The 115343-nt window shown below is 64.8% G+C and carries 90 protein-coding genes, 1 tRNA gene and 2 pseudogenes (2 of these 93 running past the window's edge); 59 read left to right on the forward strand and 34 right to left on the reverse strand.

Annotation, left to right across the window (positions count from 1 at the left end):
- The 3 genes in view from K5L49_RS17625 to der are tightly spaced (at most 19 nt apart) and all read left to right on the forward strand, a layout consistent with a single transcriptional unit that may run on beyond the window.
- Nucleotides 1–84, forward strand: partial view of a prephenate dehydrogenase gene (locus K5L49_RS17625; protein WP_223694845.1) — the end only. It extends 1008 nt beyond the left edge of the window; only the last 84 of its 1092 coding nucleotides appear in the window; its start codon lies off the left edge, out of view; it ends in the stop codon at nt 82–84.
- Nucleotides 81–785, forward strand: a complete 705-nt coding sequence (cmk, locus tag K5L49_RS17630) for a (d)CMP kinase (protein WP_223694846.1) — start codon at nt 81–83, stop codon at nt 783–785. Before K5L49_RS17625 ends, cmk begins: the two co-directional genes overlap by 4 nt.
- Before the next feature lie 19 nt (nt 786–804).
- Nucleotides 805–2292, forward strand: coding sequence for a ribosome biogenesis GTPase Der (der, locus tag K5L49_RS17635; protein WP_374107714.1), 1488 nt, complete (start codon nt 805–807; stop codon nt 2290–2292).
- A gap of 221 nt (nt 2293–2513) precedes the next feature.
- Here the strand turns inward: der and K5L49_RS17640 are convergent, their stop codons facing one another.
- Nucleotides 2514–3917, reverse strand: coding sequence for a DUF2252 domain-containing protein (locus K5L49_RS17640; RefSeq protein WP_223694848.1), 1404 nt, complete (start codon nt 3915–3917; stop codon nt 2514–2516).
- A gap of 174 nt (nt 3918–4091) precedes the next feature.
- On the opposite strand from K5L49_RS17640, the gene K5L49_RS17645 reads away from it, so the two are divergent.
- From K5L49_RS17645 to K5L49_RS17655, 3 genes are all read left to right on the forward strand, one after another.
- On the forward strand, nt 4092–6449 hold the full coding sequence (locus K5L49_RS17645; protein WP_223694849.1) for a glycosyltransferase family 2 protein: 2358 nt from the start codon (nt 4092–4094) through the stop codon (nt 6447–6449).
- Nucleotides 6449–8071 carry a chitinase gene (locus tag K5L49_RS17650; protein WP_223694850.1) on the forward strand — a complete coding sequence of 541 codons (1623 nt, stop codon included), beginning with the start codon at nt 6449–6451 and terminating at the stop codon, nt 8069–8071. Before K5L49_RS17645 ends, K5L49_RS17650 begins: the two co-directional genes overlap by 1 nt.
- A 208-nt stretch (nt 8072–8279) precedes the next feature.
- A tRNA-Pro gene (locus K5L49_RS17655) sits at nt 8280–8356 on the forward strand.
- Nucleotides 8357–8587: 231 nt separating this feature from the next.
- Here K5L49_RS17655 and K5L49_RS17660 read toward each other — a convergent pair.
- The 6 genes from K5L49_RS17660 to K5L49_RS17685 all read right to left on the reverse strand — a co-directional run bounded on the left by K5L49_RS17660 (nt 8588) and on the right by K5L49_RS17685 (nt 19280).
- On the reverse strand, nt 8588–10225 hold the full coding sequence (locus K5L49_RS17660) for a hypothetical protein (RefSeq protein WP_223694851.1): 1638 nt from the start codon (nt 10223–10225) through the stop codon (nt 8588–8590).
- A gap of 311 nt (nt 10226–10536) precedes the next feature.
- Nucleotides 10537–11535 carry a hypothetical protein gene (locus K5L49_RS17665; protein ID WP_223694852.1) on the reverse strand — a complete coding sequence of 333 codons (999 nt, stop codon included), beginning with the start codon at nt 11533–11535 and terminating at the stop codon, nt 10537–10539.
- Nucleotides 11536–11654: 119 nt separating this feature from the next.
- Entirely contained in the window at nt 11655–12530 is an 876-nt protein-coding gene (locus K5L49_RS17670; RefSeq protein ID WP_223694853.1) for a hypothetical protein, read from the reverse strand.
- Nucleotides 12531–13468: 938 nt separating this feature from the next.
- Nucleotides 13469–14056, reverse strand: coding sequence for a TetR/AcrR family transcriptional regulator (locus K5L49_RS17675; RefSeq protein ID WP_223694854.1), 588 nt, complete (start codon nt 14054–14056; stop codon nt 13469–13471).
- 83 nt (nt 14057–14139) lie between these two features.
- Nucleotides 14140–16557, reverse strand: coding sequence for a glycoside hydrolase family 3 N-terminal domain-containing protein (locus K5L49_RS17680; protein ID WP_223694855.1), 2418 nt, complete (start codon nt 16555–16557; stop codon nt 14140–14142).
- 47 nt (nt 16558–16604) lie between these two features.
- Nucleotides 16605–19280: an alpha-L-rhamnosidase gene (locus K5L49_RS17685; RefSeq protein WP_223694856.1), complete on the reverse strand. Its 2676-nt coding sequence runs from the start codon at nt 19278–19280 to the stop codon at nt 16605–16607.
- Nucleotides 19281–19480: 200 nt separating this feature from the next.
- Here K5L49_RS17685 and K5L49_RS17690 point away from each other — a divergent pair, with 200 nt between their 5' ends.
- The 6 genes from K5L49_RS17690 (at nt 19481) to K5L49_RS17715 (ending at nt 26348) form a co-directional block, all read left to right on the forward strand.
- Nucleotides 19481–20791, forward strand: a complete 1311-nt coding sequence (locus tag K5L49_RS17690; RefSeq protein WP_223694857.1) for an MFS transporter — start codon at nt 19481–19483, stop codon at nt 20789–20791.
- Between the two features lie 65 nt (nt 20792–20856).
- Entirely contained in the window at nt 20857–21789 is a 933-nt protein-coding gene (locus K5L49_RS17695) for an alpha/beta hydrolase (protein WP_223694858.1), read from the forward strand.
- Nucleotides 21782–22813: an alpha/beta hydrolase gene (locus K5L49_RS17700; RefSeq protein WP_223694859.1), complete on the forward strand. Its 1032-nt coding sequence runs from the start codon at nt 21782–21784 to the stop codon at nt 22811–22813. Before K5L49_RS17695 ends, K5L49_RS17700 begins: the two co-directional genes overlap by 8 nt.
- Nucleotides 22814–22815: 2 nt before the next feature.
- A complete protein-coding gene (locus K5L49_RS17705) occupies nt 22816–24108 on the forward strand; it encodes a glycoside hydrolase family 1 protein (RefSeq protein WP_223694860.1) in 1293 nt (430 codons plus the stop codon).
- 92 nt (nt 24109–24200) lie between these two features.
- On the forward strand, nt 24201–25199 hold the full coding sequence (locus K5L49_RS17710) for a Gfo/Idh/MocA family protein (protein ID WP_223694861.1): 999 nt from the start codon (nt 24201–24203) through the stop codon (nt 25197–25199).
- Between the two features lie 213 nt (nt 25200–25412).
- Nucleotides 25413–26348: an alpha/beta hydrolase gene (locus K5L49_RS17715; RefSeq protein WP_223694862.1), complete on the forward strand. Its 936-nt coding sequence runs from the start codon at nt 25413–25415 to the stop codon at nt 26346–26348.
- A gap of 142 nt (nt 26349–26490) precedes the next feature.
- On the opposite strand, the gene K5L49_RS17720 is transcribed toward K5L49_RS17715, so the two are convergent.
- The gene (locus K5L49_RS17720; protein WP_223694863.1) at nt 26491–27036 is read right to left on the reverse strand and encodes a TetR/AcrR family transcriptional regulator; all 546 of its coding nucleotides are present in this window, start codon (nt 27034–27036) and stop codon (nt 26491–26493) included.
- Between the two features lie 12 nt (nt 27037–27048).
- Nucleotides 27049–28467, reverse strand: a complete 1419-nt coding sequence (locus K5L49_RS17725; RefSeq protein ID WP_223694864.1) for an MFS transporter — start codon at nt 28465–28467, stop codon at nt 27049–27051.
- Nucleotides 28468–28742: 275 nt separating this feature from the next.
- On the opposite strand from K5L49_RS17725, the gene K5L49_RS17730 reads away from it, so the two are divergent.
- The 4 genes from K5L49_RS17730 to K5L49_RS17745 all read left to right on the forward strand — a co-directional run bounded on the left by K5L49_RS17730 (nt 28743) and on the right by K5L49_RS17745 (nt 33423).
- Nucleotides 28743–29474: a GntR family transcriptional regulator gene (locus tag K5L49_RS17730; protein WP_223694865.1), complete on the forward strand. Its 732-nt coding sequence runs from the start codon at nt 28743–28745 to the stop codon at nt 29472–29474.
- 193 nt (nt 29475–29667) lie between these two features.
- A complete protein-coding gene (locus K5L49_RS17735) occupies nt 29668–30987 on the forward strand; it encodes an aspartate aminotransferase family protein (RefSeq protein WP_223694866.1) in 1320 nt (439 codons plus the stop codon).
- The gene (locus tag K5L49_RS17740; protein ID WP_223694867.1) at nt 30984–31973 is read left to right on the forward strand and encodes a phosphotransferase enzyme family protein; all 990 of its coding nucleotides are present in this window, start codon (nt 30984–30986) and stop codon (nt 31971–31973) included. Before K5L49_RS17735 ends, K5L49_RS17740 begins: the two co-directional genes overlap by 4 nt.
- Nucleotides 31942–33423 carry an APC family permease gene (locus K5L49_RS17745; RefSeq protein ID WP_223694868.1) on the forward strand — a complete coding sequence of 494 codons (1482 nt, stop codon included), beginning with the start codon at nt 31942–31944 and terminating at the stop codon, nt 33421–33423. The genes K5L49_RS17740 and K5L49_RS17745 overlap by 32 nt, the downstream gene beginning before the upstream one ends.
- A gap of 141 nt (nt 33424–33564) precedes the next feature.
- Here the strand turns inward: K5L49_RS17745 and K5L49_RS17750 are convergent, their stop codons facing one another.
- Nucleotides 33565–33714: a hypothetical protein gene (locus K5L49_RS17750; protein WP_223694869.1), complete on the reverse strand. Its 150-nt coding sequence runs from the start codon at nt 33712–33714 to the stop codon at nt 33565–33567.
- Nucleotides 33715–33784: 70 nt separating this feature from the next.
- Here K5L49_RS17750 and K5L49_RS17755 point away from each other — a divergent pair, with 70 nt between their 5' ends.
- Nucleotides 33785–34720 (forward strand): LysR family transcriptional regulator, encoded by a 936-nt coding sequence (locus K5L49_RS17755; RefSeq protein WP_223694870.1) that lies wholly within the window; start codon nt 33785–33787, stop codon nt 34718–34720.
- Between the two features lie 16 nt (nt 34721–34736).
- On the opposite strand, the gene K5L49_RS17760 is transcribed toward K5L49_RS17755, so the two are convergent.
- A complete protein-coding gene (locus K5L49_RS17760; protein WP_223694871.1) occupies nt 34737–35714 on the reverse strand; it encodes a LacI family DNA-binding transcriptional regulator in 978 nt (325 codons plus the stop codon).
- A gap of 102 nt (nt 35715–35816) precedes the next feature.
- On the opposite strand from K5L49_RS17760, the gene K5L49_RS17765 reads away from it, so the two are divergent.
- Nucleotides 35817–37343, forward strand: coding sequence for an NAD-dependent epimerase/dehydratase family protein (locus K5L49_RS17765; protein WP_223694872.1), 1527 nt, complete (start codon nt 35817–35819; stop codon nt 37341–37343).
- Between the two features lie 61 nt (nt 37344–37404).
- On the opposite strand, the gene K5L49_RS17770 is transcribed toward K5L49_RS17765, so the two are convergent.
- Nucleotides 37405–38736, reverse strand: coding sequence for an MFS transporter (locus K5L49_RS17770; RefSeq protein WP_223694873.1), 1332 nt, complete (start codon nt 38734–38736; stop codon nt 37405–37407).
- A 215-nt stretch (nt 38737–38951) separates the two neighbouring features.
- On the opposite strand from K5L49_RS17770, the gene K5L49_RS17775 reads away from it, so the two are divergent.
- From K5L49_RS17775 to K5L49_RS17800, 6 genes are all read left to right on the forward strand, one after another.
- Nucleotides 38952–41420 carry a glycoside hydrolase family 2 protein gene (locus K5L49_RS17775; protein ID WP_223694874.1) on the forward strand — a complete coding sequence of 823 codons (2469 nt, stop codon included), beginning with the start codon at nt 38952–38954 and terminating at the stop codon, nt 41418–41420.
- A gap of 41 nt (nt 41421–41461) precedes the next feature.
- On the forward strand, nt 41462–43702 hold the full coding sequence (locus tag K5L49_RS17780; RefSeq protein ID WP_223694875.1) for a beta-glucosidase family protein: 2241 nt from the start codon (nt 41462–41464) through the stop codon (nt 43700–43702).
- A 54-nt stretch (nt 43703–43756) separates the two neighbouring features.
- Nucleotides 43757–44926: a glycoside hydrolase family 1 protein gene (locus K5L49_RS17785; RefSeq protein ID WP_223694876.1), complete on the forward strand. Its 1170-nt coding sequence runs from the start codon at nt 43757–43759 to the stop codon at nt 44924–44926.
- A gap of 207 nt (nt 44927–45133) precedes the next feature.
- Nucleotides 45134–47311 carry an MMPL family transporter gene (locus tag K5L49_RS17790; RefSeq protein ID WP_223694877.1) on the forward strand — a complete coding sequence of 726 codons (2178 nt, stop codon included), beginning with the start codon at nt 45134–45136 and terminating at the stop codon, nt 47309–47311.
- A 9-nt stretch (nt 47312–47320) separates the two neighbouring features.
- A complete protein-coding gene (locus tag K5L49_RS17795) occupies nt 47321–48529 on the forward strand; it encodes a sensor histidine kinase (RefSeq protein WP_223694878.1) in 1209 nt (402 codons plus the stop codon).
- 14 nt (nt 48530–48543) lie between these two features.
- Nucleotides 48544–49194: a response regulator transcription factor gene (locus K5L49_RS17800; protein WP_223695329.1), complete on the forward strand. Its 651-nt coding sequence runs from the start codon at nt 48544–48546 to the stop codon at nt 49192–49194.
- A gap of 50 nt (nt 49195–49244) precedes the next feature.
- Here the strand turns inward: K5L49_RS17800 and K5L49_RS17805 are convergent, their stop codons facing one another.
- The 4 genes from K5L49_RS17805 to K5L49_RS17820 form a co-directional block, all read right to left on the reverse strand.
- Nucleotides 49245–50210 (reverse strand): DMT family transporter, encoded by a 966-nt coding sequence (locus tag K5L49_RS17805; RefSeq protein WP_223694879.1) that lies wholly within the window; start codon nt 50208–50210, stop codon nt 49245–49247.
- A complete protein-coding gene (locus K5L49_RS17810; RefSeq protein ID WP_223694880.1) occupies nt 50207–50803 on the reverse strand; it encodes a TetR/AcrR family transcriptional regulator in 597 nt (198 codons plus the stop codon). The genes K5L49_RS17805 and K5L49_RS17810 overlap by 4 nt, the downstream gene beginning before the upstream one ends.
- A 128-nt stretch (nt 50804–50931) precedes the next feature.
- Nucleotides 50932–52803, reverse strand: coding sequence for an endo-1,4-beta-xylanase (locus K5L49_RS17815; RefSeq protein WP_223694881.1), 1872 nt, complete (start codon nt 52801–52803; stop codon nt 50932–50934).
- A 217-nt stretch (nt 52804–53020) separates the two neighbouring features.
- Complete coding sequence (locus K5L49_RS17820) at nt 53021–54046, reverse strand: LacI family DNA-binding transcriptional regulator (protein WP_223694882.1); 1026 nt, start codon at nt 54044–54046, stop codon at nt 53021–53023.
- 183 nt (nt 54047–54229) lie between these two features.
- Here K5L49_RS17820 and K5L49_RS17825 point away from each other — a divergent pair, with 183 nt between their 5' ends.
- The 7 genes and pseudogenes from K5L49_RS17825 to K5L49_RS17855 all read left to right on the forward strand — a co-directional run bounded on the left by K5L49_RS17825 (nt 54230) and on the right by K5L49_RS17855 (nt 63447).
- Nucleotides 54230–55549, forward strand: a complete 1320-nt coding sequence (locus K5L49_RS17825; protein ID WP_223694883.1) for an ABC transporter substrate-binding protein — start codon at nt 54230–54232, stop codon at nt 55547–55549.
- A 9-nt stretch (nt 55550–55558) separates the two neighbouring features.
- A complete protein-coding gene (locus K5L49_RS17830; RefSeq protein WP_223694884.1) occupies nt 55559–56494 on the forward strand; it encodes a carbohydrate ABC transporter permease in 936 nt (311 codons plus the stop codon).
- The gene (locus K5L49_RS17835) at nt 56491–57384 is read left to right on the forward strand and encodes a carbohydrate ABC transporter permease (RefSeq protein WP_223694885.1); all 894 of its coding nucleotides are present in this window, start codon (nt 56491–56493) and stop codon (nt 57382–57384) included. The genes K5L49_RS17830 and K5L49_RS17835 overlap by 4 nt, the downstream gene beginning before the upstream one ends.
- Before the next feature lie 134 nt (nt 57385–57518).
- Nucleotides 57519–59323: pseudogene (locus tag K5L49_RS20265) on the forward strand (glycoside hydrolase family 3 protein); the annotation flags it as partial.
- 9 nt (nt 59324–59332) lie between these two features.
- Nucleotides 59333–60310, forward strand: coding sequence for a fibronectin type III-like domain-contianing protein (locus tag K5L49_RS20270; protein WP_308116579.1), 978 nt, complete (start codon nt 59333–59335; stop codon nt 60308–60310).
- Nucleotides 60311–60335: 25 nt separating this feature from the next.
- Nucleotides 60336–62165, forward strand: a complete 1830-nt coding sequence (locus K5L49_RS17850; protein ID WP_223694886.1) for a glycoside hydrolase family 3 protein — start codon at nt 60336–60338, stop codon at nt 62163–62165.
- Nucleotides 62166–62454: 289 nt separating this feature from the next.
- Complete coding sequence (locus tag K5L49_RS17855; RefSeq protein WP_223694887.1) at nt 62455–63447, forward strand: hypothetical protein; 993 nt, start codon at nt 62455–62457, stop codon at nt 63445–63447.
- A gap of 81 nt (nt 63448–63528) precedes the next feature.
- Here K5L49_RS17855 and K5L49_RS17860 read toward each other — a convergent pair whose 3' ends face one another.
- Both K5L49_RS17860 and K5L49_RS17865 read right to left on the reverse strand, forming a co-directional pair.
- On the reverse strand, nt 63529–64125 hold the full coding sequence (locus K5L49_RS17860; protein ID WP_223694888.1) for a hypothetical protein: 597 nt from the start codon (nt 64123–64125) through the stop codon (nt 63529–63531).
- Nucleotides 64126–64200: 75 nt separating this feature from the next.
- Complete coding sequence (locus K5L49_RS17865) at nt 64201–64680, reverse strand: hypothetical protein (protein ID WP_223694889.1); 480 nt, start codon at nt 64678–64680, stop codon at nt 64201–64203.
- Between the two features lie 1272 nt (nt 64681–65952).
- On the opposite strand from K5L49_RS17865, the gene K5L49_RS17870 reads away from it, so the two are divergent.
- Nucleotides 65953–66120, forward strand: coding sequence for a hypothetical protein (locus K5L49_RS17870; protein WP_223694890.1), 168 nt, complete (start codon nt 65953–65955; stop codon nt 66118–66120).
- 360 nt (nt 66121–66480) lie between these two features.
- On the opposite strand, the gene K5L49_RS17875 is transcribed toward K5L49_RS17870, so the two are convergent.
- Nucleotides 66481–67167, reverse strand: a complete 687-nt coding sequence (locus K5L49_RS17875) for a hypothetical protein (RefSeq protein ID WP_223694891.1) — start codon at nt 67165–67167, stop codon at nt 66481–66483.
- A gap of 446 nt (nt 67168–67613) precedes the next feature.
- On the opposite strand from K5L49_RS17875, the gene K5L49_RS17880 reads away from it, so the two are divergent.
- The 5 genes from K5L49_RS17880 (at nt 67614) to K5L49_RS17895 (ending at nt 72149) form a co-directional block, all read left to right on the forward strand.
- Nucleotides 67614–68003 carry a hypothetical protein gene (locus tag K5L49_RS17880; protein WP_223694892.1) on the forward strand — a complete coding sequence of 130 codons (390 nt, stop codon included), beginning with the start codon at nt 67614–67616 and terminating at the stop codon, nt 68001–68003.
- Nucleotides 68000–68128, forward strand: coding sequence for a hypothetical protein (locus K5L49_RS20275; RefSeq protein ID WP_263298903.1), 129 nt, complete (start codon nt 68000–68002; stop codon nt 68126–68128). The genes K5L49_RS17880 and K5L49_RS20275 overlap by 4 nt, the downstream gene beginning before the upstream one ends.
- Before the next feature lie 1875 nt (nt 68129–70003).
- A complete protein-coding gene (locus tag K5L49_RS17885; protein ID WP_223694893.1) occupies nt 70004–70603 on the forward strand; it encodes a hypothetical protein in 600 nt (199 codons plus the stop codon).
- Nucleotides 70600–71346, forward strand: coding sequence for a hypothetical protein (locus K5L49_RS17890; protein WP_223694894.1), 747 nt, complete (start codon nt 70600–70602; stop codon nt 71344–71346). The genes K5L49_RS17885 and K5L49_RS17890 overlap by 4 nt, the downstream gene beginning before the upstream one ends.
- A gap of 29 nt (nt 71347–71375) precedes the next feature.
- On the forward strand, nt 71376–72149 hold the full coding sequence (locus tag K5L49_RS17895; RefSeq protein ID WP_223694895.1) for a hypothetical protein: 774 nt from the start codon (nt 71376–71378) through the stop codon (nt 72147–72149).
- 600 nt (nt 72150–72749) lie between these two features.
- On the opposite strand, the gene K5L49_RS17900 is transcribed toward K5L49_RS17895, so the two are convergent.
- Nucleotides 72750–73139, reverse strand: a complete 390-nt coding sequence (locus tag K5L49_RS17900; protein WP_223694896.1) for a hypothetical protein — start codon at nt 73137–73139, stop codon at nt 72750–72752.
- 102 nt (nt 73140–73241) lie between these two features.
- Between K5L49_RS17900 and K5L49_RS17905 the strand changes: the two genes are divergently transcribed.
- From K5L49_RS17905 to K5L49_RS17915, 3 genes and pseudogenes are all read left to right on the forward strand, one after another.
- Nucleotides 73242–73703, forward strand: coding sequence for a GNAT family N-acetyltransferase (locus K5L49_RS17905; RefSeq protein ID WP_223694897.1), 462 nt, complete (start codon nt 73242–73244; stop codon nt 73701–73703).
- A gap of 191 nt (nt 73704–73894) precedes the next feature.
- Nucleotides 73895–75289: an MFS transporter gene (locus K5L49_RS17910; protein ID WP_223694898.1), complete on the forward strand. Its 1395-nt coding sequence runs from the start codon at nt 73895–73897 to the stop codon at nt 75287–75289.
- Nucleotides 75290–75918: 629 nt separating this feature from the next.
- Nucleotides 75919–76542, forward strand: a pseudogene (locus K5L49_RS17915) (IS21 family transposase); the annotation flags it as partial.
- A 429-nt stretch (nt 76543–76971) separates the two neighbouring features.
- On the opposite strand, the gene K5L49_RS17920 reads toward K5L49_RS17915, so the two are convergent.
- The 3 genes from K5L49_RS17920 to K5L49_RS20575 form a co-directional block, all read right to left on the reverse strand.
- The gene (locus K5L49_RS17920; RefSeq protein WP_223694899.1) at nt 76972–77490 is read right to left on the reverse strand and encodes a hypothetical protein; all 519 of its coding nucleotides are present in this window, start codon (nt 77488–77490) and stop codon (nt 76972–76974) included.
- Between the two features lie 230 nt (nt 77491–77720).
- On the reverse strand, nt 77721–79037 hold the full coding sequence (locus K5L49_RS17925) for an MFS transporter (protein ID WP_223694900.1): 1317 nt from the start codon (nt 79035–79037) through the stop codon (nt 77721–77723).
- A gap of 380 nt (nt 79038–79417) precedes the next feature.
- On the reverse strand, nt 79418–82057 hold the full coding sequence (locus K5L49_RS20575; RefSeq protein ID WP_223694901.1) for a helix-turn-helix transcriptional regulator: 2640 nt from the start codon (nt 82055–82057) through the stop codon (nt 79418–79420).
- Nucleotides 82058–82607: 550 nt separating this feature from the next.
- Here K5L49_RS20575 and K5L49_RS17935 point away from each other — a divergent pair.
- The 6 genes from K5L49_RS17935 to K5L49_RS17960 all read left to right on the forward strand — a co-directional run bounded on the left by K5L49_RS17935 (nt 82608) and on the right by K5L49_RS17960 (nt 88761).
- The gene (locus K5L49_RS17935; RefSeq protein WP_223694902.1) at nt 82608–83195 is read left to right on the forward strand and encodes an alternate-type signal peptide domain-containing protein; all 588 of its coding nucleotides are present in this window, start codon (nt 82608–82610) and stop codon (nt 83193–83195) included.
- 130 nt (nt 83196–83325) lie between these two features.
- Nucleotides 83326–83958 (forward strand): hypothetical protein, encoded by a 633-nt coding sequence (locus K5L49_RS17940; RefSeq protein WP_223694903.1) that lies wholly within the window; start codon nt 83326–83328, stop codon nt 83956–83958.
- A 14-nt stretch (nt 83959–83972) separates the two neighbouring features.
- Nucleotides 83973–84614, forward strand: coding sequence for a signal peptidase I (locus K5L49_RS17945; protein WP_223694904.1), 642 nt, complete (start codon nt 83973–83975; stop codon nt 84612–84614).
- Nucleotides 84611–85312, forward strand: a complete 702-nt coding sequence (locus K5L49_RS17950) for a hypothetical protein (RefSeq protein ID WP_223694905.1) — start codon at nt 84611–84613, stop codon at nt 85310–85312. Before K5L49_RS17945 ends, K5L49_RS17950 begins: the two co-directional genes overlap by 4 nt.
- A gap of 565 nt (nt 85313–85877) precedes the next feature.
- Nucleotides 85878–86939 carry an RCC1 domain-containing protein gene (locus tag K5L49_RS20740; protein WP_223695331.1) on the forward strand — a complete coding sequence of 354 codons (1062 nt, stop codon included), beginning with the start codon at nt 85878–85880 and terminating at the stop codon, nt 86937–86939.
- Nucleotides 86940–87048: 109 nt separating this feature from the next.
- The gene (locus tag K5L49_RS17960; protein WP_223694906.1) at nt 87049–88761 is read left to right on the forward strand and encodes an RCC1 domain-containing protein; all 1713 of its coding nucleotides are present in this window, start codon (nt 87049–87051) and stop codon (nt 88759–88761) included.
- 439 nt (nt 88762–89200) lie between these two features.
- Here the strand turns inward: K5L49_RS17960 and K5L49_RS17965 are convergent, their stop codons facing one another.
- Entirely contained in the window at nt 89201–89641 is a 441-nt protein-coding gene (locus tag K5L49_RS17965) for a hypothetical protein (protein WP_223694907.1), read from the reverse strand.
- 150 nt (nt 89642–89791) lie between these two features.
- On the reverse strand, nt 89792–91276 hold the full coding sequence (locus tag K5L49_RS17970) for an MFS transporter (RefSeq protein ID WP_223694908.1): 1485 nt from the start codon (nt 91274–91276) through the stop codon (nt 89792–89794).
- Between the two features lie 166 nt (nt 91277–91442).
- Here K5L49_RS17970 and K5L49_RS17975 point away from each other — a divergent pair, with 166 nt between their 5' ends.
- The 3 genes from K5L49_RS17975 to K5L49_RS17985 are packed head-to-tail and all read left to right on the forward strand — an operon-like array spanning nt 91443 to nt 94812.
- A complete protein-coding gene (locus K5L49_RS17975) occupies nt 91443–91655 on the forward strand; it encodes a heavy-metal-associated domain-containing protein (RefSeq protein WP_223694909.1) in 213 nt (70 codons plus the stop codon).
- Entirely contained in the window at nt 91652–92542 is an 891-nt protein-coding gene (locus K5L49_RS17980) for a heavy-metal-associated domain-containing protein (RefSeq protein ID WP_223694910.1), read from the forward strand. The genes K5L49_RS17975 and K5L49_RS17980 overlap by 4 nt, the downstream gene beginning before the upstream one ends.
- Before the next feature lie 11 nt (nt 92543–92553).
- Nucleotides 92554–94812 carry a heavy metal translocating P-type ATPase gene (locus K5L49_RS17985; RefSeq protein WP_223694911.1) on the forward strand — a complete coding sequence of 753 codons (2259 nt, stop codon included), beginning with the start codon at nt 92554–92556 and terminating at the stop codon, nt 94810–94812.
- Between the two features lie 217 nt (nt 94813–95029).
- Here K5L49_RS17985 and K5L49_RS17990 read toward each other — a convergent pair whose 3' ends face one another.
- Entirely contained in the window at nt 95030–96280 is a 1251-nt protein-coding gene (locus tag K5L49_RS17990; RefSeq protein ID WP_223694912.1) for an APC family permease, read from the reverse strand.
- Between the two features lie 70 nt (nt 96281–96350).
- Here K5L49_RS17990 and K5L49_RS17995 point away from each other — a divergent pair, with 70 nt between their 5' ends.
- Nucleotides 96351–97043: a VIT1/CCC1 transporter family protein gene (locus K5L49_RS17995; protein WP_223694913.1), complete on the forward strand. Its 693-nt coding sequence runs from the start codon at nt 96351–96353 to the stop codon at nt 97041–97043.
- A gap of 28 nt (nt 97044–97071) precedes the next feature.
- On the opposite strand, the gene K5L49_RS18000 is transcribed toward K5L49_RS17995, so the two are convergent.
- The 4 genes from K5L49_RS18000 to K5L49_RS18015 are packed head-to-tail and all read right to left on the reverse strand — an operon-like array spanning nt 97072 to nt 101016.
- On the reverse strand, nt 97072–98805 hold the full coding sequence (locus tag K5L49_RS18000) for an alpha/beta hydrolase (RefSeq protein ID WP_223694914.1): 1734 nt from the start codon (nt 98803–98805) through the stop codon (nt 97072–97074).
- 36 nt (nt 98806–98841) lie between these two features.
- Nucleotides 98842–99450 carry a response regulator transcription factor gene (locus K5L49_RS18005; protein ID WP_223694915.1) on the reverse strand — a complete coding sequence of 203 codons (609 nt, stop codon included), beginning with the start codon at nt 99448–99450 and terminating at the stop codon, nt 98842–98844.
- Nucleotides 99447–100562 (reverse strand): sensor histidine kinase, encoded by a 1116-nt coding sequence (locus K5L49_RS18010; RefSeq protein ID WP_223694916.1) that lies wholly within the window; start codon nt 100560–100562, stop codon nt 99447–99449. The genes K5L49_RS18005 and K5L49_RS18010 overlap by 4 nt, the downstream gene beginning before the upstream one ends.
- Nucleotides 100563–100572: 10 nt before the next feature.
- Complete coding sequence (locus tag K5L49_RS18015; protein WP_223694917.1) at nt 100573–101016, reverse strand: hypothetical protein; 444 nt, start codon at nt 101014–101016, stop codon at nt 100573–100575.
- Between the two features lie 159 nt (nt 101017–101175).
- On the opposite strand from K5L49_RS18015, the gene K5L49_RS18020 reads away from it, so the two are divergent.
- Both K5L49_RS18020 and K5L49_RS18025 read left to right on the forward strand, forming a co-directional pair.
- Nucleotides 101176–101595 (forward strand): hypothetical protein, encoded by a 420-nt coding sequence (locus K5L49_RS18020; RefSeq protein ID WP_223694918.1) that lies wholly within the window; start codon nt 101176–101178, stop codon nt 101593–101595.
- Between the two features lie 42 nt (nt 101596–101637).
- On the forward strand, nt 101638–102426 hold the full coding sequence (locus K5L49_RS18025; RefSeq protein WP_223694919.1) for a nucleotidyltransferase domain-containing protein: 789 nt from the start codon (nt 101638–101640) through the stop codon (nt 102424–102426).
- 20 nt (nt 102427–102446) lie between these two features.
- On the opposite strand, the gene K5L49_RS18030 is transcribed toward K5L49_RS18025, so the two are convergent.
- Entirely contained in the window at nt 102447–103622 is a 1176-nt protein-coding gene (locus K5L49_RS18030) for an ROK family protein (RefSeq protein WP_223694920.1), read from the reverse strand.
- Between the two features lie 139 nt (nt 103623–103761).
- On the opposite strand from K5L49_RS18030, the gene K5L49_RS18035 reads away from it, so the two are divergent.
- From K5L49_RS18035 to K5L49_RS18060, 6 genes are read left to right on the forward strand one after another with little or no spacing between them, the layout of a single operon-like run.
- Nucleotides 103762–105039, forward strand: coding sequence for an ABC transporter substrate-binding protein (locus K5L49_RS18035; protein WP_223694921.1), 1278 nt, complete (start codon nt 103762–103764; stop codon nt 105037–105039).
- Nucleotides 105039–105977: a carbohydrate ABC transporter permease gene (locus K5L49_RS18040; RefSeq protein WP_223694922.1), complete on the forward strand. Its 939-nt coding sequence runs from the start codon at nt 105039–105041 to the stop codon at nt 105975–105977. Before K5L49_RS18035 ends, K5L49_RS18040 begins: the two co-directional genes overlap by 1 nt.
- Nucleotides 105970–106833: a carbohydrate ABC transporter permease gene (locus K5L49_RS18045; protein ID WP_223694923.1), complete on the forward strand. Its 864-nt coding sequence runs from the start codon at nt 105970–105972 to the stop codon at nt 106831–106833. The genes K5L49_RS18040 and K5L49_RS18045 overlap by 8 nt, the downstream gene beginning before the upstream one ends.
- 31 nt (nt 106834–106864) lie before the next feature.
- The gene (locus K5L49_RS18050; RefSeq protein WP_223694924.1) at nt 106865–110059 is read left to right on the forward strand and encodes a hypothetical protein; all 3195 of its coding nucleotides are present in this window, start codon (nt 106865–106867) and stop codon (nt 110057–110059) included.
- Nucleotides 110052–111041, forward strand: coding sequence for a nucleoside hydrolase (locus tag K5L49_RS18055; protein WP_223694925.1), 990 nt, complete (start codon nt 110052–110054; stop codon nt 111039–111041). Before K5L49_RS18050 ends, K5L49_RS18055 begins: the two co-directional genes overlap by 8 nt.
- Nucleotides 111038–112201, forward strand: coding sequence for a Gfo/Idh/MocA family protein (locus K5L49_RS18060; RefSeq protein ID WP_223694926.1), 1164 nt, complete (start codon nt 111038–111040; stop codon nt 112199–112201). Before K5L49_RS18055 ends, K5L49_RS18060 begins: the two co-directional genes overlap by 4 nt.
- Before the next feature lie 23 nt (nt 112202–112224).
- On the opposite strand, the gene K5L49_RS18065 is transcribed toward K5L49_RS18060, so the two are convergent.
- From K5L49_RS18065 to K5L49_RS18075, 3 genes are all read right to left on the reverse strand, one after another.
- A complete protein-coding gene (locus tag K5L49_RS18065; protein ID WP_223694927.1) occupies nt 112225–113031 on the reverse strand; it encodes an MFS transporter in 807 nt (268 codons plus the stop codon).
- Nucleotides 113013–113399 (reverse strand): hypothetical protein, encoded by a 387-nt coding sequence (locus K5L49_RS18070; protein WP_223694928.1) that lies wholly within the window; start codon nt 113397–113399, stop codon nt 113013–113015. Before K5L49_RS18070 ends, K5L49_RS18065 begins: the two co-directional genes overlap by 19 nt.
- Before the next feature lie 231 nt (nt 113400–113630).
- Nucleotides 113631–114353: a hypothetical protein gene (locus K5L49_RS18075; protein ID WP_223694929.1), complete on the reverse strand. Its 723-nt coding sequence runs from the start codon at nt 114351–114353 to the stop codon at nt 113631–113633.
- Here K5L49_RS18075 and K5L49_RS18080 point away from each other — a divergent pair.
- A protein-coding gene (locus tag K5L49_RS18080; RefSeq protein WP_223694930.1) for a sensor histidine kinase crosses the window boundary here: on the forward strand, nt 114352–115343 show its 5' portion. It continues 1051 nt past the right edge of the window; 992 of the gene's 2043 nt are visible here — the first part of the coding sequence; the start codon lies at nt 114352–114354; the stop codon falls past the right edge of the window. The genes K5L49_RS18075 and K5L49_RS18080 overlap by 2 nt on opposite strands.

A 115343-nucleotide genomic window follows, 5' to 3' on the forward strand; every position in this document is an offset into this window, starting at 1 on the left:
CTCGCCGAGATCGCGGTGCTGCCCGAACACCTGCAGCGGACGATCGAAGAACTCAGTGCACGCGGATGGAGAATCGCAGGATGAGCACCACCACACCCGAAACCCCCACCGACTCCGGCGTTCCGACCGTCGTCGCCGTCGACGGACCGGCCGGCAGCGGCAAGTCGAGCGTCAGCAAGGCGAGCGCACGGCGGCTCGGCTTCGCCTACCTCGACACCGGCGCCGCTTACCGCGCGCTCAGTTGGTTCGTCGTGCAGCGACGCATCGACCCCACCGACTCGGCCGCCGTCGTCGACGCGCTCCCCGACTTCGACTACCGCATCGGCACCGACCCGGACGGCTACCATGTCTTCGTCGGCGAGCATGACGTGACCGAGGCCATCCGCGACCCGGAGGTGACCGCGGTCGTCAGCGCCGTCGCCCGGGTTCCGGAGGTGCGTGGACACCTCACCGGACTGTTCCGCACCATCATGCGGAACACCCCGAAACCGGGCATCGTGGTGGAAGGGCGGGACATCACGACGGTCGTGGCGCCGGACGCCCCTGTGCGCATCCTGCTCACTGCCAGCGAAGAGGCTAGAATAGCTAGGCGTTCCGCGGAGCTCGTCGGCCATTCGGCCGCCCATGTCGGTGAGCAACTCCAGCGGCGCGACCGGGCCGATTCCCGGGTCGTGGACTTCATGAACGCCGCCGACGGTGTTACCACCGTCGATTCAACCGAACTTGACTTCGATATGACCGTGGACGCGGTCATCGCGGTCGTGCAGAAGGAAACCCATGCCTGACAAGCCCGAACTGGATGAGATGCCGGAGGGCGCCGACGACCTCGTCGAACGCCTGACCGACCTGGATGAAGAGCTCGCCACCCAGCGTGCAGCGGCCCTCCGCTCCGGCCTCGACGACTATGAGCTCGACGAGGACGACCTCGGCATCCTCGAGACCGTCAGCGACGACCCGGATGCCATCACCTACCTCCCGGCTCTGCCGGTGCTGGCCATCGTCGGGCGCCCCAATGTGGGCAAGTCGGCGCTGGTCAACCGAATCCTGGGCCGCCGCGAAGCCGTCGTGGAGGACACGCCCGGGGTGACCCGCGACCGCGTCTCGTACCAGGCCGAGTGGAATGGGCGGAAGTTCACCCTCGTCGACACCGGCGGCTGGGAGCCGGACGCCAAAGGAATCGACGCCTCCGTCGCCGCGCAGGCCGAGGTCGCAATCGACCTGGCGGATGCGGTTCTCTTCGTCGTCGACGCCAACGTCGGCGCCACCTCCACCGACGAGCATGTCGTGCGTTTGCTGAGGAAGACCGACAAGCCGGTCTTCCTCGCCGCGAACAAGGTGGACGACCTCCGCCAGGAGCCCAACGCTTCGGCGCTGTGGTCGCTCGGCCTCGGTGAGCCCCTCCCGGTCTCGGCACTGCACGGGCGTGGGGTCGCCGACATGCTCGACATCGTCCTCCGCGCGCTTCCGGCGGTCTCCGCTGTGGCCAAGCAGGAGGTGGGCGGTCCCCGCCGCGTCGCCATCGTCGGGCGCCCGAATGTTGGCAAATCGTCCCTGCTGAACAAGGCGGCGGGGGAGGAGCGCGTGGTGGTCAACGAGCTCGCGGGCACCACTCGCGACCCTGTGGACGAGCAGGTCGAGCTGGGCGGCAAGGTGTGGCGCTTCGTCGACACCGCCGGCATCCGACGCCGGGTGCACCTGCAGCAGGGCGCCGACTTCTACGCCTCGCTGCGCACCAGCACCGCTCTCGAGAAAGCCGAAGTCGCCGTCGTCGTGCTCGATGTGAGTCAGCCGATCAGCGAGCAGGATGTGCGCATCATCGACCTGGTGCTCGAATCGGGTCGCGCCCTCGTGCTCGCTTTCAACAAGTGGGACCTACTCGACGACGACCGCCGCCGCTACCTGGAGCGCGAGATCGATCAAGACCTCGCCCACGTCTCCTGGGCGCCCCGCGTGAACATCTCCGCCCGCACGGGGCGTCACCTGGAGAAGCTGGTTCCGGCCCTGGAGCTGGCACTCGAGTCGTGGGACACCCGCATCCCCACCGGCAAGTTCAACGCCTTCCTCGCCGAGCTCACGGCGGCGCATCCGCACCCCGTGCGCGGTGGCAAGCAGCCGCGCGTGCTGTTCGGCACACAGGCGACCAGCCGGCCGCCGACCTTCGTGGTCTTCACGACCGGCTTCCTCGACCCCGGCTACCGGCGCTACATCGTGCGCCGGCTGCGCGAGATCTACGGGTTCGAGGGCACGCCCATCCAGCTCAACATGCGCGTGCGCGAGAAGCGCAAACGCTAGCGGCGGCGGCCGGGCTCGCCCGCTTGACCGCCGTGTGCCGAGCGAATCCGTGCTCAGGTCAGGCCTGAGCTCTGCCAGCAGATCGCTGTAGTTGAGCCTCTTCTCCGAACCGAACGTCCTGACCGCACCTCGCATCGGTTCCGGAATCCCAGCTTGGCGCTTCGCCGCACCGCGATTGTGCGGGGCCGACTCGCCGTTCTGGACTGGGCGTCCGACACGTCCTAGGCGAGTTCGGCGGCGTGATAGCGGCCGGCGACGACGGCGGCCTTCAACGCCTCGAAGTCGGCCAGGGATTGGTCGGCGTAGGCGAGCGACCAATCGACCACTGCATCTGTGAACGCCGTCCCCGCGCCGATGTAGCCGGAGACGAACGCACCGTTCGGGCTGCGGGAGTGGGCCCGGGCGAGGATGGTGGCGCACGACATCGCGTAGTCGTCGAACGTTTCGTCGGTCATCTCGGCGACCTCGAACGACACGTTGCGGTCGCGGAACTGGCGCACGTAGAAGCCGAAGCCGTCGAGCGTCACATAGCCGAGGAACGGGTCGGACACGGCCTGGAGTATGCGCTGGTTGGCCGTGACCCGGTAGCCGTGGTTGGCGGCCAGAGTCTCACCGTCGACGCCACTGACCGGCTGCACCGGTGCCAGCCCGAACTCATGCACCACCGACTCCGTCGCCTCCTTCACCTGAAGGATCAGCGGTTCGCCGCGCGGACCCGTGAGCACGACGATGAAGCACCGCGTTCCGACACTGCCGACACCGACCACCCGGCGCGCCACATCGGTGACGGTGTGTTGCGAGAGCAGCAGCGAGATGTCGGGCGAAACCGTGGCGCGGTAGAGATCCATCAGCTCGCCGACACGGCCCTCGATCTCGGGCCCCACGTGGGTGAGTCGCGGCGGACTCTCGACCAGGTGCAGGGAGCCGTCTTCGGCGAGCTCGGTGATGCGACCGATCAGGCGCGCGGAGGTGCGCTTCTCTGACGACTTGACCAGGTCTCGCACCACCTTGCGGGTGTCCTTGCCGAACCGGCGTCCGTCGTGCACGGCCGCGGCGCGGGAGAACCTCACCACCACCTCCTGCGACAGGGACTCGTGCAGTCCGTCGCGGTACGCCTCCGCCGCATGTTGCGCAGAACGCCGCACGTGCTCCTCGGAGGCCCCACGCCCTCGGGCCGCGATCACGACGCTCGCGACCAGCCGTTTCACATCCCACTCCCACGGGCCGTACGCGGCTTCGTCGAAATCGTTGAGGTCGAAGACCATCGCGCGTTCAGGGGAGGCGAACAGACCGAAGTTGTTGATGTGCGCGTCCCCACAGGTCACCACACCCACCCCGGTCGTGGGCGCCCCGGCGAGGTCGGCCGCCTGGATGGCCGCGGTTCCGCGGTAGAAGGCGAACGGGTCACGCAGCATGCGCGCGATGCGCAGGGGCACGAGATCGGGTAGTCGCGATCGGTGCTGGCGGTCGAGCACGCCGAGCGGGTCGCGCCCCGCAGCCGGTTCGTAGACCGCGTGGGCGGAACGGGGGAGGATCGCCCGGGCTGCGCGCCCCTGCTCGATGTTCTCGTCGTGGGTGACCACGTGGGCGTGGTCGAAACGCAGGCGTCCGGGAGCGCGGCTCATGTGCTCAGAGTAGTGCCCAGAAGCGCGGCGGACGCTTAGCTGAGTGTTCACCCGGCTCTCACCAGAATGGGGGGTTTGTACCCCGGTGTGTCCTCACTAATGTGGACATGCGAGAGCTTCCCGACCGCGCGACCCGAAAGCGCGGGCTCTCTAATCAAGGACGCATACCCGAAAATGAGTTCTACAAATTCATACTCCCCTGCCCGAAAACGCCAACTGGGCGCTGAGAAGCGCACCGAACCGCTCCCGACCGTGCATCCCCGACCCTCCGATCGCAAGGTCACCTGGAGTCGTGTCGCGATCGTTCTGACCGTCACCTTCTGGGCGATCTATGTCGTGACCACGATCATCCGCCAGTTCCTTGTTCTCGGAACGCAGGACTTCCGGTTCACGATGGAGGCCATCGGTTACCTCGTGGTGGTCACCTTCCTCACCTTCTCGGCGCTGATGTACCTGGTCGCCCGCCAGGGGGCGCTGCAGCGGTTCCAGAAGCATGTGCGGGTGCCCCGCGCCGAACTCGACCGTCACTTCGCGACCAACCAGCCGTCGATCACCGTGCTCGTGCCGTCGTATGCGGAGGAGCCGGAGGTCGTGAAGATGACTCTGCTGTCGGCCGCGCTTCAAGAGTTCCCGTCGATGCGGGTCGTGCTGCTGTTGGACGACAACCCGAACCCCACCGACCCCGCCGTCGCCGACCGGCTGAACGCCACCCGCGCTCTTGCCGCCGACATCACGGACCTGCTCGCCGAGCCGCGCAGCCGGTTCACGGATGCGGCGTTGCGGTTCGAGCTCGCCGACGCCGACGCGTTCGTCGCCCCGCACACCGCACTCGAGCTCGCGGCAGAGTACGCCTGGGCGGCGGCATGGCTGCACGCTCAGGCCGACGCGCACGGCATCGAGGATCACGTCGACCTGTTCTTCGCCGACCAGGTGCTGCGCGGCCTCGCCGACGAGTTGGCCCTCGTCGGACAGGCCGTGGAGGCCGCCGTCGGCGAGGGGGTCTCGCTCTCGGCCGAGCGGATCGCGCAGCTCTACCGCCGGCTCGCATGGACCTTCGATGCCGACCTCGCCGTGTTCGAGCGCAAGCAGTGGGCTTCCCTTTCGCACGAGGCCAACAAGGCGATGAACCTGAACGCCTACATCGGGCTCATGGGCGGCACGTACCGTGTCGAGGAGACTCCGCAGGGCCCCATCCTCACCCCGGTGGCCCCGCATCGCGCCGGTGACGTGGAGATCCCGGACAGCGACTTCCTGCTGACCCTGGATGCGGACTCGATCCTGCTTCGCGAGTACTGCCTGCGGCTGACGTACTTTCTGCAACAGCCGGACAACGCCCGCGTCGCCGTCACCCAGACCCCGTACTCCTCGTTCCGTGGCGCCGGCACCCGCATCGAGCGTCTCGCCGGCGCGACCACGGACATCCAGCACGTCTTGCACCAGGGCATGAGCCACTTCGGTGCAACGTTCTGGGTGGGAGCCAATGCAGTCATCCGCAAACGCGCCATCGAAGACATCGTCGAGACCGAGTTCGTCGGCGGTTTCGAAGTGCGTCGTTACGTGCAGGATCGCACCGTGATCGAGGACACGGAGTCGAGCATCGACCTCGGCACCCACGGGTGGACGCTCGCCAACTACCCGGAGCGCCTCAGCTATTCCGCGACCCCGCCCGACTTCGGTTCGCTGATCGTGCAGCGGCGGCGGTGGGCGAACGGCGGGCTGCTGATCCTGCCGAAGCTGTGGCGTCAGGTTCGTGAGCGCAAGCGTCGCGGTGAGATCGTCTCGCGCACGGAGTTGCTGCTGCGCATCAACTACATGGCCTCCATCGCTTGGGCCAGTTTCGGTCTGATCTTCTTGCTCGCGTACCCGTATGACGGCCGGCTGCTCAGCCCGGTGGTGCTGCTCGCCGCACTGCCGTACTTCATCGCCATGGCCAGCGACCTGCGCTATGCCGGCTACAAGGGCACGGATGTGTTCCGCATCTACGGGTTCAACCTGATCCTGCTCCCGGTGAACCTCGCCGGAGTGCTCAAGTCGATCCAGCAGTCGCTGACCGGCAAGAAGATCCCATTCGTGCGCACCCCGAAGGTGAAGAACCGCACCGCATCCCCGCTGCTGTACGTGCTGACGCCGTTCCTGATCGTCGCGTTCTCGCTGTTCACTTTGTGGCGTGACGTGAACGCGCAGAACTGGGGCAACGCTGCGTTCGCCGCTTTCAACGCGACCCTCGCCATCTGGGCGATCGTCTCCTACATCGGTGTCGGCAACGCGATCGTCGACATGTGGCTCGGCCTCACCCGGCCGCTCTACGTCGACAAGAGCCGCACGCGCACGACAGAGACCGTGCAGCCGGTCACCGAGTCGATCGACTGGCGTTCGGTGCTCTACCACGGGCACGCCGGCGGGGACGTGCCGCGCATCGAACAGGCGGCGCACCGCGCCGCCGGCGGGTCGGCCTCGTCGGCGGCCTCGTCGGGTTCGGCGGCCTCGTCGTCTTCGGCTGAGGTCGACGCCACCGAACGGCAGGCCGCCTGATGGCCCGCACACCGCGGGAGTCGAACGCTCCCGAACCGCGCGACGCCCAGGCGCCGGCCGCCGGCGCCGGTGACGGCCGCCGGCTCTCGCCCCTGCGCGTGCTGGGCGCCGCCCTCGTGGCCGTGATCGTGGTGTCCGGCGGTGTCGTCGGATTCCAGTGGTGGAGCGCCAAAGCCGCCGTCGACTCCAAGCCCTGGTTCGCGTCCTATGTCGACGTGACCGCCACCCCGCGGTTCGCGTTCGAGAACCTCGGCGCCACCTCGACCCGGGATGCGGTGCTCTCCTTCGTCGTGTCGTCCAAATCGAATGCATGCACCCCCACCTGGGGCGGTGCGTACACCCTCGACCAGGCGCGCGGCTCACTCGACCTCGACCGCCGCATCGCCCGCCTGCAGCAGCAGGGCGGCACTGTCGCGGTCTCGTTCGGCGGTCAGCTGAACGAGGAACTCGCGGTCGGGTGCACCGACCCGTCCGCGTTGAAGGCGGCGTACGCATCCGTCGTCGACCGGTACAAGGTCGGCACGATCGACCTCGACCTCGAGGGTGACGGCCTGGCGAACGCCGCCGCGAACGAGCGCCGGGCATCCGCCATCGCCGCCCTGCAGAAGCAACGCCGCGACGAGGGCAAGAGCCTCGCCGTCTGGGTGACGCTGCCCGTCGCGCCGAACGGAATGACCTCCGACGCCACCGACGCCATCGACGACCTGCTGAAGGCGAAGGTCGACATCGCCGGCGTGAACGTGATGACCATGGATTTCGGCAGCGCCAAACCTGCCGGGCAGTCCATGGCCGCCGCTGCTGAGAGCGCCGTCTCTGCCGCCCAACGTCAGCTCGGCATCCTCTACGACCGCAACAAGCTGCACCAGAGCGACCCGAGCCTGTGGGCGAAGATCGGCGCCACCCCCATGATCGGCCAGAACGATGTGCAGAAGGAGGTCTTCTCCCTCGCGGATGCGAAGATTTTCAACGCCTGGGCTGTCGGCAAAGGCATCGGCCGCATGTCGATGTGGTCTGCCAACCGCGACCAGACCTGCGGCTCCAACTATGTCGACACCTCCGTCGTCTCGGATGCGTGCAGCGGCGTCAAACAGGGCAAGACGACTTTCGCCTCCCTGCTCGCCCGCGGCTTCGCCGGCCACATCGCGCTGGGCGAGTCGGCCGTCACCACCGCCGAGCCCACCTCCACCGCTTCGGTGAAAGACGACCCCGCCACCTCGCCGTACGCTATCTGGGCGGCGAACAACTCCTACCTCAAAGGCACCAAAGTCGTCTGGCACCACAACGTCTACCAGGCCAAATGGTGGACGAAAGGCGATGTGCCCGACAACCCCGTGCTGAACTCGTGGGAGACACCGTGGGAGCTTGTCGGCCCGGTGCTGCCGGGCGAGACGCCCATCCCGCAGCCGACCGTCCCCGCCGGAACTTACCCCGCCTGGAGCGGCACCACCCCCTACGACAAGGGCACCCGTGTGCTCTTCGACGGAACCCCCTACGAGGCCAAATGGTGGACCCAGGGCGACAGTCCCGACGCCGCCAGCGCCAACCCCGACTCGTCGCCCTGGACCCCCCTCACTCAGGACGACGTCGACAAGATCCTTGGTGGTGCCGGCACCACCAACTGAGACCGGGCGGCGGGATGCTGCATCAGGCGTATCCCGTCGTCCCCTTCGACCGCGACATCCGCTGCGGGGCGGATGCGCGGGCGTGCGCCCACGGGCGAACGCCGTGTCGGCGGGCAACTTTTCGTGCCTTCGGGTGTTGCACGAACCACCCCCGCCGACACGCTAGACTGTTCAAGTTGCTTTGGGGCTCCACCCTCGAAGCGACATTCGGGCTGTGGCGCAGCTTGGTAGCGCACTTGACTGGGGGTCAAGGGGTCGCAGGTTCAAATCCTGTCAGCCCGACCAGAGGGCCGTTTACGTAACTGATTACGGAACCGGCCACAAAAGAATCGCCCCGGACGAAAGTCCGGGGCGATTCGTGTTTTGTGCGGCGAGAGCGCCAACACGATCAACGTGTCTGTCGAAAGTGCGCTCGCCGCTGGCACGACTTCTGGATCGTTGCCGATTTCGGGCACGCTGGCGCCTTCGGTGAGCTGGGTTTTTGCTCTCTCGAGCGGTGTCGCGAGTAGCGGAACGCTACTCTCGTAGGGGTGGTCCGCCCGTTCCGTCACCGTCATCGGGGCGCGCTTTCGCCGATGTGAGGGGCCTCACGCCCGGCGGGTAGGTGCCGGTGTATGGGTTGTAGTGCTCGCGGTCGCGTCGTCGCACCTTGGGGTCCTTCGATTCACCTTTGGCAGCTTCGTGCGCTCCATCGGAGATGAAGCTGACGATTTTGCGCATGTTGAACGCTGCGACGACGAGCGTCATCATGATCTGTGCTGCGGCGAACCCGCGGACGGGCCTGCGGGTGGAGTCATGCAGGTTGTGTCCGCCGCCGCTCTTGATCTGCGAGTTCAGAGACTCGATCGCGTTCCGAGCGTGCGTGTGAAAGTCCTCCCACTCCTGAGTGCCGTAAGGGAATGCCTGTGCCTCGCGACGGAGGTCCGCGGGGTCGAACGAGGCGCTGTGCTTCGAGCAGATCGTGTCACGGAGAGTGGCCGGAATGAGGTCCTCGGCGTCGATCGATGGACGGCGCTTCTTGGATGCCTTCTCGGCGAGTTCTCTCAGTGGGCAGGTGACAGTGGGAGCGTTCCCCAACGCGGGACAGGCCAGCATGACCTTGCCATTCGGCTTTGTCTCTTTCTTGTGCAGTTCGTATGCCGCGAGTTCCACCTTCCGGTCCCGGAAGGTCGCCTTGTCGATCTCGCCATCGTGGTACTGCTGCGTCGCGTACAGGTGCGTGGAGGGAGTGCTGGGGCAGTATGCCCGGCCTTCGAGGTATCGTGCACCGTGGGCACCGCCGGAAGGCTTCAGGCGATCGACTCGGTAGTCCGTCGATGGCGTGAAGCCGAGCATGAAGGCCGGCTCGTGAAGTCTCTTTGCCAGGCTGTTTGCCCAGTACTGCTTATCAGCGTCTGCCACGCCGGGGGTGAGCCCCAATCGCAGACTGTACGACATGAGCGATACCGCTTCTTCGGCGACCTCCATGTTGGGAAGGCTCATCGTCGCGGCGACGATGATCCCGGGAAATCGTCGATGCTTCGGGTTGTCGGAGTCGACGCGGACAGCGAAGTTGCTTTCCCATCCCCAGGCGAACGTTGCGTCTCCAGGACGCTTCGGCGAAGTCAGGTCCGTTTGCTTCTTCTGGTAGTCGGTCCGTTTCCCGCTTCGCACGTGGTACCCGGCGAAGACGTCGACAATGCCTGGCGGAAGCTCACGAGGATCACTAACCTTGCTCTGCTCGGTGACCTTGGCTTTGAGGTTTCCGCGAGAGTAGCCCTTGCGGTTCGGCGAGCTCATGTACGTCTGGTCGAACGAGATGTCGAGCTTGGACGAAATCCGCCGGATCCTGCGCGGCTGCAGCCGATAGGTCATTGCGACGAACGCGTTCGTGAAGTCATTGAGGCGCTGCCGCCGAATGGACTCCTTGTTGTGGTCGTGTTCGTCGAGGATGGCAGCTACTTCGGCAGCGCTCTTGTTGGTCCAGAGTTGCTGCGGGAACGGGTCCATCACGTCAACGATGCGGTGGAAGGCTCGTGCCGTGTTGGCGTACCAGCGCTTCTGCTGGTGGGTGATCGCGAGCATGTGGTCCATGCGTGGTTCGAGCTGCAGGACCTCGCGTGCGTTTGACGAAATGCGCCACAGGAACAGGTCAGTGAGCGCGGTGAGGTGCATCGCCTTGCGTTCGGTTGCAAGGATCAGCAGGCCGGTAAGAACGGCTTCGTCGCTGATCAGGGCCGGCCGGCCGCCGAGAAGGTACGGGTCTCGGTCTTCCGCTCGCCACGAGGCGAGAAGATCTAGCGCTCCGGAGTCGCGCACGCGCGCAAGAAGCTTGTCGACGGTCGCGTCGGGGACAGGCGCGCTGAGATCTCCACGTCGCGCCACCTCCTCGAGCGTGAGGGCCCCGAGTTCGGTGTCGACGTCAGTGAGCTGCTCGGCCCACTCCGGGAGCGGCTGAGAGGTGCTTCCAAGGTTGCGTGCGGCCATTAGAGCTCGGCCCCGAAGAAGAGATCCGCGCAGTCGTCAAGGCTCGGCTGATCGGCAAACCCCAGGTACTTTTCGAGCCCGCCTGCATGCGCAAGGCCGGCCGCCCGGACGAGCGCAGCGACGGGGACCCCGGCATTCAGATGGCGGACGATCCACGATGTGCGCAGACGGCTGACGGTCGGACGGACGCGTGCGGGGTGCTCGGAGAGGAAAGTCTGGATGGCGCGTGGAGGATACTCCTCGAGGCGGTATCCCTGGAACAGGAGGTCCCCGTTCGCGCGTTCGGCCACGGCCCGCTGCAGGACGGACTCCCACGGTGACAGGACCGGAACCCTTCGTGGGCTCTCGCCGCGCACTCGCACCCAGACGCCACTACTGGTCGTCTCGACATCACCTACCCGGGCTGCGGCGATCTCCGCGCTGCTCATCCCTGCCCCTGCGCCGAGGCTGACGATGGCGCAGGCGTTGCGGATCTTGAACTCGGTCGAGAGGGAGATCGCCCAGCTGTGTACCGCCGCCAGTTCGGTCTGTTTGAACGGGCGCGACGCCCCCGCTAGGTTCGGCGCCGGGTGGCGCTTCACTGCGTCACCGTTGATCCGCTCGGCGATCACACCGAGCTGACGGACGGTGCCCCAGCGATAGGACTCCGAGTGCTCGCTCAGTGTGCGTTCGACGTAGTACCAGATGTTCGCCTCAGTGAAGTACCGGTGCTGATCTGGGTCGATGCCCTTGACGCTCCAAATCCACGACGCGAATCTGCCGGTCATCGACATGAGACGCCGCGCCTGCTCCCACGTGGTCGGCCTTATATCGAGGGCAACGGTGATCACCATCCGCCGTACCGTCTCCCACTGGACGGCGGACTTCTGTGGGCGATAGCGCGAGATCACCCGCCATGCCCAATCGGGTGCGTCGGGGTAGGCGATACGGAGATCCGCGTGCTCGCGCGAGTAGCCGTCGAGGTTGTCGATGAGTCGGCGATTTTGGTTGTCGGTCATGTCGAGCGTGTGCGCGGCGCGATGTCGCGTTTTCCGTGCCCGACGGGGCCAAAAGAAGGACCTCACCGACTTTCCCTTGACAGAAAGTCCCGATCAGGGCGCGAATGCGGAGAGAAAGATCATCGATCTGCATCCCCTGTTTTGGGTACAAAACCGACTAAACGGTCGAGCGCTGCGAGCTGCTGCAGGCCGGAGATCCGCAACAAGTCAGCGGGTGGGGTCCCGTTGCTGAGATGTTCGACGAGCCACGTCGTCCGCATGCGCACGGGCCGGATGTCATGGTGCGTCCGCGCCCGAATGAGGAAGTCGGTGATCTGACCGTCCCGGGCACTGGTTCGGCCGGGTCGAAATGCCCAGGCGTCGCGGTGCAGGAAGTCGTACACGGTGCTGAGCCGTTCCGCCCAGACCGGCGAGATAGGAACGACTCGAGGGCGAGCTTCCCAGACTGAGACCAGCGACCCCGTTGGTCCGACGATGATGTCCCTTGTCCGGATGGATTGAAGCTCCTTTGAGGTGAGCCCGGCGCCGAGCCCGAGGACCAGCAGCATCATGGCGTCGAGCCGCCGACGTTCCGTCCCTTGGGAGATGGCCCAGCTGTGCAGCTGCGCTACCTCCGCTGCCGTATACGGCTGGGTCGGCTTGCGACGTGGGATTGGTCGGCCGGGCGAATCGGTCCTGTCCGTCTCGAGCGCCTGGATCACTCGGTAGAGCGCAGACCGATGTGTCGCGCGACTTCCGGTGAGATATCCGGGCATACCACGCTGTACGAAGTCATCCGCGACAGCCCGCCGCATGATCCGAGAGCGATCGAGTGGGAGGCCGCGAGTTCTCCAGCACCAGAGGACGAAAGGGACCACGGCCGGGTACACGTCGCGTCGAGTGCGCTGCTCGTGGGCGACGTCGTCGACTACCTGGTCGATGAATGCACCGATCTGGTCCCAGTACGGAAGGGCGTTTATCGGACGGTAGGTATATCCGCGCTCGGCGTCGTCCACTGTCGCCTCCTGCCGATCGTGTCGTCACCGTATTCCGCGCGCTCGGAGCGAAACCACCGACTCATCGACAAGGAGGTGTCCTCGGGTGCCGCGATGCCCTGTTGCCGCGCATAGACGGCCTGAACTCCCAAGCGAGGCGAGTTCAGAAAGGCGCAAGTGGTGCACCATCCATACGATCGGCGAGCGATCCATCTCGACGCGGTCACTTCGTGGACCGAAGACGGAGGCGACGATGCCGACGGCTCAATCAACTACGTGTCGGCTGAGGCCAGCGAGCTGGGACTTCCGACCATCGACGGCCGGCCTGGGTCGAGGGCCGCTTCGTGGGTCACCCGCCTTCACGCGTACGAGATGCATTGGCAAGCGGGAGGGCGAGCGCCCAGGGAGCACACCCGCGATCTCTCGACTCTGCCCGAGTGGGAACGACGACTGGGAGAGTGGGCTCGCTACCAACGCCGTTTCGAGCGAGACCTAACGGACTTCCAGAGGATCCGGCTCGACCGATCGCCGGCGTTCGACTGGGATCCCAATGAGGCTGGCTGGGACCGTGCACTCAATGAGGCGATCAGGTTCGTGGTCGGACAAGGGCGGCTCCCATTCCTCAACGGCTCCGATCCAGCGGAGTTCCGTTCTGCACGCTGGGTGGGTCGGCAGCTGAGACAACGCAAGCACGGTCGACTTTCGCCACGACGCGAGACCCTGATCGACGCGCTCCTCGCACTGGCGCGCGATTCGCGCTGACCGCGACACGTTGATGGAGCCGTCCGCACTTACCGCATCGATGCCAGTTCCGGTCCGGTGCCTGCTCAGTCGTCGTCGGTACCTGCGTAGTCCGCTTCCTCCCGCATCATGTTGCAAGACTTGTTGCGTAGATGTGATTGAGTCAACGCAACGTGATGGGCGTTGTCGTGCGTTCGCCTCCGACCGGGCCTGCCGCGTCAGGCGAAGACGTGCTTCAGGCGTTGGTCCGAAATGTCGAGGATGCGGGTAGCCAGTTCTTCGGCCGAGCAGCTCGGCTTCTCCGTGGAGAGCCAGTGGATGCAGGCGCCGAGAATGCCTCCTGAGGCGAAGGAAGCGCGGAACTCCACCTCATCGGGCGAGAGCGTGTCGTCCAGTTTGTGGAGCTCGAACGCGACCCCCCTAGCGGAGCGATCGAGAAGGGCGTGAAGGGTCTTCGAACTCCCTTTCGGACTCAGCGCCCACTGGTAGAGCCGCCAGTTCTCTTCGACGTGCTTGAGGTACCTGACGAAGATTGCCGTCGACTCGGGCAGCTGCAAACCGGAGCCCGTCGAAGTTGCCTCCCATTGCTGGTTGGCCTGATCGGCGAGGTCTGCAAGCGCGTCGGCCACCAGGTCATCGATGGAATCGAAATGCCGGTAGAAGGTCGCTCGGTCGATGCCGGTGCGCTCGCAGATCGCCGAGACCGTCAGCTTCTCGGGGTCCTCGTGAGCCAGCTCCAGGAAGGCAGCGCGCAGCTTCACTCGGGACCGCACATATCGTGGGTCGGTGTTCTCCAACTGACTCATACGTCGCCCATCCAGATCGCGGTCAGCTGGCGTCCGCCCTCACGACCGCTCGTTTACAGGTTCTTGCAGCAATCGTCGCATAGTTAGCGGCGGCTGATAGAGGGGAACAGGGGACGATCTTCGGACCAGTCCGCCGCGGTCCCGATTGTCTCGATCGTCTCGCTCAACCGAAGGTCTTCCGAGGATGAGCCGACGGAGAGATCGAGAGCACCCGAGTCGAAGACGAATTGATTGTCGCGACCGAGGTACGCGAGCTGGCCGGTCGAGAACGCGATCTCGATTGTTGCAACCTCGCCTGGTGCGAGGTCGACGCGCAGGAACCCGATCAGCTCCTGCGCCGGCCGGGTCACCAACTCGGCTCGATGGGAGGCGTAGAACTGGACGACTTCTGTCCCCGAGCGGTCTCCCGTGTTTGTGATCGTGACACTCGCGGTCACGGACCCGTTCGTGCTGATGATCGAGTCTGAGACCCGCAGGTCCGTGTAGTCGAAACTGGTGTAACTGAGCCCATGACCGAATGGGAACAGGGGTGTCGAGGGAGTGTCCGTGTAGCCCTTGTGCGCGTCGGCGTTGGTCCGGCGGTAGCCCGTTCCGAGGTGCTGCCCATGATGGAGCGGAACCTGCCCCGAGTGGCGCGGCAGGCTCAGGGGGAGCTTTCCGGACGGGTTCACGTCACCGAACAGCACCTCGGCGACGGCGCTCATGCCGGCCTGTCCGCCGTAGAACGGGTATATGAGGGTAGGAAGCACCTTGGCGATTCCAGCGAGAGCGAATGGGCGGCCGGTGAAAACGATGCCCACGGTGGGCTTCCCTGTGGCGGCGATCGCCTCAGCGAGGCTCACCTGAATGTGGGGAAGGTCGATGTCGGCGCGATCGCTCCCCTCTCCCTCGGTGACGCGGGTGCCGAACCAGCCCGGGCGGCCGCCGAGGGCGAGGATGACCAGATCGGCCGACTCCGCAACGGTGATCGCGGCATCGAGGTCGGCGGGTTCATCGTCGAGAACGCCGCATCCGTCGACGGAGATGACATCCGCGTCGGGGGCGGCCAGTCGGATGGCATCGGTGAGAGTCATGGCGCCATAAGTCTCACGTGCGAAGGCGTCGAGTCCTCGGGCCAGGATCGGCCCGAGTTGCGCACCGAGTGCGGCCATCGTGCCGGAGTTCAGGGCGGACTGACCGGCGTCCTCCGTCCCCGCCATGTTCGACTGCTCGCCCTGAGCAGCACCAGCCATCATCGCCAACGAGGCGAAATAGGTGTAGCCGGGGAAGCTCACATCGATGGTCTCTGCGTGGGGGCCGATCACGGCAATGCGCCGTGTCGCCTTCGACAGCGGCAGGAGGTTCTCATCGTTGCGGAGCAGAGTCACCGATTCTCTGGCGAGTTGGACGGCGAGGTCGGAGCCTTCGACGGCAACCGAAGCGATGACGCTCTCGTCCTCAGACACGTACGGGTCGTCGAACAACCCGAGCGCGAACTTGTCCCGCAATACTCGCAGCACCGACCGGTCCACGAGACCCTCGGGGACGAGGCCTTCGCGAACGGCTTGAACGAGCGTGGCGCCGTAGCCCTTCGCGTCCGGGAGCTCGACGTCCAACCCGGCTTCAAGCGCAAGTCGTCCCGCATCCTTGAGATCCTTGGCGACTCCCTGGCGGTCGAAGAGGTTGGCGATGGTTCCGTAGTCGGAGACGACGGTTCCTGTGAAGCCGAGCTCGTCTCGCAGCAGGTGGTCAAGGACCGGGCGATTCGCACCGACCGGGATGCCATCCACTGTGGAGTACGAGTTCATGATCGAGCCGAGGCCGGCCTCGCGGATCGCGGCCTCGAAAGGTCGCGCGTACACTTCCCGCACTTCGCGACCCCCGACGGTGGTCGATGCCATGTGCTGCCCGCCGTCGGTCATCCCGAACCCGAGGAAGTGCTTGCCGGTGGCGAGCGCCCCCGAGGTCAGATCGTCACCCTGGAGGCCACGCGTGTATGCGACCGAGAAGGCTGACACGAGATAGGGGTCTTCCCCATACGTTTCGTGCACACGCCCCCAACGAGGATCCCGTGCGACGTCCATCACGGGAGACAGCGCCTGCGCGTGTCCGACCGCGCGCATCTGCCGCGCGATCACCCGCGCCATCCGCTCCACTGCCTCGGGGTTCCAGGTCGCTGCGAGGCCGATTGCGGTCGGGAACGTGGTGAAACCGCGAGCGACCAAACCGTTGATCGCTTCGAGATGGATGATCGCGGGGATGCCGAGCCGGGTCTCCTCGACGAGGTACCGCTGGATGGTGTTCGCGGTATGAGCCAGCCCGGCCGGAGGCAGATGGCTGAACATCGCGAGCATGCTCACCTGGCCGATGCCGGTCTCGAGCTCGGAGCTCAGCTGCTCACGGCTGGGGCCGTCGACGTTCATGAGGCCGAACGGCATCACAGCCGTGAGCTGTTGCGCCTTCTCCTCGAGCGTCATTTCCTGCAGGAGCGCGGCGGCCCGCTGCTCGGGCGACTTCGTCATGTTGAATCCTCTTCCCACCTTTTGTCGTGTCGTGTCTGAGCGTGCTGCTAAGCAGTGACTGGAATCGCCGGCCGAGTGGCGCGCAGGTCATGGCGGCCAGGGCCAGCCGTCACGCGGTGCTCGCCCCAGACGAGCAGCGCTTCGCTGCCCCCGGGAACGACCACGGTGAGCACAGCCTCCTCGTCGCGGATGTACCAATCGATTTCAATCCGGCCCTGCGGACTGTCGAAGTGGCCGCTGACCCAGTCCATGCCGTTCAGCAGCACCGGCGCGACGATAAAGGAGTCCCAGGCGACTGAATCCGGTGCGTCCTGCAAGCCCAGCACATGAGAGTGCAGATACCGCACGACGGCCCCTTTGCTGTAGTGATTGAGGGAAGCGTGGGCATTGCCGTTGCGGTCAACACCCTCCCATTCCTCCCAGATCGTTGTTGCTCCGCGGTCGATCATCCCCAACCACGACGGCGTCGTGCGCTGCTGCAGGAGTCGGTGAGCGACGTCGACGTAGCCGTTATCAGCGAGTACGGGCAGAAGGTCAGCAGTGGACAGGAACCCCGTCCCGAGATGGCCGTCGGCTTCTTCGATCAGCTCAGTGAGTCGCTGCGCCGCCAACGGCCGTACGTCCTCGGGCGCAAGGCCGAACGCCAGCGCCCGGACGTAACTTGCCTGGGTGTCATTCGGCGTGCGCCCATCCGGGCCGATGAACTCGAGACGCCAGGCATCGCGGATCTTGTCAGCCAACTCGCCGAAATGCGCGGCTTCGGCAGTTTTGCCGAGTACGGCGGCGACTTTGGCCAGCGTCTCGACCGACCGATGGAGGTAGGCCGTGCCGACTTCTCCCTTGTCTGCCATCGCCCATGCGATCGGATCAGGGATGGTCGGGCCCGGCGTGCCATCGTCCGAGATCGGAGTCGGCTCAAGCCACTCTCCGAAGTGGAAGGTGCCGTCCCAGATGTACTTCTCGTGCGCGAGAGGCTCGGCGGAGCGTTCCACCCGGGACGGGTGACGGTTGCCGGCCGCAGCACGCAAGGCGTACGCGACCCAACGGTTCATCGCTTCCCAGCTGTCTGCAAGCACCGTCACATCTCCGTAGGTGCGGTACAGCTCCCACGGGACGATGGTGATCGCGTCGCCCCAGCCCGCTGAGCCGGTCGCGAAGTCGACCCCGGGGTCGGGGATCGCGCGAAGTCGCGAGTTGTCCGGCGAGATGTTGACGATCCGGCCGTCGTCCAGTTGATCGTCGCGAACAGATTGCAGCCATTTGCGGCTGAACCCGTCGACATCGTAGAGACGTTCGGCGGTGGGGAGGAAGATCTGCCAGTCGCCGGTCCAGCCCGCACGTTCGCGGGTAGGGCAGTCCGTCGGCACGTCGACCGCATTGCCGAGGAAGCTCCATCGAGCTACTTCCCAGAGCTGATTCAGGTTGTCGTCGGAGCAAGAGAACCCACCGGCGGTGCGAAAGTCGGTGTGCAGTACCTGCATCGAAATATCCGAGTCGGAGAGCTCGAGGTTGGCGCGGTGTACCTGGACATATCGGAAGCCGTGCACCGTATGGCGCGGCTCGAAAAGGGCCCGAGGGTCTCCGTTGGAGATCACTTCGTCCTGCTGCCTGAACGTGACCGAACCCCCATCTGGTGTCGGGGTGTCGAGGTGTGTCAGGGTCACCCGGCCTGCGGGGTCGACATGCTCGCCGTAGACCAGCGTCGTCGTGGCTCCGACCTCCCCGAGCGAGCTCAGGCGTACCCGCCCCGACGCATTCTGGCCGAAGTCCACGACCGCATCGTCGGGCCCCAATGGTGTGATCGATACGGGCCAGCGCTCGTCTGTGACTCGAACTGGGGGAGCCGGGGACCAGCTCACGCCGGGAATCTCCGATGTGCTCGCAACAGCCTCGCCGAGCGATCGCGGAGCACGCGTCAGATCAACGGACTGGCCGTCCATCAGGTCTGCGCGGACAACGTCGGTCTCTAAGACCTCCCACCCAGGCCTGGTGGCGGCCACAACTGTAGGGCCAGACTCGAGATCGAGGTGCAGTTCTGCTCGTATCGCCGTGTCCGCTCCCCAGGCGGCCTGCTGTCGGAAGGCGCCTGCTCGACCACGGAACCATCCGTCGGAGACGCGAAGGCGGAGGGTGTTCTCGCCTGTCTGTAAGGCGGAGGCGACGTCGAACGCCTGCGCGTAGAGGGTGCGGTCATAGGACTGTGATCCGGGCAGCAGCTCTGCGGACCCGACGCGGTGGCCGTTGACGAAGGCCTCGTAGACGCCGAGCGCCGCTGAGTACAGGCGAGCCGTGTCCGCCGTGCCATCGACCGTGAATCGTGTCTCGAAGTCATAGGCGGGTCGCTCGCCCACGGGATGCTCGGTAGCCCCGGCGGAGGTGATCCACTCCGCTTCCCAATCGGCTTCGAAGAGCCCTGCCTCGAGCGTCGCCCAAGCTGACCAGGCCGTCATGCCGCCCCGGTGGCGCACGCGCACCCGCCATGTGACGCGCTCCGTGCTTCGCAGATCTGGCCACGGCCACGCGACGAATCGATGCTGAGGACCTTCACCTGAGAACCGAACCCGGGCTGCTCCGATTGTGGCCTCGAGTTCGAAGCCGGCCTGCTGCAGCACATCGGTCGGCAACTTCCATGACAGTTCCGGTCGGGCTGGCGCTACAGGGAAGCCGTCGCCCCCGGTTTCCGCCGTGAGTTCGAACGGCGACGTGCTGCTGGCGTCATTCATGGATCGGGTCTCTCCTTTGAGTCTTCGGCGGTCACTGACCGCTTGCAACTATACAACAGATGGCGCATAGTGCAGCTTTGTGCAACTATTGCTGCGTTGCCACTATGCAGCAATCGTTGTATAGTCCCGAAAGCGCACTCCGCGTCACACACATCGGCTCGCACGACTGCGACAGTCAGAGCACGTTCAAGGAGGAACAGGTGTCAGAAATCATCCGCCCCGTAGCGGGCGCGGGGCTCCCTGAGGACCCGATCATCGAGCCCGAGCTCCCCGGCCCGGTGAAGCTCCGGGCACGTCTTGTCGTGGCCCTCTCGATCAGTCAGTTCGGTCTCGCCGTGCCAGCGGTATCGATGACCCTGGTCTCGTGGCCATACACCGTCGGTGCTCTCGAACCGGCGAACAAGGCAATCTTCCTCAGCATCCTCACCGGCCTGTTCGCCGTGGTCGGGATCATCGTGTCGCCGATCGCGGGCGTGCTCAGCGACCGTTGCACGTCGCGACTGGGCATGCGGCGGCCGTTCTTGCTCGTCGGAGGCGCGCTCGGTGTAGTCGGCATGGGAATCATGGGACTCGCGCCAAACATTACGGTGCTGATCCTCGGCGCGCTGGTCTACGCGGCCGCGGCTGGTATCTATACCGGCGGAAATGCTCCCCTCGTGCCCGATCAGATCCCCGAACGGCACCGAGGTCGTGTAATGGGACTGATTCAGGTGATGCTGGTGCTCTCCGGCCTTGTTTCATCGATCGTCCTGCCGATGTACCTCGGTCAGCAGTTCATCGTGTTCGCGATTCCCGGGGCGTGCTTCGGAGTTACAGCCCTCATCACCGTCCTGATGATCAAGGACCGTCGACTCAGCCGCGACGAGGTGGACGGCAGACTCTCGATCATCGGGGTATTCGCTCAGTTCAAGGTCAACCCGCGTGCCATCCCCGACTACTCCTGGGCGTGGCTCGGCAAGGCGATCACGACTCTCGGAACCGTCCTGACCACCGTCTACGGGTTCTACTACATCACCGACTATCTCCACGTCACGCCGGAGCAGCTGCCGGGCGTGATCTCCCTCACAGGCATTCTTGGCCTCGTCTGCGCCGTCGTCGGAGCGGCCCTGGGGTCTTGGATCAGTGACCGGTTCCGCATCCGTAAGAAGATGGTCCTCTACACCTCGACGATGATCGCGATCGGCGCCGTCATTGCGGCATTCGCCCCGAGCGTCGAGGTCTACCTGATCGCGCTCGTCATCATGGGGCTCGGCACAGGAGCGTACTTCCCGGTCGATGGCGCGGTCATGATCGACGTCCTTCCTGGCGAGGGTCGCGAGACTGGAAAGTACATGGGGCTGATGACCCTCGCCGACCAGACGCCTCGCTCGCTCGGGCCCTTCCTCGCAGCCGGAATCCTCGCCCTGGGCAACCTCATCCCCAACGGCGGATACCCGGCCGTCTTCATCAGCGGCGGCATCATCGCGATCATCGGTGCCCTGCTCATCCGCAAGGTCAAAGGCAGCCTCTGATCGCGACGCGGCTGGGTCGTCAGCCAGATCCGGCCGCGTCCACCACACGAAGGACACTGATTGCAATGCCGTTCGACCCCTATCTCGCCGGAAGACTGCACCTCATGGAGAATCTGGACTTTCACCAGATGGATGCCGACATGACGTCGCGCATGACAGCGTTCTACGAGGACCCCGAAGCGTGGTCGATGCCGGCGGGGGTCGGCGTCGAGGATGCTCAGCTGGATGGCCCCAACGGAGGTGTTCCCTACCGGGTCTACCGACCGGAAACGGCGAACGGGCGGGTTCTCGTGTGGGCGCACGGTGGAGGATTTGCCACCGGCGACCTCGACTCCCCGGAGGCGCACATTGTCGCGGCGGAGCTCGCCCATCGGTCCGGCGTGGTTGTCGTGAGCGTCGACTACCGGCTCGCCCGCGACGGAATCCACTACCCCGTACCCATCGACGACGTGCACGCCGTGGTCGCGTCGGTCCTCGCCGGCACAGCAGACGGGGTCGGCGCATCGAACTGGGTCGGCGTCGGAGGTGCGAGTGCGGGAGCGGCCCTTGCGATGGCAGCGACCCACCGCTTCCGGGATATCGCTGGGCCGTCCCCTGATGCGCTGCTCCTCGCCTACCCATTCGTGCACTTCCCTACACCTGGGCTTTCGCCCGAGGCGGCTGCGGAGCTTGCGATCCTCCCGCCCGCACTGCGCACTCCGCCGGGGAACATCGAATGGATAATCCGCAACTACGTCGGTCGAGTCACCGACCTCCCTGTGGACGTCGCACCGGGAGCGGCCCCTCTGGATCAGCTCCCAGCGACGCACATCGTCATCTCCGAATACGACGACCTCCGCTCGTCCGCTGAGCTCCTCATCACTCAGCTCACCGAGGTCGGCGTCCCGGTCCACTCCTACGTCGCCGCAGGCATGCCGCACGGGCACCTGAACCGCTCACCAAGCCTCGCGGAAGTGGATCGGTCGCTCGACTTCTTCGCTGGAGCCCTCCATGACTGAAATCGCTGCGACCGATCCGACACCCGCACTCGACCCCGAGCTGCTGGCACCGCTTGCTGCGTTGCACGCCGCTGTACCGGGCGGAACGCCATCGCTCGACGCGGCAATCCTTCCTTTCGTGCGTGCGGGATTCCCCGGCGTGCCCGAACCGGCGATCGAGCACTTCGCGCGCTCCGGACGGTTCCGCGTCGAGCACACGTTCGCACCCGGTCGCGAAAGCACTCCGGACGTTCCGCTTCTGGCGTGCACTCCGGCCGGCCGCGAGTCGAAGGGGTGCATCTTCTACATCCACGGCGGTGGAATGGTGCTCGGCAGCAACGTGAACGGTGTCGACGAGATGCTTGACTACGCCGAAGCCCTCGACCTCTCCGTCGTGTCGGTCGAATACCGACTCGCCCCAGAGAACCCCCACCCTGCGCCAGTGAACGACTGCTGGACCGCGCTGAGATGGACCATCGACAACGCCGACGATCTCGGCTTCCGTGGCGGTCCGGTCATCATCGCCGGCGAAAGCGCAGGCGGCGGGCTCGCTGCCGCGACGGCACTCGTCGCCCGTGACCACGGCGACTCGCGCTTGCGCGGACAACTGCTCATCGCGCCGATGCTCGACCACCGCAGCAGCACAAGGTCCATGCGATCGATCGGGGACGCAACCGTCTGGACGCGCGAGTCGAATGTGTTCGGGTGGTCGTCCCTCCTCGGGCAGATCCCGGCAGGCGAGATACCGCCGTACGCGTCGCCCACGCTGGCCGGGGAGCTCGCCGATCTGCCACCCACCTACATCGACGTCGGAGGCGCTGATGCGTTCCGCGACGAGTCGCTCGACTACGGATCGCGTATCGCTCAAGCGGGTGGTCTTGTCGACCTCCACGTGTGGGCGGGCGCATACCACGGGTTCGACGGAATGGCGCCGACTGCGCACGTCTCGCAAACCGCCCGCGCCACCCGGCAGGCCTGGCTCGCTCGCGTCCTAGCCACGCCCGCGAGTGCCTCATCACTAACCAGCGAACACCTCAAGGAGTAACCATGCCCACCTTCCCCGACCAGTTCCTCTGGGGTGCCGCCACGGCCGGCCACCAGATCGAAGGCAACAACCTCAACTCGGACATCTGGGCGATGGAGCACGTCGAGAGCGCCCCCTTCGTCGAACCCTCCGGCGATGCCTGCGACAGCTATCACCACTACGAGGACGACATCCGCCTGCTTGCGGAGTCCGGCCTCGACACATATCGGTTCAGCATCGAATGGTCCCGGATCGAGCCGGAGCCAGGGCAGTTCTCTCGCGCTGAGCTCGAGCACTACCGGCGCGTCATCCTCGAATGCCGTGCTCGCTCGATCACCCCCGTCGTGACGCTGAACCACTTCACCGTTCCGGCCTGGTTCGCCCGCGACGGAGCTTGGGCGCAGCCTGAGGCCGCAGATCTGTTCGTCCGCTACGTCCGCTACGTCGTCGAAGAGTTCCAGCAGCTCGTCGATTGGTGGATCACGTTCAACGAACCGAACGCGGGCGCTCTGCTCCTTGCAACCGGCTCGCTGCCGCTCGGAGCTGCAGCTGACGACCTCGCCGCTGCGCAGGCTGCCCTGATGGCTGAGTTCGCCGCCCGCGTCGGAGGGACGCCGGGTATCGCCGCGATGGCTATCCCGGTCCTCGCCCCGCAGGCAGTGGAGAACGTCTTCACCGCACACCGCAACGCGCGCGCCGCGATCAAGTCGATCGCCTCGAACGCTAGGGTCGGTTGGTCCATCGCCGTTCACGACTTCCAGGCGGAGCCGGGCGGCGAGGCCCGCCGCGACGACATCCTCGGCCAAGCGATCCACCCCTACTGGGCAGCCGCCCGAGAGGACGACTTCCTCGGCGTCCAGACCTACACACGCGAGGTCTACGGTCCCGAAGGGCGCATCCACACGCCTGAGGATGATGACACGTTCTTGACCGGCTGGGAGTACTACCCGGCCGCACTCGGGCACACCGTCGCACAGGCGTTCGCGTACACGGGTGTGCCTGTACTGATCACGGAGAACGGGATCGCCACGGCGGACGACGACGCGCGCATCCGCTACACGCGCGCAGCTCTCGAAGGCTTGGCCGAGACCATCGAAGCCGGCGCGGAGGTGCTCGGCTACATCCATTGGACCCTGATCGACAACTGGGAATGGCATTCCGGATTCGCGATGACATTTGGACTCATTGCGTTCGACCACGCCACGTTCGAACGTAGCCCGAAGCCAAGCCTCGGCTGGTTGGGCGATGTGGCACGGAGCAACGGAGCCAGCCTTCAAGTCGACACTCAGCTGGTTCTGGCTGCTCGCGAAAGCTGAGTCGCCGCGGTGGGGAGGGGACGTCGAAACATCACCCCTCCTCACCTCCGACCCTTGATCCTCGACGGCAGCAGCAGCGGCGGAAGAAGTAGATGACCCTTCGTATAGGCGTCCTCGGAGCGGCGCGGATTACCGAGGCTGGGCTTCTTCGCCCGGCACGACAGATGACCGGTGTCGAAGTCGTTGGAGTTGCAGCTCGTGATTACCAACGGGCCACGGCATTCGCCTCCCGACACCGGATTCCTCAGGTATTCGCCAGTTACAAATCGCTCCTCAAAAGTGACGCGATCGATGCCGTCTATATCCCGACACCACCAGCACTGCACGGGAGCTGGACGATAGCAGCGGTCAAGGCCGGAAAGCACGTTCTCGTGGAGAAGCCGTTCACCGCAAACGGAGCTGAAGCCGAGGCCGTCGCTCTCGCGTCAGAGCGAAGCAACGTCGTCGTCATGGAGGCCTTTCACACCCTGTTTCATCCGCTGATCGGACAGATTCGCGGGCTCCTCGACGCCAAAGCTATCGGCGACATCGTTCGCGCATCGGCCGAATTCTGTGCACCCATCCCGCCGGGCAAGGACATCCGCTGGAATCGCAGGCTAGGCGGCGGAGCCTTGATGGACCTCGGCTGCTACCCACTGAGAGTGCTGCAGACTCTCCTGGGCATTCCGGACGGGGTCGTTTCGGCTCATGCCCATACTCGACAGGGAGTTGATCGCGTCATGCGTGCGCGGTACAAAATGCCTGGTGAAGTCAGCGCTGAAATAATGTGCAGCCTCTGGTCACGGCGCATCTTCTCTCAGCGACTGCAGATCGTGGGAACATCAGGCAACCTTCGCGTCTCGTGGCCATTTCAACCTCAAGCCGGAGCGAAGATACGTCTTACGACCAACGAAGGTGCAACAGTTCACCCGGTGGATCGAACTGCGACTTATCGATATCAGCTTGGCGCGTTCCGTGATGCGATTTCGAGCGGCGAATCGTCGCCGGTCAGCCTTGCCGAGTCGGTCGCGATGATGCGGACGATCGACGAGACCTACATCGCAGCCGGAATGGAGCCGCGTCGTCCGTTCTCTGGATCAAACCGCACCTGAGCTGGCGGTTTGCGAGGTGCTCTGAGGCATCGCTTGCATCTGACTAGTTCTTCGAATCGTAAGGGTGAGCGCCATCACCCAAACGCAGATCAGCACAGATCCCCAGGGTCGGCTCGTGAGAGTCGCAGCGGTCGATCGCAATGCTCACGATGGGCCGAAAATCCCAATGCAACACATGCTGCAAAGTGCGGTGAATCATGGAATTCTGGCAGGGTGACGGACTCAGTGACGATGCCTTACCCTGTTCCCAAATCGGTGAGTCAGGAGGCCCAGGCCATCCTGGCGGCCCCGGTGGTGCGACCCACCTACCCTGCTCTTGGTGACACCGAAGATTGGCTAGCGCACATTCGCGCCGCTGACGAATCGATTCTGGCGGTCATCCCGCCCGTTTCTGAGGCGCTTAACGAAGACATTCGCGACGTTGGCGGGGTGCAAGTTTTCGTCCACCGATCGCCCTCCGTCCGTGAAGGCGGCCCGGTATGCCTGACCATGCATCCCGGTGGACTTATCAACATGGGCGGCGAGGTTTGCCGACGGCTCGGTGCTCTCAGCGCCTTATCGATGGAAATGGAGGTCTGGAGCGTCGACTACCGAATGCCTCCTCTCTATCCGTTCCCGGCGGGTTGGGATGACGCGGTCGCGGTATATCGACACTTGGTGGAGCGGCGTGATCCGAAGGACGTATTCGTGTCCGGCGTGTCGGCAGGTGGCAATCTTGCCGCCGCGACACTCCTTCGCGCCACAGACGAGAGCCTTCCTATGCCTGCGGCGCTGTACCTGGGAACGCCTCAACTCGATCTGACGGAGTCGGGCGACTCGTTTCAGGTCAACGCTCACGCGGACCGTGCCCTCGCAAGCCTGGAACAAGTGAATCTGCTTTACGCGGCGGGCCACGACCTAGCCCACCCCTATTTGTCGCCACTATTCGGCGACGTCGACGACTTCCCGCCGACCCTGCTGTCCACGGGGACACGCGACCTCTTCCTCTCCAACACGGTGCGTATGCATCGCAAGCTCCGCGAGAGTGGCGTGCGCGCAGAACTGCTGGTCTTCGAAGCAATGCCGCACGCAGGGTTCAGCGGTGCAACACCGGAAGACATTGAACTGAGCCTGGAGGTCATTCAGTTTGTCGCGGCGCACCGCAGCTGAGCGCAGCGCTCACCACGCTGACATCGACTGACGGTTGTACGAGTCATCACGGCCGACCTTCCCTCCGCCGGAGACATTGTCTCCTCACCGCTGCCACTCTCGCCGACGGTGGACTTGCATTCGACTGACCGAGCGATCAGGCCTAGCGAGATCGAGCATGTCCTAACGCGTCGAAGCTGGTGTCGATGATCTGGTTGCGCCATGCGGAGGCGACGTCCATGTGGCGGGCTTCAAGGGCGAGGACCCCCAGCGCGACGAGCGCACCGGTCACCCGGATGCGGCGGGACTCCTCCGGGGGCTGGTCGTCGAAGGCTTCATAGAGGAGGTCGCCGAGGGCGTCGAGGTCGGAGACGTTGTCGTCGCCCATCGGGACGATGGTGCTCAGCAGGAGACTGACGAGTCCGGGTCGGGCGAGGGAGAGGTCGACCAGGAGTTCGACCGCGCGGCGGTCCCTGACGGCGTCGACGGGCAGGCTGACGACACGGTCCCGCACCCGAGCCGTCTCGGCTGCGCATTCCGCGATGACGGCCTCGTACAGCGCGCGCTTGGTCGGGAAGTGGTGCAACAGGCCCGCCTTGGAGTACCCGGTCGCGTCCGCGACGGACTGCACCGCAGTCCGGTCGAAGCCGTGCCGGGCGAAGAGGGCGGCGGCGGCGTCGACGATGGCGGTGCTCGTCGGTGCGTTCATGGCCTGCTCCTCCTAGTGCCCGATCAGCGGTTCGGCGTCAGGGTCCCTTTCCACGATCCCCCGGCGGAACAAGGCGACCGCGACGATCGCTGCGAGCCCGTACAACGCTACCGCCACCCAGAGGGCGGCGCGGTAGCTCTCGACCGTCGCGGACGCCGTGATCGGAGCGGTGCTCGGAGAGGTCGCGAGAATCGCGGCAGCAGCGGTCGCCGCGACCGAGCTGATGAGGGCGGTTCCTGCGGCTCCGCCGACCTCCTGGCTGGCGTTGATCAGCGCCGAGGCCACACCGACATCCCGCGCTTCCGCCCGCGCCGTCGCGGCCTCCTGGAGCCGGCCGAACACGAGTCCCAGACCGAGGCCGTAGAGCACGAGGCCGGGCAGGAGGTCGCCGGCGAAGCTGCTGAACAGGCCCGCGCCGGTCTGCAAGGCGAGCCCGGCGCCGGCGACCGCGCACCCCGTCGCGACGACCGAGCGCGGCCCGAAACGCGCCAGCAGCCGCGACCCCGCAAGCGTGGACGTGGCGATGATCCCTGCGACGACCGGGAGGAAGCTCAGGCCCGTCTCGACCGGCGAGTATCCAAGCGCCTCGGTGAAGTAGTAGGTGCTGAATAGGAACACGCCGAAGAGGCCGCCGTTGACTAGCAGCCCCACGAGGTTCGCGGCGCCCCTGTCGCGGTCGAGGACCACGCGGAGGGGGAGGAGGGGATGGCTGGTGCGACGCTCGATGAGCACAAACGCGGCGAGCAGCCCGGCGCCGAGGGCAAGGGGCAGCACCGTCCAGAGGTTTCCCCACCCGCCGTGTTCCGCATTCGCCAAACCGAACACGAGGGCGACCATTCCGGCGACCGACGTGACTGCACCGGGGAGGTCGAGTGGGCTCCGCTCGCGGACCGGCTGCCGGGCGACCAAGCCGATCCCCGCGAGTGCCACGATCGCGATCGGCACGTTGACGAACATGCACCACCGCCAGGACAGGTACTCGGTGAGCAACCCGCCGAGGAACAGCCCCACGGCACCGCCCGCGGAGGACACGGCGCCGAAGATTGCGAACGCGCGGAGTCGGCCGGCGCGGTCCTCGAAGATCGTCGACAGCAGCGAGAGAGCGGCGGGCGCAAGGATGGCGCCGAACACTCCCTGCAGCACGCGCGCCGACAGAAGCGCGCCGAGACTGCTGGCGAACCCGCCGAGCACAGAGGCGAGCGCGAAACCGATCAGGCCGATCACCAGCATCCGGCGGCGACCGAAGAAGTCGCTGAGCCGTCCGCCGACCAGCAGCAGGCTCCCGAACGCCAGCGCGTACCCGGTGACGAGCCAGTGTCGCCCGTCGTCCGGGAACCCGAGCTCGGCCTGCGCCGACGGCAGAGCGATGTTCACGATGGTTACGTCGAGGACGACCATCAGCTGAGACAGGGTGAGGACGGCTAAGGCCAACCATCGTCGTCCGGACGGCTGCATTGGTCGTGCCATGTTGGATCCCCTCGTGCTTTTCCGTGTATGTGCAGGCGTCTGAATCTAGCGGACCAACCAACCAATTTGGCTGGGAAACCAACCAATATGGTCGGAAAATCCGTGATCGGCCCACGTTCCGGCTCGAAACAGACCATTTACAGACGCGACTCTGGCTCGACCCATCTGCCACCTAGCCTCGGAATGGTGGCGCCGATCCCCGCAGGCCCCAAGGCGTTACCGAAGGAAGTGATCGATCGATGTCAGATGAGCTCGCGGCGCGCATCAGGTCGATGCTGGAGACCGAAGGCTGGATGCCGGGCGAGCGTCTCGGCAGTGAGCGAGAGTTGGCCGTGACCTTGGGGGTGACCCGTTCTCGGTTGCGTGTCGCGCTCGATATCCTCCGGGGGGAACGGGTCGTCCGTGCTTTGATCGGCCGAGCAGGTGGAATCTACGTCGCTGACGCGCGATTGGAGCGCAACCTCGATGGAAGCCCGAGTCTGCCTGAGATCGCTCGGGTGCAAGGAGTTCAGCTAGCTACCCGGGTTCTCGACCTCGACCTCGTGCCTGCCACGCCACGAGACCGACGAGTTCTTCTGCTGCAGTCGGACGAGCGCGTGTACCGGCTCCGCCGGGTGCGCGAAGCAGGAGGTACTCCGTTGAGCATCGAGGAGAACCGGCTGCCTGAATTCCGGTTTCCACGATTGGCCCAACACGATGTCACCCAACTTGGTCGCGTCGCGCGAGAAGCATACGGATTTACGACAGGTCGGGTGGCCGAAGTGCTCGAGGTCATCCAGGCCGCACCAGCGATAGCAGCACTGCTTGGGCTCGATGCCGGGAGCGCAATCGTCCGGATCAGGCGAGTCTCGTACAACAGTGCCGAGGAGCCGACCGAGCTCGCATTCGAGTACTTCGACGGCTCTCGCATGCGCTTTCACCTTCGACCGTATGGCTTCGAGGGAAACGTTCACCGCACCCCGCCTCGGTGACTTCGCGGACTTCTCCAACCATTTACATACGTCGGCAGCGGCGACGCCGGCCCGAAACAAAGGGCTCATACGGTTCTTCACACCCGGCGTGCACAGCGCACGGCGGTAGGCACCAGGAGGAACCATGCCTGTTCACCCACCACTCACCCCCGCCAGTGCGCTAGCGGGCCTCAGCTCCACTGAGCGAGCTGCCTTGCTCTCGCGCTTCAACGGCTATTCCGGCGACTCTGAACTGGACGAGGCCACGCGAAACCTGATCGAACGGCGAGAGCAGACTCTGGCACCCAGCTACAACCTGTTCTATTCGCAGCCGGTCGAAGTCGCTTCGAGCGCAGGCGCGTATCTAGTTGGCCCAGACGGAACTCGATACCTTGACATGTACAACAACATTCCGGCTGTCGGTCACGCCAACCCGCGCGTTGCGAAAGCGGTCTATGACCAGATGCGGGTGCTGAACACGCATACCCGGTACCTTTACCCGTCCCTCGCTGACTTCGGGCAGCGCTTGTTGGGCACCATGCCGACGGAGTTGGACCGACTGTTTCTGACAAACAGTGGGTCGGAGGCGAATGATCTCGCGGTGAGGGTTGCCCGCGCGGCAACGTCTGCGCAGGGCGTCATCGTCACGGCCGCCGCGTACCACGGCAGTGCCGGCTACGCCGATGCGATCTCGCCGATCAGCCGAGTGGCCACGCCGGGAAACGACCCCGAATGGCTACGTGTCGTCCCCGCCCCGGACCCATATCGGGAGGGGCCAGAGGCCGCGGCACGATTCGCAGCTGACGTGGGCGCGGCGGCTCTCGATCTGGAGCGAGCGGGATATGGATTGGCTGCCTTTTTCGCCGACATGATCCTCTCAACTGACGGAGTGATCCCCTCACCGACCAGCTTGTTCTCGCAGGTCGCCGTAGTTGTGCACTCACACGGCGGTCTGTTCGTTGCAGACGAGGTTCAGTCGGGCTTTGGGCGGCTCGGCGATGGGCTGTGGGGCTTCACGCGACACGGTCTTACACCGGATCTCGTCACGATGGGCAAGCCGATGGGGAACGGCTTCCCGGTCGCGGGGCTGGCCGGGCGCCGTGAGGTGTTCGCCGCATTCGGGAAACGTGCCAGCTACTTCAACACATTCGGCGGGAGCCCCGTTGCCGTGGCGGCGGCGTCCGCGGTGCTCGACGAGATCGAAGACCGCGAGCTGATCAGCCGCAGCAAAACCCTGGGTGCGCGCTTGGAAGACGGTATCCGCCGGATCTCCGATGTTGATAGCTCGATCGGCGATGTTCGTGGAGCGGGCCTGTTCGTCGCGGTCGAATACGTCACTGACAAGGACGAGAAGACTCCGAATACCGCTCGCGCCCTCGAGGTCGTTGCACGCCACAGGGATCGGGGTGTCCTCATTTCCAACACCGGGGCCGCCAACAACTCCTTGAAGATCCGACCACCGCTCGTGATTGACGAAGCCGGCATCGACCACTTCCTTGAAGTGTTCGCTGAGATCAGCGCGGAACGCAAATGATGCAGGAAGCGCAAGTCGACGCCGATGCCGTACGTATCGCGCTCGTAGATCAATATGCTCTCGGATCCGGGATGCCGAGGCTGACTCCGTTGCACGTGGCGGAGAACGTGACGTTTGCAGTCACCTTTGGTGCCGAGCTGCATCCACGAGCGGTGGTCAGGGTCTATCGTCCCGGGCGTCACGCTCCTGTCAGGATCCACTCTGAGCTGGCATGGGTCGAAGCGCTCGCCGACGCAGAGGTTCGTACTGCCCGACCTCACCGGTCGCACGAGGGTGAACTCACCGGATGGTTGGACTTACCCGATGGGTCGCGAACGCCTTTCGCCCTGATGGAATACGTTCGAGCGGATGCCCGCGAACCCGAGCTCGAAGTATCCCTGGCCGCGCTCGGAACAGCCGCCGGAACTCTTCAGAGCCATGCTCGGAAGTGGAACGCGCCGGAGTACTTCGACCGGCCAACATGGGATGTGGAGTCGACCCTCACCGACGCGACGTCGTGGGGGCACTGGATGTCGGCGGAGCTCCCGTCGCAGACGACCGATATCCTTCGTGCCTCCCGCAGACGCATTCTCGCCGAGCTTCCTCCGGTTACGGGGGCGAACCGAGTCCTCCAGCACGCGGATCTCAAGATTGGCAACAGTATCTGGTCTGCCGGTGAACTGCATGTCATCGACTTCGACGACAGCGGCTACAGCTGGCCCCTGTTCGATCTCGCGGCTTCCCTGACCGGGCTCGAGAACCTTCCCGAGACGCCGCAACTCGTCGACGCGTGGCTTTCCGGATACGCATTGAACGCGGTGGTTACAGACGACGCGCTGGAGACCATCCCGGCGCTGCTGATGCAGCGTCGGCTGATGATCGTGGGGTGGCTGCTCGCTCACCCCGAAGGGCACCCCGCAATCAACCGCGCCGATGCGCTGGCCGACACTGCGGAAATGGCCCACCGCTACCTCAATGACGATCTTCTTGCCCGTTCCCATTCGTGACCGCCTAAGGAGCCTTACCGTGGCTATGACTGACACAGCAGCCCCCGCATACCAGCGCACCATGACCGGCTGGCACGTTGCGCTTTTGATGATCGCAGCCGCCGCACCTCTAAGTTCAATGCTCGGAAATGTGCCAGGTGGTCTGATCTTCGGCAACGGCGCAGGGCTTCCTGCCGCGTTTCTCGCGGCAGCCCTGTTGATGGCCATACTCCTGATCGTTTACCTCGAGCTGCACCGCTCTCTGCCCGGCGTCGCTGGATTCTCCAGTTACGTGAAGGCGGGCCTAGGGAGCGGAATGGGGGCGGGTGCGGCGTACACGACAATGTTGGGCTACATCGCCGCGACGATCTCATATGCCGTCGGCGTCGGCTACTTCGGAAGTCTGATCGCCGCGACGTATGGGATCACCATCCCGTGGTGGGCGCTCACCGGCTGCGCATTCCTGATCATCGGCCTTCTGGGCCGTCGAGGAGCCGAGGTGAGCGGTCGCGCCGTGATGGTCTTGGTCGGAGCCGAGTTCATTCTGCTTGTCGTGATGAACGTCCTCATCGTCGCCCACGACGGGCGATCCGCATTCCCCGCAGCAAGCTTCTCACCGACCACAATCTTCTCGGGCCAGCCTGGACTCGCGCTCATGACGGGCCTGACGTCATTCGTGGGGATCGAGGCTGGAATTCTCTACTCACGCGAAACCAAGAACGCGCGCCGCGCGATCCCGCGTGCTGTCTACGGCGCTCTGGCGGCGATAGCGCTGTTCTACGTGATCACGACGTGGATCATCATCGGCGGCCTGGGAGCGAACAACGCCGTGGCCGCGGCCCTCAAATTGCAGGGCGACGTCGTCTTCACGCTCGCCTATCAATTCGGTGGACCGTGGCTGCTCATTCCGATGCAGGTGCTCTTCTGCGGAAGCGTGCTTGCAAGCGCCATTGCCATGCACAATGCCGCAAGTCGCTACACGGCCGACCTTGCCAGAGATGGTCTGCTTCCTGCACGCCTCGGGGTGTTTCACAGGACGCGATCCGTCCCCGCCGCTGCAAGCAACGTCATCGCAACGCTCGGCCTTGTCATCGTCCTCGTCTTCGCCCTCGCGCAAGTCAACCCGTACATCGGGCTGGGAAGCAGTCTCGTCGGACTCCTGACGATCGCCCTTTTCGGCGTCCAGATCATCGTCGTCCTCGCAGCACTCCGCTATTTCGCCCGGTCCCGACAGCTCACCGGTGTCCTCATGAGTGCGTGCATCCTCGGTGGCTTCGGCCTCGTCATCGCCGTGAGCCTGATGATCGTGAACTATTCGGTACTAACGGGAACAGATTCACCGCTTGCGTCCGCGCCTTTGCTCCTCCTCGTCCTGGCGCTGATCGCTGGACCGATCGTGGTCGCCGCGAAAAGACGAACGAGCACGTCGACAATCCCGGACGAGCAACCGATGCAGGCGCCTCTGATGTGAGGCCAGATCCGCGTTGTCGTGCCACCTCATCACCGAACGGCCCGCTATAGATGGGTCGTGCGGCGGTGGGGGCGGACGACGAATACACCTCCTCGAGCGCGCTGCTGTCACGTGCTACTGAGGCGCGGCGACGCCGGACGGCTACTTGGCGCTTCGGCCGGGTAGCGCGAATCGGCCGTCCGCCGAGAAGAGGCGCACGAGCTGGCGGGTCAGCTGCTGGACGAACCCTCGGGGGGTGCGAAGTTCGATCTTGTGCACCTGGCTGATGGCGATGTTGGTCGTGTCTGTCATGATTACAGTCTTCCGAACGCGCGACAATACTTCCAATACCTACTTTCAGCAGTAACTATGACTTGGAGTCATGGATGTGAATACCCGAACGCTGCGGTGGTTTCAACAGGTTTGCGACGGCGCGACGATCACCGAGGTCGCCGAGATCGAACACGTCAGTCAGCCCGGGGTGTCGCGCGCTCTGGCGCGCTTGGAGTCGGAGGTAGGCGCGCCGCTGCTTCGTCGTACTGGCCGAACCATGCGTATGACAGCCGCCGGGTCGGCATTCAAGCAGCACGTGGATGAGATGCTGCATCGCCTCGACGACGGGATCGCCGCCGCACTGCAGGTCGTCGCGCCGGAAACCGGACTGGTGCGTTTGGGGTTTCAGCCTGCCCTCGCGAGCTGGCTCGTGCCCGCGTTGATCCGAAGCTTTCGCACCGTCCATCCAGGGGTGAAGTTCACTCTCGTCGAGGTCCACGACGACGCCACGTCAGACGTGCTGGATTCGGGGGAAGCCGACCTGCTGCTGTCCACCAGTCAGGATGGGCGCAGCCGCTCGCAGCGCCTGCGCCTGCTCGACCAGGTATTTCGCCTGGCTGTCTCTCGGGACAGCACCCTTGCAGAGCGGGGAAGGCTTCTGCTGAGCGACGCCGCTGACCAGACCTTCCTCATGCTCCGGGAAGGCACGTCGCTCGGTCGCTTCACTCGCGCGATGTGCCGCGAAGCGGGCTTCGAGCCGGACATCGGCTTCGAAGGCGACGATCTTCCTACTCTTCGCGGATTCGTGGCGGCCGGGCTCGGGGTCGCCATCCTGCCTGCCGCGGGTGACGAGGATCGAGGCGGCGAGAGCGGGGCGCTCCGCTATCTCGAGATCGAAGGAGTGCGCACCACCCAGGACATCGGCATGCTGTGGTCCAGCGAGCACCGCCTCCTCCCGTCCGCGGAACTGTTCAGGAAGCACGTGGCGAACGTGGTGGCATCCGGCAGCGAGATCCGTCCGGCGTCCTCCCATCTGCAGGTCTGACGCGATCGGACTGAGGTCACGTGGCTGGCGGAGGTGGCGTCGGCGTGCTCTCGCCCTGCACCACGCTGATTTGTCTCCGAACGATTTCGAACGGTTCAGTTGGAAGGGCGTCGGGACCATCGAGGAGCGCTCGCACAATTTCGTGACCGCTGAAAGTGAGGTCCAGGTCGACGGTGGTGATCGACGGCGTGGCGATCATCGCCACTGTCGAATTGTCGACGCCGATGACGCCGATGTCATCCGGGACGGGGCGGCCAGCGCGGGTCGCCGCGCCCAGCACGGCCAGAGCGACGTCATCGTTGTAGGCGGCCACCCCGAAGGATCGCGAATCAAGCAGGCGGGCAGCGAGCGCGGGACCGCCTCGCGTCATATCGAGGTGGAGTGTGGGCAGGTGTTCGATGCCGTGGTCTGCGCACCAGTTCAATGCACCGTCAACCCGGGCGTTCGCATAGGGCATCTCCCGCTGGTCCGTGGGCATCGCCGCTGCAATACGCTCGTATCCCGCAGCGACGAGATGAGCAGCCTGGATGGCTCCGATCTCCCGGTCGATTGCGACCTGCAGGTCGTGCGACTGGTCGATGACCTGCACGCCCTGGTTGTGCAGCCGAGAACGCTGTTCTCGGGTCAGCGGGGCCAAGCTCCACAGCCCCCGCGGGCGAAGAGCGAGGATTGAGTCCTCGAACGATTCGTCCGACGACGCCAGCCGCAGGAGGTTCGTCAGGCCGGCGTCAGCGAGCTCTCGGGTGATGGTGTCGATCAGGTCGCGCAGCCGTGGTCCGAAGGTGATGTTCGGAATGAGGGTGATGACGATATCACTCGTCCCACGCGCCAGAGTCCGCGCTGCGACCGACGGGCGATAGCCCAGCTTCCGGGCAGTCGACTCCACGCGCTGGACCATGTCTGGAGTGAAACGGTTGCCATGACCGTTGAGGATCTGGCTGACGGTCGATCGCGAGACCCCCGCGTGTGCCGCAACCTCCGCACTGCTTGCCATTGCGTCTGCCCTCCTCTTCTCCGACCTAGCTTAACGCGCGTCAAGCTGAGTGGAGCAATCAGATTGACGCGCGACAATAGCCGTGCTTAGCTGACGCAACCCTTGCTGAAAGCGCGCGTGCGGACGATCTGCCCGCTCGACTGCCTACTGCGGATCCGAAGGAGAACACGTATGACGGACCTGGACGTTCGCCGAACCGTCCTGCTCACCGGCGCGACGGGGAATTGGGGGAGAGCGACATTGAGAGAGTTTCGCGGTCACCCCGAATATCTGGTTCTCGCGTTTGCGCGCCCGACGGATGCCGATCGGGAGGTTCTCCAGGAGTTCGCTGACATGGAAAACCTGGAAGTGGTGTGGGGTGACCTCTCGAATTACGTTGACGTGCTGAGAGCGGTCGGCCGAGCTGATGTCGTTCTGCACGTGGGCGCGATCGTCTCACCCTTGGCCGACATCCACCCCCAGCTGGCGTGGCGCGTGAATATCGGGTCGATGCAGAACCTCATTCGAGCAGTCAAGGCTCAACCCGATCCTTCCGCGATTTCGGTCGTGGGGATCGGTTCGGTTGCCGAGACCGGCGATCGGCAAGCCCCGGTGCATTGGGGTCGTGTCGGAGACCCTCTCCGCGTCTCTCGCTTCGACGAGTACGGCCAGACGAAGATCGTCGCTGAACGGCTCCTCATCGAGTCCGGGCTCCCCCGATGGGCGTGGCTGCGGCAGACAGGCATCTTCCATCCGGGGATGCTCGAGATCCGCGATCCGATCATGACTCACTCGCCGTTCAATGGGGTGATGGAGTGGGCCTCGGCTGAAGACTCTGCACGCCTCCTCGTCGGCGTCTCCTCGCCGGACGTGCCCACCGAGTTTTGGGGCGGGATCTACAACATCGGCGGAGGGGAGGGCTGGCGGCTGACGAACTGGCAGCTCCAAGTCGCCCTGGGGGCGGCGATGGGAGTTCACGACATTCGACGCTGGTACGACCGGAATTGGTTCGCGCTGCAGAATTTCCACGGCCAGTGGTACAGCGACAGCGACAGGCTCGACAGCCTCGTCCCGTACCGGCAGGACACCTTCGCGGACGCTGTCGAACGTGCGGTCGACGCGGCGCCGTCCTCAGTACGTTCCGCGGGCAAGGTGCCCGCCTGGATCGTCAAGAATCTGGTGATGAGACCACTCGCGCGTAAGCCTCGCGGCACGATGGCCGCGATCGCTCAGGGCGACTCGGAAGCGATCGACGCCTACTTCGGATCGAAAGAGGCGTGGCTGGCCATCGGTGATTGGGATACGTTCATCCCGCCATCGCCGTCGCGCGAAGTGACTCTCCTCGATCATGGCTATGACGAGTCGACTCCGCCCTCTCGATGGACCACGCTGGATTACATGGAAGCGGCGACGTTCCGCGGAGGCGAACTGGTGTCGCCGGTAGCGGGCGACCACACCGCGCCCCTGGTGTGGAGATGCGCATTCGACCACGTCTTCGCGGCCAGTCCCCGCCTTGTTCTGCGAGCCGGACACTGGTGCCCCGAATGCGTGCGCGACACAGAGGGCTACGCGCGGCAAGCGCAACGGAATCCCTTCCTCGCGCAGGCCGAGCTTTCCTTCATCGCTCCGGCGAACCCAGCTACCTCATGACGCAGCGAACCCCTGATGACCCGTAGAGGGGGCATCAGGGGTTCGCGGTAAGCCGAGGTGGCTACTTCACGCCGCGGATTCTCCAGGTGGTCACGGCGGCTCCGAGAGCGAGCACCCCGCCTGCGACGAAGAGCGCGGAGTAATTCCCGCCGCCGCCGATCATGATGATCAGGGGCGCGATGATCGGAGCGATGACTCCGGGGATCCCTGACGACAGGTAGTAGATGCTCATGTACTTGCCCGCCTTGTCCTTTTCGGGGAGAAGGTCGGTGGCCATCGCGAGGTCTACCGAGGTGAACGCGCCGGTTCCAGCGCTCAGCAGGACGCCACCGACGACGTACAAGGCCACGTTCGGGGCAGCGGCCACGGTGACGAGACCGGATGCGATCAGGACGGCAGCGACGTAGATGAACGGTTTGCGTCGCTTCAGCTTGTCTGAAAGGAATCCGCCGCCGACGGCGAACGACATCATTGCGAGGAGGCTGATGCCTCCGACGGCCGCAAGCTGCTGTCCGGCTTGCTCGGGAGTGAACCCCAGGCGTTCCAGCAGGAAGTAGAACTGGTAGGTGCTGAAGAAGGTGAATCCGAACTGGAGCAGGAACTTACCCAGCCAGACGAGTGCGAAGTCGGGGTACGTGCGCGGATTGAAGAGGAACCCCTTGAAGATCTCAACGATCGAGGGGACTTTGGTGCCGGCGGGCGCCGGCTCATCCTTGACGGTGACCACGAAGATGATCACCCCGACGGCGAAGACCGCGACGGGCAGGAGGAACAGGAAGACGACGTTCCCCGTGAGGAAGCTGCCAAGGAGGCTCGCACCGACGCCTGCCAGCGACGCAGCGACACCGCCGAGAGCCCCGATCTTTCCGCGTTGCGACGTGGGCACGCGTTCTGCGAGAACCGGGTTGAAGCCGGCGCTGATGACGGCGACCGCGAACTGAGAAATGGTCCATCCGACGATCATCAGCGGGACGTTCGGCGAGAGCGCGATGACAAGCGCGCCGACTCCTGCCAGGATTGCCCCGCCGACGAGCCAGGGGCGACGTCGGCCCCAGCGCAAGCGGGTTCCGTCGCTGAGAACTCCGGCGATCGGGCCGGCGACCAGGCCGATGATCCCTCCGAGGCCCAGCACGAGGCCGAGGCTCGAGTCCTTGTTCGTCGGGTCGACCAGCTGAACCTTGTAGGCCAGGCTGAACAAGGCGGGCATCAGCATCACCAGGTTCAACCCGAAGTAGGTGAACATGTAGACCGCGATGAACCAGCCCCGGACGCGCGGAATGACGTTGTCGTCCGGCTGGGGCCTCGTATCGAGCGCGAACTGGGCGACGGCTTCAGACGCGTCGGCGAGAGTCTGCGCCGGTGACAGCTCGGGTGAAGAGGGTTCGTTTTTCACGGTGGCTCCGTTGGCATCCGGGGGATAAGGATCGGTTCGTTCGGAGTGTGACGGCCGAACGAGACGAAACGATACGCCGCGAATTGTCGCGCGTCAATTTTTTGATTCATTCCGGGGCGTCCAGTTGTTTTCCAGAATTGACGCGCGACAATTTGTTTGGTTTGCTGGTGCCCTACCGCGACCACAGCAACGATTGTCGCCAGAAGAGGACAATGATGACTCCGAACCGATCCGCCTCCAGCGCGACAGTGCATGCCCTCATCAACTGGGAGTTCGAGGCAGCCGGCGATCAGGCCGACCCATCTCGAATCCGTTTGCCCCATGATGCGATGCTCACGGCGGAACGTGGCGACGATGCAGCGGGCGGGGCGGACACGGCGTGGTTCGCCGGCGGAGACTACGTATACCGCACGACATGGACTCCCGATTCCGTGGATACCGGTAAGGACCTGATCCTTCGCTTCGAAGGAGTGCAGGGAGATTCGACGATCTATGTCAACGACGCTCGTGTCGGGATGGTCCGCAGCGGCTACTCGGAGTTCGACTTCCTCATCAACGAGCACGTGGTCTGGGGCGGCCCCAACGAAATACGTGTAGAAGTCGCGCACAGCGCGCAGCCGGCCGAGAGGTGGTACCCGGGATCAGGGCTTTTCCGTCCCGTGCAGATCATCGCCCAGCCAGCGGTGCGACTCTCGCACGACGGAGTCCGTGTGCGGACGCGCGCACTCACAAACCTTCGTGCCGACGTCGACATCGATGTGCAGATCCACAACGCCGCACAGACGGTGAGCGCGTCCGTGACGCTGTTCGCTGAGGGACAGGCTGTCGCAACCGGGGTTCTCGACTCGGGTCACGGGACCATCCCGCTGCGAGTTCCCCGCCCACGCGGCTGGACCGCCGAAGACCCTTTCCTGTACGACCTGGTCATCGACGTTCATCAGGACGGTGGTGTCGTCTCCCGGCACACCGAACGCGTCGGGCTTCGGACGATCACAGTCGATGCCACGTCCGGTCTGCGCATCAATGGGCGCACCGTGCAACTGCGCGGAGCGTGCATCCACCACGACAACGGTCTGCTCGGTGCCGCCTCGCACCGAGCGGCCGAGTTCCGCCGTATCCGGCTGCTCAAGGCGGCCGGCTTCAACGCGATTCGCAGCGCTCACCATCCGATGGGTCGGCATCTTCTCGATGCCTGCGATGAGCTCGGCATGTACGTGCTCGACGAGTTCGTCGACTACTGGTACGTCCGCAAGACCGCTTTCGACCATTCCGCGCGATTCCTGCCTACGTGGCGCGAGGACGCGGACGCACTGATCGCGAAGGACCGTAATCGACCCAGTGTCGTGATGTACGCCATCGGCAACGAGATTCCAGAGACGGCCACACCGGAGGGCGTTTCGCTTGCGCGCGAGATCGCCGACTACTTCCGCGCAGCAGACCCCGACCGCCCCATCACCCTCGCGATCAACCTCTTCCTCAACGCGATGGTTTCCCTGAACGCGTCCCCGTACAAAGAGCGTGAGGACGACAAGTCGATGGCAGGCAGCACCGAGGCCAATGTGATGGTCAATCACATCGGCAAGCTGATGCACTTCGTCGCCCGGTTGCCTGCCGCGGACAAGGCGTCGCGCGACGCGTTCGCTGCGGTCGACGTCGCCGGCTACAACTACGGGCTCGCCCGGTACCGAAAGGACTCCCGCAAGTACCCGGATCGGGTCATCCTCGGTACGGAAACTCTCCCGGGGGACGTCGCATGGGCGTGGGAGCAGGTGCAGAAGTACCCGGCCGTCATCGGAGACTTCGTCTGGACGGGTTGGGAGTACCTCGGAGAGGTCGGCGTCTCCGTGTGGGTGCCGGGAAAGCGTGCCGGATTGTCCAAGCCGTACCCCTACATCATCTCCGGTCCCGGCATGTTCGATCTCGAGGGCCGTCCGGATGCTTCGCTCCGTCTCGCTCAAGCCGCCTGGGGTCGACTCGAAAGTCCTGCCATCGCAGTGCGGCCGCTCGATCGCAGCGGGATTCCCTATGTGCGCTCGGCGTGGCGTGTCACTGACGCTGTCGAAAGCTGGTCGTGGGCGGGCAGCAGCGGGAAGAGCGCCGAGATCGAGGTGTATTCGACTGATGATGAGATCGAACTCGTCCTCAACGGACGCTCGATCGGCCGAAAGGCGGCCGGGAAGCGCGCGAAGTACCTCAGCCGATTTAAGGTTCCCTATGAGCCGGGAACTCTGACGGCGATCGGCTATCGGGCGGGCAAGCCCGTCTCGCGCTCACAGCTACGTTCCGCAAGTGCGGAGCTCGCAGTGACGTTGACTGCGGAGAGCGACACCCTCGTCGGTGACGGAGACGATCTGGCCTTCGTTCACGTCGCCCTGAGCGATCCGAGCGGGGAAACGGAGATGCTGGTCGACGACACCATCCGGGTTGACGTCTCAGGACCAGGAGAACTGGTCGGTTTCGGTACTGCCGCACCGAAGACGGAAGAGTCCTTCCTGGCCCCGTCCGCCACGACCTACCGCGGACGCGCTCTTGCGATCATCCGATCGACCGGCGGCGAGGGAGCGGTGGTCGTGACGGCTCGTTCGGCCGTGCACGGGGTCGCAACGATTGAAATCCCGGTCGTGGCCGCAGCCGAATCGGAACACCGTCCCGACGAGATTCTTGAATCCCCCCTACTGCCGTGAGCAGTTCCAGCCTGACCGGTCACTACAACTTCGGAGATGCAATGAGAGCTGACCAGCCTGACAACGTCCACGACACCAGCCAGATCGCTCACGTTCCGATCGAGCGCAAGGCGCCGCTGCTCACCGGGCAGAACTTCTGGCAGACCGAACCCCTCGACGAGCTCGGGATCCGATCGATCTGGCTCGCCGATGGTCCCTACGGGCTGCGCTACCAGTCCGGCAAGCAAGACAACCTGGCCGTGTTCGCCAGCGATCCAGCCACGTGCTTCCCACCGGGAGTGGCTGTGGGTTCCAGCTGGGACGCCGAGCTCGCCGCGAAACTGGGAGCGGCCCTGGGCCGCGAGGCTGCCTCTATGGGGGTGGACATCGTCCTCGGCCCGGGCGTGAACATCAAGAGATCTCCGCTGTGCGGGCGCAATTTCGAATACTACGCCGAGGACCCACACGTGTCCGGTGTGCTCGGGGCGGCGTTCACTCGCAGTCTCCAGGCAGAAGGGCCCGGTGTATCGGTCAAGCATTTCGCCGCGAACAATCAGGAGACCAATCGGCAGACGATCAGCTCCGAAGTCGACGAACGCACCCTCCGAGAGATCTACCTGCCGGCATTCGAGCGCGTCGTCACAGAGGCGGAGCCGGCGACCGTGATGTCGTCGTACAACAAGATCAACGGCGTCAGCGCATGGGCGAATCGATGGCTGTTGACCGAACTGCTGCGCGACGAGTGGGGATTCCGAGGGGCGGTCATCTCCGATTGGTCCTCCGTCACCGACCGTGTCGCCGCCCTGGAAGCCGGGCTTGACCTCGAGATGCCGAGCGAAGACGCGTCCGTTCAGGCGATCGTCGACGCTGTCCGCGACGGGCGCCTCGATGAAGAGATCGTCGACTCCAGCGTCGCTCGCCTGGCCAGCCTTGCCACGAGGCCGGTTGGGAACTCTACGGCGGTCGACGCCGATGCGCACCACGCCCTGGCGCGGGAGCTGGCTGCCGACTGCGCCGTGCTCCTGCGCAATGAGCACAATGTGCTGCCTATCCCCGGTGGGGTGGACGTCGCGGTCATCGGCGCGTTCGCGAAGGCGCCGCGATATCAGGGAGGTGGAAGTGCACATGTGAACGCCACCCGCGTCGACATCCCGCTCGAGGAGATCGAGGATCTAGCCGCGACGACGGGCAATTCGATCGCCTTCGCGCCCGGGTACACCCTCGACGGAATCCCGAACGAGAGCCTTGTTTCCGACGCTGTCGATGTTGCACGCCGATCGGACATTGCGATCGTCTTCGCTGGGCTCACCGAGGAGAGGGAGTCGGAGGGATTCGATCGTGACTCGTTGGACCTCCCGGCGGACCAGGTCGCCGTGATTCGCAGCGTAGCGGCCGTCGCGCACCGAACGGTCGTGGTGCTCGCGAACGGTGGCATCGTCTCGCTGGAAGGGTGGCACGACGAGGTCGACGCGATCCTCGAGGGATTCGTGCTCGGACAGGGCGGTGGCCGAGCGATCGCAAACATCGTGTTCGGAATCGTCAACCCGTCGGGACGGCTCGCTGAGACGATTCCGCTTCGACTCGAAGACCACCCCTCGTGGATGAACTTCCCGGGGGAGCAAGGGCAGGTGCGATACGGGGAGGGCGTTCTCGTCGGCTACCGGTACTTCGCCACAGCCGGGGCCCCTGTCCGCTACCCATTCGGCCACGGTTTGTCCTACACCACATTCACGACCGGGGCACTCGATGTCGTTGTCACTGGTGTCGACAGCGTCTCGGTGCGAGTTCCGGTGACGAATGTCGGCAGTCGTGCCGGTAAGCACGTCGTCCAGGTCTACGTCGCCACTTCGGCGGGGCCGATCCGCCGACCGGCCCGCGAACTCCGCGGCTTCACGAAGATCCTGCTGCAACCAGGGGAGTCCGAGACCGTGGAGATCGAACTGCCCCGGCGCGCGTTCGCATACTGGGACACGACAATCGGGGAGTGGGTCGTCGCTCCGGGCGACTACCGTATCGAAGTGTGTGCAGACGCCAGTACTGTCGTACAGCACTCGACGATCACCTTCGAGGGGGACCGTCTCGCCGGTGAACTCACCCTGGAGGCTCCGGTCGGCACGTGGTTCGACCACCCCGAGGTCGGACATCGCACCCTTCAGGTTCTCGGATTCGACAAGGTCGAAATTCCTGAGGAGCAACTCATCATGGTTCGCTCCATGACGATGCGGCAGTTCGTCCGGATCTCTGGGCTCGACATCGCCGACGACGCGTTGGAAGACCTGATGCGGGTCACCCGACTCGCCTGAATTCCGTGGCCGCTGAGCGCCGCGCACTGATCCGCCAAGCAAAGGAGTAACCGCATGTCCCGTTCGTTCCCGTCCGACTTCCTCTGGGGCGCCGCGACGGCCGCCCATCAGGTCGAGGGAAACAACCTCAACAGCGACTGGTGGCGCCTTGAGCAGCTCGCTGCCGACTACGGCGTGCAACCGAGCGGCGACGCACTGGACTCCTACCACCGGTACGGGGAGGACATGCGCCTCCTCGCCGAGGCCGGGTACAACGCCTACCGCTTCAGCATCGAATGGTCTCGAATCGAGCCGCTCCCCGGAGTGTTCTCGCGTGCGGAGCTCGCTCACTACCGGCGGATGATCGACACGGCCGTGAGTCTCGGACTGACGCCGGTTGTCACCTTGCACCATTTCAGTCACCCGCTCTGGTTCGAAGAGCGCGGTGCCTGGCTCGCCGAGGACTCGGTAGAAGCGTTCACGCGCTACGTCGAGCAGGCCTGCAGCATCCTGGACGGGGTGGAATGGGTCGTCACCATCAACGAACCGAACGTTCTGGCGATCACTCACGGCGGTCAGCGACAGGTCGCACAGGGCAAGCCGTATCCGATGAACGCGCTTCCGGACCAGGAGATCGGAGATCGATTCATCGAGGCCCACCGCAGCGTGGCGCCGATGATCCGTAAGCTCACCGGCGCGAAGGTCGGCTGGACGGTAGCGAACCAGGCCCTCACCCCGACCCCCGGAAACGAGGAGAAGTTCGCCGAGGTCCGATACCTCATCGAGGACAAGTACCTCGACGTCTCGCGCGACGACGACTTCCTCGGCGTTCAGTCGTACACCAGTCAGCCCGTTGACGCGAACGGAATCGTGCCGCATCCCGAGCACCCTGACAACACGATCATGGGTTGGGCGTACCGGCCTGACGCGCTCGGGATCGCGCTCCGTCACACGAAAGAGGTGGTTGGAGACGTTCCCATCCTCGTGACCGAAAACGGCATCGCTACCGCTGACGACGAGCGCCGCATCGCGTACACGACAGTTGCGTTGAACGACATGGCTGACGCGATCGAGAACGGGATCGACATCCGCGGCTACCTCCACTGGAGCCTTCTCGATAACTTCGAGTGGGGGCACTGGGAGCCCACGTTCGGCCTCATCGCCGTGGATCGCGAGACCTTCGAGCGGCACCCCAAGCCGAGCTTCGCCTGGCTGGGGAAGATCGCCTCCGACAACGCGCTCTGATCGGGAGATCGCGCTCCCAGAGTGGGGCGCGTGTACGAACTCAGGGCGAGCGACGGCAACGTCACTCGCCCTGAGTCGCGCCGCTCTGTACCGCAAACGCGGTAGCCAGGACACCGCGTACGCGGGATGTGCGATTCGGTCGAGCAATTCAGGCTGAGAGGGACCAACTCGACGCGGCCCACAGGTCGCCGACTTACCGGAGTCCCTATGGCAACTCTTCTCTCTCGACTCGGCCGGTTCTCGGCGCGCAATCGCGTAGCCGTGATCGTCGGCTGGATCGTCCTCCTCGGAATTTTCGCTGTCACCGCGCTCACGGGGATGCGTTTCAGCACCGGCACTTTCGACGTCCCCGGAACGCAGTCCTCCAAAGCGCTCGAACTGCTCGACTCGAAGTTCCCTAACCAGCACCCCGACGCGAAGAGCCTGCAGCTCGTCGTCGAGACGCCGGCCGGTGAGGAGATCACATCGGCGCAGGCACGGGAAGACATCGCGACCGCCACGGAACGGATCAGCGGCATCGTTCGAGTGTCGGCAGTCAGTGATCCGTTCGACCCGCAACAGCTCTTCCTCTCCACAGACCTCACCACAGCCGTGATCACAGTTGCTCTCCAGGACGTGAAGGACTCTGACGTTCCGTCCATCGAAACCAAGATGGCCTCGATCGCCGATGACCTTCGTGGCGACGGGTACACGGCGGAGGTGGGCAACACGCTTGAAGGCTCTGTCCCCGAGATTCTCGGTCCTTCCGAGATTGTCGGCGCGGTGATCGCGTTCATCGTGCTGCTCCTCACCTTCGGCTCGCTCGTCGCTGCGGGGGCGAACATGGGCGGCGCTCTCCTGGGCGTCGGCGTGGGCATTCTCGGTGTGCTGGCGGCGTCCGCGCTCTCCCCGATCGGCTCGATCACCCCCATCCTGGCAGTGATGCTCGGCCTGGCCGTCGGCATCGACTACGGCCTGTTCCTCCTCGCTCGGGTGCGACTCGAGCTCCGCAACGGCAAGAACACCGAGGACGCCATCTCCCGAGCCGTGGGAAGTGCGGGGCTTTCCGTCGTCTTCGCGGGAGCCACGGTCGTGGTCGCGCTTGCCGGCCTCACCGTCGTCGGTATCCCGTTCCTCGGCGAGATGGGAATCGCCGCCGCTGCGTCCGTCATCGTCGCCGTCCTCATGGCGGTCACCTTCCTGCCCGCGATCGCATCGTTCGCCGGACGCCGATTGCTTCCCCGGAGGGAGCAGAAGCAGCGCGCGACCGCAACGCAGACGCGTCGGCCGCGCTTCCTCCCCGCCTGGATTTCGACCATCAGGAAGCGGCCCGGGCTGAGTTTCACCGGAGCTGCAGCAGTGCTGATCGTGGTCTCCCTACCGGTCCTCAGCATGGCGACGAGCCTGTCCACACCAGGCGGAGAGGACCCGCACTCCACGCAACGTGCCGCTTACGACCTCATCGCTGAGAAGTTCGGAGCCGGGTCGCAGGACCCTCTCGTCGTCCTCGTCGAAGGTGACCGCCGACCCGTCGGCACGCTCACCAGCGAGGTGGGTGCTCGGATCGCGAAGCTCGACACCGTCTCTTCGGTCATTCCATCCGGCACAAGTGGAGACGGCACTGTTGGACGACTCACGGTGATCTCGGATGCAGGACCCCTGGCCGAGTCGACCAAGGCGCTCGTCCACGCGATCCGCGATGGGGTGGCGCCATCAGGCGCGCACGTGGTGGTGACCGGAGCGACAGCGATCGGCATCGACTCCGACGAACGCCTCCGAGACGCGCTGATCGTCTATGTGGCCATCATCGTCGGGCTCGCGCTGATCCTGCTGATCGTCTTGTTCCGGTCGATTCTGGTGCCGATCATCGCCACCGTGGGATTCCTGCTCTCCCTCGGCGCAGGTCTTGGTACGACGACCGCGGTCTTCCAGTGGGGATGGTTCGACTCCATCGTGCAAGCGCCACAAGGCAACCCCCTCCTGAGCCTCCTCCCTGTGATTCTCACGGGCATCATCTTCGGCTTGGCGATGGACTATCAAGTCTTCCTTGTCTCGAGGATGCGCGAAGCGTATGTTCACGGCGCGAGTCCGCGAGACGCCGTGGTCCACGGGTTCAGAGAATCCGCGGTCGTCGTCGTCGCTGCTGCGGGAATCATGGCGGCGGTTTTCGGGGGCTTCGCGATGAGCCCGTCGTCTCTGGTGGGATCGATCGCGCTCGGGCTGGCGGCGGGCGTCGTGGCTGACGCCTTCATCGTCCGGATGATCATCATGCCCGCGGCTCTTTTCCTCCTCGGGAAGTCGGCATGGTGGATCCCCAACTGGCTGGACCGAATCCTTCCCGTCGTCGACGTCGAGGGCGACTCGCTCTCAGACAAGACGCATGGACCTCTCGTGTCCGTTACCTAAGGTCGTCGAGTGGAATCCGAGTTCGTCGCAGGAGTCGCGCGCCGTCACGGTGCGCGGCTCCTGCCCTCCCTGCGTCGCCCGAGCAGCGTCCCCTGGGAGGGGCTGCTGGATATCGCCGCCGCGATTGCGTTCGTCGCGGCCGGCTACCAGGGCTTCGCGTCGGCCGATGCAGGAGTGGCTCCCGTGCTGCTGGTCATCGCGGCCGCGGTTTGCGTGCGGCGGCGATTCCCGCTCGGCTCGATGATCGCTGCGACCGTGACGAGCGGTTTCGTACTGCTGACTCCGGAGGCCGTAATCGCGGTCTGGACGATGGCGCAGGTGGTCCTCTTCTCGGCGGCCCTCCGGGTGCGTCCACGCGTGGTCATCGCCTTCGCGGCGGTGCATGCTGCGGCGCTCTACGTCGGAGCGCTGGTGACGTTCGGAGAATCGCCGTTCTCACCACTCGTCCTCATCACTCCCGTGTGGACACTCGCCGTCACGTCGTTCGGCTTCGCCCTGCGCACGCAGAGATCGTACGTCGCCGCGCTCGAACAACGGGCAGACGACGCGGCCCGCGGCAAGGAAGCCGAGGCGCAGCGTCGTATCGGCGAGGAGCGTCTTCGCATTGCGCGGGACCTGCACGATTCGCTCGCGCACTCGATCGCGGTTGCGGGAATCCACGCCCTTGCAGCTGATGCCACCGTCGATAGTGCGCCCGAGCTCGCTCATCGCTCGCTCCGCCAGATTCACGACACCATGCGCACCACTCAGGCGGAGTTGCAGGGAATCCTCCGGGTTCTTCGGGTCTCAGATGCGGATCGCGTGTCTGAGACGGTTGCCGGTCAGGCAGGGATTCCTGCACTCATCGACTCTTTCCGGGCACTGTTGCAGATCGAATCGACTCTCGAGGACATTCCGGACTTGGACGGCCTAGCCTCAACAGCGCTGTTCCGGCTCGTTCAGGAGGGGCTCACGAATGCGCACAAGCATGGTGCCGGTGAAGCGACTCTTTACCTCACGCACTCGCCCGAGGGGGTACGAATCGTCATCAGCAACCCGATAGACGATGGGCCAACTTTCGATGAGAGCACTGGGTTCGGTCTCATCGGGATGCGCGAGCGTGTGGAAGCAGCAGGCGGACGTCTCACGGTGGCCCGCCAGTTAGGGGTGTTCTCCCTCGTCGGGGAACTTCCCTTCGTCTCACTAACGACAGGCAACAGGGAAGGCGAGCGACCGTGACAGACACGACGACAGTGCTGCTAGCGGACGATCAGGCGCTGATACGCTCCGGGTTGCGCACCCTTCTCGAAGCGTCAGGGGTGCGAGTCGTCGGCGAGGCAGAGGACGGTCGCGAGGCGCACGCGATGGCAAAGGAGCTTCGCCCCTCGGTGGTGCTGATGGACCTGCGCATGCCCGTTCTCGACGGTGTCCTCGCAACGCAGCAGATCCGTGCGGACAGAGCCCTACGCGACGTCCGAATCCTGGTTCTCACCACATTCGACGGCGACCCGGACGTCCTGATGGCGATACGCGCCGGCGCCGATGGATTCCTCAGCAAATCGGCCGATGCCGAGGACCTGATGATGGCTCTCGAGGCGGTGGCGGCCGGGCGGCCGACCCTCTCCGAGGCCGCTTTGCGGGCAGTGATGCGCAACGTCTCGCCCCCAGCAACGAAGTCGGCGGTCGACCCGGAGCTCGAGCGTCGCGTGGGCCTGCTCACACAGCGCGAACGCGAAGTCGTGCGCAGGCTCGCCAGGGGGACCGATCTCATCGAGCTGGCAGGAGACCTGCATATCTCGCCGCACACAGCGAAGACGCACGTGAACCGCGCGATGCTCAAGCTCGGGGCGCGCGATCGCGGACAGCTGGTCGCGATCGCCTATCAGTCGAGCCTCTGCAGCTGAGCGGGGCATCACGGGCGGTGAAGGATTCGGGATCGATCGTCTCCCGTCGCTCAGCCGTTGGACGGCTCGACCGCCGCTATCGCTTGTGCGGGCGCCGTGGGTGAGATGTTCGACGCGAGCGTGTGCTTTCGACTTTTCCGCCCTGTGACGCTGAGGACGCCCAGGCCGACGCCGACCAGCGCGAGGCCTGACCAGCCGGCCGGTCCCACGTTCTCGTTCAGCACGGCTACCGCCAAAATAGAGGCGATCGCCGGTTCGACGAGTGTGAGCGTCGTTGCTGTGCTTGCGCGGATACGAGCCAGACCCACGCCGAACAGCAGATAGCCGCCGAACATCGGAATCAGCGCCATGTAGGCGGCGACTCCCATGTTCATCGGCGACGCGAGGATCGGCGCGCCCGTCACCACGAGAACGGGGATGAGCGCCGCACCCCCGAGCCCGAACACCGAACCCATGACGGCCGATCTCGCAACCCCGGCACGGATCAGCCGATGTACGCACCAGGAGTAGAGGGCGTACGTCGAACCGGCGACGAGTCCCAATACAACGCCCAGAGCGGTCTGGCCCCCGGCGGCCGCGCCGTCTGCACTTCGCGACAAGCACAACAGCACACTTCCGACGATCGTGAGGGTCGACGCAACGATCCATCGTCGCGATAGCGGCACTCTGTCGATGACCAGTTCTAGGACCGCCGATGCGATGGGGGCGGAAGCGATCGAGATGACAGTGCCCACAGCGACCCCTGCCAAGCGCATGGACGAATAGAACGCGAGTGGGTAGATGGCGACCGCCAGCGCTCCCGCGGACAGCATGAGGAGATGCGCACGAAGCTCGCGACGGGCAGCAGCGATGGACGGAGCGGCAATCAGTGCCTGAAGGAGGCCGCCGATGCCCATCGCTGCTGCGCCGATTGCGAGCGGACTGACATCCGGTGTCAGGCTCGCCGCTGTTCCGGTCGTCCCCCAGAGCACACCCGCCAGCAGGACCGCCCCCGCGCCGGCGGCCGACGGCGTCACAACGTTCCGACCAGGCCGAGCGCCAGAGCGCGGGCGGACAGGAGGCGTTGGTCGTTGCCCTCGAGCCCCGCGCGAGCCATCGAACCTTCCAGCACGAACGACAGGTGCTCCGCCATCAGGTCGGCCGTTTCAGCCGAGGTGAGTTGCAGCAGTTGCTCGCGCAGAATCGACTCGACTTCCTCCTTGTGCCTGCGGACTGAGTCGCGCCCTGGGTCTCCGGCTGGTAGCTCTGCTGCGGCATTCAACAGTCCGCAACCACGGAATGCGTGATCGTATGCCGCGGCCGCATGATCGACATACGCGTCGAAAACCGCCACGATCCGTTCACGCGGCGTTACGGCTTCGAGCTCCCTGGCCCGGTAAAGGGCAAGCCATTCCTGGTGACGGGCATCGATATAGGCCGCGACGAGGTCGGCTTTGGAAGCGAAATTGTTGTACAGGCTCATCTTCGCTACGCCCGCCTCAGCGGTGATCGTGTCGATTCCGGTCGCAGCGACCCCATCGAGGTAGAAGCGGCGTGCCGCGGCGGCGAGTATCTTCCCTCGGGCGCCTCGCGACTGACGTTTAGTCGATGTGGTTTCTGCTGCTGACACGGTTCCTCCAACTAGGTAGGTCAGTCTACCTAGAAAAGGGGCGCGAGTTCAACTGTGGAGGACATCGCCAGAACGAAACCGCCGGGCACCAGCTGTTCTCAGTGGGTGCCCGGCGAATCGTGGTGGAGTCAGCGAACCACGACCTGAACCGGATCCGAGGTGGTCGAGCCGTACGCATTCGCGAAACTGACCGTCAACGAGTGGGTTCCCTCCCTCACTCCTGACAGGCTCACCGATGCGGTTTGCGCAGCAGGCGTGTGCGCGGCAAGGGAGCCACTGCTGACCGGAACCCCGTCGAGGGAGAACGTGTACGAATTTGCGTTCGTCCCCCACCAGAGATTGGCCGTAGCTGTGAAGTTGCCATCGTGATCCCAGTTGTCGTCACTCACCACGGGCTTGCCCGGGTTGGCGTCGGTGACCTTCACCGTGGTGGCTGTGCTGGTGGTCGATCCCTTCGAGTTGATCAGCACCGCGCGATAGGTGTACGTGCCATTGGGCTTGCCGTCCACGGCAGTCGTTGCATGCTGCGGAACGGCGGCATCCGCACCGAGTATCTCCGTGGAGATCAGAGCGTCGTTCTCGTAAAGACGATAGACGCTCCCTGGGGTGCCGCCCCAGAGATCCATGTTGATGGAGTAATAGCCATCATGGAGGCCGTTCGCCCATCCGCTTGTGTTGGAGAGTGTGGCTCTGCTCGGCTGCGCGGCGGCGTGATCTGTCGGGACGACGAGGATTGTCTTCGACGCCGTCGTCGTCAATCCGACGTTGTTGACCGCCGTGACGGTGAGCGTTCGCTCGCCTGCGAGGCCGGCGAGGGAGACAGCTCCCGTGGCTGGCACGTCCACTCCGTTGAATTTGGCCGTGAGACTTGCCACTCCGCTTTCTGGATCGCTGGCAGTGACGCCGAGATTCAGGCCGTCACTCTCGTTGACGATATCTCCGGGGAGGCCGGAAAGCTCAGGCCCGCTGGCGTCGGAGACGAAGTTGTGAAGCGCGTCGTGAACGGCGAAGTAGGCAGGCTTGGGGTTGAAGCTCTCATCGAACATCAACGGCTTTGCTCCGGGGAGCCACGTGTAGGCGTGCTCGTCGGTGAAGCCCCAAGTGTTGATGTCCTTGATGCCGGCCTTGAGGGCTTCGGAGACGATGTCGCCATAGATTTGCGCCTGGCTGACGGGATCGTAAGTGTGCACGTCGAGTTCCGTGATCGCGACGTCGAGGCCGAGCGCCTTGTATGCCTTGACCATGTCGGTGATGACGCCAGGCGGCGGCCCCGCAAGGGTCTCATGCATCTCGAGGCCCACTCCGTTGATCGGGACGCCTTGCGCAACGAGGCTCGAAACCAGGTCGTATAGCTCCTGGCGCTTGGCCGGATACGACTCGACGAGCGACTCGTTGATGAACAGCTTTGCGCTCGGATCGGCCGCATGAGCGATCCGGAACGCCTCTGCGATGTAGTCCGGCCCGAGAACGTTGTAGAAGAAGTTGTGTTCGAGGCCCGTTCCGCCGAAGGTCGAAAATGGTTCGGTCATGACATCCCAGCGGTCCACCTTCCCGGCGTAGCGCTGCATGAGCGCGTTGAAGTGCGTGGCCATTGCAGCCTTGAGCTGGGCAGCGTCGGTGATCTGCTCGAGCCACGGCGGGTTGCAGCAGCCGGAGATGAGGCCGTGACCCTTCATCTTCATGTTGTGGGCCTGCGCAAAATCGACCAGCTTGTCGAGACGCGAGAAGTCGAAGACCCCTTGCTGAGGTTCGTTGAACTCCCACTTGAGTTCGTTCTCGGGCGACAGGCTGTTGAACTGATCGGCGAGCACCTGGGCGAACTGCGGTTCGTCGAGATAGTCCGGATTGATGGCGCCGGAGCCGATGATGATGCCCTGCTGCGCAGCCTCCTGCCGCAGGGTGGTCGGTGAATCGGCGGCGGCGGGCTGGATGGCGACCAGTGGGATGGCCAGCCCGATCACTATGGTTGCGAGCGCCGAAATGGCGCGGGACGCTTTCATCGGTTCGTGTCTCACTTTCGTCCTTGAGGAATGATGCACGGTGCGTTCGCCGAGCACGACAGGAGTGAGTGGGACGTGTGAACCACGTGGTTCGTCCGAGCCACTCGCCGTCGAGCAGGCGAGATCCAAAGTGGCACGGCCCCGCCGCGGCTCGCTCATAAGTGCGCAAAAACCACGTTGGTCCCGACCTTTCGATCGATCAGGCCGGCGTGCTCGATTATCCGGAGACGGTGCGCGTCGAGCCGCGCGCTATGAGTTGCGAGGGGACTTCGATGCGTTCCGTCGGCATGGCAACACCCTGGGCGGCGTCGGCGATCAATTGGACGGCGGCTGCCGCGGCTTCCCGGAGCGGATACTTGAGCGTCGTCAGCGGTGGTGACAGAAGGCGCGAGGTCGGCTCATCGTCGAAGCCGACGACATGGATGTCCGTCGGAATGGCCTTCCCGGCCTGTGCGGCAGCGCTGTAGACCCCCGTTGCCATCGCGTCGTTGCAGGCGAAGATTCCGATGACGTCGTCGGTCGCCTTGATGATGGGAAGGACCGCTTGCGTCGCGTGCCAGTGGGACCACGGGATCTGCACGATTTCGACCTTCGCACCCGGCCGCAGAGTCGAGATCGCGTCGACGAAGCCATCCATCCGTGCGCGCCCGAATCGATACTGCGGTGTACCCACGAGCCCGATGAACCGGGTCGCGGGCGTCGCGGCGAGGTGTTGGCCGGCATCGTACCCGCCCTGGCGATCGTCTGTACCGACCGATGGGACGGCCTCACTCGTCTCCGATCGAGGGTCGAGCAGGACGATCGGAATGCGCGACCTCGCGAGCAGTCGCAGCTCCTCCGATGTCGGTCTGATCTGGCAGATGATCGCGCCCGCGACTCCGCGGGATTGTGTGCGCCGGACCCAGTCGGCGTTCGCATCGTCCTGCTCCGTCGTGAGCAGGACGTCGAACCCCAGTGCAGATGCTGCCTTCAGTGCGCCGGCGATGACTTGGGCCGTCCAGGGATTGTCGAAATACAAGAACGTCAAGTCGATGAGCTTGGGTGGGATCGACGGTCGTCCCCTGAACTCGCCGTGGCGCTCGTATCCCAGCTCGTGTGCGATCGCGAGGATCTGAGACCGGGTCTGGGCGGTGACGTCTCCCTTTCCTGACAGAACACGGGAGACGACAGAGGGGGAGTACCCGGACGCTTGGGCGACGTCGACGATACGTGTTCGAGCAGTTCCTTCGGGTCCTGGCGCCATAGCCCCACGCACCTCCTCGCACGCGCTTCCACCAATGAAAGCACCTCAATGGTTCCCTCGCATCGAGGGAGAGTCTTTTTGCGCACAATCATAGAAGCCTCACCGGTGCGTATGTATCGTCTCGTAATTGTCAGCAGAGACACGCAGTGCTCTGTGATCACTACTCAACGACGAGAGGCACACATGAACACGAGAAAGGGCATCCGGCGCGGCATCCTCGCGACAATCGCAATGGCCGCGGCCGTTCCCCTGATGGCAGGTTGCACGGCCGGTACATCCAGCTCCACTCCGGGCAACACGACGGTCACGGTCATGACCGGGGCACAGGACCTGTCCAAGGAGCAGATCGCCGAGTTCCAGAAGGAGAACCCCGGCATCACCGTCAAGGTCATCGTCAATGACACGACTCGCCTGAACACGATGCTCGCTGCCGGCAATCCGCCGGACATCGCGGTCGGGGCTGCAATCGGGAGCGCGAACATCAACGCGCGGGGCCTGGCGACCGATCTGTCGCCGTACCTGGCCAAGAGCAAAGTGCTCAAGGAGAGCGACCTGCAGCCCGTCAACGACGGCTTCCGGTGGAACGGAAAGCAGAGCGGCAAGGGCGACATCTACGGCATCGTGAAGGACTGGAGCCAGGACAACACGCTCTGGTACAACACGGCGCTCTTCGACAAAGCGCAGGTCCCGTACCTCAGCGCAACCGAGGCGACCACGTACGACCAGCTTCTGGACGTCGCGAAGAAGCTGACCTCCGCGGACGGCAACCAGTACGGACTCGGCGTCGAGTGGGCTTGGAGCCTGTACGCGCCGATCTCCGCGATGGTCCTCCAGCAAGGCGGCCACCTGTACAACAGCGACCTCACGAAGATTGATTTCACCTCTGCAGAGGCCAAGCGCGCACTCCAGTGGTATGTCGACTTCGGCCAGGCGAACGTCGGCCCGACCTCGCTGAACCCGCTTGCGGACGGGTCCGACTACTCCACCTTCGCCGCCAACAGGATGGCCATCACGCAGGACGGCTACTGGTTCGGCGGCAACTTCGCCGACCCCAAAGCCATGAAGACGGTGGCGATGGCTCCGGCGCCGGTGATGGGCGACAAGCAGGTGGCCACGACCTACTCCGGACAGGGCTGGTGGATCCCGGCGAAAGCCAAGAACAAGGACGCGGCCTGGAAGCTCATCGAGTACTACATGGCGGGCAAGCCTGCCGAGGATCGCGCAGCCAGCGGCTGGGGAATCCCGGCGCTGAAGTCCCTCATGTCCAAAATGCCTCAGACGCTGCCCTACCAGAAGCAGGCCTATCAGGTCGCCCAGGATGAGCTCGCGCACGCTGAGCCGCTGCCCGACTCGCCCTACGTGACCACCGACCTGGTGAACACGACGATCGACAAGTACCTGCAGCAGGCGATCAAGAAGCAGCTGACCGTTGACCAGGCTGCCACCTCGATCACGAACGACATCAACAAGGCCCTCAAGCAGGGCAAAGAACAGATCGGCTAGTTCCGGATCATGACTCGCACGTGGACCCGATACCCGAAGAAGGCGTTCTACGCTTTCGTCGGCCCGTGGGCAATCGGTTTTCTCCTCCTGACCGCTGCACCAATGGTGTACGGGTTCCTGGTGAGCCTGACCAACTTCGACGGCAGTTCGCCGCTGTGGAGATGGATCGGATTTCAGAACTACCTCGAGCTGTTCAGCGACGGCGACGCCTGGGCGGCACTACTGAGGACGGTGCTTTTCACCGTCATCATCGTGCCGCTCAGCGTCGCCGGATCACTCGGCTTGGCGGTCATCATCAACCGGAGGTTGCGAGCGGTCGGCCTCTGGCGCACCGTATTCTTCCTGCCTTCGGTCGTTCCGGTCGTGGCGATGGCGATCATGTGGAAGCTGGTCTTCAATAAGGACGCAGGCATCGTCAATGCCATTCTCGGAGTCGTCGGAATCCCGCCGGTCTCCTGGCTGATCGATCCGACCGCGTTCTACGCCCTGATCGTCCTCATGCTTTGGGGGGTTGGCGGCGGCATGATCATCATGCTCGCTGCACTCCAGGGAGTGCCTATCGAGCTGGAGGAAGCAGCTCGTGTGGACGGGGCGAGCAAGTGGACCGTCTTCCGACACGTCACGGTGCCGATGATCTCGCCTGTGATCTTCTTCGCCGTCATCACTGGCGTGATCGGTTCGCTCCAGATCCTCGTCCAGCCCCTTCTACTCACTAGTGCGAGCGGGATCGCTGCAGCCGGGACTGTGCCGGACAGCAACCGGTTCTACATGGTCCAGGTCTACCAAGAGTTCTTCGTCAACAACCGATTCGGGTACGGCTCGGCGATGCTCTGGGTCTTCTTCATCGTCATCCTCACACTCACCGTTGTGCTGATGAGGGCGAGCCGATCCTGGGTCTACTACGAGGTCGATGCCGACGCCGAGCGCGAGGGAGCAACACGATGACCGCCACAGCCCAGCACTCCGAGGAGCAGGCGCCCGTCAAAGCTGCGACTCGCGGCACTCGTGCGAGGAGGAAGAAGCCGCAGGTCGGCATCTACATCCTGATCCTCGCCCTCAGCGTGTTCTTCATCGGACCGTTCATCTGGCTGCTCCTGGCGGCCCTCAAGACCCCCGGCGAGTGGACCGCCTTGCCGGTCCAGATCCTCCCCAGTCAACCGCAATGGGACAACTTCGTCCACGCGCTCACCGATATGAACTTCCTCGGGTACACGGGCAACTCGCTCGTCGTCTCATTGACATACTCCGTGCTCGTCACCCTCTCGAGCGCCGCAGTCGGCTTCGGATTCGCCCGGCTCAAAGCGCCGGGCAAGGGCGTGCTGTTCATCATCCTGTTGTCGACGATGATGATTCCGCAGATCCTCACCCTGTTGCCGACGTACGTGATGTTCTCCCAACTCGGCCTGCTGAATACGTACTGGCCGTGGGTGTTCTGGGGCCTCGCTTCGTCCGCCTACCTCGTCTTCCTCTTCCGACAGTTCTTCGCTGCGATGCCGCGCGAGCTCGAGGACGCTGCGATCATCGACGGTGCAGGCTGGGCCCGGATCTTCTTCCAGATCTTCCTGCCGCTCTCCCGACCGGTGCTGATCACGTCGTTCCTGCTGTCGTTCGTGTCGTCGTGGGGGGACTACATCGCCCCATCGCTCTTCCTGGACCTCGACCGGACGACCCTCGCCGTTGCTATCACCGCGTGGTACCAAGATCCGCACGGCAACGTCATCCCGACGGTGCAGGCCGCCGCGGCCGCACTGTACGTCGTGCCGGTCCTCCTGATCTTCCTGTTCGCTCAGCGCTACTTCATCCGGTCCGCCCTCGGCTCCGGCATCAAGGGCTGACGTCAGCGACCCCGCCCTCCACACTCGCTCCATCGAATCAAGTAAGGACAGCGCACGTGAGCACTGACCCCACCCCTCCCTACCAGAACGCGACAGTGCCGGTCGAGGACCGCGTGAGCGACCTGCTCGGTCGCATGACACGTGCGGAGAAGGCGGCCCAGATCGCGTCGCCGTTCGGCGCGGTCGTCGACGTCCACAACCCGCCGGCAGAGGGCTGGGGAACGGCGGTCGCCGCCCTTTCGTCTCTCGACGCCACGCCGCGCGATGCGGCGAAGGCGGCGAACGAACTCCAGCGCAAGCATGTGGAAGAGACCCGCCTGGGCATCCCTATCCTCCTGGGAGAGGAAGCGCTGCTGGGATTCAAGGTCCGCGACGCCGTGGTGTTCCCGGACGCCATCGCTCAGGCGGCTACCTGGCAGCCGGAGCTGGTCGGGCGAATGGCGGACACGATCGGCCGTCAGATGACCGCGCTCGGTGTGCGCCAGGCTCTGTCTCCGCTGGCCGACGTCGCCCGCGATCCGCGCTGGGGCGGGTGGAGGAGACCTACGGCGAGGACCCGTACCTCGTCGGCCGTATGTCGACGGCTTTCGTCCGCGGACTCCAAGACGCTGATCCGACGAAGCCAGTCATCGCCACCCTGAAGCACTTCATCGGTTACAGCGCCAGCGACGGCGGCCGCAACACCGAGGCCGCGCAGCTGGGTGAGCGAGAGCTGCGGGAGGTGCACTCAGTCCCGTTCGAGATGGCGATCCGCGAGGGCGGGGCACGTGGCATCATGCCGTCATACAACACTGTCGACGGTCTGCCGGTCACCGGGTCGATCGAGCTCTTGCAGGACCTCCTGCGCACGGAGCTGGGATTCGACGGCGTCGTGATGTCGGACCTCAACGCGATCGCACAGCTGACGACAAAGCACGGCGTCACTCCCGACCACCACCACGCCCTCGCGCGAGCACTCCGGGCCGGACTGGATCAGGACCTCGACAACCGCGTATCGACGACGGAGATCGTCGAAGCTGTCAACAGCGGTGTTCTCGACGAAGCCGACCTCGACCGCGCGGTCGCAAGCATTCTGCGCGCGAAGTTCTCGATCGGACTGTTCGAGGACCCCTACATCGATCTGGCCGCAGTGCCGGAGACGTTCGACGACGATGCTGCGCGCACTCTCTCGCGACAGATCGCGGAGCGCTCGACCATCCTTCTCAAAAACGTCGCGGTGGGGGCGAAACCGCTACTCCCGCTCGGCCCCGGCCTCGGGCGCATCGCGGTCATCGGACCGAACGCCGACCGGCCGATGGGACAGCTCGGCAATTACAGCTACCAGGTGTTGGACAGCGTCACCCGCCAGTTCGCCCATGCCGCGAATCCGCAAGCCACCGCCGATGAACTGTCAGAGCTCGTCGGTCGCATGGGGCCGGATGACGCGCGCCTGATGGTGACTTCCGTGCCGATCGTCACGTTCCTTGACGGGATCAAAGAGCGCGCCGGCTCCGAGACCCAGGTGGTCTACGCCCAGGGAACCAGCATCGCAGGTACGGACACCGCCGGAATCCCGTCCGCGGTCGCGGCAGCCGCCGACGCCGACGTCGCGATCGTCATCGTCGGCGACCAGGCAGGGATCAACGGCTTCGGAACCGTCGGAGAAGGGCTCGACAGTACGGATTGCGAGCTGCCAGGGGTGCAACGAGAACTGGTCGAAGCTGTCCTCGCCACGGGGACGCCCACCATCGTCGTACTGAGCCACGGCCGACCGTTCGTACTCGGTTGGATGGCCGAATCGGTCCCCGCGATCGTCAGCTCGTTCTTCGGCGGCGAAGAGGCTGGCACCGCCGTCGCACGTGTTCTGTTCGGAGACGTGAACCCCGCCGGCCGACTGCCGATGAGCATGCTGAAGTCCGCCGGGTCGGCTCCCTCACCGTATGGTCGTGCGGTGCAGGGACGGGCGTACGTGAATGGCGACGGGGGGTTCGTCTATCCGTTCGGACATGGATTGAGCTACACCCGGTTCGAGTACCGCGACCTGGAGGTCCACTCCGAGGCGGCGACCGACGGTACGATCCGACTCGCCTTCACGGTCGTCAACGTCGGTGAGCGCGACGGTGACGAGGTTGTCCAGATCTATGGACACGACGTCGTCGCGCGGACTGCTCGCCGGGGCCGGACCTTGCTCGCCTTCGAACGCATCAGTCTTGCGGCGGGCGCCGGGTCACGAGTCAGTGTCGAGATTCCCACGAGCATGCTCGCCCTGTGGGACTCCCGAGACGGGTGGGTCGTCGAACCGGGCCTCATCAAACTCTTCGTAGGCGCCTCCTCAGCCGCGATCCGACTTCGGGGGGAGACGAACCTGGTGGGGTCCGATCATCGGACGGGGCCGGCTCGCAACCTGTTCAGTCGGGTAGCGACGACGGAGCTGAACGCCGCGGCTGTCGCTGCGGGCAGTAATTCGTCGTCGTTCGACGCTCCCGCGCTGACCGACGCCAGCACGATCGAGCAGTGGCTCGGACATCCCGTGGGACGGCGGCTGTTTCTGGACGCTCTCGGTGCAGGGGAGGACTTCGATGACGACGCGCTGGCGCAGATCAAGGCGCTTCCACCAGCGCAGCTCGTGTACCTGAGCGGTGGACAGTTCTCGGCCGAGGCGTACGAGTCGCTCGTGGAGTCAGCGACGGAGCGGGAGGTCTTCGCACCTGCCCGGTCGCTCAAAGGTACGAGCACCGTCTCGGACTGGCTCAATGATCCGACTGGCCGCCCGGCGCTGCTACGGGCTTTGGGTGCGGATGAGACGTTCGATGAGGGAGCCCTCCAGCCTGTGCTGGAGACGCCGCTACGCCAGCTCGTTGCGCTGAGCGGTGGGCAGTTCTCGCAAACCGCATACGACGAGCTCCTCGCATCGATCGAGCACGCGACGGCGTCCGAGAGCGTGTGATCCGAGCGAGCGGAACGAAGTCTTCATGCCCATGAAACGCAGCGTTACCGTCGACGGATTCTCCTATCGAGACTTGAACGGCAACGGCCGGCTCGATCCGTACGAGGACTCGCGACTGTCGACCGACGACCGGGTCGACGACCTGTTGGCGCGACTCAGCCTGAGCGAGAAGGTCGGGTTGATGTTCCAGACGGTCATCGAAACGGGTCATGACGGGACACTCATGGAGACGCCCGGCGCGATCTCGAAGTCGCCGACCTCCACGGTGGTTATCGCCAAAGGGATGAACCATTTCAACGTGCACCATCTCCCCGAACCGCGCCTCGCCGCCCGGTGGAGCAATGCGCTGCAAGAGCTGGCGGAACGGACGCCACATGGCATCCCGGTGACGGTTTCGAGCGATCCGCGACACGCGTTCGTCGAGAACTCGGGCGTCTCGTTCACTGCGAACCATCTCTCGCAGTGGCCTGAGCCGATCGGGCTCGGCGCGATCGGCGATCCTGATCTCGTACGCACCTTCGCTGACATCGTCCGTCAGGAGTATCGGGCGATCGGCATACGGGCAGCATTGCACCCCACGCTTGACCTCGCGACGGAACCGCGATGGGCGCGGCTGCCGGGAACTCTCGGCGCGGACCCTGAGCTGGTTTCCGTCCTCACCGTCGCCTACCTGGAAGGGCTGCAGGGGCCGAGGTTGAGTACCTCGTCCGTCGCCTGCACCACCAAGCATTTTCCGGGAGGCGGCCCTCAGAAAGATGGCGAGGACGCGCACTTCCCGTACGGGCGGGAACAGACCTATACGGCCGGACGCTTCGAGGACCATCTCGCGCCGTTTCGTAGCGCCATCGCGCAGAAGACCAGCGCCATCATGCCCTACTACGGAATGCCGGTCGGTCTGAAGGTCGGCGGAGAGAATATCGAGGAGGTTGGGTTCGGCTACAACAAACAGATCATCTCCGGACTTCTCCGAGACACACTCGGGTTCGATGGTGTCGTGGTGACGGACTGGGAGCTTGTCAATGACAACCACGTTGGAGATCAAGTGCTCCCAGCGCGAGCCTGGGGCGTCGAAGATCTCACCGCGGAAGAGCGAATGTTGCGCATTCTCGATGCCGGCGCCGATCAGTTCGGCGGCGAAGAATGCGTCGACCTCTTGTTCGGACTCGTCCGGTCCGGTCGCGTCGACGAACGACGGATCGACGCGTCTGCCCGAAGACTGCTGCGGGTCAAGTTCGAGCTCGGGCTCTTCGACGATCCGTTCGTCGACGAACTGGTTGCGTCTGCGGTGGTCGGAAACGCCGCCTTCCGTGAAGCGGGTCATATCGCCCAAGCGGAGTCCGTGACTGTCCTGACGAACCAAGCGGACATCCTTCCGCTGAGCGCGCCTGGTCGTGTGTACCTGGATGGGATGCGTCTGGAAAGCGCAGGACGATTTGAGATCGTCACGTCGCCCGCTGAAGCAGACATCGCGATCGTCCGTGTAAACGCACCGTGGGAGGAGCGAGACGAACTCTTCCTCGAGTCGTGGTTTCATCAGGGTTCGTTGGAGTTTCCCGACGATGAGGTCGAGCGCATCAGGGGGATCGCGAGCGCTAGCCCCGTGGTCCTCGTTGTGAACCTCGACCGGGCGGCGATTCTCACTCCATTTGTGAACATGCCGGGCGTCTCGCTAGTGGGCGTTTTCGGAGCGAGCGACGCCGCGTTGTTCGACGCGCTGACGGGAGAGATAACTCCTCGCGGTCGCTTGCCCCTTGAATTGCCATCGTCGATGCAGGCTGTTCGGGAACACGCGCCGGACGAGCCCGGTGGCTCCGCAGAGGCGCTCTTCCGCATCGGTCATGGCTTGCGAATCTAAGGTATGCAGCCCCGAATCTGATCGGCGCCGTCGTCATCTTCGCCATGAGCGGGTAGATGGCAGTCCGTCGTCTCGGCGTCGCCGGGGCACGCCGCGTCGGAGAAACCTTGGTTGTCACCGGAACGCTGTGGTCGCGGCGCATCTCGCTCCCTCGAGTCGCCCGCGTAGCCACTGGCCATGTCTTCGTTGGCTGGCGAACCCGCCGAGGCCTGCGGCGGTAGACGTCGATCATGGCCGCCTGGTCGAGACCACGCCCGGTGGATTCGTCACCCGGTACAGCATCCGGAACGTGCGCGTCATCCGCCGGGTGGGCGAGGGACGCCGCCTCGCCGCAGCGACAACCAGGTGCTACGGATTCGTCGAAGCGCGGGAGTTACTCCGCACCCATTACGGTCTCAGGTTCCTTCGCGGTCCTCGTTCCTTGGCAGCAACGCTCCCCGAGATATTCGATGTCGCACGCGTCCGCCAGAATGACCTCATGGACGCTTCTCTCCCGCCCATCCTCGAGGAGTTGGCTGCCCTCGTCGTCCCGGCAACATTCAGCGGCGACGTCTGCTGGGACCGACAGGACAAGCAGTGGTTGGCTGAAGATCATTACTCGACCGGGTGGCGAGTCCAGAAGGTACCCGCAGGCGACTCGATTTACCACACGCCCGAACGGGAACCACACCCGGAGACCCTGCAAAAGGCTGTCGAGGTCGCCGAAGCATTCAAGAACTCCCGGTACATCTGCGAGTGGTGCGGAATCCGAGACCTGGGCTCCCACGTCATCCTCCCCGACATCTACGGCGAACCAGCCGTCCTATGCCTTCTCCGGCCCGACCCGACGACCGTCAACTCACACGGCGGCGGCGGCGAAAAGAAGCACTGGGCGTTTGCGGTCGACGCCTGCCCTTCCGTGAAGTACCACGAAAACCGTGCGCCCGGGGAGTACTACGGACCGCTCGTCAGCGTGGACCTCTACGGCGAAGCACTCACCACGATGGAGGCGCTCGAGCGTCGCTGGTGCTCAAAATGCCAAAGTGCAGCATGGACTCAGCGCGCCAACCGCCAATACGAACTGGAATCGGCACTCGGTCGCGACGCCACCCCGGACGAGCTCCGTCGATTCGAAAAGGCGTGTAACCGCGACGCAAGCGAAAGGCAGCTGCTGCGCTACTTGCGGACCGCTATGGAGGCTAGAGGCATCGACGACGTCCGGGAAGTGCTCCGAGACACCCGGCTGCCGCTGACAGCTCAGCAATACATCGACGAGCAGGAGCGGAACGGTTGGATCGTCTAGCCTCAGGCAAGAGACGACCTGCCAGCCTTGTTCTGCTGAACTGCTCGGACCACTCAACTGACTTGGACCGCGCGAGCCTGACTAGTTCGATACCTCGGCGAGGTTCCGGATATTCGCCTGCACGTCCTCGATCGCCGTGGAGTACGCGCTTACCTTGTTGAGCATCCGTGTGAGCTCGACCGGATCAGCGCCCTGCAATCGTCTCACTGCTCGCTGCAGAACCTGGCTGTAGTTCAACTGGCCACCCGCAGCACGCAACTCCGCACCCAGCTCAGAAATCAAGTCGCGGTTGGACGTGAAGAACCCCGCGGCCCAGGCGAACCCGTACGCCATGAGTCCCGACCCGGCTGCGCCGGCCTGGTCGCTGCGCATCGCATCCGGGTCGTCGTCGGGGTGTCTGAGATTGAGCAGCTCTCGCCAACCATCAACCGTGGCTTCGAGGGCCGTATCCTCGCCGTCACGTCGCGCCAGGTACGCGAAGTCTGCGGCAGGGCCGGCCATCTTTATGCACGCGATCACGTCGCTGCGGCCTGACCACGGTTCGACGTTGACGGCTCCGCATCCGATGTCGTCGACCTCGACGTCGATGAATGGGCGACCGTGAGCGATGTAGGCGAGGGCGTGAGCGATCTCGTGCTCTGCGCCGACACGGCGGTTGTCTTCTTGGATGGTGGTCATGGGCGTCCTCAGTTTGGATTCGGTCGAGGCTTCTATGCGCGGCCTCCGGACTGGTGTGATCTCAGCGGTTGCGTGCTACTGACCGTTCAGTCTTCGCAAGTCGAGCAGGCCGTCGACGGTGTAGAGGGCTGCTCGCTCCCCTTCATGGTTGAGCGCCTTGAAATGGCGGTATGCCAGAGCGTTGTCGGTGTACCAGTTGTGCACGTGCCATTGCGCGCGTTCGTCTGCGGTGTAGTCGGCGGTCTCAGGTCGGGTGGGAAGGTAGTCGATGTCCCACTGGAGCGTCTTGATCCAGTGCTCGACCTCGAGGTCCATTGCCGCGTCGAGCATGTCGCCGGTAAATCCCCAGTACTTGTAGGGGTCGTAGCGGTCGTCGTGGTCGTAATTCCTGTCGATGTGCCGGTCTGCGACATCGACGGTGACGTGGAGTTCGGTCCCTTCGATGTAGATACGGAAGGTCGGACCACCTTCCGGTCCACTCGGTGAGTTCTGGATGGTTCGGACGTAGCGACGCTCTCGGTGACCCGCTTCGATGCGAGCGATCTGGGCTTTCAACCTTTCGATCTCGGCTCGGTCCTGGTTTCGGAGCTGGTTGATTGAGATGGGAGTGATGAGGATGACCCATGAGCGAGTGCCGGCGGGGTAGCCGGACGAGTGGGTCAATCCGTCCGGGAGGAGAATCGTGGGCGAGAAGGGATTTGCAGCTGCGTTGAGTGTGGTTTTGGGCACGATGACTTGTTCCTATCTGGAGTGGAGTGATGGGGCGAGGGCGGCACCGCTGGATCGGGTCTCACGATCGAGCGGGCGCTGACCCGCGCGTGGAGATGAGGCGCCTCAGCGGGTGCCGTGGGAGCCGAACTCACCAGACTTTGGGGAACGGGTGAGCTCCACACGCCGCTCGGGGTGGCCCCAGCTTGGGCTCGAGGCGCTGAGTTCAAGGGTGGCTCCGCGAAGGGCTCGGCGGTCGCTCGAGAGTCGATGCCTGCTCTCTTCTGCTGACACGTGTGCGATGGACATCATGTTCATCGCCGCCAGGTGAATGGCGAGGGATAGTTGGGCGTGGCCGAGGCCTCGGGACTTGCGATGGAGGTGCCCGAGGACGTTGGCGCTGACGCCTCGCGCGTGGATGCGCTCAGCGCGATGCTGTCCTTCGTTCCCATCCCTGCGAGAGCTGGTTAGTCCGGGGGCCTCGAAAGTATTCGTCGCTCGGTCATTTCGGTGTCTGGTCGTCGCGCGTCGGGTCGGTAGACGCTCTATGCCTGCGTGGCGAGCGGACTCGATGACTGCCAGCGCTGCGTCTAAGTCGCTCTGACCAGGACGTTGCAGGGTGGCGCCGGCCACGATCAGAGGGAGCTTTCGTGGGGAGCCCAGCGACGGGTAGGGGACTGCAAAGTATGCAGTCCAGCCCCAGAGCGGTCGACCGGCTCCTGCTGCACGGATTGGGCTCGGGAATGCGACAGCGAACGGGTCGCTCACGCCTAGGTCCTGCACCTGCTTGGTCCGATCGGAGTGGGAAGGGCTGGGCCCCGAGCCCGGGATGAAGATTGCTGAGCTTGTGAGGCAGAACTCGAGCGACCTGTCGGTCGACGGGCGGACGGGAGTGGTGATCAGACGGCGGGTCAGCTCGTCGAGTCGATCTCCTCGACGTGCCTCGAGATCAGAATCGTGTTGTCCGACAATTCGCGCCGCCTCTTGCCTGGTGCGACGTCTGTACCTTGAGATGGGGTACGGGTCGATTGGAGCCAGCAGTCGAGCGATCGCCCGCTGGGCCGCTGCCGAGCGGAGATCCCCTCTGTCGGCCGGCCGGCCGACCTGCAGGGTCATTCTGTGCTCGGGGGAGAGGCGCTCGAAGAGGATCTCGGCGATGTCGCTGTTCCGGGGCGCGTGACCTTCGATGGCGGCGAGGAGCCAGGCAGTCAGGATGGCCGCATCGTCAATCGCAGCGCCGGCTACGTAGTGGCCAGGGGTGACGTCGTCGTGACGCCACTCTGCTAGGCGTGATGGGATCCTGCTCTGGTGGACGAGGTTGTGCGCACGCTCGAAGAGTCCGTCGGGAATCGGCGGAAGTCGGTGCGCGCGCGCCTCTGAGGCGGTGTTGGTGAGGCGGGTGGGAAGCCCGTTGGGCATGACGAATCGCTCCTATCGGAATGTGTGCGTTCGGATGTTGATAGGGCGAGACCGACGCCGTCAGATTTGGTCTCGTGATCCGACGGGGTCACTCATCACGGTACGAGACTGATTCGTCCAAGAGGGCCGTTTGGAAAGGAATTCACCAGACTTGGGGGTACGTGGCCGACCGAATTGTCCCTCGAAATGGTGAGAGTTTCGGCCTCTGTGCGAGAGTCTCACGTTTGCTCACTCCTTCCACGCCCACGCGGTCTGGCCGGCGTCGCGGATTGCGTCGTTGAGGCGGTTATCGCGAAGGATTTCCCAGACGGTTTTCCCGTGGCGTTTCGCGGCGGGCGTCACGAGGTATTGCCACCACGTCCACGCGTCGCTGGTGCCCGCTGCGAGTTCGGCGATGACCTCGGCTAGCCCGGGCAGAAGCGAGTCATCGTCTCCGAACTGGAATGCCGGGTAGAGGTCAGTTCCGTCTGCCGTCACAACGCGCAGGATCTGGTCTGTTTGCACGAGCTGATCAAGTTCGCTCTGGGACAAGCGGAGCCGTGCGCAGAGGCTCGCGTCGGTGTGGACGGGGCCGAGGACGTGCCAGGTCGAGTCACGAACGGCGGGCGGGGCGTCGGCAGCGATGATGGAGATGATCCTGCTGGTGATGTACCAGAGCAGCCCGTCGTCGGCATCGTCGGCCTTAGGGTGGAGAGTCCATTGCCCACGCTCGCCGACCCGCACTCTGTTGAGCGTGCGCAGCGAGTGCCTGCTGTCAGACGGCGTTTCGACAATCCGCGGATACCCGTCGACGCGTTCGACGGTGGCCTCCGACAGGTCGATGCGATAAACGCTCGAAGTCGCGGTAGTGACAAGATATGCGCCACGGTCACGGAGTGTCAGCTCGCTGCGGTGTTCCTGCTCTCGGTCCCTCATTCAAAGGCCCCTGTCGTCCGTAATCCGCGCCTGCTCGAAGGGGACCGTCGCGTTGCCGTATTCATCGAGCTCGACGCATCCAGAGCACTGCCCGGGATAAGGAGGATTGGGCGGTAGAGGTCGCGCGCAATGACGGCAACAGGCTGCTGTCCTGAGTGTGAGCACGTTATCGCCCCGACAGCTCCACAGTGCTGGCGTCCAGATCGAACCGATAAGCGGACCCGCTGACGGTGGTGACCAAGTAAGACGCCGGCGTCCCGGTCGGTCAACTCAGCGGGGTCAGCACTGGATGAGTTCGTCATGACGCCTCTCCTCCTCGACGTGTGGCGTCGAACGTATGACGGGCACTTCGGGTGATTCAGCCGACTCCGCGACAAACGCTCATCTGCGCCTGTGGCGATCGCGTTCTCGGCAGGTAGCGTCCCTTCATCGCAAGGAGGTCCGAGATGGATGACGACGACATCGAGACGGTGTTCATCACCCCGATCATGCAGCTGCTGGTCTCTGACCAGACCGTGCAACTTCGCGGTAGGTTCCTGATCACAACCGAATCCGGCAGCCGATACGAGATCGACACCGAACGGGAGCGACTACGCCGAATACCTGGAACTCACGCCCCGGACGACCCGGAGGTGGGCTTCCCCTCTCGGTTGCGCCGCGACGGCGAGGAAGTGGCGCTGTTGCGAATCCTCAAGCTCGCGATCGGTGAACCGGCGGTCTTCGATGTGGAACCACTCGGTGATCCGCGCCGAGTCACGTTCACCAGGCGCACCACCACCTACGTGACCGACATCCGCCAGGTCGACGGAGGCCCCTCAGTGGGGAGACCCGCATGATCGAGAAGGCTGGCTGGCAGGAAGTACGTGCGTGCGCCATCGCCTCCCAGACCATCCCGGAAGGCATCGTCATCCGTGCCAAAGCGGAAGGACTCGGCCCTCAAAGCATCATCGACCTGAACTAGCGCGCATGGGAGATCTGAGACGGCTTGCCGCAGTTGCAGTCCGTCCTTCCCATTCGGCTAATTCGCCGCCACGCCTCCTGGGTTCGTCGACGTCCGTATGCTCGACCAAAACGAGGAACCGATCTGGTGGATCGACATCCTCCGAGCGCCCTACCGAATCGACGACGTCGACACCTTCACTGACCAACGCCTCGACGGTGCAGTCGCCTACCTGCGAGAACACGCTCGCGAGCTCTTCCAAGCAGCGCGTTCGGCTCAGCTGGAAGACAGCGACCGGTACCACATCGGTTCTTGGGTCCAGGCAACGCCGCTTTGGAAACACTTGACCGCCGAAGCCGAGCGACGACAGGACGCCGGCGGCCGATCACCGATCGTCGCCATGACACAGTCGACAGACGGATAGCCTCCGGTCGCGCTATTTACACTTCGAACCTTGTGTAAAGGAATGTAAGAGCGCACGCACCGAGCCGGATCACGCTCGCGGCTACCCCGATGTGCAGGCGGCGATGCGGACGTTCAGGAGCGGGTCGCTACCGTTTACGCCATTGTTGCAGACGCCGGTGGGACTCCGACCGCGAAGAGAAAGGTTCGTGTCGAATGCGGTGGACTCCCCTGTTTGGGAGACGTGTCTATTCCTCACTAGTCGCTTAGTGTTTGCAAATAGGCCGCTCGGATGCCGATGTTCTTGGAGGTCGCATGGCGCCTGTTCACCCGCTTCAATCGGCACTTGACAGGGCAACGGCGGCCACCTTCACCGTTGTCGATTTGATCGACATCGCTCGCGCGCGCAAGCCATCGTCCTCTGGGCGTGAGGGACGCACAGACGCCAAGCAGGTGTCCCTGTATCGGGCCCTCGTCGCGTCGAGCGTCGCTGCCCTCGAAGAGACATTTGAGGCCCTCACGGTAGCTGCTCTTGCTGGGCTAGGAACGCCGCGAGCGGCCATATCGACGCTGACAATAGCTATTGCAAAAAGTCTGCAATCGCCCAGTCCGAGAAACCTAGACAGCCTCCTCGGAGATTACGTCGGCTTTACCCCTAGTGATCATTGGTCCGCGCATCTTGCGCACTCGCCAGTCGCATATCGTCGTTCAGACCTCGCCGATAAGAGCCTCGATCATCGGCTGATCTTCACGGCCTACACAAACTTCCGCGACTTCGCTGGAAGTGAACTAAGCGACGTTCTAGCCCGGTTCGTCCGCATACGGAACTCTTTCGCGCATCAGGACACTTCGACGACGATCTTTACAAGGCCGGAGCAGGGGCATCTCCGCACGCTCCGACGTCGCAAGGCCCTTCCGGGGGCGGAATCCGTTTTCGTAGAAAGCGTGTCTACAACGTGCGCCGTGACGCTCGATGCGAATGCACCCTCTACTGCTGATCCCGTCGTGCGGTGGACACTGCACGAAACCCACGCTGTAAATGCGCTTCTTATGTACGTAGGCCTTGTCGCGTCGACTACCGACGCCTTGGCTGTGCATCTTGAGGCGACTGGCGGCCCCGTAATTGCCAAGCATGACCGGCTTGTGTTGCGTGTCCAGGACGGGCGATGGTGGGACTGGAATCATGGGCACTCCTTCGGCACCACCAACGTGGACTTCGAGCTCATTCCATACAGACCCAACTCGCGGTAGTTCTGGTCGAGATGGGCCGCGTCGTTGCTGGCGCGAAGATGCCATTTCCTCCGAGTCAGGGCAAGAGACGCTCGCAAGGCCACCGACGGAACTTGAGCCACGCAAGAGGAGGGGGCAGGAAGCCGCATCCCACGATAGACGAGCAGCTTCGATTGAAACTCTCGGCGTGTCCACAACGGATTTCGGCGCGTCGTGGTGAGGTATCTACAATGCGCGGTAGCTTGAAGCTGAGGAGGGCGTTTGATGGATGTCGAAGAGCTGCTTGCACGCGCCTGGGGGGCCGTTGAAAAGGCGGGCATTCCTGAACCGCTGCAGGAGTACGCATTCAAGGAGGCGCTGAGCCGGCTCGCTAGGGACGACTCGGGAGGGTCCTCGGGCTTGAATGAAAGCCCAGGCGGGAGCAAAGGGAAGCAGCTCTCGGGAGAACCGAGCCGCGAGATTTCCTCGACCGATGAGGAACTTTTTGCGAAGTTTTCCGCTGAATGCGGGATCGCCGTCACTGACTTGGAACGCGTGTACTACTTCAGCAGCGGCGAACCGCACTTGAACGGTCCGCGGAGCAAACTGGGTAAGACGTCATCGGAGCAGGCCAAGGCGGTTGCCCTTGCGTTGACAGCTGCATACGACTACGCGCTAGACAAGCAGGTGGCTGACGAAGTCGTTCGTGCGGAAGCCGTGCGCCTGAAATGCGACTTGGGTGGCACCTGGGCGCGAACAATGAATGGGCTGTCTGCGATTAGTTGGGTCGGAGCCAACCGACAGAAGCAGTTCAAGGCTAAAGCGGACACAGCCGATGCGCTGAAGAAGCTGGTTGCCGCAATCCTCGGTTTGCCTGCTGAATGAAACTCGTCGAGTATCTCGCACCGCTGAAAGGTAGCACTCAGCAGGCCCGCATTCTCGCAACTATGTACTTCCTTGAGCGGACGGCCGGCGAACGGCAATTCACGACGGGCCATCTTCGAAACTCTATGGCTGAGGCTCGTATCAACGTCAGGTCGTGGAACTTCACGGCACGCTTGAGTGCGGCAGGTCATGCGGTTCACGCGCAAGGTAAAGGCGTGGCACGCACGTGGGAGCTGACGGACTCGGGTAGAGAGGCAGTCGAGGCGTTCGCACCGCCCCTTCCGGTAGCGGCTGCAGCAGTAGCTAGGCGGAGCGAAGCGGCGGCTCTCCGCGTTCGGATTGCGGCCATCGTTGACGTAGAGGCGCGCGACTTTGCCTCCGAGGCAGTCGACTGCCTTGAAATCGGTGCACATAGGGCGGCGATAGTTTTCATGTGGGTCGCAGCAGCTCACGAAATCCAGGAACGTATTTGGAAGGCATCGACTCCGGCTGCTATTACCGCGGCGGCGCAAAGCCACAACCCCAGGGCAAAGACTTGCAAAAAGCGAGACGACCTAAGTGAGTACAACGAAGAGCTTCTTCTTCAGATAGCGCAAGATCAGGGTGTCATCGACAAGAACCAGAAAGCAGAGCTGACCAAAGCCCTCGGTCTTCGCAACAGCTCCGGTCATCCAAATAAGCTGCGTCCCGGCGAGCACCGTGCGAAAGCACATATTGAAGACATCATCTCAATGCTGTTTTGATCACGGAGAGGACCTTATTGGATACTTCGATGAGCCCGTTCAATGTTCCCCACGAGCTCGACTACTTGGCCCACGGGAGGCCCGCCTTAATGCCCGAGCGATTGCTCGAGGTCAGGCGCCGGCCCGAAGAGCCTAGGCCGCCTGCAACTCTTACAAAGGCTGCCTCCGACCGGCTGACGAAAGTCGCGCGCGCGGAACTCGCTATGGAGGCTCACTCGGTAGCTCAGCCGGTGTGGTTGGGCGGCCAACCCGTTCCACGGCTGCTTGTAAGCGCGAGGTATGTGGGCAGCGACGCGTTCGGCTCCTCTCGCCTGCTCGCTGATCTTGACCTCGCGGCTCGGCGGGCTGGGGCGCTTTACCGCAATCTCCTTCGGGACGGCCGTGTGGAACGCTGGCCTGATCCCGTAAGGACGCACCAAGGCGGTCTGCGCCTCCTGGACGCTCGCGTCGGTTCTTTGGACGTCGTCATGACGTTCTGGGGATCGCTCGTGATTCTCGCGAGCAGTTCGCCCGTCGCGGTCGCTGGGATGATGTCGCTGGCGTGGGACATAGGTCGCGGAACCGCTCGCATCGCGCACAGGTGGATCGGCGCGGCACTGGCGGCGAGCGACCCGGGTCGACCGTCGCTCGACCCGCCCGAAGACGGACAGCAGTGGGGCGTCCAACACACGAGGGCGCTTGCGCCTGTCCTGGAGGCAGCGGCAATGAATGGGAGCGGTGCCGAGCTATTCGTAAATGAGCGAGACCGCATTGTGAAGCTAACCGTTCTACCGCGCGGCTCAGCCGAGGACGACACGCTCTAACCGTCGAACGTGATGTCGCGCCCATACGGACTCCGCGAGACATGTCCGGAGCACCCGTAGCAAGGTGACGCAATCGTGCCCGTGCTGGACGTTCTTGCGAAGTGGCGTTCGTTCGCCGAGGCTAGACGCTTTGCAGGGAGAAGTATCAGAGGTACAGCAACCATCGCGGATGAGCGCGTGGCTTCAAGCACCGGTCCGTCGTGCGGGCTCGAAGACTGGGCCGCAAGTTCCCCGACCCCTCCCCAGTCGTGGTGTCCGGTGGAGGAAATACGCGGGTCGGCTGGAGGAAACGGAAACAGCTTCTCAGCGAAGGGAGCCCTGAGGGCAAGTATCGTAAACGGCCCACCAGAGGGCCGTTTACGTAACTGATTACGGAACCGGCCACAAAAGAATCGCCCCGGACGAAAGTCCGGGGCGATTCTTGTTTTGTGCGGCGAGAGCGCCAACACGATCAACGTGTCTGTCGAAAGTGCGCTCGCCGCTGGCACGACTTCTGGATCGTTGCCGATTTCGGGCACGCCGGCGCCTTCGACATGCTCCCAACTGCGACGCATGTCCCAGCTCATTCGTGACCGATCAACTGAGACCTTTGTCGTGAACTCAGACGGTGGTCCAGCCTTTTCGGCGGAGCCAGTCGGCACACAGTGCTTTCCATTGTTCGGCGCCCGCCTCGCCGATTTCTAGTCCCAGGCCGTGCGCGCCCTTGTCGAAGACATGCAATTCATCTTCCGCGGTATGCCAAACGAAGAACTCAGGCGAGTTCTGTGTCACAAGGCGATCGAGCGACGTCGCCGCCCGATCGATCGACGTTGCATCGAATCCGATCAGTTGTTCGCGCGAAATCTGATGGGTGTCGAGTTCCATGTAGACAACCGGGTAGCAAAGTATTGCAAGTTCGACACGTTCGTCTGTGTTGTCGCTTGGCGACAGCGCGGCTAAGCCGGCAGCATGGCCGCCGGCCGAGAAGCCCAGCAGGCCAATACGATCCACTCCGCTCGACCGGATTCGACGCACTTCTGCTCGAATTGCGTCCAAGGGCCCGGGGTGTCTGGTCTGCAGGGCGCCTGAGGGCGGCGGTGCTACGGTACTGCGATGGTTGACGCAGTTGCCGTGCGTCCCGCGACAAGCGCGGATGCACGTCCCATGTACACGATTGCGGTCGCGGCCTATTCGGTTTACGTTCCTCGCTTGCCCGAAGGCGTACGCCCGGCGCCGATGGACGCCAACTATCAGAGCGTTGTCCAGCGGGGACAATCGTGGGTCGCTGAAATCGAAGGGAAGATCGCCGGCTTTGTGGTGCTTGTCCAGAATGCCGACCACGTCCTTCTGGAGAACATCGCTGTCCATCCTGATTACCAGGGACGAGGGGTTGGCCGGCGGTTGTTCGCTTTCGTTGATGGTCGTGCCCACTCGAATGGGACAAGGATCATCAGGCTCTACACAAATGCAGTCATGGTAGAGAACCAGGAATTATACAAGCGGCTGGGCTACATCGAGACCGATAGAAGACAGGAGGGCCCGCTCGATCGCGTCTACTACGAAAAGCGCGTTTGATCATCCACGTATTTGGGTGGTGAACGGTGATCCTCGACATGGAGTTGGGCATGAGGGTCTCTATTCTGATAACTTCGTCTGCGTAAGGTGCAGCGGTCCGCGTGAGCGGGGTTCGCGTCGGGATTTCCGGCCAGCACGGCGACCCGAGTTCGGCGTCGTCTGATTCTCTGCAAGTTGGAGAGTGCTTTGCCATGTCCAAAAACGCCCTTAGTATTGCCGCGCGTTGGTGCATTTTCGCCGCGATCCTCGTCGCCGACGTTCTCGATCTGTTGAGCACGACGGTGACCAACATCGCTGCGCCGTCGATCGTTGCGGATCTTCATGCTCCGCAAGCATTGACCCCATGGCTCGGATCAAGCTACGCCCTCGCATTGGGATCGATCCTGGTAATCGGCGGTCGTCTGGGAGATAAGTACGGCTATCGCCGATTGTTCCTTATCGGCCTCGTCGGCTTCACCACCGCATCCGCACTCTGCGCCCTGGCCTGGGATCCGGTAAGCATCGTGACCGCCCGGATCATCCAGGGCGCGTTTGGGGCACTGTTGATCCCCCAAGGGTTCAGCATCCTGATCCGCGTTTTCCCTCGCGAGGAGCTTGGTCGCGTCTTCGGACTCTTCGGACCGATCATGGGTTTGAGCTCCATCAGCGGTCCGGTCCTTGCTGGGCTGCTCATCCAAACGGCGCCATTCGGTTTGGGTTGGCGTTCGGTGTTCCTCATCAATGTGGTCCTCGGGTTAGGATTGCTGGCTGTCAGCACACGATTCCTGCCCCGATATGAGAGCCGCCCAGGTGTTCGAATCGATGCCTTCGCGGCCGCTGCTCTCATGGCAGGAACGCTTGCTGCTTTGGCCGGAATCATCCAGGGTGGCAACAGCGGATGGAATGTCTTCGCACTCGCCTTGATCGCAGCGGGTGCTGTGCTGCTCGCTGTGTTCGTAGTACATCAACGACACAGCGAGAACCCGCTACTGGCTCCGGCACTGTTTCGCAACCGAAGCTTCGTAGCAGGCCTCTTCGTTGGTGCGGTGTTCTTCGCCGCTGTTGCCGGGCTCCTCTTCGTGACATCGCTTTACCTGCAGGAAGGTCGCCACCTGAGGCCGCTCGCTGCTGCCGGCATCATGGCCCCCATGTCCGTGGGGATCATCATTGCCTCGTTCTCTGCTCGCGGCGTGATCCAACGACTCGGTCGAGGCCTGGTCGCCCTTGGGCTTGCACTCGTCGAGCTCGGAACGATCAGCTATCTGCTTATCGTCACCGCATCACCCGCCGAGACGTGGGTGCTCGTGTTTCCGCTCTTCGTCTGTGGCCTGGGCATGGGGTGCTGCTTCGGATCGGTGTTCGCCGTAGCTCTGGGCAACGTTGATGAAGACCAAACCGGTAGCGCCAGCGGCACCCTCAATGCCGTGCAGCAAATCGCAAACTCCATCGGCGCAGCGATCGTGTCCACGATCTTTCTCGCCACGGTGCTGACCAGCAGAGTCCAACACGCAGCCACAACGAGCCTGACTTTCGTCCTGCTCACAGTCCTGCTGTGCGCCTGCTTCCTGCCACTATTGCCGAAGACAGCCGCCCCCGACAACTACTGAACAACACGAGCACCGCACGCTCGGAACCCTCCGCAGGCTTCCATCAACGTCTGCGGAGGGTGCGGTGCGGGACGACGGATTGGAGATCGATCGCCTGGCGAGAAGGCGGCCGGGTGTGGTCTCACGCATTGTGAATGGATCGCCCGGGGTGATCGGCGGCAACAACGGCGATTCCGGTGCTCTGGCTACGGTCGTCAAAGAATGCCCCGCATGGCCCCTGCCGCGCCTCGGAAGTAGCGTGGCCGGGACTATTTGATTGATCACCTGGAGAGCGTAGGCTCGCCAGTGTTGGGCCCGGACCCCGCTCGACGGCTCGTCCGTCGAACCCGAAACGGTGGGCGAGCCGTCTTGTCACCACCCACGGCAACAACCCGGCTCACAGCGGATGCCGCAATGCGGGCGTTCATTGCGATCTTCTGTCGGCCCGACGTAGACGACCACCGGTCTACCGGCCAGTACCGGCAAAGGTGATGACTCTGCCGGTGCGGATGTCTGTTTCTGACAGGTTGAAGTGGCCCAGGCTTGTCGCTTCGATTTGGCCCAATGTGCTGTATATCGGTGTGGCTGTGACGGTTTGATTTGGCCCACCCCTGAGCGTGTTCTCGTTCGTGTTGGACGAGGAGGGCCAGTTGGGGTCGAGAGTGGATCTATACGCCGAGATACGTCGGACGGCGCGCGTCGAGGAGCTATCGGTGAACGCGCTGGCCAAACGGTTCCGTGTTCACCGGCGGACTGTCCGGCAGGCGTTGGAGTCGCCGGCGCCACCACCGAGGAAGACGCCAGTCAGGACGTCGCCGAAGATCGGCCCGTTCAAGGCCGCGATCGACGGCATGCTCCGAGCGAATCTCACCGCGCCGCGTAAACAGCGCCAGACCGTGACCCGCATCCACGCTCGACTGCTGGACGACTTCGGCGCCGACCTCTCCTACGCCGCGGTCCGGGACTACTGCGCCAAACGCAAGCCGGAGATCGCAGCCGAGGCTGGACACCTCCCGGACGCGTTTGTCCCGCAGGGTCACGCGCCTGGCGCTGAGGCGGAGGTCGATTTCGGTGAGATTTGGGTGATCCTTGCCGGGGTGAAGACCAAGTGCCACATGTTCACCTTCCGGCTCTCGCGCTCGGGCACAGCAGTCCACCGGGTCTATTCGACTCAGTCGCAGGAAGCGTTTCTGGAGGGCCATATTGACGCGTTCGAGGAGATCGGCGGGATCCCGAAACTCCACATCAAATACGACAACTTCAACGGCCACATCATCGAAACCGGCACAGAGTCCTACCGACTCGCCCACTCGAGAGCTGCGGCGAACTAGAACCCAGTTATGGGGTGACGGTGTGCACGGGGCTTTCGGAGACAAGGCGAATGTCGAAGAGGCCGAGGATGAAGGGTGCCGCCACGATCAAACTGAGTACGGCCGCGAGAACCCACAAGACGATACTGCGCCATCGAGATCGTCGCAGTGGCGTCGCCAGTGACACCGCCACTATTCCGAGGGGGAGGAAGGGGACAAACGGGAAGGCGAGGAGCTCCAGGACGATGAAGAGCGCGAAATAGCGGTCGATTGTCGGGAAGAGTCGTTGATCGACGGCCACTTGCCGAGAACCAGAATGCGTTCCTGTCATCGTCGTACCTTTCGTCTCTAGCAACGGGTCCAGTCCCGGGCGGACTGGACCCCTCAACAGTATTAGCCGCCGACCTGCCAGGTCGAGGACGCTCCCGACGCCGAGGTCGAGTAGTGCAGACCGATGTTCAACGTGATCGGGCTTCCTTGGAAGGCGACACTCGCGTCGAATCGGTAGAACGCGTCAGCCGAGGACCCCGCACCTGGCTTGGTGCAGCTGATCGGATGGACCGACCAGCCCACAGCGATGCCGCCCTCGGAATGGCATGTGTGCGAACCGGCGTAACCCCGGCTCAGACCCTCCTGCGCGGCGTAGGTCTTTGCATCCGTGACGCTGGCCACCTGCACAGCAGACTCTGTTGTGGTGACTGTTCCCGAGCACAACGAGTTCGCTGCGTCAGGACTGACACGCTTCGACGCCGCGACAGCCTTCACCTGAGCGACGCAGCTCTGAGACGTGACGGCCTGCGATGTGGTTGTGGACTCACCCGGTGACGCGTACGCGGCACCAGCACCCGCCGAGATTGCTACGGCGAGCACAGTGCTCCCCACCACGCCAAGCAACGTTGAACGATACTTCATGTCGTTTCCTTTCATCATCGAAAGGGCGTTGGCACACAGTTCCCCCACCCGAACCGGAGCGAACGATCCCCCGACTTCACTCTCGCAGAGTGCTTAATAAATAATCTGTCTACGCCGGCCCAGTTGGGCCAGATCAGACCGACGCCCTTGGGCCATTTCGACTTGACAGAATCAAATATCTTCCGTCGGTGCAGCATCCGCGTCGAAGGGTCTTGTGGTTGTGGGGCTCGCTACGTGGACTCGACGCGTGCCATGCGCTTCCACGCCAGCAGCACGGTGCCCCCGGCGATCAGTGCCGCGACGATGAAGAAGACGGTGACGGGCCAGGTCTCCCCACCTGTGGAGAGCACGAGCCAGGCGGCGAAGGCGGGGGTCGGGCCGGCGATGAGCGCAGCTGTGGGCTCACGCACAAGGACGACGGCAGACAACCGGTGCTGCGGGTCGAACAGCGCTGTGAGGATCGCGCCCTGTGTGGCGTACATGGACGCGAGGCCGATCGAGATGCCGATCACCATCGCGAGGATGATGAGCAGCTCGTTTCCGGTGGCGAACATGGGGAAGACGATGGCGCCGAAGACGATGAAAATGCCGGAACCCATGAGCCAGATTCGGCGACGGCCGAGGCGGTCACCGAGGTGGCCGATCAGAGGCACCATGCCAATGGCGAGAGTCGAGGAGACCATGTTGGCGAGCAGGCCGAAGCCAGCCGGATAGCCGAGCGACGAAGTCAGATAGGAGAGCAGGAAAACCTGGGTCAGCGAGGAGAACGCCAGGTAGGGACCGTTGATACCGATACCGATGAGGATTTCGCGCCACTGGTGTTTGAGCGCCTCAGCGAGCGGGAAGCGCACGATCTTGCCCTCGGACTTGATCTCGCGGAACTCCTCGGTCTCCTGAATGCCGGTGCGAATCCAAAGGGCGATCCCCAGGGTGACCACGCTCGCGAGGAACGGTATGCGCCAACCCCAGCTCAGGAGGTCCTCCTCCGGAAGCATTGCAATCAGGGCGAATACACCGGTGGCGATGACGATGCCACCGAAGACGCCCATGCCAGGGAGCGCGACACGCAGACCGAAGCGCTTACGGTCACCCGACTCCGCCATCATGACCAGAGAGCCGACGTATTCGGCACCGGCGCCCATGCCTTGCAGAATGCGGCAGAGCGCCAACAGCAGGGGTGCCCAGAGCCCGATCTGCGCGTACGAGGGGAGAAGCCCGATCGCCAGTGTGGAGATGCCCATCAGCATGAGGGTCATCACAAGCATCGGTTTGCGCCCGATGCGGTCACCGAAATGGCTGAACAGGATTCCACCGATCGGACGCCCGAAGTAGCCGATCGCGAAAGTGAGCAATGAGCTGACCACCTGGGTGGCGGGGTCGGCGTCGGGGAAGAAGAGCTTGCCGAAGACCAGCACTGCGGCCAAGCCGAAGAGAGTGAAGTCGTAGTACTCGACGACGCTTCCGACGATCCCCGCCCAGGCGGTGCGGCGGATGTTCCGCTGTCGCCCGCTGTCGCTATTGGTGGTTGATACTGCTGTGCTCGTCACGTGCCATAACTCCAATGTTTCGGCGCGGATACTCGTGCCCGGTGCCGGGCTCCGAGGAGGGCATAAGCCCCCGGCGCATTGATAGGGGCCGGGGGCTTATGCTGCGAAATCAGTTCCTGCGCCAGCCACGAGGGCCCTACACCCAAGCTGAACGCACCGATTGCGACGGCAGGAGAGAACGTGCCACAGTCCCGATCCGTGGCGGCGTATCCCGCTACATCAATAAGACACCACGGCATCGAGTGCCGCAGAAGAACAAGGGCAAAATAGGTGCGATACGCTCCGGACTACGTCTTAGCCGAGTGCCCTCTACGTACGCGCGCGACTGCACCCGGCGGCAGACGACGAAGGCGCGATCGCGACGGCCTTCTCAGCTGCGGTCAGTTGGCGGGTGAAAAGAGCCCGATGTCGCCCCGGTCGAGAACCCCGGTCTTGCGGCGGATATTGCGGATATGGGTCTCAACGGTCCTGATGCTGATGGCGTACTTCCTGGCGATATCCAGATTGCTCTCGCCACCCGCAATGTCAGTGACGATCTCCTGCTCGCGGCGCGTGAATCCCCAATTCGATTCGACGTGATCCGTAGCCGCGCGGGAGGTCGAGGGGTCGCCGGAGATGATCGATTGGATCTCGGCGCGCAGCTCGGTCGAGCGTTGCTGGTCACCGCTATCACGGAAGAGTTTCGCCGCATGAGTGAGGTGACGCAGTGCTTCGTCGGTTGCCTGCTGATCGTGGAGTTCGTGCGCGGCACGAACGAGCGCGTCGGGGTCCTTATGGCGGATCGCCGAACGGGCGTCAAGGTACGCGATGTAGAGCGCACCTCCGATTTGGCCTGCTCGTTTACGGAACGCCTGAGACTCCACCTCATCGAGACCGGAATTCACGGCGAGCATGGTGGTGGTGTCGGCCGCCAATTCATAGCCGGCGTCACGGAGGCGCACAGCCAGCCGGCGATACCGTTTGGACGCGCCACGAGCATCCCCATCCGCTTGCATCGCTGAAGCTTCCACCGCTTCCAGGCTCCCGAACGGCAACGCCTCGCTCCTGCCCGTGAACAGTTCTGCTCTCTCGATGAATCCCTGAGCTGCCATCGGGCGCGCTGCCCGGGTCGCAATTATGGCGAGAGCATGCATGAGTGCTCTATCGGGAGAGAACAACATCGGTGCTGAGCGCACATTCGTGATGAGTGCAACGTCCCCCCACGCGGACGCCTCGTCATAGCGCCCGAGTACCCCCGAAGAGATTGTCGCCACGTAGGTGTGGCAGGCTAGCGCGGTTCGGTCACCGGATGCGATGGCAGTATTCACCTGCTCGGCAGACCACTCGAGCGCCTCAATGAAACGGCCGCTCCCAAACAATGCGAGACCACGCACCACGTCGACTAATCGGGCGACGAAGGGATCTGCGATCTCATCAATGAACTCGAAGGCTTCATGGGCTCTGCTGGACAGAGCGAGGGCGGCCGCGAGGACTGCTCGGGAGAGGGAGCCGTCAACGCCCTCGGTCTCGCAGAGCTCGCGAAGTCGCCGCTCGATATGCGGTTGGATTCCGGAGGTCTCCATCTGTGTGGCGAGAAGAACTGCGCTCAAAGCAACCGCGTGCGGGTAGTCAGGGGTCGTCGAGGTGAGTGCTTCAACGACCTCTTCTTCGTCGCGCTCGTGAAGTACGAGCAGCCGAGAGTGGAGATAGCGAAATTCCAGTTCTACGGTGGCCGGCACACCACGGAGATCGACGTTCGCCACAACGCTGGAGAGCCGTTCATCCGAGCACTCGCCAGTGAGTTCCAAATGAAGGACGCGCATCGCATCGGTGACGGAGTGCGACCTCTCCCAATTTCGCCAAGCGGTCGCCAGGCCGAGCTTGTGGGATTCAGAGAGCATGCGACCCACGAGAGGAAGCTGGACGGCATCGATGGGAATGGTGTCGCCCGGGTCGGAAAGCACACTCGCCAGTTGAGTCTGACCGTCGACGCCAATCACCTTCTTGACCTGCTCCATCATGCGCAGTCGGTGAGTGGACAATGGCAGGCGGCTGAAATAGTCGGCGATCCCAGGCGGGCTCACCGCGACCATGTGATGGTCGCGGATTGCAAAGAGCTTCACGAGTGAGTGGCCCTCAAGAATTTCAAGGCGCTGCTGTCCAATAAGCTTGGCGGCAGTTGCAACTGGGACCGCACCGACAATTGTGAGCGTCTCGACTGCCTCTCGCGTTTCGGCATCGTAGGTATAGAGGAGCGCTTCAAATGCGCCGATCAAATCCTCCGACCACAGGTGCTCCGAGGCCTGCCAGACGTCCCCTTGTTGTTTCAGTAGCCCTGAGCTGACAGCGCCGTCGGCGATAGCGAGCGCAAAACCGGGGATCCCCGAAGACTTGGTATGAATTCGCGCGCTTGCGGAGGGTGAGATTGCTGAGCCCAGCCGTGCTTCCAAGAGGTCATGGAGAGTTTCAAGTTTGAGCTCGCCGAGCGTGATCTTCACAACGGGGTGAGCAAACTTGATGAGGCGGTGATCCGCGGGGCTGACAGTGATGCTGCGCAGGCTGACTGCGACGATGGGAATTCCCGTGCGCTTGTGCACGGTTTCCAGAGCCACCCAAGATTGTTCATCCAGAAGATTTCCATCGTCCACGAGCACAACAGACGGGCCCTCCTCCAGCTGCGTGGCGAGCCGATGGATCAGGCCGCTCGGCGATGCGGACTCAGAACGTGCTGCCGGAGAGGTGGCAGGAATCGCCGACCGGATAGCTTCGAGCGGCAGGCTCCCACTGATGCCCCGAACGGTGACGATGGGTACCCCCACTGTGGTGAGAGTCCGGTGCACCTGCCTCAGCAACTCCGTTCGGCCAGACCACCGCGTTCCTACGATCTCAACGCTTGTGCCGGCGCTCACCAGCTTCACGATGCGTTGGAGTTCTGAGGTACGAGCGAACACGGTCGTCACCTTTCCGCCCAGAGCAAAGTAATTGGACTCAGTTTGCGGCGTGGCACGGCTCTCGCGCAATGGGAAATGCACCGTGCTCACCTGATTCCTATCACCTGTGGCCAACCGCGAGACAACCGAGCGGAGCCTCGTTCTCGGGCAGCTGCGTGCCCGCGCTCCGGCTCGGCCGGCGGCGCCCGTTTCCCGGCGGCGTGCGCCCTCTGACGGGGATCCTTGCGGCCGCGTTTCCAATAGCCTAGGGCAGTCTATTGCAGTGTTTGAGTAGCAAAATTCCTGGTCAGAAGGTATAAATCACTGCTTCACGCGTAGGTTGTCCATGCTCACGCGTAGGCCAATGTTTGGCGCACGCAGATGCTGGCGCTGAGGCACGGAGATTGGGTGCATACAACTGTGGCGGCCCTGCGGCGAGATTACCTTTTTCAAAGCGGCCCTCCAGAAGAACGCGAAAGACGTACGTGTTGAGGCTTGCTATCGCTTTCGAAACAGGCCGCTTAGAGGGGTCTCACAGTGGCACCTGCACTCTGACGACACATTCGTCGTCGAAGTGCGTCACGTCTGCATTCACGGCCAGAGGGGCGTCAGCTCTGCGTTCAAGGCCAACAACACACAAACAGAAGGAAAACGAACACATATGAACAAGCTCACCAAAGGAATCGTCGTCGCCAGCCTGGGAGCGGTGCTGGTGATCGGAACCAGTGGCACACTGGCACTCTGGAACGTCTCAAGCGCGAGCGAAGCGGGGCGAGTCGTCATGGGTGACATGAACCTGAAGGTCAAGGCCGACGGCCAGGCCTGGGAGGTTCGAGGTGTCGACGGAAAGTGGAGTGCGTTGGCTGACCCGACCAAGTTCCGTATGGTTCCGGGCGACGCAGTGCGTCTCACCCAACCCCTGGAGGTCACCCTTGTCGGTGACAAGATGGCCGCAATCCTGACGATTGACACGTCCTCTGCCATCACGACGCCTAATGGTGGAGTGCTCCCCGGTGATGACTTCACCGTTGCCACTGCGTTCGAGGCGCCTCCGGCAGGCGAAAAGCTTCCGACTCCGGTTGCGGGGACCAACGATTGGAAGTTCTCCAGTGCTCTGGCCACTGGTAAGGCTACCTATATTCAGAAGGTAACCTTCACGTTCGCTGAAGGGGCCACGGGTCGGTCCGGTGCGCTTTCAACCGTCGACCTCACTGCGACCAACTTCGTGCTGAACCAGGTTCGCAACTAACCCTCACAGGGGCTAGCCCAAAACGGCGTAGTGCTACTGGGCTGGGCGGCGGCATTCGCGCTCTGCGAATCCTGGCCTCCTGGCCCAGTATCAGCCATGCCACCCCCGTCAGATCTGAAAGGAGCGTGAAATGACGAGTAGACACGGACACTCGCCCAGCCGACGCCTGGTCTCCATAGTGCTGTTTGCGGCGCTCGGCCTCGTGATAGTCGCCTGCGTCGCGTTTTCTACCGTGGCCGGCTCGCTTGCTCGCTGGAACGCCTCAGAGACAGGGACGGGCAAACTTCAGCTGGGAGTGCTGTCTTTCCAGATCAAAGAAACTGTGAACGGAAAGGTGCTCGTCTCCGAAATGAATGACGAACCAGCACCCGAGCTGAAGATCACAGGCTTTGATGCCCGCTCATCGAAGATGCTTCCCGGTGACATCGTCGCCACATCCGTGACCGTGCAGAACACGGGAACCGTTCCTCTGAGCGTTCGCGTCACGGACGCAGTCTTCTCAGCGCCATTCAAGGTGGCCTTCGCGCCCGAAGGGGGCGATGGCTGCTCCGCTGAAACTTTCAGCCTCAAGGACTTTCGGAGCCACAACGGCCCGATAGCCCTGGATTCTTCGATTCCGCCATTGGCAAGCGCTCTGCCTTCTGGCAAGGAACAGCCCGTCTGCGTCGCCATAATGCTGAGCGAGTCATCGGCTAACACTGACCAAGGTAAAAGCGAACGCTTGCAGCTCACCCTGCGGGCCGATCAGATTCGCCCGAGCTAGTGAGCACGTTGTTTGTGACCGTCTCTGAGCCGGTCGAAGTCGACGAAAGTTCGGGCGTTCAGAAGCCGCGCACGTCCCGACACTCAAATCGGAAGCGGGCATCACGGCGTGTTCCTGGAGTTATCGGGACGGTGCTCTTCACCGCACTGATCAGCATCCTCGGCGCGCTCGTGCTGGCAACGGTACTGGTGCCACGCGTCATAGGAGCACAGACCTACACGGTGCTTACCGGTTCAATGCAGCCAACTTTGCGTCCTGGAACCACGCTTGTGGTTCAGCCACGTGCGTTCGACGAGATTCGTGTGGGTGACGTTGTGACCTTCCAGGAACGTTCAGGGGAACCGACCGTGATAACTCACAGGGTGGTCGGAACAGCCATATCTGCAGAGGGCGAATCAACACTCATTACCCGCGGCGACAACAACTCGATGAATGACCCAGAGCCGGTCAGAGCAGTCCAAGTCAAGGGTGTGCTCGTATACGCCATTCCATTTGTCGGGCTCGTTTCCCTATCCGCACCGAACCTCATGGGAACGGCCGCCGCGGCGGGGGCAATTTTCATACTCGTCGGATTCGGTTACATCGTCGCATTCTTCAGAACTCGTAGGCGAGACGCCCAACGCAGCCAGTCCTCCAAACCGAAGGTAGATCAATGAGCAAGGAACGCAGTCGACAGGGTCGTTTCTCGATGCCAATCGTCGCTCTCCTCGGGATAGGGATGGCGCTGCTGAGTGCGCCCACCGCGGTCTACGCGGACGAATCTCCGCTCATGCTCAGCAGTGATGGCCGAAGCTGGGCACCCACGCTCAGCTCCGCAATTTTTGATGAAGGCCACCGCTTTATTCCTGGCGACGTTGAGCCCGCAAGCTTTTGGGTAAAGAACACCGCAAAATCCACCATGTGGCTCACCGTCCAAGTAGTCAAGGACCCTGACACCGCCCGGCACCTCGACGTAGATTTCGGCTTGGGCACTGTCGAGCTCAACTCAGGCTGCACGACCATTGTCGAGAATCAGCCTCTTCAGCGCGGTGTACCCGTTCGATTCGCTGGCAGTATCTCGGCGAACTCCAATACGAGCATCGATACAAGAAATCGTGGAAGTGGCCTCCGCATCAAAACGCTTCTCGCAGATTCACCGACTGCGCTCGCTGCTGGTGACTGTATTGCTACCGGCGAGGCCGTATCAAACGCACACGCCTCACAGCTCGGTGAGCTCAGTGCCACTGGACTCAACGCTTCAACGCTCGCCATTGCCGGAGCTGCCGCGCTTGTCCTCGGTGCCCTACTCGCCGGAATGCGGCGGCTTGGCTTCATGAAGAAACGTCGAAAGGGATCTGATGTCCAGTCCGCATAACCTGAGAAGGTCCCGCCGCGCCATCGTTGCAGGCATCGTTCTCGCGCTCGGTTTGAGCGTTGTGTCGGATGGCGCTGCCCAGGGGCTTTGGAGCCTCACTACCGGCTCAATTGGAGCCGAAGCAAGCGCGGGAACACTGGCATCGTTACCGGCTCCTGTGGGTGCACAGTCTCCTGGGGCGGTCCCTGAGTTCAATATCGGTCAAGCCCCTTCCAGTACAAAACTGTCGCCGCAGTATTTCCTTGAACGCTCAACGACCGAAGACTTCGCTGCACCGGCACTGGTCGGAAGCTCCGATTCTCAAATTGTTTCCGACGAGGCGCTTGATGCCGTGCCAACGAGCGCCGGCTTCACGGATGTTGCCATGTCCTATTTCGGGGGCTGTGCGATCGCTTCGGGCAAGGTGCTCTGTTGGGGATCAAACAACTTTGGTGGTCTGGGCGTGGGAGCAGGAAGCAGCTCCCGAGGTGACCCACGTGAAGTCACATATACGCATCAGAACAGCGCTTCTGACTTGGCCGCGGACACCGTCATCACCCGGATTGAAGAGGGCGGGAGGGGCAGAATGTGCGCCACGAGTACGCGCGAAGTATATTGCTGGGGAGGTGCCCAATCTAATGAGGTGGCATACCCAAAACTGGTGCCTCTGCCGGCGGGAGAGGTCACGGCTCTGTCTGCAGGACAGACCCACTCCTGTGCAGTCCTCGACCGGAAGGCGGCCTATTGCTGGGGCACTAACGCGTACGGTGAACTCGGTCGCGGAAACACCAGTGCGGATTCCTATCTAGCACCAGCACCAGTATTGCAAGAGGGTACATCTGCGCTCCCTTCAAACGCAGTGATTGAAGATATCGCAGCCGGACTGAACTCAACCTGCCTGATCGCAGATGCCAAGGGCTACTGCTGGGGCGATAACCGGCGGGGTGCCGTTGGGGACGACTCGGTCGTTCAGAAGACTGCTCCCGTTCGCATCGCGATTGACTCCGCCGTTCCGGGCGGCGTTCCACTGATCTCCATCACGGGCAGCTCCTCAGAGTCCGCCACTCAGCGATACTGTGCCGCGTCTGAGACCGACGTCTATTGCTGGGGTTCCACAACTAACGGAGGTCTAGGGTTTTCAGCTGGGCAAGCGGAACAAACCACACCCATTCGTATACCCGGGCTTCCCACTGGTACGGCGCAGTCGATCGATTCCGAGTGGGAGTCGCACTGCGCGATCATCAACGGCACCAGTACCTGTTGGGGCAATGGCCGCGGTGGAAAGTTCGGGATTTCGGAGCTACAACCAGGCTATGTCGCCCAAAATACAGTCCTGCCCGCGGGGAAAACTGTTATCAAGTCATCAGGTGGTGAGGGACAACGTTGTTGGCTGTTCACCGACGGCACCCTAGAGTGCGCAGGAAATGGGGCACTAGGTGCTCTTGGTCGAGGAGATGACAGGGTTTCCACTCCAAATCTCCAACCGACACTACCTGGAACGCCTCTCCTCTGCGAGGGTCAAATGCTCAGCGATGGCCGATGCACCCTCGCCCCCGGAAAAACATACTTCTACCGCGCCTACTTCACCCTCGGCGACTGGCGAAGCGCAATGAGCCCGGTGACGTCGTTGGTAGGCGCTACCCCCTAGCTGTAGCTCCTCCGGCACAAAATCCTTCGCCCCGAACCAGAGTCCCGGAGATACAAACTCGCATGCTCAGGCGAAAGCAGTGAGGCGCCGACGGCGAACGCGCCCTGAGTTGCTGCATTCCTCGCAAAATACAGATGTCGTTCCTTACATCGTTGAAAGGTTCCTGATGGATAAAACACGTAAATCGAAAACAGGCCGCCGTCCGATAGTCACCGGCATCGCTCTCGCGCTTGGGCTCAGCGTTGTATCGGCTGGTGCTGCCGAAGGGCTCTGGAGCCTTACTACCGGCTCCATTGAAGCTGAAGTATCTGCCTCAACCCTTGCAGCGCTGCCGTACCCTGAGCCCATTAAGTACACCTGGGTGGCTCCTGAGTTTGATCTCGGGCAAGCCCCATCCAGCAGAACCCTGTCGCCGCAGTATTTTCTTGAACGGTCAACAACTGAAGACTTCGCTGAGTCGACACTCGTAGGAAGTTCCGATTCTCAATTCATTACCGACGAACCGTCTGATCCCGTTTCAACGAGTGTCGCGTTCACGGATGTCGCCATGTTCAGCTTTGGGGGTTGTGCGATCGCCGCAGGGAAGGTGTTCTGTTGGGGGACCAACCGCAACGGCAGTTTAGGAACTGGAGAGAGTTTGAGTCTGAGCCGAGGTGAGCCGCGTGAGGTGGCCTACACTCACCAGAAGAGCGAATCAGACCTCTCCGTTGGCACTGTCATCACTCGGCTAGAGGGAGGCACCTTAGGGTCGATGTGCGCCGCGAGCACAGCCGAGGTGTATTGCTGGGGCGGCGCTAACGCGGCAAGCGCTCAGCCGACTCTCAAGCGTGTGCCCCTGCCGCAGGGAGAGATCACTGCATTGTCCGCTGGGCAAACGCACTCGTGCGCGGTCCTCGATCAGAAAACGGCATACTGCTGGGGCACCAACTCGCACGGCGAACTCGGTCGCGGGAGCCAGCATGGGTGGAACCAGTATCTGCCCCCTGCTCCGATGAAGCAGAGTAATAGCGCAGAAGCCCTCCGTCCGAACGCAAGGATCGAACAAATTGCAGCCGGGCAAAACACGACATGTCTGATCGCAAATGGCAAAGGTTACTGTACGGGAGACGCACAACGCGGTGCTCTCGGAAACGCTTCGATTGTCCGCCACTTTGTGCCCAAAGAGATTGCGTTTTTCATGAGTGGTCATCCTAGCGCTACCGTGCTCAAATCAATCGTCGCGACCGCATATTCTGCCGACTCACAACGTTATTGCGCCGCGTCAGAGACAGATGTCTTTTGCTGGGGTTCCACCATTAACGGAGGCATGGGGTTTCCGGATGTCAACGGCATACAGCGGTCTCCTGTTCGAATTCTTGGACTTCCCGCTGGCACGGTGCAATCTCTCGACTCGGAGTGGGATTCGAACTGCGCGATCATCAACAACACCAGCACCTGTTGGGGCAATAACAGTGAGGGAAAGTTCGGGACCGCCGAGCGCAAAGCGAACTTTTCAGCCACGGCGACCGTCTTGCCCGCGGGAAAAACCCTCGTCAAGTCAGCCAGTGCTCAAGGAACACGTTGCTGGTTGTTCACCGATGGCACTCTTGAGTGCGCAGGAAATGCGTCCATGGGTGCTCTCGCGCGAGGACCGCTTGAATGGGGTCGGGCCACTCCAAACCTCCAACCGACTCTTCCCGCAACGCTTCTAGCAGCGTGCGAGGGTACAACGGCCAGCGACGGCCGATGCGGCCTTGTCCCTGGAGAAGTGTATTTTTACCGCTCCTACTTCACTCTGGGCGAATGGCAGAGTCCGATGAGCGGGGTGAGACCGTTTGGTTAGCGGCTCCCCATGACTCCATCGTGAATAGACGGCGATGGTGAAGGAAGCGATGAAGAACGTCAGCCAAGTGGGTCGACCGTCATTTGGTTGAGTCAAGCGTTTACGCCGCCAGCAACACGGTATCCGTCAGATTTGTCTCAATATCGATCCGTGGCAGCTCCGCTAGGCCGTGCTGGCGTCGCATGCGGTGATGTGGTCCCTCGATCCGGGTAACGGTCGCTGGTCATATTTGCCAGCTGCTCGAATGAGGTTCTTCCTGCTCACGCCGGCACCTCGCCTTCGGCCCTCGCACTCAGGTGAGGCTGCGGCCGATCGGCGACGTCGCAGCGCAGTTGCCGGTCGTGGGTGGACAACACAACGGCAGCTCGAGTTGCCCCACGTGCGTACGCGAGTTCACCGACGAGAGCGAGGGAGACGTGATTGGTGGGGACCGCCTCGCTCAGGCCGCCCGGCGTCCGGGGGTGTCGTCCGCCGCCGACGGCTCCGGCACGACGTCCTGGGCGACTAGTCGCTGGTGGAGGCGGGACCACCAGAAGCCGAAGCCGACAGCGACGGCGAAGAGGGGGAGCGCGGCGAGCGTCGGGATCAGGGCGTGCCCGACCAGGGCGACGACGCCGATCGCGACGATGAGGGCGAAGGCGGCGAGCGACACCCCACCGATGAGGTGGGTACGTCGGGCGAGCGCTCGGTGCTCGAGACTGGTCACGATCACGACAGGGACCCACGCCGTGCTGGTGGCCCGCCAGCGCAGACCGGTGACGTCGAGCATCACCGAGCCGGGCAACACGTCTTCGGCGTTCGGCAACGCGACCGGTGCGCAGGACACTCCCGGGCGCATCCCGCCGGAAAGGAAAAGGGGTTCCCTGTCCTGGTCGGTCATGACGCTGTCCTCTCGAGCGGGCCCCACAGGAGGATCTCGATCGTCGAGCCTGGAGCGGGCTGTGTGCGGCCTCCCTCCAGTATGCGGCAGCCGGTGGCGTCTACACCACCAGCCAGGGGAGGAGCGGTGAACCCCGCCCCTCCCCGGAAGTCACATCGAGACCGACTCGTCGGAGGCGGAGGCGGAGGCGGAGGCGGAGGCAGAGGCAGAGGTAGAGGCACGAGCAGGGTCAGGGGCGGATGCGGACGGTCTCCTCATCGCGACCGCGGTGATCACCGCCCCGAGGAGAGCGAGGAGACCAGCGCCGAGGAAGGCGGCGGAGTATCCGCGGGTGAGATCGGCCGCAACTGCGGAGGCGCCGCTGATACCTGCGACGATCGCCGTGAGGGCGGCGAGACCGAGGGCGGAGCCGATCTGGTAGCTGGTGCTGACCAGCCCGGAGGCGACGCCGGTCTCAGCAGGTGGCGCTGCGTTGATCGCCGTGCCCAGGGAAGGGACGAACGCAAGTGACATCCCGAGGGCGGCCAGGAGGGAGGCAGGGAGGACATCGGTGGCGTACGTGCCGTCGGGACGGACGAACGAAAGCCACACGAGGCCGGCAGACAGAAGGGCGAGTCCGGCGACGATCAGCGATTTCGCGCCGAATCGCGCGAGGAGCCGAGGCGCCACCGCGACCATCACGAGAACGACGAGACCGGTCATCGGTAGGAGCGCGGCGCCGGCGGCGAAAGCGGATGCGCCGAGAATCTGCTGCAGGTAGAGGTTCAGGAAGAACCACATGGACACCCACGACCCGCCGAGAAGCAGCTGGGCGGCGTTCGCTGCTCCCAGCAGCGGGGCGCGAAGGAGACCCAGGCGCAACAAAGGAGTGCGGCTTCGAGCCTGGATGAGGGAGAAGACCACCAACAGCACGACCCCTCCCGCCAGCGCGATGAGGGTGACGGGCGAGGACCGGCCGGACGCGGGGGCGTTGACGACCGCGTAAACGATTGCGGCGAGCCCCGCCGTCACCGTGACGGCGCCGCCGAGATCGATCGAGCCCGACGCTTTGCGGAGGGTGCGGGGCAGCGCGGTCGCGGTGAATGCGAGGACGAAGACAGCGATCGGGACGGTGACGTAGAACACCCAGGGCCAGGTGGCGTATTCGGTCAACACTCCGCCGAGGAAGACGCCGGCCGTGCCGCCGATCGGTGCCGCCGCGCCATAGACGGCGAAAGCCTTAGGAAGTTCGGCGGTGCCACCGAAAAGCGTCATCAACAGGGTGAGCGCCGCCGGGGCGATCAGCGCGGACCCCGCGCCCTGCACGGCGCGGCCGACGATTTCGAGCCCGATACTGCCGGCGGCGCCGGCGAGCACCGAGCCCGCGATCAGGACCAGCCAACCCGCCACGAAGACCTTCCGGGCGCCGAAGACATCGGCAAGGCGGCCGCCCAACAGGAGCAGGCCGCCGAAGGCGACAACGTAAGCGTTGAAAACCCACGACAGGGACTCCGGTGTGAAGCCGAGGTCCCGTTGGATGTCCGGTAAGGCGACGCCGATGATCGAGGTGTCCATGATGACGACGAACTGCGCGGTGGCGATCAGCGCCAAGCCGAGCCATCGCTTCGCCGGCGATGGGGATGGGTGGAGAGACATGAGCGATTTCCTCCTGAGAGACGGCCGGGAAGCCCCGGTGAGACGAGAGCTTATACCCATGGGGGGTATTCATTTCCATCGCCGCCGGCGGTTGGCGGAATACCCTAGAGGGGTATATGGTTGGTGATACCCAGTAGGGGTACCAATCCGAGAGCAAGGAGACGTGATGACGACGAACGAGTACCAGGTGACAGGGATGACCTGCGGGCACTGCGAGATGTCGGTCCGCGAAGAGGTCGGCCAGCTCGCCGGTGTCGAGGGCATCCAGTTGAGCGCACAGACGGGCCGACTGGTCGTGACGGCCACCGAGACCGTCGACGATGCACAGGTGCTCGCCGCCGTGGCCGAGGCGGGGTACTCGGCGGTGCGGGCGGGATGAGAACCGGCACACGACTCGCCCTCTTCGGGCTCGGGGTCGTGGTGGCGTTCGGCGGTGCTTATGGCATCGCCGGGGCGCTCATCCCTCGAAGCGCTGTCAGCGAATGGGAGAAGGGAACGGATATGAACGATCACGGAGCGGCACACAGTGCAGCGGATGCGCCCAAGGGGGTTTCACTCGCCGCCGATGGATTCACTCTGTCGCCGGTCGAGGCTCCGAAGGTCGTCGGCGAGACCGGCGAGCTGAGCTTTCGGATCCTCGACGTCACGGGCGCCGCGGTGACGGACTACGCGACTTCGCACGATCGGGAACTGCATCTGATCGTCGCCCGGTCGGACGGCAGCGGGTTCCGCCATGCGCACCCGGTGCTGAACGGATCGACGGGAACCTGGTCGGCCCCGTGGAAATGGACGGATGCGGGGAGCTACCGCGTCTTCGCCGACTTCACGCCGGCCGGCGCCGAAGCGCCCTCGTTGACCCTGACGCGCACCGTTGAGGTGGCGGGGGAGTTCATTCCCGTCGCGCCGCAGCCGAGCCGGGTCGACGACGTCGACGGATACACGGTCTCCCTGGCGGGCGAGCTGACCGCCGGCACGTCGAGCCGGCTGACGATCACCGTCGCCCGCGACGGCGAGCCGAACACCACGCTCGAGCCGTACCTGGGTGCGTTCGGACACCTCGTCGCCCTGCGCGAAGGCGACCTCGCCTTCCTGCACGTGCACGCCGACGGTGACGAGCCGATCGCCGGCCAGACGGCCGGCCCGACGATCGTGTTCGCGGCAGAAGCGCCGACCGCGGGGCGTTACCTGCTGTACTTGGACTTCCAGGTCGCCGGTCAGGTCCATACCGCCGAGTTCGTACTCGACGCCGCCCCCAGCATCCACTGAAGGAACGAACCATGAGCACATCAGCCCTCCCGGGTGCAGGCACCGGCGTCGAGTTGGAGATCGGCGGGATGACCTGCGCCTCCTGCGCGATGCGGATCGAGAAGAAGCTGAACAAGCTCGACGGCGTCACCGCGACGGTGAACTACGCGACCGAGAAGGCGCGAGTGACCGTGCCGAGCGGCTACGACCCGGCCGCGCTGATCGCGGAGGTCGAGAAGACCGGATACACCGCCACGCTGCCGGCGCCCCGCGTGACGAAGAAGGACGGCGAGCACGACGACGCCGACACGGAGCTGCGGTCGCTGCGCACCCGGCTGATCGGCTCGATCGTGCTGAGCGTGCCGGTGATCGCGATGGCGATGATCCCTGCCCTGCAGTTCACATACTGGCAGTGGGCGTCGCTCGCGCTGGCCGCCCCCGTAATCGTGTGGGCGGCGTGGCCGTTCCACAAGGCCGCCTGGACGAACCTGCGGCACGGCGCCGCGACGATGGACACGCTCATCTCGCTCGGCACCTCCGCGGCGTTTCTCTGGTCGTTGTACGCGCTGTTCTTCGGAACGGCCGGAACGCCGGGCATGACGCATCCGTTCGAGTTCACGCTCGCCCCCTCGGATGGCGCCGCGAACATCTACCTCGAGGTCGGGGCGGGCGTGACGATGTTCATCCTCGCTGGCCGGTACTTCGAAAAGCGGTCGAAGAAGCAGGCCGGCGCCGCCTTGCGCGCCCTGCTGGAGCTCGGCGCGAAAGAGGTCTCCGTGCTGCGAGGCGAGGTCGAGACCAAGATCCCGGTCGAGGAGCTGCGGGTGGGCGACGAGTTCATCGTGCGCCCGGGGGAGAAGATCGCCACCGACGGCGTCGTGGTCGCCGGCACATCGGCCGTGGACGCATCCATGCTCACCGGCGAAGCGGTTCCGGTCGAGGTCGCCGCGGGGGATGCGGTCACGGGCGCCACGACGAACGTCGGAGGCCGACTCGTGGTGCGTGCGACCCGGATCGGTTCGGACACGCAGCTGGCGCAGATGGCCAAACTCGTCGAGGACGCCCAGACCGGCAAAGCCGGGGTGCAACGCCTGGCCGACCGGATCTCGGGGGTGTTCGTGCCGATCGTGATCGTGGTCGCGATCGCCGCCCTCGGCGGCTGGCTGGGCGCGGGGTTCCCGGTCACGGCTGCCTTCACCGCTGCGGTCGCCGTCCTGGTGATCGCGTGCCCGTGCGCGCTCGGGTTGGCGACGCCGACGGCACTGCTGGTCGGGACCGGACGTGGGGCGCAGCTCGGCGTGCTCATCAAGGGGCCGGAAGTGCTCGAATCCACCCGCAAGGTCGACACCGTCGTCCTGGACAAGACCGGCACCGTCACCACCGGCACGATGAAGCTCGTCGACGTGGTCGTCGAACCCGGTACCGATCGCGCGGAGCTGCTGCGCCTCGCCGGCGCGCTCGAGGACGCCTCGGAGCACCCGATCGCGCAGGCGATCGCTACGGGGGCGACGCAGGAGGTCGGCGCGCTGCTCACCCCGGACGACTTCGCGAACATCGAAGGGAAGGGCGTTCAGGGGGTCGTCGATGGTCACGCTGTGCTGGTGGGTCGCGAGTCGCTGCTGGCCGAGTGGTCGCTCCAGCTGAGCCCGGGCCTCTCCGCGGCCAAGGCGCTCGCCGAGGGTGAAGGCAAGACGGTCGTCGCCGTCGGCTGGGACGGACAGGCCCGCGGCATCCTCGTCGTGGCCGATACGGTCAAGTCGACCAGCGCCGACGCCATCGCGAAGTTCAAAGCGCTCGGTCTGAAGCCGGTGCTCCTCACCGGTGACAACACGGCCGTGGCCCGGCGGATCGCCGCGGAAGTGGGCATCGACGATGTCATCGCCGAGGTTCTCCCGCGGGACAAAGTCGACGTCGTCCGTCGGCTGCAGGGCGAAGGCAGGGTCGTCGCGATGATCGGCGACGGAGTCAACGACGCCCCCGCGCTCGCCCAGGCCGATCTGGGCATCGCCATGGGAACCGGGGCCGACGTCGCGATCGAAGCATCCGACATCACCCTCGTGCGCGGCGACCTCCGCAGCGCGGTCGACGCGATCCGGCTCTCGCGCCGGACGCTCGGAACGATCAAGACCAACCTGTTCTGGGCGTTCGCCTACAACGTCGCGGCGATCCCTGTCGCCGCGCTCGGGATGCTCAACCCCATGCTCGCGGGCGCCGCGATGGCGCTCTCCAGCGTCTTCGTCGTCGCCAACAGTCTGCGGCTGCGCGGTTTCACGAGCGTCGCCCAGCGGTGAAACGGCGGTGAGCCGGGGGTGACCGGCGGGCACCTGCCGCGGGTATCGGTACCCGCGGCCGGCACCGACCCCGCGGCGAGGATCGTCAACACCGGAGGTTCATCGGGAGATCGAATCCGAACTGCGTTCGAGGCTCGGCGAACTCGTCGCGTGCGATGCCGCGAGGTCGTTCGGCAGCGCGTCCGGGCACGCTGGCGGTCGTCGGGGAGGAGACCGTCTAGTCGGTCGCGTCCGAGCTCGGGGTGCGGCGCAGAGCCGGGCGGGCGCGAAGGTACCCGGCGACGCCCACCAGCAGCGGGATCGCCAGAGTCCATCCGGTGAAGACTGCGACGGCGGCGACACCGGCGAAGGCGAGCACAGCGACCACCAGCAGTCCGCCTCGGAACGTGCGGACAGAGGCAGCCGTGCACATCACGTAGACACTGAGGAAGAGCGCGGTGGGCACCGAGACCATCTGCGCGAGGGTGAGGAGCCCGGTCGCGTACGCTCCGAGCAGCACAACGCTGGCGAGAACGATCCCGACGGGGACGAACAGTCGGCCCGGCAATCGTGGCCCGGCATCCGCTGACGGTGACAGGAGGTTCGTCGCCAGCGCTGTTCCCCCGGAGATGTAGGCGTTCACGGCCGCGAGGGTGAGGAGGACGGCGACGATCGCGCCGATCAGCGGGGCGGCGGGGCCCAGGGGCCGTTCCATGAGACGGACGAGCGGAACCGTGCCGCCGGCGTCCACCCCGAGCACGGCGATGGTCGAGAAGGCCAGCGCCAGGTAGATCAGCGTCGTCGTCGCGAACGAGATCCCGATCACCTTCGGCAGCTGTGTGCGAACATTCCGCAGTCTCACCGTGAGCGAGGCGACCGACTCCCACCCGACGAACGAGAGCATCAGACTGGAGGCGGCGCTCCCGATCGACCCCCAGCCGTGCGGGAGGAACGGAATCCAGTTGTCCGCCCGGGCGGACGGGATCGCGCCCACCACAGCGACGGCGACCATCGCCAGCAGCAGTCCGACCAGACCGAGCTGCATCCCCGCCGACGCGCGGGCGCCCGCGAGCGTCACGATGAGCACGACGACGAGCAGAATCCCGGCCGCAATCAGGCTCGTTCGGGTTCCGCCGCCGAGGAGGTCGGCGACATAGTTGCCGCCGATCAGGCAGACGACCGGCGCGCCCGCGATGACGCCGGCGAGGAAGCACCAGGCCGTCGCCGTGCCCAGGCGCGGACCGAACGCGGTCGTCACATACGTCGCCACGCCCCCGCCGGACGGGGTGCGCAGACCGAACACCGCGAACACCACGGCGAGCAGCCCGGAGACGATGAGCATGAACAGCCAGGCGAGGATCGAGGCCGGGCCGGCCGCAGCCGCGGCGAGCCCGGGGAGCAGAAGCAGGCTCGGGCCGAGCAGCGCGCCGACGTAGAGGGAGATCGCATGAGCGGTGGAGAGCGTGCCGGCTTCCTCGCTTTTCGTCATGAGGAGAGTGTGCCTCAGCCGTGGGCCGATCGACATCATTCGGCGGCCCGGCAGTGTGAGACCATGTCGCATGCCCAGTCTGATCATCCGCTTCCGCGATGCGGTGGCTGATGCGGCATCGTTGCGGTCGTGGACCGTCGACGCGAACGACGGCATCATCGCGACGGCCGGTGTTCTGGAGGGTTTCGCTGGCGCGGGAGCCAGTGATGCGACGCTCCTCACGGCGGCGCTGGTCGCCACCGTCGCCGGCGGGCTCAGCCTGGGCGGCGCCAAATGGTCCGAGAGCGCCGCCGAACGGGATGCGCAGCTCGCGGTGGCGCGGGAGGAGGCGGTGCAACTCGCCCTCAGCCCCGAAGACGAGATCGTCGAGCTGGCGGGCTACTACGAATCCAAGGGTGTGGCCGCCGGGTTGGCGCGTCAGGTGGCGGAACAATTGACGGCCGCGGATGCACTGGGCGCGCAATTGGAGGCCGAGCACGGCATCCGGGAAGTCATGTCCCGCGGCGCTCCCGTCTGGGCGGGGGTGACGGCGAGCGCCGCCTATGTGCTGGGCGCGTTCATCCCGTTGCTGATCACGATCCTGGTGCCGGGGAGGCTGGAGGCCTGGGCTGTGCTCGTGGCGGTCGTGCTCTCATTGGTGCTGACGTCGATCGTCAGTGCGCGCAGCGGGCACACCACCGTCTGGCGGACGATCGCTCGGTCGGTGGCGGTCGGTGTCGGGACGCTGGGCGTGAGCTACCTCGTGGGCGCGCTGATCTTCTGAGCGATGTCGGCGAGCAGGTCGCCGTGCCCTACTCCGAGATCGGAGAGTCCGTGGCGTAGGACTCCAGTTTCGCCTGCACCCGGGCGAGAGCCGCATCCGACAACTCGGTGGGGCGGGACACCGCCACCCAGGCGTCGAGGATGACGTCGCCGTAGTTGTGGCCGTGCCGCGCCGGGACGCTCTCGCCGAGAAGCATGTCGACGAGCACCTGAGCGCCGGTGACGAGGGGGATCCACCGCATGTCGCTGCTGATGTCCGGGCCACGCTTGCCCGGCTTCAGCCAATCCGGTTCGCTCCACAGCAGGGAAGGACCGAGCCAGGTGACCGGATCGCTCGCGTGCTGAAGATAGGCGACGCGGGGAGCAGTCCACGGCCCGGGCAGACGATCGAAGTCGCCGCGGCTGGAGAGCCAGCGCACTTCGGCCCCGTCGTCGAGCACGGGCTGCCAGGCAGGGCTGCCGGGCGTGCGCGCATCCTGCAGCTCATTCCAGAGCGGGGTGCCGTTCGGGCTTCCGACGAAGAGAGCGCCATCGGTGCGGGTGCGCACATCGGCGAGGCTGGTGAAGACAGACTGCATGCCGTGCGCGCCCAGACTCAGCCCGTAGGCGATCAGCTGTGGCCGGTGGCCGGAAGGGAGGGCGGCCCACTTCGCGTGCACCGCGTCGAAGAGCGCCTTGCTGGCGGCGACAGGGAGCTCCTGGTCGAAGACGAAGGAGACCCAACTGGGGGTGTACGCGTACTGCATCGACACGATCGCGGTGTCGCCGCCCTGAAGGTATTCCAGGGCGTCCATCGCCTGGGGTTCGAGCCAGCCCGAGCCGGTCGTCGTCGCGACGACGAGCACGCGGCGGTCGAAGGCGCCGGTGCGAACGAGCTCCTGCACAGCCAGCGCGGCACGCGCCTCGAGGCTCACCCGTTCGGTCATGCCCACATAGACGCGGATGGGGGTCACGGCCGGCTCGCCCGTGAGCGCGCTGATCTGTTCCGCGGTCGGACCACCACCGACGAAGGCGCGGCCCTGGCTGCCGAGAGCGTTCCACGCAACCGCGGAGCCCGGCCCGGCCGAGCGGTACGTGGAGGCCGGCTCGCGCACATCGGTCTGCACCACGTCGTTGCGGGCGGAGTATACGCGGTCGACGGCGAACATCCCGAGCGCACCGACGCCCGAGCAGACCAGCGCGATCACGAGAGCGGTCGCGAGAAGGGATGCGGCGGTGCTTCCGATGCGCACGCTGCGCGGCGGCACGGCCTCGCCGCTTCGTCGTGTGAGCAGCGCGGAGATCAGACGCCGCAGCCAACGGAAGAGCCGGGCGACGGCGCGCCCGAGCGCGATGGCTGCCACGCTCACCACCAGGGAGACCGCGAAGTAGGTGGCGTAGTCGGCGGCGTCGATCGGGGGCATCTCTACCAGCCGGCGCACATCGTTCTGCCATGCCACGGCCGCGAAACGCAGCCAGAGGGCGCCGGCAGCGGCCGCCACCCAGAACACCCACCAGACGATGACGACGGTTCGGCGGCTGGGACGCCACGGGATCGCGCGCCGCACGATCCAGAACAGGCCGGCTCCGACGGCATAGCCCAGACCGAAACCGATGCCCGCGATGAGCCCCTGGAAGAGCGCGGGTCTCGGCACCAGCGAGGGGGTCAGAGTGAGGGCGAGGACGAATCCGCCGATGATGAGGCCGCCGAAGTCGAGGTGCAGCCAACGGGGGAGGGAGAGACGACGGATGCGGGATCCTTCCGAGTGCGCTGGACGACACAAATCTAGCGCCTTCCCGGAGCCTGTTCGGCCGCGGAACTACAACCAGCCTCGCTCGTCCGCCACACGCAACGCCTCCATGCGGTTGCGCGCCGAGGTCTTCGCCATCGCACCCGATAGATAGTTGCGCACGGTGCCCTCGGAGAGGTACAGCTTCGCCGCGATCTCGGCGACGGCGGCACCGGAGCGGGAGGCGATGAGCACATCGCGCTCGCGAGCCGTGAGCGGGGACTCGCCCGCGGCGAGGGTCGCAGCGGCCAGCGCAGGGTCGACGACGCGCTCGCCGCGCATCACCCGGCGGATCGCGTCGGCGAGAACGTCGGCGGGTGCGTCCTTCACGACGAAGGCGACGGCGCCGGCCTCCATCGCGCGGCGGAGGTAGCCGGCGCGGCCGAATGTGGTAAGGATGACGACACGGCAGGACGGCAGCTGCGCGGCGAGCACGGCCGCGGCGGCGAGACCGTCGAGGCCGGGCATCTCGATGTCGAGGAGGGCGACATCCGGATGCTCGGCCATCGCCGCGTCCACCACCTCGTCGCCGCGGCCGACGGAGGCGACGACCTCGAAGTCGTCGTGCAGATTCAGCAGTGCCTGCAAGGCCTGGCGGACCAATTCCTGGTCGTCGGCCAGGAGGAGTCGGATCGTCATGCTGCGGCCCCCGGCACCGCCTCCAGGCTGGCGCGCACCAGCCAGCCGCGCGGGGCGGACGGGCCGGCGTCGAACCGGCCGCCCGCAGCGGCGACGCGCTCGCGCAGCCCGGCGAGGCCCGAGCCACCGGATGCGGTCGAGCCGTCGCCGTCGTCGCGGATCTCCACGCGGCTCTCGGTCACGGTGACGGTGCATCGCGTTGCATGAGCATGGCGCACGACATTGGTGATGCCTTCGCGGACGACCCAGCCGAACAGTTCCTGACGGCTCGCGTCGGTGACCTCGACGGCGGTGGGGAGGTCGGCGGTCACCCCGGCAGCGCGCAGCAGCTCGCGCGCGTTCGCCAGTTCGCCCGCCAGCGTCACCTCGCGGTAGCCGGAGATCGCGGCGCGCATATCGGCGAGCGCCTGACGCGAGAGTTCCTCGACCTCGCTGATCTCCTGCAGTGCGGGGGAGTGCTCCTTCGCGGCGAGCTGGCGAGCGAGGTTGCTCTTGATGGTGATCGCGGTGAGCGAGTGGCCCACGAGGTCGTGCAGATCACGCGCGATACGGTTGCGCTCCGCATCGGAGGCGAGACGGGCGACCTCGGCGCGGGTCTCGAGCAGGCTCTGGTTGGCGCGCGCGATCTCGCTGAACGCGTAGACGAGAAGAACCGTGAACACGATCATGATCCCCTGTACCCAGCCCGGCCCGGTGTGCCAGACGGGGACCAGCCACGGTACCAGCACGCCGGCGATGGCCGCGACGACGGCGAACGGCAGGATCCGGCGCCGCAGCACCGGAGTAGCCATCGAGAGGATCACCGCGCAAAGGTAGAAGGCGTACTCGTGGGCGAGCGGGATCACGGCGAGGAAGAACACCGTCATTGCGCCGAGCCGGATCCAGAACGAGGGCCGGTCGCCGCGGGCGAGCGAGCCGCCCCCGATGAGGTAGCAGATGCAGAACGCGACGACGATCACGTAACCGACGATGGCAGCTGGGCCCGTCGAGTACAGCCCGACCCCCGTTGCGGTGATGAGCGGATAGACGAGCATCCCCGCCCCGAGGACCAGGCGCCGCCAGCCCCGCGCCCAGCCCTGGAGCTGGGTGGCGGGGTGCTCGTGCAGTGTCATCGAGGGGATTCTATGCGGCGGCGAAGACGGCGCGCAGGTGTTTTCCATTGACGACGAGCACGATGCCGATCAGCAGGAGCCCGCAGACGGCCTGTTCGATGCGCATCCAGAGTGGTAGGAAACCAGGAAGGGAGACGATGACGGCGATCGCGACGACCATCGCGCCCGACATGATGCGGATGCGGAGGAAGGCGCCGCGGGAGCCGCGGGTGGTGCCCCGCGCGAAGAAGAACATCAGCAGGGCGCTGACGACGACGATGGTCCCGCGCACGATGACGACATCGGTGACGGCTCCCGGCACCCGCGCCAGCGCGAATGCAGCGACGAGCGCAAGCACACTCAACCCCGCGTAGGAGCCGACGAGAATCTTCAGGGTGCGGAACGCCGAGGCGCTACGCGGATGCCGCAGGGCATCCCGGGGAACGGCGACGGCAGGGCGGTTCTGGACGGTCATGATGCTCCTTCGGTCGAAGAGACGATCGGTACGACACCATGCTGTCCGCCCCCGGATTCGGCGGGTAGTGAGATCGCCCACCGGCCCGCGATGACATTTGTCACATCGCGGTCGAACCGCGCGGATCGGCCATGGCCGGTCGCTCGATACACTCGGGGGATGCGCGTGCGCCCGATCGACCTCGTGGACGTCTTCGTCTATCTGGTGGTGCTCGGAGTGTTCATCCAGTTCTTTCCGCAGGTGGTCTCCGAGACCTTCGTGCTCTCGCTCCTCACGGCCGTCCTCCTCAAGATCGTGCTCGAGGCGGTGCTGTGGGCGAAGAAGACGATCGTGGCCCGGCTTCGGGCGGCCCGGAGCATCGCTGGTCGGGTCATCGGCACAGTGACGCTGCTGCTCGTGCTTCCTGGGAGCAAGTTCCTCGTTCTCGAATTGGTGGCGCTCGTCTTCGGCGATGCGGTTCAGCTCGGCGGGTTCTTCCCGGTGACGGGGCTGATCATCGTCCTGATGCTCGCCCGCCGAGGGGTGCGGAGGCTCTTCGCGCGGGAGCAACCGAACGCGGGCGCCGAACCCGCCGGCTGAGCACCCGGAACGCCAGCGTTCACGCTGCGCTAAGTTGGGCGGATGCTGGACGACGCGGAGTTCCTGGACCACGTGGCTTCGGCCCTCGCCGAGCTTCCCGGCGTGCTCGGGGTGGCCCTGGGCGGCTCGCGGGCCCAGGGGGTCAGCCATCCCGGCAGTGACTGGGACTTCTCGCTCTACTACCGGTCGACCTTCGACGCGTCCGCCGTGCGCGGGCTGGGCTGGGCCGGGGAGGCGACCGACGTGGGCGGTTGGGGCCCGATCTTCAACGGGGGCGGGGCGTTCACGGTCGAGGGCCGGCCGATGGACATCCACTATCGGGACCTCGACCTCATCGACCGCATTCACGACGACGCCGAACGCGGCGAGTTCCGCATCGAGCCGCTACTGTTCCACCAGGCCGGCATCCCGACCTACATCCTCCTTGCCGAACTCGGCGTGAACCGGGTATTGACCGGTGATCTGCCTCGATGGGAGTATCCGGATGCGCTGCGCGAGTCGGCACCGCCCGTCTGGTGGGAGGGTGCCCGACTCACCCTGCACTACGCCCGCAAAGGCCATGCGGCGCACGGCCGGGTCGCCCAGTGCGCCGGCCTGCTGAGCGAGGCCGCCTGCCGCACCGGCCACGCGATCCTGGCCTGCAACGGCGAGTGGATCACCAACGAGAAGCAGCTCCTCACCCTGGCCGGTCTCCGGGAGGTCGACGGCGTGATCGCGAGGCTCTCATCCGAGCCGAAGGCGCTGATCGCCGCGGTCGACGAGGTGGGGGCGATCCTCCGCCGCGCCGCCGCGGAGGCGGGCGTCGTCGACGCTGTTCAGCGCGACCGGTGACGCCGCCGGCCGGCTGACGGTCAAAGCACCTCGCGTGCGCTGGGCGGCGGAAACGCGGACGAGGTCTGAACGCGGGCGAGAAGGGCGGAGTCGATGCGGTCGAGCGCGAGCCGCACGGCGCCCAGCGCGACGGACTCGTCTCCCAGCGTGGAGAGGGTGAGCGGCGGCGCCCCGTCGAAGAGCAGATCGAGATGCTTGCGGATCGCCGCGACGATGACGTCTCCGCCGCGGGAGATGCCTCCACCGAGGACGATCAGCTCGGGATCGACGGCTAACGACATCGCTGCGACGCCCAGCGCCAGATGGGAAGCGAAGCTGTCGAGCGCGGCGAGCGCGGCGGGCTCGCCGGTGGCCGCTGCGAGGAAGAGCTCCTCGCGCGTGGCCCCGATCCCGTGCGCGTCGAGACGGGCCACATCGGAGGGCGCGTCCGCCCAACCGAGCTGGGGGAGGGCGCCGACGAGGCCGACGGCGCCGGAGTGGCCGCGGAAGACGCGACCGTCGACGAGGAGACCGGCGCTTGTGCGGTTTCCCGAGAGGATGTAGACCACGTTGCGGGCGCCGCGGGCGCTTCCCCGCCAATGTTCGGCGATCGTGCCGAGCGTATTGTCGCTGTCGACGACGACGGGTCGGCCCCACCGGTTGCTCAGGCGGGTGGCGAGATCGAGACCGACCCAGCCCGGCAGGCCGTTCCCGCCGTAGCGTCGCACGACGCCCTCGGGGCTGATCACGCCGGGGGAGCCGGCGCCCATCGCCCACACGTCGTCGAGGCGGAGACCTGCCGCGTCGAGACAATCGTTCACCGCGGCCTCCGCGGACGCCAGCCGGTCGAGCATGCCCAGGTCTTCGGTGACGTCGAACCGACGGGTGGCGAGGATGTGACCGCTCAGATCGGCGGCGACGGCGAGGACCTTGTGCACACCGATGTCGATGCCGACCACCGCCCCCGTCTCGGCGAGAAAACGGTAGGTCTTGGCCGGGCGGCCTGGTCGGGCGTCGCGCTCGACATCGTCTGTGTCGCCCGCCCAGCCGAGGGCGACGAGATCGCGCATCACGTCTTCCGCGGCGGTGCGGGAGATGCCGAGGCGTTTCGCGAGCTCGGTGAGCGTCTGTCGTTGCTCGCGCAGGGCGAGGAGGGCGGCGTGACTGTTCATCCGGCGCAGGAGGGAGCGGTCGCCGGCTGCTGATGTGTCGATCAAGGGACCCCCGGACATATTGGAACGCGAAGTTGGTTATTTATCGTAGCGCAGCGCTTGACGAAGGCCATGTGTTTCGATAATTTAAAGGCAAAGTTTGATTATTAATCAGACGATCTCCCCCTTCCCTAAGGACCGACACATGAAACGAACCCGCAGCATCACCCTCGGCACCGCCGCCGTCGTGGTCGCGCTCGCCGCCGCATCCCTCGCCGGTTGCGCCTCGTCCAGCGGCGACGATGTGAACGCGAAAGCGACGATCAACTACACGATCTGGGATGCGACGGCACTGAAGCCGTACCAGAAGATCGCCGCCGAGTTCACGAAGGAACACCCGAACGTCACCGTCAACGTGCAGGCCCTTCCCTGGGACCAGTACTGGACGAAACTGCAGACGCAGGCGTCGAGCAAGACCCTGCCCGATGTGTTCTGGATCAACGAACCCAACGCGGGGCTCTACGCGACGGGCGGAGCCCTCGAACCGCTGACCGGAAAAGACGGCTTCGACCCCGAGAACTTTCCCAAGGCGATGATCCAGAGCTACACCTTCGACGACAAGCTCTACGCCTCCCCGACCGGGTACGCCACGATGGGGGTCTGGTACAACAAGGCCCTGTTCGACAAGGCCGGTGTCGCCTATCCTGCCGCCGGCTGGACGGATGAGCAGTTCACAACGGCAGCGCGCGCGATCAGCGCGAAGCTGAAAGGGGATGGCGTCTACGGGGCAGCTGCGGCGCCGTGGACCGGGCAGGAAACGTACTACAACACGATCATCCAGGCCGGGGGCCACGTCATTTCCGCAGACGGCACGAAGTCGGGCTACGACGACCCGGCGACCATCAAAGGTGTCCAGCTCTGGGTCGATCTCGCCAAGGAGGGCGTGTCTCCGAGCGTGCAGCAGATCACAGACACCCCGGTGGCGCAGTACTTCACCTCGGGCAAGTTGGCGATGATGTGGTCCGGTCCGTGGAACGCCAACTCGCTCAAGAGCGCGGGGAACGCGGCCGACGTCGCGGTGGCCGCGCTGCCGACCGGATCGAGCGATCTCGTCACGACCGTGCAGGGCGGCGCGGACGCCGTCTCCGCGTGGTCGAAGCACAAGGCCGCCGCCCAGGAGTTCCAGGCGTTCCTCGGCTCCACGAAGGCGCAGACGATGTACGGCGAGGCCGGTCTCGGCATCCCCGCCTTCACCGGTGCGGCATCGAGCTTCACCGATGCCTTCCCGCAGTGGGATCTGTCGATCTTCGCCGAGCAGGCCGCGAAGGCGGCCCCGTACCCGGTGTCACTCGATACCGCCGCCTGGAACAAGCTCGAGAACGACTACCTCACGAAGGCGTGGACCGGCGAGCTCAGCACCGAGCAGGCGTGCAAGGAACTGGCGGCCGCGATGAACGCGGTGCTCGCCAAAGAGAAGAAGTAATGGCCGTGACCGCTTCGGTGGCGACCGGACGGGCGGCGACCGCCGCCCGTCCGGGGCGCCGCTCCGCCCGCCGCTCCGACGGGATCTGGCCCTGGCTGTTCCTGATCCCGATCCTCGTCCCACTCGCGATCTTCTTCGTCTGGCCGCTGGTGCGCACCGTCTACTACAGCTTCACGTCGTGGGGGTTCTTCGGCGATGTCTCCTGGGTCGGACTGCAGAATTACGCGCGCTTGTTCACCGACCCCGACTTCGCGCTCGCTCTCGGGAACACGGCCATCTACACGCTCATCGTGCTCGTGAACGTGCCGATCGCGATCTGGCTGGCCGCGCTCATGAACCGGCCGGCGCTGCGCTTCCGCTCGTTCTACCGAACGCTCTACTTCCTGCCCGTCGTGACCATGCCGGTCGCCGTCGCGATCGTCTGGCGGATGCTCTACAGCGGCGACTTCGGGATCATCAACTACGTTCTCTCCTGGTTCGGCGTCCGAGGCCCGTATTGGCTGTCGACGCCCGGCCTCTCGCTCGTCGCCGTCGCGGTCGTGGGCATCTGGCTCTCCCTCGGGTTCAACATCATCGTGTTCAGCGCCGGGTTGCAGAGCATCCCACCCGATCTCTACGAGGCGGCTTCGATCGACGGAGCCTCCCCGGGGCGGCAGTTCCGCAGCGTGACGCTGCCCCTGCTCACGCCGACGATCTTCTTCGTGACCGTCCTCACACTGATCGGCGGCTTCCAAGTGTTCGACCTGATCTTCGTGATGCTCGGCACCGGCCCGAACGCCGCCCACTCGCAGACCCTCGTCTACTTCTTCTACAACGAAGGGTTCCTGCAGAACGACAAGGGGTACGCCACGGCCATCGGTGTGGTCATCATCGCCATGATCGCAGCGCTCACCGCGATCCAGTTCAAGGTGCAGAAGAGATGGGTGCACTATGAGTAGCTCGACATCGGCACTGAACGGTCGCCGACGGCGGTCGACGAGAACGGGTTCGCAGCTCGGCGTGCACGTGGTGCTCCTGCTCGGCGGGGTGGTGATGGTGTCGCCGTTCCTGTATCAGGTGCTCGCCACGTTCATGTCCAACGATCAGATCACCTCGGTGCCTCCCGTCCTCTGGCCGACGACCTGGAATCTCGACAACTATCTCGGCGTCTTCACCCAGATTCCGTTCCTGCGGCAGCTCGGCAACACGGTAGTGATCACCGTGCTCACGACGGCGGCGACGCTCATCCTCTGTGCGCTCGGCGGCTATGCGTTCGCCCGCATGAGGTTCCCCGGAAAGGGCGCGCTGTTCTCGATCGTGCTCTCGATGCTGATGGTGCCGGGGACGCTGCTGCTGATCCCGCAGTACCAGACCGTCGAGGCGTTCGGCTGGCTCGACTCATTCGCCGGGATCGTCGTTCCCGGCCTCGTCAACGCTTTCGGGATCTTCATGATGCGGCAGTTCTTCCTGGGGCTGCCCCACGAACTGGAGGAGGCGGCGCGGCTCGACGGCGCCAATCCGTTCCAGATCTTCTGGCGCATCATGCTGCCGCTGGCGAAGCCGGGGCTGAGCGCGCTCGGCATCCTGACGGTGCTCGCCTCGTGGTCATCGCTCCTCTGGCCGCTCGTCGTGGTGAACACCCAGGACATGATGCCGTTGTCGGTCGGTCTCGCGTCGTTCACCGGGGAGCACGGCAGCGAATACCCGTCGATGCTCGCCGCCGCCCTGATGGCGATGCTGCCGATCATGATCCTCTTCCTGTTCATGCAGCGACGGGTGATCGAAGGAATCGCGTTCTCGGGGCTCAAAGGTTGAGCCCGATGCAGACAGTGGAGAGGGGACCTCGATGAAGAGGCGCACGTTCCTGGGGGCCATTGGCGCCCCATTGCTGGTCGGCATGTTCGCCGGCGAATCGCCCATGGCGGCCGCCGCCGTTCCCATCGGCCCGAAGACGGGTGCGCCGGCCACCGGCGCCCCCTCGTTCCGGGTCGACTCGCATCGCGGAAGTCCCGCGCTCTTCGTGGATGACGTGCCCCGATTCCCCATGTACCTGTTCGAGCAGGAGATCTCGGTGCACGACGGGCAGGTCTTCGATGCGGCCGGCGTCGAGTTCTACTCGTTCATCGAGAAGGACAGCTATCTCGACCTCGGCTGGACGGGCCCCGGCCAGCAGGACTTCAGCGTGATCGACCGCGTGCTCGCCACGTTCGATGCCCGGGTCGCCGCCGGCTATACCCTGCCCCGGCTGCACCTGTGGGCGCCGTCGTGGTGGCTGGACGCGCATCCGGCCGAGGTGCTCGGCTACGCCGTCGACCCGTCCGGAGCGCAGCTGGAACGGGATGCGTCCTTCGCCTCTGCGACCTGGCTCGCCGAGGCCGGTGTGCGGCTCCGCGCCATGATCCGCCACATTCTCGACGGGCCGCAGGGGGAAAGGGTGATGGGGGTGACGCTCGCCGGCGGACTCTACGGCGAGTGGCTGTACTTCAATGCGGACTATCTTCCCGACACGACGGAGTCGATGCGGCTGGCGTGGGTCGCCCACCTGCGCACGAAATACGGCAACGATGCCGGTCGGCTCCACGCCGCGTGGAACGACCCCACCGCAGACTTCGCAACGGTGACGATCCCGACCACGGCCGAGCGCCGCTCGACGAGCATCGGACTCTTCCGCGACCCGCTGAGCGCTCAGAAGGTGATCGACTACTACGAGGCGTTCCATCAGGCCGTCGTGGATGCGATCGACCATTTCGCGTGGATCGTGAAGGACGAGAGCGGCGGATCCCTCCTCACTTCCGTGCTGTACGGCTACACGCCCGATCAGGGCTATTTGCCGCAGGAGCAGCACCACCGTGCCGCGGCCGCCTTCCACCGGCTCGGCGATGTGGACCTCGTGACCTCACCGCACTCGTACTACCGCCGTGCCCCCGGCGATGACGGCGCGTACCGCACCTACACGGAGAGCGTCAGCCTGCACGGCAAGCTGTTCGTCGACGAATCGGACGACCGCACCCATCTGGCGGCTCCGGGCACCTCGTTCGTCTACGCCACGACGATGGCAGAGTCGCTCGGCATCGTGCGCCGGGCCTTCGGTCAGGCCGTGACCCATGCGACCGGCCTCTGGTACATGGACCAGTCGTCCGGGCTCTGGTACGCCGATCCGGCCTTCGCGACCGAGTTCGCCTCCCTCAAGCACTGGGGCGACTATTCGATGAACGTTTCGCGCAAGCGCACTTCCGAGGTGGCCGTCATCTCGGTGACGGCCGGTGAATTCTCGCTCGGCGGTGAGACGGACACGACGGCGAAGCTGTTCGAAGGGCCGACGCTCAGCAGCCGGCAGGGAATGGGGGAGCTGAGCAGGGCCGGCGCCCCCTTCGACCGCTATCTGATCGAAGACCTCGTCGACGGCTCGGTTCCGTCTGGATACAAGGTCTACGTGTTCCCGGACGCGTTCCGGCTCACCGCCGCCGAGCGAATCGCTGTCGATGCGCTCAAGTCGGGCGGTCGAACCCTCATCTGGGGGTGGGCTCCCGGCTACGCGACCGACTCCGGGCTTTCCAAGGCCGCCGTCGAGAGCCTCACCGGGTTTTCGCTCTCTCTCACGACGGCGTCGGGCGGCACACCACCGGACCCGAACACGCCGCTGCGACAGGAGTCGTTCGAATCGGGCGGCTTCGGGTCGGCTTTCAGCGCCGGCGCGGTAGGCACGACGGGAACCATCACCAGCCAGCCCGCCGAGGTGATCGCCGGGGCGTTCTCGGTGAAGGGGACGGCTCCAGCGACGAAGGATTGGCAGGAGTTCCTCTACTCGGTCCCGTCGGCCGTGCCGCTGGAGGCGAACGCAACCTATCGGGTGACGTTCCGAACCAAGACGCTGACCGCACCGGGCGCGGGCGCGTACTTCTACTTCGTCGCGCGCACCGGATCCGGTGGCGTGCCCCAGGACGTCGGATCGAACCAGTGGTCGGATTCGGTCGGCGCCTCCGCCCAGAAGTCGTTCGAGTTCACGCTCAAGAACTTCTCGGACTACTACCTGATCTGGGGAATCCACAACGGCGGAGGCCTCAGCATCGACGACGTCGTCATCACGAAGACCAAGAACGCGGGGCTGCCGCCGGTGAGCTATCACCTCGACCCGGTGCTCTTCCCCGGCGTGCCGGAGGCCCGGGGCGGTGAGATCCAACTCGACCCGCTGTTCGTTCCGACGGGAACCGGGTTCACGACGCTTGCACGCTCGACGGATGCGCAGAGCATCCCGGTCATCGCGGCGAAACAGCTGACGGGTTGGCGTTCTGTGCTCGCGACGACCCCGCCCGTCCCCTCGGCGGTGCTCCGCAGGCTCTACCGGGATGCGGGAGTCTGGGTCTACCAGGACTCCGACGATAACTTCGAGGCGAACGCTTCCTGGGTGTCGGTTCACGCGGCGACCGCGGGAACGAAGACCGTCGCGTTCCCGACTCCGGAACCGGTCTACGACACCACGGCCGGTCGCCTTCTCGGCACATCCGTGAGCACGGTGTCGCTGACGATGGCCAAGGGGGACACCGCGATCCTCACCCGCTCGAATCCGTTCGTGCACGGGGGTGTGACGTTCGACTTCGAGACGGGGAGCTTCGCGAGGAGCCATTTCACGCCGGGCTTCAACGGCACCTACGGCACCATCACCTCGGCGGCCGGAACCGTTGTCGCCGGAGCGTACTCGGCGCACGGCGCTGCGCCGGTCACGACCGACTGGTACGAGTTCCTCTACTCGAACCCCGCCGAGATCGTCCTGCGGGCCTCCACCACCTACACGGTCCGCTTCACGACGAAGTCGGTTCAGACCCCGGGGGTCGGCGGGCACTTCTACTTCCTGGCACGTAGTCAGGCGGTCGGCGCCTCCTCCGATGCGGGGTTCACCACCTGGACGGACCCGGTCGGCGTCGTCCAGAGCCGCGAGGTCACCTTCACCACTGGAACACCATCCGACTACCGCCTCATCTGGGGCCTTCGCAATGGGGGAGCACTCTCTGTCGACACCATCACGGTCGTTCAGCATGACTGAACGGATGCCCGGTCCGGTTCCTCTGCTCATCGAGACCGATCTCTGCGACGATGTCGACGATGTCGGCGCCCTGGCGGTCGCTCATGCTCTCGCCGACGCTGGGGAGGTGAGCATTTTGGGAGTGGGGGTGAACACCACAGGACACTGGAGCCTCGGGGCGGCGCAGGTCGTGAACGCGTTCTACGGCCGGCCGCAGACACCGGTGGGCATCCGTCAGCCGACCGACGAGTCGACGGGACCGGAGGACTACGCCAAAGCCCTGACCCGGCTCTATCCCGATCTCGTCGGCCTGCCGCGTGACACGGCCGCGGTTCCGATGCTGCGTCGCGCCCTCGCCGGGGCCGGCGACGATTCGGTGACGCTCGTGTCGATCGGCTACCTCGGCAACCTGATCGATCTGCTTGATTCGACGCCCGATTCGGGCAGCCCGCTCGCCGGGCGTGAACTCGTGAGGGCCAAGGTGCGCCGCACTCTGACCATGGGAGGCCAGTTCGATGTCGTGGCCATGCGGGATCACGCGCCCGAGTTCAATTTCGCTGGGAACCCGGAAGCGACCGCGCGTTTCGTCGAGGAGTGGCCGCATTCGATCGACTTCGTCGGCTGGGAGACGGGCTGGAACATCGTGACGGGATCGACGCTGACCGCCGCGCAGGGCGCGGACAGCCCCGTCGCGATCGCATACGCGCTGCACAGCGGGGACCGCAACGGACGCTCGAGCTGGGACCTGCTCACCGTCGCCTTGAGCACCCCGCTGTTCGACGACCTCGTCGACTTCGGCGAGCCCGGAACGGTGAGCGTGGATCGCGAGGGCCGGTCGACCTGGACGGCGGCACCCGGTGGGCGGCATCGCGTTGCGCGTGTGCGTGGATCGATCGAAGAGACGGCCGACCGACTCGATCGATGGCTGTGCGCACCACCTGCCTCGACGGCCTGGCTGGAGCGCACCTCGCTGGCGGCCGTCAGCGTGGGAGGAGAGAGATGACGATGAGACTCGGTGTGGTCGGTGCGGGGTCCCGGAGCAGTCTGGCGACACTCGCGACAGAGTACGACGCGCAGATCGTGGCGGTCGCGGATACGACGGCGGCCGGTCGGATGCGAGCGGTCGAGACGTTCGGCACCGGCCCGGTCGTCGTGGAGTCGCACACAGCGCTCTCCGCGGCCGACCTGGACGGAGCGTTCGTCCTCACCCCCGACGGCACGCACGCGGAGATCGCGGTCGACCTGCTGAGGATGGGCGTTCCCGTCTATCTGGAGAAGCCGATGGCGATCACGGTGGAAGACTGCGACTTCATCCTCGCGGTTGCCAGAGAGACCGGAACGGGCCTCTATGTGGGGCACAACATGCGCCACATGCCCGTGATCCGGCTGATGCGCGATCTGGTACTCGCCGGGGAGATCGGCGAGGTCAAGCAGATCTGGTGCCGGCATTTCGTCGGTCACGGTGGCGACTTCTATTTCAAGGATTGGCATGCCGACCGCTCCCAGTCCACGGGATTGCTGCTGCAGAAGGGGGCTCACGATCTCGATGTGATCCATTGGCTCGGCGGGGCGCCGACACGGCAGGTCGTCGCGATGGGCGACCTTCAGGTGTACGGCGGTATCGCCGATCGGCGGGACAACTCCGACCGGTTGATGGGGCGTCGCGCCAGCCTCGACAACTGGCCTCCCCTCGCTCAGGCCGAACTCAATCCGGTCATCGACGTCGAGGATGCGTCGATCGTGACGATGCGCCTGGCCAACGGCGTGCTCGCCAGCTACGAGCAGTGCCACTTCACCCCCGACTACTGGCGCAACTACACCGTGATCGGCACCGAGGGCAGGATCGAGAACTTCGGCGACTCGGACGGCGGGGTCGTGCGTCTCTGGAATCGCCGCAGCGAGTACTCGGCGGAGGGCGATCGTTCGTACCCGATCCCGGTGGGCGAGGGAACGCACGGTGGTGCCGACCGGGCGATCGTGCGGGAATTCATCGACTTTCTGCGCGGGCGCCGCGTCACAGAGACCTCTCCGGTCGCTGCGCGCGACGCGGTGGCGGTGGGCGTGGCTGCCACCGAGTCGTTGCGCACAGGGTCGGTGCCCCGCACGATCCGGCCGATCGAGCCGGAGCTGGCCGCGTATTTCGCTGCAGGTCAGATGTCGTAGGCGGCCCGCTCCGTCACCGGGGTCTATGCCTCGGCCGCCCGGAGCCGGGCGGCCGGCACGGCGGCGGCGAGGGCGAGCGCGACGATACCGACGAGAAGCAGGGCGAACCACGGGCCGGCGCCGTCGATGACGATGCCCGCTGCCGCAGAGGCCAGCGAGGCGCCGAGGTTGACGGAGGTGTTGATCCAGGTGGAGGCCTCGGTGCGGCTCGCCTCCGGCACGACGGTGTCGGCGATCAGGTAGCCCGTGATGAGCGAGGGAGCCAGGAACAGCCCGACGAGCGCGAGACCCGCCGCGAACAGCCAGAGCGGGCTCAGCTGCGAAACGAGCAGCGCGGCGAGCCCCATCCCGGCACAGAGGACGAACAGGCGTGCCCCGAGGCGGGATCTCAGGTGCACGTGACCGTAGATCAGTCCGCCGATGGCGCTGCCGGCGGCGAATGCGGCCAGGAGCCAGCCGGATGCGCCGATCGCGCCGTGCTGCTCGGCGACCGCCGGCGCGGCGATCTCTGCGACGCCGAGAACACCGCCGACGCCGAGCAGCACGATGAGCACGCGCGCGAATCCGGGCTGACGCAGAGGCCGATCGCCGCGCCCCGCAGCCTCGCCGGAACCCCGCAGCGCGCGCGAGGACCGGCTGGAGGTCATCCCGACGGTGCCGACGAGGACGGCGCCTGCGGTCACCCAGAGGCCGACGCTGGGTGAGGTCGTGACGATGATCGCGGTGACGATGACCGGTCCGGCCACGAAGAGCAGTTCCTCGCAGACCGCGTCGAGGCTGAACGCGCGCGAGCGCTGCCGACCGGCCGTAGTCAGGGAAGACCAGACCATCCGCATCGCGGCCCGAGCGGCGGCGCCGTCAACCCGACGACCGCGCCGAGGGCGGGGAACCACGCATCCGGCGCGCCGTCGACATCGACGAGGAGGGCGAGCGCGGCGAAACCGGCCGCTTGCCCGACCGCCAGGGCAGTCAGCGCGGTCCGTTGGCCGAACCGGTCGACGATGCGCGCGCGCCAGGGGGCGGCGACCACATTCGCCAGACCGAACGCGGCGGACGCGAACCCGGCTTGGGCGAACGAGCCGGTGCTCTCCTGCACGGCGAGGAGCAGGGCGAGGCCGCCCATCGCGAGGGCGGAACGGCCGAGAAGAGCGGGGAGGAAGGCGCGGAGGGCGCCGGGGAGAAGAAGGACAGCGAACATGGGGAACTCCGGTGATGTGCGGCCGGCACCGGGGCGCGGCCGCGAAAGTCTGACGGTTATCGGGGGCCGGAGGGCACGAAGAAACGCACCCTCGACGGGGGAGAACCTGCGCGGGAGAGACGCAGGACCGTCAGATGAACATCACGATGTGCACCGGGACAGTGTACCCGGGCGCAGGCGGGACCGTGCGCGACACGGAACCGCTCCGCGCCCGGGCCGGCGCGACGGCGATCAGCCGCGCCGGACCCACTCGTCGTTCGGTGTGCGCAGCGCGGCTGCGGTGAGGAAGCAGAGGCCGATCACTTCGAGTGAGCCTCCGGCGACCTCGATCCACTCCGATCCCACGATCAGGCCGGTGACGTGAGCGAGGGGCCAGGCGAGGATGAGCACGCCGGCGATCCGGGGGACGGCGCTGCGGCTCAGCAGCACTGCGATGCCGAGCAGCGCGGTTCCTCCGATGTTGCCGACGACGAAGACCAGGAACAGCGGTATCGACGACCACATCGTCTGCGCCGCATCGAGCGCCGGACCGGCCGCGAGGTGCGCCTGCGCCAGCGCGACCGTGAGGGAGTTGGAGGCGACGACGCCGAAATAGCAGAGATAGCCGGCGAGCATCAGCCCGCCGGCCCAGAGCGAGAGCCGTGGTTTCGTGGTGCGGAGCACTCGCACCGCGGCGAGAAGACCGGGCACCAGGAGGAGCGCGCCGAGCATCGCCGCGACGGACGCGACTTGCATCTCAGTGGCGTACCGGCGGTAGAACTCGAGGGTCTCGGCGCCGCTCCCGGTGTCGCCGAGGCCGCTCATCGTGACGGTGGCATACACGGCGTTGGCGACGAGCTGGCCGCCGATGCCGAGCGGGAGTGCGATCGCCCCCGCTCGACGTCGGAATCCGACCGTGGGGTCGGATCTGGCGGCGGACGCCGTCGCGGTGGGGGTGAGGGCTGTCTCGGTCATGGCTTACTCCTTCGTGCCGGATGCGCCGCGGACTGCGGGCGACGGTCCGACTCTCGCGGCGGCCGGATCGGCGGGCATCGTGGGCAGTACGGGGGCCGCCTGCGTGCTGGTACGGATACCGTCGCCGTGCTCGAACCCCTATCCTGACCTCGTGCGCTGGACGACGGTGAGTGTCGGGGCGGGCTGGCTGATCGTGCCGGTCGGTTCTCTTCTGTGCGTGTCGGCCGAGCCCGGGCGTCTCGCCGAGATCGTCGTCGGGGCGGCGCTCGCCGCGTTCTCGCTGGTGCTCGCGACGATCGTGGCCCGCCGCGCTCCGGGGCATCCGGCCAGCGCGGTCCTGGCCGCCGGCGGGGTCGCGCTCACAGCCACGATCGCCCCGGGAGACGTCTCCTCCGGCCCGTTCGCGGGCGACTGGATGCTGTTGTACCTGCCGTTCGCGTTCCTCTTGCTGCTGGTTCCCGACGGCCGGTTCCTCACGCGGCGCTGGCGGACGGTCGGGCTGGTTCTGGCGGGCGTCGTGGTCGTCTTCATGGCGCTCACCGTCGCGCTCTGGGCGATCGGCGACCGTTCCCCGGTGGCGAGCGCCGTCGTCTCGGTGGCGGCCGTTGCACTGCTGCCGGTCTTCTTCGCGCTGCTCGCCGCCTCCGTCGTCTCCCTCGTGGCGCGGTATCGCGGTGCCGACGAGCGGCAGCGTCTGCAACTGCGCTGGGTGTTCGCGGCGGGCGTCTCGCTCCCGATGACGCTGGTGCTGTGCTGGACCAGCTATCTGCTGATCGGGTCGGTCGATCTGGTGGTGTTCGGTCTGCTCGCGATGTACCTCCTGATCCCGGCCGGCGTGACCGTGGCCATCGTGCGGCCCGGCTGGTTCGACATCGATCGGGCCGCGGTAGCGGCGCTGTCGGCGACGGCCCTGAGCGTGCTGGTGCTCGCGCTGCTCTCGGTCGCCTGCGCCGTCACCGGGCTGACGCTCCTCGCCTGGTCGCCCACCCT

It is taken from the genome of Leifsonia poae, assembly GCF_020009625.1.
In the GTDB taxonomy this organism is placed as follows: Bacteria; Actinomycetota; Actinomycetes; order Actinomycetales; family Microbacteriaceae; genus Leifsonia; species Leifsonia poae_A.

What these genes read in the sequence shown, in the direction of transcription:
- K5L49_RS17730 (WP_223694865.1), top strand. Translation starts at nt 28,743, where the DNA reads ATGTCAGATGAGCTCGCGGCGCGCATCAGGTCGATGCTGGAGACCGAA.
- K5L49_RS18025 (WP_223694919.1), top strand. Translation starts at nt 101,638, where the DNA reads ATGCTGGACGACGCGGAGTTCCTGGACCACGTGGCTTCGGCCCTCGCC.
- K5L49_RS17975 (WP_223694909.1), top strand. Translation starts at nt 91,443, where the DNA reads ATGACGACGAACGAGTACCAGGTGACAGGGATGACCTGCGGGCACTGC.
- K5L49_RS17850 (WP_223694886.1), top strand. Translation starts at nt 60,336, where the DNA reads ATGCCCATGAAACGCAGCGTTACCGTCGACGGATTCTCCTATCGAGAC.
- K5L49_RS18065 (WP_223694927.1), bottom strand. Translation starts at nt 113,031, where the DNA reads ATGGTCTGGTCTTCCCTGACTACGGCCGGTCGGCAGCGCTCGCGCGCG.
- K5L49_RS18050 (WP_223694924.1), top strand. Translation starts at nt 106,865, where the DNA reads ATGAAGAGGCGCACGTTCCTGGGGGCCATTGGCGCCCCATTGCTGGTC.
- K5L49_RS17675 (WP_223694854.1), bottom strand. Translation starts at nt 14,056, where the DNA reads ATGAGTCAGTTGGAGAACACCGACCCACGATATGTGCGGTCCCGAGTG.
- K5L49_RS17680 (WP_223694855.1), bottom strand. Translation starts at nt 16,557, where the DNA reads ATGACGAAGTCGCCCGAGCAGCGGGCCGCCGCGCTCCTGCAGGAAATG.
- K5L49_RS17660 (WP_223694851.1), bottom strand. Translation starts at nt 10,225, where the DNA reads ATGCACCTCACCGCGCTCACTGACCTGTTCCTGTGGCGCATTTCGTCA.
- K5L49_RS17785 (WP_223694876.1), top strand. Translation starts at nt 43,757, where the DNA reads ATGTCCCGTTCGTTCCCGTCCGACTTCCTCTGGGGCGCCGCGACGGCC.
- K5L49_RS17760 (WP_223694871.1), bottom strand. Translation starts at nt 35,714, where the DNA reads ATGGCAAGCAGTGCGGAGGTTGCGGCACACGCGGGGGTCTCGCGATCG.
- K5L49_RS17910 (WP_223694898.1), top strand. Translation starts at nt 73,895, where the DNA reads ATGTCCAAAAACGCCCTTAGTATTGCCGCGCGTTGGTGCATTTTCGCC.
- K5L49_RS17665 (WP_223694852.1), bottom strand. Translation starts at nt 11,535, where the DNA reads ATGACCGACAACCAAAATCGCCGACTCATCGACAACCTCGACGGCTAC.
- K5L49_RS18020 (WP_223694918.1), top strand. Translation starts at nt 101,176, where the DNA reads ATGCGCGTGCGCCCGATCGACCTCGTGGACGTCTTCGTCTATCTGGTG.
- K5L49_RS17695 (WP_223694858.1), top strand. Translation starts at nt 20,857, where the DNA reads ATGCCGTTCGACCCCTATCTCGCCGGAAGACTGCACCTCATGGAGAAT.
- K5L49_RS17790 (WP_223694877.1), top strand. Translation starts at nt 45,134, where the DNA reads ATGGCAACTCTTCTCTCTCGACTCGGCCGGTTCTCGGCGCGCAATCGC.
- K5L49_RS17950 (WP_223694905.1), top strand. Translation starts at nt 84,611, where the DNA reads ATGAGCAAGGAACGCAGTCGACAGGGTCGTTTCTCGATGCCAATCGTC.
- K5L49_RS17885 (WP_223694893.1), top strand. Translation starts at nt 70,004, where the DNA reads ATGGATGTCGAAGAGCTGCTTGCACGCGCCTGGGGGGCCGTTGAAAAG.
- K5L49_RS17780 (WP_223694875.1), top strand. Translation starts at nt 41,462, where the DNA reads ATGAGAGCTGACCAGCCTGACAACGTCCACGACACCAGCCAGATCGCT.
- K5L49_RS18060 (WP_223694926.1), top strand. Translation starts at nt 111,038, where the DNA reads ATGACGATGAGACTCGGTGTGGTCGGTGCGGGGTCCCGGAGCAGTCTG.
- K5L49_RS17995 (WP_223694913.1), top strand. Translation starts at nt 96,351, where the DNA reads ATGCCCAGTCTGATCATCCGCTTCCGCGATGCGGTGGCTGATGCGGCA.
- K5L49_RS17645 (WP_223694849.1), top strand. Translation starts at nt 4,092, where the DNA reads ATGAGTTCTACAAATTCATACTCCCCTGCCCGAAAACGCCAACTGGGC.
- K5L49_RS17980 (WP_223694910.1), top strand. Translation starts at nt 91,652, where the DNA reads ATGAGAACCGGCACACGACTCGCCCTCTTCGGGCTCGGGGTCGTGGTG.
- cmk (WP_223694846.1), top strand. Translation starts at nt 81, where the DNA reads ATGAGCACCACCACACCCGAAACCCCCACCGACTCCGGCGTTCCGACC.
- K5L49_RS18035 (WP_223694921.1), top strand. Translation starts at nt 103,762, where the DNA reads ATGAAACGAACCCGCAGCATCACCCTCGGCACCGCCGCCGTCGTGGTC.
- K5L49_RS17905 (WP_223694897.1), top strand. Translation starts at nt 73,242, where the DNA reads ATGGTTGACGCAGTTGCCGTGCGTCCCGCGACAAGCGCGGATGCACGT.
- K5L49_RS17745 (WP_223694868.1), top strand. Translation starts at nt 31,942, where the DNA reads ATGACGATCTTCTTGCCCGTTCCCATTCGTGACCGCCTAAGGAGCCTT.
- K5L49_RS17965 (WP_223694907.1), bottom strand. Translation starts at nt 89,641, where the DNA reads ATGACCGACCAGGACAGGGAACCCCTTTTCCTTTCCGGCGGGATGCGC.
- K5L49_RS17875 (WP_223694891.1), bottom strand. Translation starts at nt 67,167, where the DNA reads ATGAGGGACCGAGAGCAGGAACACCGCAGCGAGCTGACACTCCGTGAC.
- K5L49_RS17985 (WP_223694911.1), top strand. Translation starts at nt 92,554, where the DNA reads ATGAGCACATCAGCCCTCCCGGGTGCAGGCACCGGCGTCGAGTTGGAG.
- K5L49_RS17825 (WP_223694883.1), top strand. Translation starts at nt 54,230, where the DNA reads ATGAACACGAGAAAGGGCATCCGGCGCGGCATCCTCGCGACAATCGCA.
- K5L49_RS17685 (WP_223694856.1), bottom strand. Translation starts at nt 19,280, where the DNA reads ATGAATGACGCCAGCAGCACGTCGCCGTTCGAACTCACGGCGGAAACC.
- K5L49_RS17880 (WP_223694892.1), top strand. Translation starts at nt 67,614, where the DNA reads ATGGATGACGACGACATCGAGACGGTGTTCATCACCCCGATCATGCAG.
- K5L49_RS17940 (WP_223694903.1), top strand. Translation starts at nt 83,326, where the DNA reads ATGACGAGTAGACACGGACACTCGCCCAGCCGACGCCTGGTCTCCATA.
- K5L49_RS17775 (WP_223694874.1), top strand. Translation starts at nt 38,952, where the DNA reads ATGACTCCGAACCGATCCGCCTCCAGCGCGACAGTGCATGCCCTCATC.
- K5L49_RS18010 (WP_223694916.1), bottom strand. Translation starts at nt 100,562, where the DNA reads ATGACACTGCACGAGCACCCCGCCACCCAGCTCCAGGGCTGGGCGCGG.
- K5L49_RS17750 (WP_223694869.1), bottom strand. Translation starts at nt 33,714, where the DNA reads ATGACAGACACGACCAACATCGCCATCAGCCAGGTGCACAAGATCGAA.
- K5L49_RS18015 (WP_223694917.1), bottom strand. Translation starts at nt 101,016, where the DNA reads ATGACCGTCCAGAACCGCCCTGCCGTCGCCGTTCCCCGGGATGCCCTG.
- K5L49_RS17895 (WP_223694895.1), top strand. Translation starts at nt 71,376, where the DNA reads ATGAGCCCGTTCAATGTTCCCCACGAGCTCGACTACTTGGCCCACGGG.
- K5L49_RS17650 (WP_223694850.1), top strand. Translation starts at nt 6,449, where the DNA reads ATGGCCCGCACACCGCGGGAGTCGAACGCTCCCGAACCGCGCGACGCC.
- K5L49_RS18040 (WP_223694922.1), top strand. Translation starts at nt 105,039, where the DNA reads ATGGCCGTGACCGCTTCGGTGGCGACCGGACGGGCGGCGACCGCCGCC.
- K5L49_RS18070 (WP_223694928.1), bottom strand. Translation starts at nt 113,399, where the DNA reads ATGTTCGCTGTCCTTCTTCTCCCCGGCGCCCTCCGCGCCTTCCTCCCC.
- K5L49_RS17705 (WP_223694860.1), top strand. Translation starts at nt 22,816, where the DNA reads ATGCCCACCTTCCCCGACCAGTTCCTCTGGGGTGCCGCCACGGCCGGC.
- K5L49_RS17815 (WP_223694881.1), bottom strand. Translation starts at nt 52,803, where the DNA reads ATGAAAGCGTCCCGCGCCATTTCGGCGCTCGCAACCATAGTGATCGGG.
- K5L49_RS20740 (WP_223695331.1), top strand. Translation starts at nt 85,878, where the DNA reads ATGTGCGCCACGAGTACGCGCGAAGTATATTGCTGGGGAGGTGCCCAA.
- K5L49_RS18055 (WP_223694925.1), top strand. Translation starts at nt 110,052, where the DNA reads ATGACTGAACGGATGCCCGGTCCGGTTCCTCTGCTCATCGAGACCGAT.
- K5L49_RS17935 (WP_223694902.1), top strand. Translation starts at nt 82,608, where the DNA reads ATGAACAAGCTCACCAAAGGAATCGTCGTCGCCAGCCTGGGAGCGGTG.
- K5L49_RS17990 (WP_223694912.1), bottom strand. Translation starts at nt 96,280, where the DNA reads ATGACGAAAAGCGAGGAAGCCGGCACGCTCTCCACCGCTCATGCGATC.
- K5L49_RS17920 (WP_223694899.1), bottom strand. Translation starts at nt 77,490, where the DNA reads ATGAAGTATCGTTCAACGTTGCTTGGCGTGGTGGGGAGCACTGTGCTC.
- K5L49_RS17720 (WP_223694863.1), bottom strand. Translation starts at nt 27,036, where the DNA reads ATGAACGCACCGACGAGCACCGCCATCGTCGACGCCGCCGCCGCCCTC.
- K5L49_RS17640 (WP_223694848.1), bottom strand. Translation starts at nt 3,917, where the DNA reads ATGAGCCGCGCTCCCGGACGCCTGCGTTTCGACCACGCCCACGTGGTC.
- K5L49_RS17860 (WP_223694888.1), bottom strand. Translation starts at nt 64,125, where the DNA reads ATGACCACCATCCAAGAAGACAACCGCCGTGTCGGCGCAGAGCACGAG.
- K5L49_RS18075 (WP_223694929.1), bottom strand. Translation starts at nt 114,353, where the DNA reads ATGACCGAGACAGCCCTCACCCCCACCGCGACGGCGTCCGCCGCCAGA.
- K5L49_RS17700 (WP_223694859.1), top strand. Translation starts at nt 21,782, where the DNA reads ATGACTGAAATCGCTGCGACCGATCCGACACCCGCACTCGACCCCGAG.
- K5L49_RS17740 (WP_223694867.1), top strand. Translation starts at nt 30,984, where the DNA reads ATGATGCAGGAAGCGCAAGTCGACGCCGATGCCGTACGTATCGCGCTC.
- K5L49_RS17755 (WP_223694870.1), top strand. Translation starts at nt 33,785, where the DNA reads ATGGATGTGAATACCCGAACGCTGCGGTGGTTTCAACAGGTTTGCGAC.
- der (WP_374107714.1), top strand. Translation starts at nt 805, where the DNA reads ATGCCGGAGGGCGCCGACGACCTCGTCGAACGCCTGACCGACCTGGAT.
- K5L49_RS20275 (WP_263298903.1), top strand. Translation starts at nt 68,000, where the DNA reads ATGATCGAGAAGGCTGGCTGGCAGGAAGTACGTGCGTGCGCCATCGCC.
- K5L49_RS17970 (WP_223694908.1), bottom strand. Translation starts at nt 91,276, where the DNA reads ATGTCTCTCCACCCATCCCCATCGCCGGCGAAGCGATGGCTCGGCTTG.
- K5L49_RS17710 (WP_223694861.1), top strand. Translation starts at nt 24,201, where the DNA reads ATGACCCTTCGTATAGGCGTCCTCGGAGCGGCGCGGATTACCGAGGCT.
- K5L49_RS17890 (WP_223694894.1), top strand. Translation starts at nt 70,600, where the DNA reads ATGAAACTCGTCGAGTATCTCGCACCGCTGAAAGGTAGCACTCAGCAG.
- K5L49_RS17830 (WP_223694884.1), top strand. Translation starts at nt 55,559, where the DNA reads ATGACTCGCACGTGGACCCGATACCCGAAGAAGGCGTTCTACGCTTTC.
- K5L49_RS18005 (WP_223694915.1), bottom strand. Translation starts at nt 99,450, where the DNA reads ATGACGATCCGACTCCTCCTGGCCGACGACCAGGAATTGGTCCGCCAG.
- K5L49_RS17820 (WP_223694882.1), bottom strand. Translation starts at nt 54,046, where the DNA reads ATGGCGCCAGGACCCGAAGGAACTGCTCGAACACGTATCGTCGACGTC.
- K5L49_RS18045 (WP_223694923.1), top strand. Translation starts at nt 105,970, where the DNA reads ATGAGTAGCTCGACATCGGCACTGAACGGTCGCCGACGGCGGTCGACG.
- K5L49_RS17835 (WP_223694885.1), top strand. Translation starts at nt 56,491, where the DNA reads ATGACCGCCACAGCCCAGCACTCCGAGGAGCAGGCGCCCGTCAAAGCT.